Genomic DNA, 115,343 nt, shown 5'->3' with positions numbered 1-115,343 from the left:
ACACCCGGTTCGGCAGCAGATCCCGGATGGGGATCACGTCCTTGGACGGCTCTTGGATGTAGACGTCCAGGCTGTGATGCGTCGCGCGACCCATCGACGCCACCATGGACAACTGACCTATCATCTCGTGAGCAACCTCAGGTCGGTAGGCGAGCAGCGAGCCGATCTCGTCGATCAACAGCCAATGCAGCGGATACTCGCGTGACACAGGCACACTGCGGACACCCGCACGCTTCATCCGCCGCTGTGTGGCCTCCATCCCGTTCGCGAACTGTTCGACCAGGTCGAGGCAGTCATCGGGGCTGTTGGCGTATCGGCCCTCCAGGATCGGTTCGAGCATGCTGAACTCGAACAACTTCGGATCACAGACCCACAGCTTGACCAGACCATCGCGGATCAGCGGCGCGACCGATCGCGCCTTGGCCAGGCCGATCGAGTTCTTGCCTGCGCCCGTCGCCCCCGCGTTCAGGAAGTGCGCACCGAGCATCGGCTCTCGCCAGTCGTGCCCGTACTCGGTCTCACCGACATACACCGAGGACAGGTCGACGTCTTCGACGTCCAACGGCATCACCGGTGCCGGGATGATCTCAGTGAAAGGCTCATCACGCTGCACCACCAGCACGACTTGACCGGGCCGGTGCCGCTCCACAGCTACCCGCTCAGCACGCAGCGACTCGGCCAACGACTCCGCCGCCTCGATGAACTTCCGCGTCGACTGCCCCGGCACAAGCGCGACAGTCACCGTGTCGACCGACGGCGACCACGACCGGACCCGCACCACCCGTGGATACAACAGGTGCTTGGTCTTACGGTGCTCACGGGTCAGACCGCAGTCGGCCATCAGATGCCGCCACAGATGACCCGAGTACGCACTGGCCCACCGACGACGCCACGACCGGAGCCACGGTGCCGCCACCGTGTCAAACGTGTCCGGATGAGCCCGGTACCACCCCACCGTGCCCGCGACCACGGCACCGACGCCGATACCGGTCACCGTGGGGCCGAACTGCCACGCACTCGCCGCCAGACTCGACGGAACCGCCACCATGCCCGGATGGCGCACCGCCCACAACGCGGCCCGGAACTCGGCTCCGATGACCCGCTTCGCCACTTCCGCCTTCGACTTCCCCACGGCATCCTCCTCTCTGCTAGAGACGAGTGACGGCCGACGCCCACAAGGGCATCGACCGTCACTCGGCAACACGAATTCGACTAGTCGGGATACTGATCCCGCGCATATGACACCTCGACAAGCAGCGTCGCCGCGCTGCGCGCAAACTCCGAGTGCCGATCCCGGATCTTCTCCGTGTGCACGGGAACCTTCGAGACGTATCGCCGCAACCGCCGCATCTCCGCCGACAGGTTTAACAGCGTCACATTCACCTTGTCCATCGTCACACGCTCCAATCCCGTGCAATCAGCTCTGCCTCGGACGCCTTCAACGTGTCCTTCAAGGACGTCAACTTCGCCGCCACCTTCCGCACCAGCGCCCGAAGCTGATCGGGCTTCATCACCCGATACCCTCCGAATGCGGTGGGAACCTCCTCCATCTTGTCAATGAGGGAGATGACCTGATTCAGAGCCGCCTCAACCTCGATGACCTGCATGGTCAACTCCCAATAGCGAACCTTGGCCATCTCGTTCGCCATACTCACCAACTGCACACAGCCTCCAACCATGTTCGGGCTGGTTCGCCCCGACCCGCCCAGCGGTCCCGAAGAAACGCTGAACGGGCAGCACGGCCAGAACCGATCACACCGGCCACGACGCAGGACGCTTCAACACCTGCCACCGCGCCAACTGAACCCGAGTCGACTTCGGCACCAACAATGACACCGCAGGGCCGCGTACCGCGCCACATCGCAGAACGTGAGTCCCACCAGTCTTCAGCAGACCGGAACGAATACACTGGCGCACCGTGTCCGCCTCCCACACGGGAACCGGGGTCATCGTTTCTCGGTCCACACGCCGGTACACCCGCTGATTCCTCCCCGCGAGCACGTACCCCATCGAATCCTCACCACCGGACGCCGTCCGAACGACGTCCATGACCATCGCCATGTCATTCACACCGGACGAGGAATCACGAGCCCGCTTCGGCTCCTCCGAAACGGCATTCCCGAACAGGTCCTCCATATCAGTCCTCAACACTCGTCGGAGGGGCATCCGGATCAGGCATGCCACATCCCTGACACCAGCCCGAGGCCGAGAAGGAATGCCGCCCCTGGAGACATGGAATGAGATCCTCGCTCATTGTGCGCTCACCGCCGCCACACCAGCAGCCACGGCCAGACTCGCGATGTGCCACGCCTGATCCATCGGTGCGGCCCCACCGTTGTCGAGGTAGGCACCTTTGCCGCACCTGCGCGCAAACTGCATCATCAGTCCGTGCTCACGGCGGTCCGCCGCGTAGTGCGTCGCCGCGCTCACCGCCTGGACAGCGACCCGACCCGCCACCGGCACCCGCAGGCCCAGCACTGCGTTCGCGATTTCCAGGGCACCGGCGGTCACCGCCGTGTACGAGGCCACATGACCCGCACACGCCCGACGACCCGAAGAACCCGGCTCCCCCTTGTTCCTGGCCTGGTCGTCGGTCTGCACCCAGTAGTCCGCCACCTGGTGTGCGGCGAAGAGCACTGCAAACGTCGCAGCGAACACCGCAGCCCGAGACGTCATACCGCCACCGCCAGGTACTGCACACCCTCGGCACGCACCGAGCCCGCGCACAACGCACACGCCGACCACCCCCACACGGCAGCGACTACCGGCAGCCCGCGCCCACACAACTCACACATCGCCGAACCTCCTGTAAACTGAGCGCGGCTCCTGCCCACCTCTTATGGGCAGGAGCCGCTTTTCCCTGTCACCTGACACGGGTAACCGTGATAGTCGTCACCACGTCATGACGTTCAATCCACGGCGCCGATGTCCCCCGACCCGCACGAACCCCGGACGCGATTCGCTCAGCATCGGACATCGACGTGCACGCCTCACCGGTATATGCGACCGAATCCAGCCGGTAGACCAGTTGTGCCACCCGATACACGGTGCGCCTGGTGGTCGTCTCACTCATACTGCGACGTGTAGTCGTGCTCCCAGCAGTAGTCATCCAACCTCATATTGACCCTGTTCCCGCACCCCGGCTGCTTGCACGTACCCCACTGAGTATCAGTCATCTCTACTTCCTTTTCTCAGTCATTTCTTCACGCCGACACACGTACACACCGCAAGAACATGCCCACACCGATCACAGACATACCACCTCACGACGGACCCGGCTTCGGCTTCACCGAAAGAACCCGCACCCCGGAAACCAGCTCACTCGTCATCCTCATCCGCCTTTCCAATACAGCCGCCACCCGTGTAACCCGACATCACTTACCCGCCTCCCGGATCATCCGCGCAACCTCGTCAATCACGTGCGCATGCACGCTGATCGTCTTGTCCGGATCTTCGTCAGCCATCATCACTCCATTTCTTCTCGTCTCGGACGAGACGAAGAACCCCGGATTCTCCCTACAGGAAAGCCGGGGATCAACGACCCATCCGGCACGCAAGGCACACGTGCCGAAAGAAGTAATTCAGACCGGAAGAAGGCACACTTCTAGCCACTATGGAATTCTCAAAGAACAACCAGGCCGATCGAAGCCGGCCTTAAGAACAGGTGTTTCTCATTCTCAGTCGATCGGCCTCAAGCCCATCGCGGAGAACGAGATACCCGACATGAACCTGTTGCCACGCTGGGTCTGCCACGGGCTCACCGTCGCGTCAATCAACTGGACGTACGTGCCCTCCTCGAAGCCGTCACCCGGATCAGAGCGGAGGGTGACCGCGAACTCCTCGCCCTTCGGCACACGCTGGCCCGACTCAGACGGACGCTGCTTCATGAACAACTTCACCACGAACTGGGTGTTGCCCTCGAAATCAGTCGCCACCGACTCGACGCCCGTCTGATCATCCGTCCTCATCTTCATCTGCGGCTCCTCCGTGATCATCAGCTTGTAACCACTCAGGTTCACTGGGATGTTCCTCACCGGTACTCCTTACTAGTGCTCAGTGTGCTAGTACACTTTCGTTGTTTCTCTTCGCCGTTGTGTAATTCCAAGGTACTCGGTGTGCTAGTACACCGTCAAGAGCTGTGCCCGAGATCACTCGAATGGAGTAGCGATCTCGGGCCGCGTCAGAACTGGTAGGAGTAGTACGAACTCCACCTACCAGCAAGGACGACCGACTCACCGAACTCGACTGGCAGCCCGTTCTGGTCGTAGATGATGTTCTCCGCAGCCATCACCGGCTCGCCGAGCTTGCATCCGAGAGCGGCCGCATCTTCGCTGGTCGCCGCGCGGGCCGTGTACCTGTCGCTAGCTGACCGGAGGACACGGCCAGTCGTTGAGGCGATGTAGGCAGGCGTGCCCATCGTGATTCGGTCGGCGACGAGCAGGGCGGGAGCAACGTCGCTCAGGTCAGCGTCAAACCAGGAGGTTGAAGCACTGACGGGCTCATCAGATGCGTTGTAGCGGACCCGCACTCTGCGGATAGCCTGCCGGGTACCGAGCGACAGCGCGTCACGAACCTGTTCAGGAGCCCCCACCACCTCAGCGCTCACGATGCGCGCGTACTCGCCTGGCGCGTAGATCCGTCCCGTCCGCGACATAGTCTCGAAGCGCTGTCGAGGTCCGCCCGCCGTAGGATGTCGAACCACGGACGATCTACCCGGGCGCGTCTCGACTAGACCGGCGTCACGCAGAGCACCCAGGACGCGTTGGGCGGTGGCAGCCGAGACTTCCCACTCCGCCGCGATCGCCCGCACTGAGGGGACTTCTTCCCCGGGAGCGAGGTCGCCCCGCTCGATCCGCTCCCGAATCGCTGTAGAGATCTGTAGGTACTCCGGAACGTGCCTTTGGATTTTGCTCATTGTTCACCTCCCTCTGTGCTAGCTCACCTGGGACCAGGGTACGGGATGGCTTGTGCACCTCAAGAGGAGAGTGAGGGGTACCACGGACCGTGTGTTCAGAGTTTCTTTACTTCATCAAGGCGGCCCCCTGCGGGGGCCGCTCGGCCGCAGTGTGGCCGACCCACGGCGGAGCGGCCCCCGCAGTGTCTCCGCAGCGCCTCAGCGGCCTGCCGGCCGCAGGCGCTGCGGGCAGGTATCGGGGGCCGCTCCGCCGTGGGACGGAAGGCCGAGCAGCCCCCGCAGAACACCGAGGGATGTGCGGGGAGCCGGAGGGCTCGGGGAGCTGGTGGAGTCCCACGGAGCGCGGGGTGGTCACCGTGACAAGGCTGGTCGGGGCGCTCCGGCTGCCGCCCTGTGGACAACGCGACTCGCTGCGCGAATCGAGTTGACCACAGGTTGCCACTGAAGATGCGGTCCGGTTCCGCGGTGGTCGCCGGGCGTGGCCCGGTTCGCGTGCTGGCCGCCGGTCGGTCGCGGATCGAGTTCGCGGATGAGATGCCCTCGCCGGGCAGGCAGGCCAACAGGATGAGGGGGAGGGCGGTCGGTGCCGGTGGGTGGGTGGTCCCGAGGTCCTCATCCCATCGACCTCCCCGAGGGCTATCAGCCGCGTCAAGGGGGCAGCATCGAGGCAGCCGCCAGGATGTGCCGAGGCGCCCCCTTGACACGACTGATCGGGCTGACGCCAGGTCGACGGGATGAGGACAGCGGCTCCCTCTCAGGGCAGCGGACGAGTCAGCAGGCAGTCAGCAGACCCGCCGACACCAGCCCGCACGAGGCAGCACCGCACACCAGCGTCCGCGCAGTTCAGGACACGAGGAAGCACCAACCGCATCGGTGATCACCGCGTTCACACCGAAGAGGTCACTGGTTCGATCCCAGTATCGCCCACAGATGGTTTCACACCTGGTCAGCGGCCCGTCGACGATCCTTGTCGGCGGGCCGCTGATCGTTGGCGGGAGCGGTTCGGGAGTAGGGATGCCGACTCCGCTTCCGATAGCGAAGAGATCAGCCCGATCCGGCTCCCGTCGCGTCTGCGAACCGGCGGGCATGGTGTCGACCATGGGCCGGGTGACGTGAGAGTCGATGCCCATGACGTCGCCTCCAAGCTCGGCTCGCCCAAGATCCAGGCCAGTGGCCGGGTGGTCCGCCCTCCTCCGTTCGTCGCCGAGCTTCTCCGTGATCGCCGCCGTCCGGATGCACGGTTCGTGGCCGCCGGGGCCGACGGCGGACCGCACCGGCGGTCGAACCTCCGCCGACGGTTCTAGTCACGGGTGTTGATTCGCGGCTGCCGGCAGGGATCGGCTCCCGGCAGTCCCCAGGATGAGAATCGTCATTCCCGCGGCATGCGGTCGGACCCTGGTAGGGCCGATGAAGGGCGGATCTCCTGGCTGTTCCACTCCGCCGGAGCGCGCACATTCCGATGACGATGCGAAGGCGTTGTCAGTGTCGAGCCATGGCCTTGTGGGGTTGCTGTCGGTCGCGCTCGACCCGTCTCCGGGAACGGCTCGTTGACGTACCCATCTCGATCCGCGTCGACACCACAGCGGATCGGCATGCCGGCTGAGGTCACGCTGCTGCCGGTCATCGCGGTAAACCGGACACCGACGGCATATTCGGACTGTGTCCGGGGCGTCGACCAGGCAGCATGGTGTCATGCCAGACCTGCTTTGGGACGAGTTCAGAGACTTCTTCGACCCCGATCTCATGGGTTCGCTGCCCGACATCGTCGTCCCCGGCGCCTCGGTCGAAGACTGGCAGGCTCTCTTCGACTTGATCCAGGCACGCGGTTGGCAGTGGCAGTACTCGGAAGGCGGTACGGCGCTGCCCCTGCCCCTGGCTGCCGACGTGCTCGCCCGCTTGGCTGACTCCGAGACGGCGGAGCTGAGGGTCTGGCCGGTTCCCGGAGTACTCGCGATCTTCCGAATCATGTCGCCCGACGACATCGATTTCGACGTCGATCTGCGGGAGCTGCAGGGACAGGAAGGAGTCGACGTTCTCTGCGGCTTTCTGGCGGAGATCGGTCGTGAGCTGGGCAAGCCGCTGATCATGACGTCGGAGGGCGGGAGTCGGCTACATCCTGTTCTCGGGTTCGATCCGGTTCTCGACCGGGTGGTCGCGTTGGCGGACCCGGCATTCGGCTGAGCGCGACTTCCACCGCTCGTGACAGATCAGGCTCCACAGGAGGGACAGCTCGTGGTTGATCGTCGTGCGGGCGTAGCCGGCCGCGAGCGTCGGCTCGCCGATCCGCGAATCCCGCCGGCGGCTGGTGCGCTGTCCTGGACTCCAGGTGCCGAGAGACAGCAGCCACAGGGTCGGTGAAGTGTGGGGCGCCGTGTCAGGCGGCAAGGTCATCCGGTCTGGTACTGGCGTGGTGTGTCGTCGAGGAGCGCAGGCCGGGTCCCTCGTATCGTCGGGAATCAGGAGCACCGGTCATCGACCGCAGGACAGGAGTCGCCGTCCTCGCGGCGAGTCTCAAGGTCGGTTGTACCGACTCGGCGTGGGTGCCTGCCACCTTGTCAGGTGGAGGCCTCCGCGGTCTGTGTCACCCCTTCGGCGAGGACGTGGCCGGTCTTCATCGCCGCGCTGATTCCTGGGGCCTCCAGCCAGCCGGGGTCGAGGCCGTCTTCCCAGGAGACGATGTCGGAGGCGATCACGACTGCCCGTTCGTCGTCCTCGTTCACCAGCGCATCAGCGAGCCGCGGATAGGCGCCGTGTCGGGTGCCCGCGTAGGCGGGGGTCAGGGCGCTGACCTGCTGGGCGATCTGGCGACCGTGTTGTGGATAGAGCGCGGGCAGGCAGGCGAGGACGTACTGCATCGCGGGTGGCTCCGTGTTCCATCGGGCGAGCAGTGTGGACAGACCGGTGCCTACGGCCTGATACACCTCCTGCGCCCACGGTGCTGCCGTGGGCAGCCGAGACTCGGCCGCGGCTCGGTCAGCATCGGCGAGCAGGCCGTCCGCCAGGCGATCCGCTGCGAACACGAGGCACAGCGACACGTCGAGCCGCCGCGGTGCCGGGACGGTGCCCGAGGCCACCAGGTCGACGAGGAACGTCATGGCGGGCACGCCGAATAGCAGCTTCCCTGGTGGAGCAGGTCGTCGCCGATCAGCTCGTCGAGGACCTCGGCCCAGTCGTCGGGGTCGGCGGCCAGCGCCCGGATCAGGCCCGGAACGTCGTCAGCCGAACCGTGGCCGTGCTTGAGTCGAGCCCAGTCGACGGCATCCAGCCCGCTCAGGTCGACGGCTCCGGGTTCGACGGAGTCGGGAGTCCGGGGTGCGGACGATGGTGGAACCGGCGGCCGCATCGCTGCGATATCCGAGTGCGTCGGTCGGACAGGGCCCCTCGTCGAACGCGGTGACGAGCCACCCGTTCTCGTGTCCGGGCCGCGCGGTCACGAGGGCGAATCCGTAGGCCGCCAACACGTCGGCGAGTGCCTGCGCGCCCGCGTGATCCGGCACCACGAAGTCATGGGTGCCCGCTACTGCCGACCAGCCTGCCATCGCCTGCTGTCCTCTCCTGTAGTCGCTGCCGGAAAGACTGCCGCATCCGCCGGCGCCGGTGATCGGCACGGACTCTGCCGACCGGAGGCGGGCGTTCAATGGTGCCGAGAGATCACGAGTGCCTCACGAGGCGAGTGCGTGTCGGGGCGGGCCGTCGCCTGCCAGAGGGCACTTCGCCTGACCGGGGACGACCGCGCGACCCGCCGATACCGGGCTGGGACATGGCCGGCCCGTCGCTGGTCTGGTCGGCGGAGATCGCCGCTCGGAATGTGTGCGATGTCGTGCTGCGCACCGCAGACGCGGAAGTGAGCGGGGCGGCGAAGCGGTGTGCGGGGTCGGGGATCCTGGTGCCGATACGATCGTGTCCGACCATCCGTGACGGGTGTGGCCAGGGTCCGACAGCGCGGGACGGTGTTGCGAGGTGATCACGTGGGGCACTCGCCCTGGCACCGAATTTTCAGCGGACCCCCGGGGTTGGACGTCAGACCGCCGGTCCGCTGCACAATCCGGCTCAGAAGCACGCTTGCCATACCCGTTGACCTGCGGCTTTACTCTCGGGTCCTCATCGCCCCTAGGAGGGGTTACAACCTGGCAGCAATGCCCGCCCGTCCGGCCGGACATGCGGTCCTCATCGCCCCTAGGAGGGGTTACAACTGCGGTCGCAGCCCGAGCGCACCGCACACCGTGGCCGTCCTCATCGCCCCTAGGAGGGGTTACAACGCGTAGAGCACTGCGGGTTCCTCGCTGAGGTAGGCGGTCCTCATCGCCCCTAGGAGGGGTTACAACTCCCGCTCGATGTTCTCCCGCAGCAGCTCGGCCGGGGTCCTCATCGCCCCTAGGAGGGGTTACAACACAGGCACTAGCCCGAGCCGCTTGCGCGGCGCCCCGCGTGTCCTCATCGCCCCTAAGGGTTCCCACCGGGACGCGGAGCACTACGAGAGCACCCGCCGTGACCGTCCGCCGCGTTCTCACGAATGGCTCCACCCGTCGACGTCTAGGCCCGTGACAACGGTCCGAAGCACCCCTCACGGCCCTGCGCCGTACCCCCGTCACACCGGACGACGCAGCCTCGCGGCGAGGGCTCGTCGTAGCCGAGGCGAGCTACCGGATACGGAGTCGACCGCCTCGCCGTCCCGGCTTCCCGGTCTCTCAGGCCTGCCTCGGGGCGGGGTTCAGCGTCGGATCCAGCCGAAGCCTGCGGCGTTGCCGCGTCCGAGGCCCCACGACCACAGGGCGCGTAGTGCGGTGGGCGCGCCGTGGAGACGGACGTTCGCGGTGGCTCCGGTCTGTCGGCCGTCGCCGACGGTGAAGGCCCGTTTCGGTCCGGTGGGGGTGATCTCGTCGATGGTGATGTCGGGGTCGAGGCCGAGGGTGTCGAGTTTGCGTCGCAGGTTGGCGGTGAGCGCCTCGGCGAAGCCCTCCTCGTAGGGCAGGAGGTCGGGCAGCGGTGGCAGCCGCACGGGTTCGCCCTCGGGGGTGGGCGGTCGGTCGGGGGAGGGCAGTCGGCGGAGGGCGACGGGGGTCTCGGTCTGGAATTCGGCGGTGCCGGCGGTGAAGTCCGGTGGTGGGAGCAGTTCGGCGTCGTGCAGGCGCAGGGCGGTGCCGCCCCAGTCGAGGGTGTCGGTTCGGGTGAGGGCCTGGTGCCAGGATTCGGCGAGTCCGGGAATCGGGCTGCCGAGTTCGAGGTGGCCTGGGCCGCCTGCGGCGTAGCGGCGGGGGACGCGGCGGGCTTTCGGGAAGACGGGGGCTCCGTGGCCTGCGGGCATGGGTCGGGTGGACTCGTGCAGTCGTGCGCCGAGTTCGGGTGCGGTCTCGCGGAGCAGGCGGTAGATGAGGCCGCGGCCGGGGCGTAGCAGCTGGTCCCAGGGGATGTGGGTGGCCTGGGTGCTGAGGTGGAGGCGGATTCTCATCGGGCGGCGTCCGGGGTCGGCTGGTGTTCGAAGTGGAGGAAGGTGATCGGGGCGGTGCCGGGGATCTCGAGGAGGTCGACGGCGAGGGCGGTCAGGAGGGTGTGCGCGGTGCTGCGGGGTGGGCGGAGCCGGGCGGTGCGGCGGTGGACGGTGACCGGCTCGCCGTCGTCGTGATCCGATGCGTGTTCGGTGAGGTCGAGGGTGGCCGGGTAGGCGTGCTCGTCGTCGATGCGGAGGCGGGAGTAGCGGTGATCGCGGTCGTGTCGCGCCCAGAGGTGGGTGGCGAACGGGGCTTCGGTCGGGGCCGGGCCGAGGTGGATTCCGTCGTGGTCGATCCACAGGCAGGTGTGGTCGGCCAGCACTTCACGGGCGTGGTCCCAGGGGAGCCGTCCGTGGCCGCGGAGCCTGCCGTTCATGTCGTCCTGCTTTCTCCGAGCTCGGCGTCGGCACCGGTCAGCGCGGCGGTGAGGGCGTGGAGGGCCTCGGTGCGCAGGGTGCCGACGGCCTCGGGTGTGCTGCGGAGTCGTAGCGTGCCGAGGCCCCGGGTCGTGGCGGCTCCGACGCCGAGCAGGCCGTCGTGGATGTCGAGGCAGGCCAGGGTGACCAGGGCGGTGGCACCGGGCGGCAGGGTGTCGAGGGCGTCGACGACGAGGTCGAGGGTGCCGGAGCGGACGACCTGCCTGCTGTAGAGCGCGCCGGCGCGGGCGCCGCCGAAGACGCGGTCGAGGGCGACGTGACGTTGCTCGACGATCTCGGCGTCGGCGACGGGGGAGCTGCGGAAGTCGAGTCGTCCCCGTCGGCTCGGGCCCGCGGAGGAGGCGGTGCCGAAGGCCCGGCAGATCAGACAGTCACCGCAGCCGGGTGTCGTGGCGTCGAGGTCGACGGCGGGGGAGCAGCAGACCACGCCCAGCGAGCGGAGGATGAACTCGCAGCGTGAGCGCAGCAGGCCCTTCCAGGCGCTGCCGGGGATCTCCGGCGTCCCGTCGTGGGTGCGCAGGATCAGGGCGACGTCGTTCTGGCCGTTGCCCCGGTGGTCGATCTCGCCGTTGCCGATGTGAAGTCCGTCCACGATGGACCAGGAGAGGTGCAGCACGGGTGGGTGGGTGTTCGGCACGGGTGGTGTCTCGACGTGGTCGGTGAGGTCGTCGTCGAACAGGCCGGGGCCGCCTCGGGTGAGCCAGATCCGGCGGCCCTCGGGCGTGTCGAGGTCGAGGCGGCCGCCGCGGATCTGCTCCAGGACGCAGGTTCCGTGACCGATGGTGCGGCCGCCGCCGATCCTCGGCCGCCAGGTGCGTAGCGCGCCGAGGAGTTCGTCGGCGAGGGTGACGTCGTCCAGGCGGAGGTACACCGTGATCCGGGTTCCGGCGGGCAGGTGCTCGGAGCGCCGCAGCGGGCCTGCCGCGGCGGCGCCGCGCCATCGATCGATCGCGGTGCGGGTCCGTTCGGTGATGCCCTGGTGGTCGACGCGGGTGCCCAGCAGCCAGAGGGTCGAGGGGAACACCTCGTCGCCGGGCTCGCCGCCGAGGAACGCCTCGGCCCGGTCGGCGAGGTGGGCGCGCAGGGAGCCTGCCACCGAGGTGGCGGGAATCCACGGCATTCCCCTGGGGGTGCGGGCCAGCGGCAGGGCGGTGCCGAACAGCAGGCCGTCGTCGTCCTGCGCGAGGAGTTCGGGCGCGGCGACTCCGCCGGGGGCGGTCAGGCGCAGGGTGACCGAGACGAGCAGGCGGACGGTCATCGATGTCCTCCCTTCAGCCGGATCTCCAGCGCCTCGGCGAGCTGCGGGATCCACGATGGTCTCGTGGCGAGCAGACCGATCAACATCGTGCGCAGGTCGTTCTTCAGCGGGGCGAAGACGGGGCGGTCGAGGATCTGCCGTGCGGGCGGGGCGGCCCCGCGTCGGAGCGCGGAGTGGTATTCGCGCAGCATCGCGAGGACGGGCCGTCCGTGGCCGCTCTTCTCGAGTCGCGCGGCGAATTCGGGGGCCATGCCGCTGGTGGAGGTGTCGTCGGTGTTCGCGGGTGCCTCGGGCGGGCGCCAGGCGCCGAGTTCGATCCAGCCGAGTCCTTCGGCTCGTCGCAGCCCGATTCCGTGTTCGGTCAGCCGCGACAGGTCCGCCGGGTCGGGGTCGTCGGCGAGGTCGAGGACGTAGGTGGAGCCCGCGGTCACGGCGTGCTCCTCGGACTTGGGCAGGTCGACGGCCGAGTGCCAGCCGGTCAGCCGTTCACGTCGGACCCAGTGCTGTTCGATTCGGACGTCGACGCGCAGCAGCTCGCGCAGCAGGGCCAGGTCGGGCTGGTCGTCGGGGCGGCCGGCGGCGTCGACGAGGACTCCGGGGGAGACCAGCCGCAGGATCAGCCGCCTGCCGGTCGCGGCGGGCGGGACCGCGACCCCCGGGACGGCCTGGTAGTCGACCAGCCCCGAGGTGCTGCGTCCCCCGCCGAGCAGCAGCGGGCGGGACTCGGCCAGCCACGGGTCGTCGCCGAGCACGAGGCCGTGGAAGCGGCGTGGCGCGCCGGAGGCGTCGCGGTGGTGGAGTGCCTCGCGGGTGAACAGCGCGCCGTCGCGGGCGGTGCCCTGTTCGGTCAGTGCCACCCGGGTGGTGTGCTGGATCGGTTCGGCGTCCTCGGGGAACTCGACCTGCCCCCTCCCGCGTTGCAGCGGTCCCGCGCAGTGCGGGCAGTCGGTGCGTTCGTCGCCGGAGGCGGCGTCGACGAACACCTGTGTGCAGGCGGGCTCGCCCCGGTAGGCGCACCGCAGGACGGACAGCGGGACCACCGAGGACCCGGCGGCGAACAGCGGGGAGAACCGCACTCGGCGTTCGAAGGTGTCCAGGAATCGACGGCGTAGGCCCCGATCCGTCGCGGGTTCGCCGTGTTCGGTGATCCACGCCGAGGCCAGGGCTCCCCGCAGGACCGACCCCGGAACGTGCCGGTGCGTGCGGATCAGGTTCCCGGCGCTCTCGCCGACCCCGAGGGCCAGCGGTTGTCGTGCGGTGAGGGTGATCTCAAGCATGGCGTCCTTCAACTCGTGCGGCACGCAGCGCCTCGAACTCCGTGAGCAGGGCGTCGTCGACGGCTGGGGCGCTCGGTCGGAGGGTGACCCAGCCCAGGCCCCGCCTCCGATCCCCGCCCAGGTTGTGCACCCCGGCGGCGGCGCAGGCGAGCACGACGCGGTGACGTCGGGCGGTGTCGGCCGTCAGGTGTCGTAGCGGGCGCAGGGTGAAGGAGGCCGAGGCGGACCAGACCTCGTCGGCCAGGAAGAACACGCCGTCGCGGGCCGTCCCGGTGACGGGATCCACGGCGATGCGGGCGCGCTGGACGACCACGGGATCATCGGCGAAGTCGACGGGGCCCCAGTGCCACGGGCAGCCCTTGCGACCCCCGCCCGCGGCGCCGAAGACCTCGTCGAGAAGATCCGGGCGGCCCGGCAGCAGCAGGGCGGCCGCGGCGCGCATGACGCCCTTGAGCGAGGTCTCGGGCAGGAGTCTGTCGCGATCGACGGTCTCGGCCACTCCCTGGTGTGGGGTGCCGGTGCCGACCCGGAAGGGGCCGTGGAAGGTGATCTCGATGTTCATCGCCACCACCTCGCGATGCGCAGCGCGGTGTCGAGGTCTACCCGCCGGTCGTCGGGACCGGTCGGCTCGGCGTCGGCGGGCGGCTCGCCGTCGGGTGCGGGGTCGGGCGGCGCCGGCGGGAGGAACGGCAGGCTCGCGGTGACGCCGAGCCGGTGGCTGTGGGCGCGGGCGGCGCCTGCTCCGCCGTCGGCCAGCGCGGCGGCGAGGTTCTCCCGAAGTGAGCGAGGGGCTCGCGCGAGGGCGTCCAGGTGGGTCTGTCCGGTCTGGAGGGCGGCCAGCGACACGACTCGGCCCTCGTCGCGGCGGCCCTCGGTGGTGAGGTCGTGGAAGCAGACCCAGGCCGCGCGGCCGGCACCGGCTCGTTTGCCGCGCGTGAGCGCGTCCTCGGCCGACGCGACGATCGTCGCGAACGACTCGTCGTGCCGTGCGAAGAGCACCGCGGCCGTCATGGTCGGCGCGGTGATCTCTCCGGCGAGCCCGAGGCTCTTCACCAGCCGGTTCATGCGCTCGCCGAACTCGCGGAGCAGCACCCGAACGAAGCGCCACGCACGGTCGGCGGGGACACTGGCCAGGACGTCGTCACCGCCGAGCACATGCGGAATCACCGGCAGGGTCCGGGCCCCGGCGTCTCGTATCGCCATCGTCGCCGCGGCCAGCGCGTCGAAGGTGGCCTCCGACAGCCTGCGGACCACCGTCTGCCGCTCGGGCAGCCGATCCGCGGGCAGCGCCGCGAGATCGAGGAAGAACCTGCCGACCCGGTTGCCGTCGGCGTGGATCACGGCGATACGGGTCTGCCGGGCGCCCATCGCCGCGAGGTCCTCGAAACCGCGTGGCGCCGCGTCGAGGTTCAGCCGCCGGGCCAGGCGGCGTTCGGCGGTGCGACTCTCCGCCAACGCCTGGCGGGTGTGCCGTTCCGCGCAGTCGGCACAGACCTCGCGGACGCCGTCGTCACCGAGGTCGACCGAGTCGACGGCAGGGTCGACACCGCAGACCCGGCACGGCGCGGCCAGGGGGAACTCCGCCGCCGTCGGCAGGTCGGCCCGGCCGCGGCCGGCGACGATGCCGGGGCGCATCTCCCGCGCGTAGGCGGTGACGTAGTCCTCTCCGGTGCCCGAGATCGCGTGGAACTCGGCCCCCGGCAGGCGTGAACGCAGCGCGCGCAGCACGACGGAGGCCACCTCGTCGACCTTTCCGGGCGGGTCGACGGTGAGGCTGATGACGCCGTCGATCTCCCCGGCCTCCTCGTTGCGCCGCGCGCTGGCGCTGTCCACGAGCGCGTCAGCGGCCACCGAACGCATCTCCACCAGCGCGGCGCTGGCGGCACGCCGTCCCCGTAGCGTGGGGGTGCGGGCCAGATAGCGTTGGATGCGCACGGCGGCGATGTCCAGGTAGGTCGGCATCAGCGACGATTCCTTCCCGACTTGCCCTTGCCCCGACGCTGCCCGCCGCCCGCGGACCTGCCCTGGTTCTTCTTAGGCTTCGGCAGCTCTCTGCGCTGTGGGCGGGGAAGGAACTGGGCCTCGGGCGGGTCGGTGATCTCCGGCAGCACGATCAACGGCAACTCCTCGGTCGACGTCGTCACACCCCGCGACTCCTGCCAGAACGTGAAGTCGGGCTCCAGGTCCGCAGGCTCCAGCGGTCCGGCGGGCACGCCGTTCGGGGTGGGGTAGTAGACGTGGCTCGGATCGACGTGGTCCAACGTCAGCGCGGAGGTGAGCATCGCCCACACGCGGTGCACACCGGGGTCGACGGCGGCGGTGAACGCCGACACCGCGTCCGCGATCGTCACCGTCGGCTGCGACGCACCGCCGTACCTGCTGCGCGCGGTGTCCACGGTGAGCGCGGTGATCTCACTGGTACAGCTGCCCAGTCCCAGCGGACGCGCGTGGCCCACCGCGAAGCCGATCAACCCGGTCTCGTCCGCGGCTCGCAGCACGAGAGCGGGATCGAGCGCGGCGAGCAGGCCGCCGAGCTCGACCAGATCGAGGTTCTCGTAGGAGACGGCGACGCGAAACCGCCCGCCCGGCTCCAGACAACGCCCCAGACTCGACTCCGGCCCGAACGCTCCCGTGGCGCGCGGCGGCATGGTCTCGGTGGACAGCCGGAAGAACGGGCGCCGAGCGTAGTCCCTGGTCAACCAGTAGTGCTTCCTGCCGCGTAACCGCCGAGGACCGCGGCCCGTGCCGTCCAGGCCGGAACCCCACTCCCGCAGCGCAGGCCGGCCCAGCGGGGCGGACCTGCCCCTGCCCTGCGGTTCCAGATAGGACTGTCCGGCGCCGGGGCGCGGCGTGCTCAACATCGGAAACCGTCGAATCGTCTCCGTGACCTCGTTGACGAGAATCCCGTCGGCGAACCGGAGATGTCCCCGATACGCCCGCTGCCGAGCACGAAGATCCTCCCCGTCCCCCTCTCCGGTGGGCGATCCCTCTGCGTCGACGGACCCGAAGACACGACAGGTGGGGCACAGCTGCCGCGCGTCGGAGCAGGCCAGCAGCTCCGGAGGAACCCGCTCGCCCGCCGCCCCGGAGCCGACATGTCGCCAGACGGCGGACTGGGCGAACTCGACGATCTCACCGTCCTCGCACCGCACCCACAGCACCTGACCCGGATAAGCGGTCCGTCGCGCGCGGTGTCGATACCCGATCAACCGCTCCCGGCCCGCCGGCCCGAACCGCACCGCGACCCGCTCGGCCGCGCCGTCGTCCCCCGTGCCCTCCGCCGCATCGGACTCCCGCGCCGCACGACGGGCGAGGCGCCTGTCCTCACCGCTGTCCACCAGCCGCGTGAACCGCTGCCAGGCAGCAGGATCGTCCTCTTCCGCGTGCGTGTACTCCTGGTCGCCGAGACGCCCGGCCGCGACGTAGTACTTCCCCGTCTCCGGACGGGCGGCGGCATCGCTGACCAGCAGCACCCAGCCCCGACCGGGCTTGACCTGGTCGGGATTCTTGACGGTCTGCTTCCGCGCGTTCGTCGACACCCCGTCCACGACGATCTGTTCGCCCGTGACGATCAGCTCCGGATCACCCAGCGCCTCGGCCAACGCCCCCGACTCGATCCAGACGACCTGGCGGCAGATGGTCAGCACACTCGGCCGCCCGTCACGCACCTGGAGAACCCGCGCCAACGTCCACCCCCGTTGTCGACCGGCATCGGTCGAGCGGGCGTCGACGACCTCGTCGCGATAGTCCGGCGTGAAGTCGGCGTCGAAGATCCGCAGACAGCCGCCGACGAGGTTCTCATGCAGGTTGCGCACCACCCCGGCCACCGTCGAACCAGGCAGGAACGGCCGGAGATCCCCGTCCGCCGAAGAGCGCCGACGCGGGAAGACGGCGACACCGGCGTCGTCGGTCTCACCGGTCGCCAGATGCAGCGGACTGCGATTCGTCCACACCACCTCGACCCGCCCCGAGTACCTCTCGCGGCCGTCCTCGGCGGGTCCGAGCCGGGTATGTCCGGCCGGGGGACGACGGAAGGCGTGCGGATCGACCTCCGGAAACGGGACGAAGGTGTACGGATTGATGACAGCGGGCATCGTGCCGGCTCCCCCTCGAGACAACGACAGGTGCGGACGGACAGGTCAGGCCGACAAGGCGGACGCCGGATCACGCGGGCGCCCCACAGCGCGGCACACGCCGGGCCGCCGTGACAGGCTTCCTCGCCCGTGATCCCGACGGACCGCACGACATCCGCAGGCCCCATCGGGGCGATCACCGATGACGGTGCGATCGGCATTCGCGAGCGGCCTTCGCGGCCGGTATGAAGCCACCCGAACGCGAGCGAACGACCGCATGCCGAGACGACCAGTCACACGACAGGCCACGGGATCGCTCCTGCCCTCGGCTACCGGCCGGATCGGACCCGGCATCTCGCTCGACACCGGCGCCGGCGCGCCGCCCCCGCGAGCGAACCCTCCATGAAATCGCATCGACATCCCCCTGCCTTTGACGCGACCGGGGGACTCTACCGAAAATCGGCTACGCATCGAATGCCGGGATTCTCAGATATCATTGCCGACGCAACAATGGGGTTCGCGGGTCGGACATGGTCGCGCGCGGTCCGCTGTTCGAATCTCCACGGAAGACGGCCGAGCGATTCGCCACTGACGAGGCAGCCGTCAACGGCACCCAGGCAGTGAAGGCTCTGCTTCCGCATCGGGGAGAAGCGCGCCCGACCGTGCCGACCCGCTCGACACAGCGGATTTCCCAGCCACCTCGATCGAACCCGGTGACGAAGACACCGTGCCGGGTGATACAGAGCGTCGACAGGGCTCGCGGATCTCCGAGCAGGGCGCCTGCCTACGATGAGCCACGGCAGCCGAGCCCCGGCAGGGCGCGTGCACGATGCGGGCTCGGCGAGGCACGCAGACTGGAGGTGGTCGGTGGTGCCGCTCCCGTTCGCCACTCCGCAGTTTCAGCAGACCCCCGGCGCGCCATGTCAGACTGCGGGGTCTCTGCACAACAGCTACGAAAACACCCACTCGCAGGCCCGTCTACCTGCGGCTTTACTCTCGGGTCCTCATCGCCCCTAGGAGGGGTTCCAACGCGTTGGGTGCCGACCGGGATCACGATCCGCAAGCCTGGTCCTCATCGCCCCTAGGAGGGGTTCCAACGTGTTCAGCGCGGACGCTGTGGTCATCTCCGCCTCCGGTCCTCATCGCCCCTAGGAGGGGTTCCAACACGCCTGCTCGGCGGAGGTCCGGCCCATCGCGGCCCGTCCTCATCGCCCCTAGGAGGGGTTCCAACTGCACTGGGACGAGACGCTCGGGCGAACCTCAGGTGTCCTCATCGCCCCTAGGAGGGGTGCCAACGCGAGCACGGTGTCGATCGTTGCGACGATGTCGGTCGTCCTCATCGTTCCTACGAGGGGTTCCAACAGCGGCAGCCAGGCGATGACGTGCCCGACGCTGCCGACGTCTTCGTCGCCCTGTGAAGGGTTCCAACACCGCAGGGCCGTCGGCACCGGAGGGAGCGCGTCGATCAACTCGATGCTCGGTCTTCATCGACTCTGTGAAAAGATCCACCGCGGCAAGCAGCCTCTACTTCGCTGATTCATCGTGTCCTTATCGCTTGACGCGGGAGCCTGATTCGCCGGAACCAGGGCGTCCACGAGAGCTGCGGCCCGCGGAACCCTTGACCGCCCAGCGTGGTCATGTCACGAAGGCGCACAGGATCGAGAACGGATGCCACGGGCGCGGGTTGCCGGAATTAGAGTGGCGGAGTTCTGCCGATTCGATCACGCCGCATCGGGCGTGCATCTCCTGAACGGACGGTTGTGGTGACAGGTTCAACAGTGTCGGGTCCGCCCCGGCTGGACGTGGTCGGCTCCGGTGGCACCACGGCGCGCTCATCCGCCGGGTGGGCGCTCGTCACCGACGGCACGGCGGCGGTGGCCGTGGGCGCGACGGTGGCGGGCGGGTTCGGAGTGGAGGCGGCGAAGTCGTTCGTGGCGGACGAGCCCGCCGGGCGATGGTGGTTCGTCCTGGCCTTCGTCGTGGGGCTCGGACTCGTCGCGCTGGGACTCGGCCTGCGGGGTCGAGGACGCCGTCGGGTACGAGTCGGCATCGTGGTGACGGCGGCCGACTCTCGTCGTGAGCTGTCACAAGCCCGGCAGTTGGAGGAGCAGGCGACGGCGTTCAGTCAAAGCACCTGCGCGGTGACGTTGAGGGCCGGTATCGAGCTGTCCCAAGACGATGTCTTGGATCCGCGGCTGGTCGACGCGCTGGCGGAGGAGACGAGGTCGGGGTTGACGATGGCAGGCCGCCTCGCGCCGGACGCCGCCCGAGTGAACCTGATCCCGACGATGCGGTTGCACGTCGGGTTCTGGTTCGGCGCGCGATTAGGGCATACCCACGCCCGCGAGGTCATGGTGCATGCGATGCGACAGGGCAATGGGTCACCGGCGTACTTCCCGGCGGTCTCCCTTCGCGTCGGCGCCCTCGGTGCCGAGCCGCTGATCGTCGACCGGTTGACGGCGGTGGACGACGGCGACCCCACCATGGTCGCGCTCGCCGTGGACGTGCAGGGATTCGGCGATCAGTTCTTCGATCAGGTACAGGCGGCATGTCGCCAGTACGGCATCGGCTACGTCCTCCGCCTCCGCAGGTCGTCGACGGACCGCTTGAACGAGGACACCGAGACCTTCAGCGGGGTGGTGGAGCAGACCTGTCGTGCCTGGCGCGCGGCGCCGCTGCCTGAAGGAGCCAGGAACGGACGGCATGCGATCTTCCTCAACGGCCCCGTCGCCATCGCCGTGGCACTCGGTGCGCGCCTGGCCGCGCCGGAACACGACCGCTGGACCGCCTTCACCCGCACCCAGGGCGGCAGCGCCTACGAGCCCTTCCCCGCCCTCAGTCGTCCTTGACCACCACCACGCGACCTCGATGAGCAGACGGCGACCCCCGGCCGGTTCGTCTCCATCGGGCTCGTCGGCCTCTCCTCGTGCCCGCCGCCGTCGGCTTCCCACACCGAATCCAACCCACCCGGCGGCCCTCGCGATTGCGAGCCACCCGGCGTCCCGGGAGCCGCCGATTTCAGCAGACCCCCGGGGGTTGATGTCACACCTCCGGTACGCTGCAGAACTGCTGCTCCGGCGCCTCCCCGAAGGTGCTGTGACCTGCGACTTTACTCTCGGGTCTTCATCGCTCCTACGAGGAGTTCCAACGCACGGGGGTTATCGCGGAATTCGGCGGGGGGACGAAGTCTTCATCGCTCCTACGAGGAGTTCCAACACGACCCGCCCCGACGCGGCGGGGGGACGCTGCTCCCGTCTTCATCGCTCCTACGAGGAGTTCCAACCCGATCCGGGCGAGGTGCTGTATGCGAATCGGCCCCGTGTCTTCATCGCTCCTACGAGGAGTTCCAACATTCGAACCCGTCCGCCGGTCGGCCGGCGGGGGACGGTCTTCATCGCTCCTACGAGGAGTTCCAACACGTCCGGCCCGGCGGTGCCGATGAGGCGGCATGACGGTCTTCATCGCTCCTACGAGGAGTTCCAACACGAACCGCCGCATCCCGCCCATTAACTGGACACCAGTCTTCATCGCTCCTACGAGGAGTTCCAACCGGAACACGGCGAACTTCGCGGCGCAGTGGCTGGCGAGTCTTCATCGCTCCTACGAGGAGTCATGCCTGAACCTCGAGGCGGCGGGCACAGGAGGGGCGCTGCGTCGTCATCGCTCCCACACAAGTCTGTCGCCGACGCTCGTTGACGATCCGAGAAGACGGCTCGCTACGTTGAGCCGTGGAACTCGACGATCCGCCGCCGAACGAGTCGGGGACACGACGCGGGAGGCCGCCGCTCGCGGCGCGCCGACGCTGCCCTGGATCGACGGCACGGCGGGCTGCCACCGCGGTTCCGATCCCGGCCGCGCGGCTCGATGGCTGCTAGGCGGATGCCGATCGAAGCCAACTCGTGATGCACCGGCCACACCTGTCGACTCGCTCGGTCATCCGAGCCCGTAGGAGGTCGGCCGTCGCCCCATCGGGCCGGGGCGGCATCCGCCGGCGACCGCCGGACCTCGTCGTGGCTACTGGGCGTCCGTCGGTTCGGCTGGCTTCGACGAGCTGCCGGGCACAGCCGCTGGGAGCGGAATGGGAGCTGCCGGGCGCGTTCGACGACGCTGAATCACGCCCAGACGGCTCCTCACGAGACCGCTCTGCCTGCCGCGATCGTATTCACGCAGGCAGCGGCCATTGCGCAGCATCATTCACACCGAAGAGGTCACTGGTTCGATCCCAGTATCGCCCACAGTCGAAAGGCCCAGGTCACAGGCTCGGAAGCGAGCCGTGCACCGGGGCCTTTCGTCGTATCGGATGCCTGTCAGTCGGCGAGAAGTCAGCGGAGCGGCGCGAGCAGGCCCGCTGTTCCCTCGTCGTCGGGATCACCGAGCGGGTCGAGAAGTCGAGGGCTGTGGTCCGCTCCCCGGGTGTAGGCGTCGCGCGTCGTCGACGACCGCTCATGCCCCGGATCCGCCCGCCGGACCATGTCGATCGGCACGCCGTCGCCTACGAGGCCCGTCGCGTCCGAGCGCCGGAGGTCGTGGCAGGCCATCCCTTCCCCGCGTGCCGAGCGACATGGAGCACGGCATCACGATGACCGTCGAACGAGGCCACGCCCTCACCTCCTCCGTGTCGGTCCACCGTGCCTGCCGTCGGTTCGCCCCGAGCGGCTCCACCCCGCCCGGCGGACCCACGCGGACGAGAGACCGCGCCGCAGGCGCCTGGATCTGGTCCACCCGTGATCTCCCTGCCGTCTCGGTCGCGCCTCCTGACGCTCTAGCCCGAACGCACTAATTGAAGTGACAATCGTTTTCACTATTGCTACCTTCGCTGCGGTGTGACGCGCGAGGCCTGGGTGGGCGGACCTCCGTCATGAGCCGTCGAGAGATCGTCCGTCCACAGCAGACCGGCGCAGCGCACCGCTGTGGTGCCGGATGTGGTGCCGGATGTGGTCGACAGGAAGGCGTGGAGCGGTGAGCGTTTCGGCTCAGCGATGGCGGGTGCGGGCGGGGATCAGCGGGGCAGCGGTGACGGCACTCATCGTCGCGCTGATGCCGCACGGGGAGACCGCGCAGGCTCAGGACACGCGCCCCGTCTCCTCGCCAGTCCGGGCTCTCGATGTCGCCGTGGTGGACCTGGTCGCAGGTGAACTCGCGGTGGGAATGCGCATCGACGGCGCGGTGGCGACCTCGATGCCCGAGCCGATCACGCTGGAGGCCGACCGGGCTCATGCTCGGATTCCGTCCGATCTGGCCTTCCTCGGCGAGGTCGGCTCCGATGTCTGGCTGATGCCCGCCGCGACGCCCGAGTCCGCCGCCATGCCTTCCGTCTCCGCGACGACGTCCTCGTCGCCCGCCGAGGCCCCTGAACGGTCCGCCCCCGCGCCCACTACGCCGAGCAGGGAAGGAGGGAGCGATCCCGCGGTGCGGGAGATCGCGGATCTCGTTCCGCATGCCCCGCGTCTGGGCTGGGACACCACCGGGGTGGACGTCGTCGATGTCGACGGCGGGGTTCACTGGCGGTTGACCGAGGCGGACGGGCCTGGTGAGTTCATCGCCTTCGCGGAGAGCGACGAAGGCGACCAGCGGCCGTTATTCGGCACCCTGCCGGACCTGCCCGCCGGGGACGTCCTGACTCCGGGCTCGCGAGGCGGTGTGAACTGGGGCTTCACCGCCCCCGGCCGCTACCGGCTGGACTTCGAGGTCGAGGTGACGTTGTCCTCCGGTGCCAGGGCCGTCGACGAGACCTCGTACAGAATCGACATCGACTCGCTCGATTCGGCTCCCGGCGCGGAACCCGACACGTCCCTCACTCCGCCGCCTTCCCGCGAGGTGGCCGAGCCGGCCGATGTCGACGGACAGAGATCTCGGCTGCCTGCTCCCACGGCGTCCCATGAGCCGAGCGACGACGAGGACGTCGAGCCCTCGATGACGACTCTCTCCTCCTCGGTTCTCGCCGACGGACACGTCGACATCGCCGCCCGACTGATCGACGACGCCTTGGACATCTCCGTCAAGGACGGAACGGTCACCGGGGTCACCGAGTGGCGATCGTTCACCGACGTCGTCCTCCATGTCCGCCCGGAAGCTCAGATCGTGGTTCCCGACAGCGCGGACTTCGGCTTCCTGGGGGCACCGGGTGATCCCGCCTGGGTGCTGCCGCAGGCTCAACAGTCCGGCATACTCTGGCCGGGCTGGAACACGGAGGAGATCGCCGACGGCGCGCTGGCCGGGCCGCTCGACTTCAGCCTGATCGACGCGAAGGGCCCGGGCCGGTTCGCGCTCTTCGTCAACGGATCCTTCGGCACCCCCGATGTGCTGTTCGACAGTGGCGACGGAACACCCGACTCGTTCACGGTGCCGCTGGGGACCCACGCCCATGGCAACTGGGCGTTCTCCGAGGAAGGCGTCTACGAGCTGACCCTGGAGTACGCCGGGCGGCTGCCGTCCGGGGAGCAGGTCTCCGACCGAGGCGTCCTCGCGGTCGCGGTCGGTGACGTCGAGCCGGGGAACGTCACCCCACCGTCCAGCGGGAACGAGCCGCCGGCCACGGACCTGACGAACCCACCACCTTCCCCCGACGCAGGCGGCAGCCCGGGCGGCGGCGAGGATCACGGCGGCCGGAAGCCGCTCGCTTCGACGGGGGCGACTCCGTTCCCCCTGGTCGTGAGCGGAGTCGCTCTTCTGGTGATCGGTGCGCTGCTCTACGGCCTGGTCGGCCGGAGGCGATCGTCCGGATTCGAGGACTCCTGACCGAAGTGTCGGAGGAGCCCGTCGTTCCTGCCGAACCACGACCGCCCTGGCTCATGCGACGACATTCGTGCCTGAGCGCTCCGCGGCTCCGCGAGAGATCCAGGCCCTTGAGCGCTCGACCACCTCGGTGCTCGCCGGTCCGCCGGCCTGATGCAGCTGACACCCTCGCCTGAGAGAGAAGCACCAGATGACAGTACGAAGATCGTATCGTGGTGTCGGGCTCGCGGTCGCCGTGATGCTCACGGCCATGCTCGCGAGCGTGGTACCGGTCGCGGCGTCCAGCTCCGATCCCGCCAGCGGTCCGGAGACGCCGGTCGTCCTCGATGACGGGCACATCGATCTGGCCGCCGTCATCGAGGACGGTGAGCTGCTGGCGCGGATCAAGGACGGGACCGTCGCCGGGCAGACGACCTGGCGTGACCTCGAGGACGTCGTCCTGCACGCCGTACCCGCGAGCGAGGCCACGGTTCCGTCGCTGCCCGCATACGACTTCCTCGGTGAGCCCGGCGACCAGATGTGGCTCCTGCCGATGACGCAACAGCCGGGAGTGCTGTGGCCTGGCTGGAACACCGAGGAGATCAGCCGAGACGACATCGACGGTCGCGTCACCTGGACGACGCATGACGTCGACGGGCCTGGCGAGTTCGTGCTGTTCACCGAGGGGCCGTTCGCGCCCGACCCTCCGGTCGTCAACACTCGCGACGGCCTGCCGGATGCCTTCGAGATGGCCGAGCGCACGCACACGCACGCGAACTGGGTGTTCTCCGCCGAAGGCGTCTACTGCCTGGACCTCGAGTTCAGCGCGACGGCCGTCGGGGGCGGAATGCTGACGGATCGGCGGCGACTGACGATCGCCGTCGGCGCCGTCGACGCCGACTCTGTGACTCCTTGCGGGAAGCAGGACACGGAACCTCCCACCACCACCCCGCCGGCCACCACCACCCCGCCGGCCGACACCACCACTCCACCGCCCGACTCGACCACCCCGTCGACTCCCGACACCACCACGCCCGCGCCGGAGCGGCTCGTGTTGGACACGGGCCATGTCGACGTCGCGGCACGACTGCGAGACGGAAGCCTCGTCTCAGAGATCAAGGATGGGACGCGGAGCGGGGACCCGGTGTGGCGCTCGGTGTCGGAGGTGCTCTTCCACCTGAAGCCTGAGGGCGCTCGCGAGGTGCCCGCTGATCCGGCATACGAGTTCCTCGGCGAACCGGGCAGCCCGGTGTGGCTGCTTCCACAGACTCAGGACCCGGAACTGCTCTGGCCGGGCTGGAACACCGAGGAGATCGCAGGCGACGCCCTTGCGGGGCCGGTGCGCTGGACCTTGGACTCCGTGGACGGACCCGGCGAATTCGTGTTGTACCAGGACGGCTCGTTCGGCCCGTCCGAGCCGGCGTTCAGCACCCGGGACGGGCTTCCCGACGCCTTCGACATCCCATTGGGGACGCACGCGCACGCGAACTGGGCGTTCTCGGCGGAGGGCGTCTACTGCCTGGGATATCGGATGAGCGCCACGCTGCCCGCAGGTTCCGAGGTCGAAGCGAAGGAGGTTCTGCCGGTCGCCGTCGGTGCCGTCGACACCACTACGGCGACCTGCGAGCCGGACCCGACCGACCCGCCGAGCTCGACCAGTCCGCCGAGCCCGACCAGTCCGCCGAGCCCGACCGGTCCGACCGGCCCGCCGAGTCCGACCGGCCCGACCGACCCGCCGAGTCCCACCGGTCCGACCGACCCGCCGAGCCCGACCGACCCGCACCACGCTCCAGGTGGCGGTCCGCGTCCGGACGGCGACCAGGGGCCGCTCGCCTGGACGGGCATGCGGACAGCGCTGCCGCTGACCCTGCTCGGCTCCGTGCTCCTGCTGCTGGGTGGCGTCCTGTGGTGGTTCGGCAGGGGGCGACACCGCACACCCGCGACGGCCACGACGGACGAACCCCGGTGACGAGGTCGTGCTCGTCCCTGTTCGTGGTGAGAGCGACACCGACCACCAGCGGCTTTCCCAGGGGAAGGAAGACGTGATGAGAATCCGCTCAAGGGCGTGCCGGATCGTGGCAGGACTGGCGACGCTGTCGGTCCTGACCACGGCCTGTGCTGCCGGCGAGACGAGAGGCACCGGGGAGATCACCGTGATCACCACCACGGAGATACTCGCCGACCTGGTCGCGAGCATCGGGGGTGACCGAGTCGAGGTCAGCTCGCTCGTGCCCGCAGGCGGTGATCCGCACTCCTACGAGCCCAGCCCGGCCGACGCCGCACGAGTGGCCGAAGCCGACGTCGCCTTCACCAATCATCTGCTCCTCGAGGAGCAGGCTCTGATCAAGACGGTGGACGTGAACCTGCCTTCGGGTGCACTGAACGTCTCGCTGGCGGAGGTGTCGGAGACCTACGGAGCGCATGTCATACCGCTGGTCGAGAACATCGCCCTCGATGTGCTCTGGCTCGGCCTTCGGGTCCGCGGGACCGGCGAGGAGCACGGAGCCACCCGCACCTCCGAGATCGGGATGACCGCCGTCGACATGACCGGACCGGGCGATCTCTTCGTCTACCTGACGCAGGCTCTCGGGTCGCCGGACGTCTACTTCGGCTCGGCCGACGGTTTCGACGACGCCGACCGCACAACGCTTCCTCCGGCCGCGCACACTCACGTGAACTGGGCGTTCACCGAGCCCGGTGAGTACGAGCTGACTCTGGCAGCGGATCTGGACAACGGGGACGGCGACCCCCGACCACTGGGTGAGGGCACGTTCCGCTTCGCCGTCGGCGTCGACCCCCACACGATCGCGCGAGACGGACAGCGGATCCTCGACGCCGGACACACCGATGTGACCGTCGACCTGGACACCGGCGAGCTGTACGCCTTCGTGGACGCCGAGGTCGGTACGGATCAGGAGGTCGTCCCCGCTGTCGATGTGGTGATCGACGTGCCCAACCGTGCGTTGGAGGAGATTCCGGATGATGCGCGGTTCACCTTCCTCGGTGAGGCAGGGAAGCAGGTCTTCCAGCTTCCGCAGGCGGTGCTCGGCAAGCACGTCCACGGCGAGATCGATCCGCATCTGTGGCAGGACGTGCGTAATGCCAAGGCCTATGTGCAGCTCATGCTCGACACCCTGATCGAGGCCGATCCCGAAGGCGCCCAGCGGTACGAGACGGCGGCCGGTGCCTACCTCGCCGAACTCGACGAGCTGCACGCCTACGTCGGCGACCGACTCGCGACCATCCCTCCCGAGCGCAGGCAGCTCATCACCACCCACGACGCGTTCGGCTACCTGGCCGAGGCCTACGACATGACCGTGGCCGGGTTCGTGGTGCCCAACCCGGCGCAGGAGCCCAGCGTGGAGCAGGTGTCACGACTCACCGAGACCATCCGGAACCTGGAGGTTCCCGCCGTGTTCATGGAGCCCAACCTGGTCCAGCGTGCCGACGTGCTGACACAGGTGGCCCATGACCAGGGCGTCGAGGTGTGCACGATCTACGGCGACGCCTTCGACGAGAACACGACCGACTACGTGTCGATGATGCGGCACAACGCCGACGAGCTGGTGCGCTGTCTGGGAGACGGCCGATGACCGAATACTCGACGGGCGTGCCCGTGCGACCGGCTCTCGTTCTCATGCCGATCGCCGCGTTCAGCCTCGTGCTCGCCCCGTCTGTCGCCGCGGCCGCGGAACCCGAGACGGTGTCCGCCGAACCGTCCTCGGAGCGGGTGGTGATCGCCGACGGCCATATCGACATGGGACCTCGGTTCGTCGACGGCGAGTGGACCGTGCAGATCCGTGACGACACCGTCGAGCCGTCGACCTGGCGAGCGCTGTCCGATGTGGTGTTGCAGGTCGCCGACTCGGCGGTGATCGAGGTTCCCGACACCCCCGACTTCGCCTTTCTCGGCGAACCCGGTGCCGAGGTGCACGTCCTGCCTCAGGTGCAGCAGGACGGCGTCCTCTGGCCAGGGTGGAACACTCAGGACCCCTCGGTGGTCACCAGCATCGACCGGGAGGTCACCTGGACCCTGGAGGGGGTGGAGGGGCCCGGCGCGATGGTGCTGTTCCTCAACGGCAGCTTCGGTGAGCCGGCGGTGGTGTTCGACAGCCGAGACCCCTACCCGCAGGAGACCGGCATCGAGGTCGACACCCACGTACACGGCAACTGGGCCTTCTCGGAGTCCGGAACGTATCTGCTGGACATCGCGATGAGCGCTCGCACCGACGACGGCGAGGAGGTCACCGACCGCGGCGTACTGCGGATGCACGTCGGGAACGAGGACCCGCAGGCCGCCTTCTCGGTCGGCCTCGACGCCGATGCCTCACGGGAGCCGACGGCCGCCGTCGACTCGCCTGCGGGCTCCGCCGCCGAGGAGTCAGCCGAGCAGGGGGCGAGTTCGGTGCCGTGGCCTGTGATCGGCGTGGCGGCACTCCTCATGGTCCTGGCCGTCGGCGTCCTGGCGGTACGGAGAACTCGCGGTGCGGCCGCCGGCGGCTCCGACGAATCGGGCGGCTCGACCTCCGGAGACGCCCGATGAGTGAGACGTCACCGCCACTGGTCGTCAACGGCCTCGGCGTCGAACTCGGCGGCCGCAAGGCTCTTCACGACGTCGATCTGCGAGTGGACGACGGCGAGATCGTGGGTCTCATCGGCCCTAACGGCGCGGGCAAGACGACCCTGCTTCGTGCGGTCCTCACCCTGGTCCCGACGGTCGCCGGACAGATCACCATCGAGGGGCGGACCCCTGCCAAGGCACGCGGAACCATCGGCTACGTGCCGCAGCGGCACGAATTCGCCTGGGACTTCCCGATCTCGGTTCGAAACGCCGTCAGATCGGCGTTGACGAATCGTGTGACGCAGGGGTCCCCGCGGTCGCGTCGTCGAGCCGCCGTTCACGAGGTGGTCACCGAGGCCCTGCGTCGGGTCGACCTGACGGCGCTCGGCGACCGACCGATCGGAGAGCTCTCGGGCGGCCAACGACAGCGGGTCCTCGTGGCGAGAGCGTTGGTGTCTCGACCGAGACTGCTGCTGCTCGACGAGCCGTTCACCGGGCTCGACGTGCCGACTCAAGAACTGTTGACCCGCCTGTTCGGCGAGCTGCGAGGCGAGGGGCGAGCCGTGCTCATGACCACTCATGATCTGCCGTCGGCCGCTGCGATGGCAGATCGACTGGTGCTGTTGAACAAGACGGTGGTGATCGCAGGCCCACCCGAACAGCTTCGCGAGCCCTCGGTCTGGCTACGGGCGTTCGGCGTCGTCGCGTCAGAGCAGCTTCTGCACACGTTGGGAGTCGACTCATGATCGGAATCCTCGAATTCGTGACCGATCCCTGGAATCACGTCTTCATGCGGCGTGCCTTTCTGGTCGCGGCGATGTCCGGCGTGGTCTGCGGTGTGATCGGCTGCTATGTCGTGTTACGCGGCATGGCGTTCATCGGTGACACGGTCGCGCACGCGGTGTTCCCCGGAGTGTCGATCGCCTTCGTGTTCCAGTTCAACCTGGTTCTCGGCGGGGCCGTCGCCGGTCTGCTCACGGCCGTTCTGGTAGCGGTGTTCAGCCAGAACCGGAGACTCAAGGAGGACACCGTCATCGGCGTGCTGTTCGCGGCGGCGTTCGGGCTGGGAATCGTCATCCTCTCCAGCACCGCAGGCTACAGCGGCTCCTTGGAGTCGTTCCTGTTCGGCCAGATCCTCGGCATCAGTGACGGCGATGTGGCCAACGTGCTCGTGGTGGGCTGCGTGCTGCTGGCCGTCACGCTCGCGATGTCGGGCCGGCTGGTCGCGGTGAGCCTGGACCGGGAGACGGCCCGAGCGGCGGGCCTGCCGGTGTTCTGGCTGGACTTGGCGCTGTACGCGATGGTGACCGTCGCCATCGTCATCTCGTTGCAGGCAGTCGGCAACATCCTGGTTCTGGCGCTGCTCATCACCCCCGCCGCGTGTGCACGTCTGCTGACGGATCGACTCGGCGTGATGATGGTCCTCGCCCCGGTGATCGGGGCGGCCGCTTCGTTCCTCGGGTTGTATCTGTCGTTCGCGTTCAACCTGGCGGCAGGCGGACTCATCGTCCTGGTCGCGACGGCGTTCTTCCTGCTCAGCTGGCTCTTCGCCCCCCGCCACGGGCTGCTCCGCCGCGCACGGCATCGGTCGGACGAGGTCCGACGGGCGCAAGCCGAGGAGGGAGGCGTCGTGGAGGCGACGTGACCGGGTTCGCGGAACGCCGCCGCGAGTCGACTCCGACGAGCCGATCCGACACGACCATCACGCCGTACGCGTGTCCACACCGCCGAAGACCGGGACGAACCGGTCCGCATGACGAGCCACAGGTGGCCGCGGATCGCGACCGTGCAATTCATGGCGAAATCGCGATATCGATATATGACTGAACGGATACATGGCTGTGATCTGATTCATCATGGAATCTCCTGGTGGGCTGTTGTCGGTTTTCCTCCGATTCATTAGCCTGGCGGAGAAGATTCCGTTTCTCGTGGAACCACGCTCTGTTCGCGTCGATTCTCGATCTGGCGTCGAAATGGAGGGCTTCCCGCTCGACTCGTCCGCAGCTGTTGTCAGACGGGTTCCATACAGAGGATCAGCTGACGAAGAATCAGGAGAGGATCCTATGCGAAGGCATAAGCGATACTGGGCCGGCCTGCTCGTGTCGGCCATCGGACTGCCCCTGGCGGGCGGCCTGCTGCTCACAGGTTCAGCCGCGGCTCAGGAACGAGTCGTCCTCAGCGAAGGTCACGTGGACGCGTTCGAGGTGCAGTACGTGGACGACGCACTGCGACTGCTCGTCCATGATGGAACCAACGCGGGCTCACCCGCCGTCGACCGCGAGCCTGCGGACGTGCTCTTCGCGGTCACCGACGCGAGCGCGGCCACCGCACCGGCGAACCTCGCGGTCGAACTGCCCGGGTTCGCCGAAGCGGGCCAGGACGTCTGGGTGCTGCCGCAGAATCCGGTGGCAGGACAGCTGTACCAGGGCTGGGCGACCGAACGCCTGCCCGCCGGTCTGCTCGCGGAGGGCAGCCGCGTGAGTTTCGAGATCCGGTCCGTCGAGGGCCCGGGTGAGTTCGCGCTGTGGCAGTCGGGATTCGGCGGCCTCGTCGTCAAAGCCAACTCCGGCGACGGGCTGCCCGACACCTTCCAGGCGGCCGCCGCGTACACCCACGAGCACGCGAACTGGGGTTTCTCCGAACCCGGTGACTACACGATCGAGGTCAACGCCCACGCCGTCCTGGCCGACGGCACCGAGGTGGAGTCCGGCATCGAGGCCTACGGCTTCTCCGTCGGAGGGGAGGCTCCCGAGACACCGGAGGATCCGGACGTTCCCGGCCCCGCTCTGGTCATCGACGGCATGGCGCACCACTACCACACCGGTGATGTCGCGACGCTGACCGCGACCTACAGCCAGGAGACGGACCTCACCGACTACCGGTGGTTCACCAGGGCCGCCCCCGACCAGGAATGGAGTCTGATCCCAGGCGCGACCGGACCCGTCTACAGCTTCACCGCGGGACCGGACGTGCACGGCGACGACATCATCGTCCGGTTGTACGACGGTGACGCGATCGTCGCCGAGTCCGCCCCGGCAACGGTGGTCGTCGACGACCACTGAGGCGATCCGTCCGCTGATTCCGTCCGACCCGGTCTCGAACCGGCGGCAGCGCAGGACGGCCCTCATCTCGGATGACGGCTGAGAGACAGAGCTCGCCCCTCGGCCGACCGAACCTGGGCCGTGCTCTGTGGATCCGAGCCGCTGCTGTGCTCCGGTCAGCCGGTGTGCGCGTGCGGAAGATCAAGGAAGGCTCGTGCCGGTGTCGCGGATCTCGTGGCACCGGCACGGCTCTTCGCAAGCCCCACGTGGCGAAGTCCGTCGGATACCGGCACCACCGGAGCCCACCGGACCGGCGACCGGATCGACACCGAACGCCGAGCGGTCCTGGTCGCCTTTGGGAGAGGGCTTCGCCGTTCGGCCGCGGCACCCGGCCACCGGGCGGTCTCATCCTGTCCGCACCCTCTCCGCGGCGGGCAGCCCCAGCACGTTCGAGATCCGATGATCTCGGCAGAACGGAGGCCCGCCCCATGGCGGGCGGCGCGGAACCGCCCGCCTCGACGTGGTCACCGTCGGCCGGCGCCCGCGATCCGCCAGGAGCTCGCCGCGGTGTACTGGTCGTGCAGTCGTGAGTACAGGCCGCCGGTGTCGCGGAGCCGTTCGGGGCTGTCGTCCTCCACCACGCGGCCTTGGTCGAGTGCGATGACCTGGTCGGCCGACTCGAGGGTGGCGGGTCGGTGCGCGATGACGATCACCGTGCGCGCCGGGTCCTCGGCGATGCGTCGGATCGCGTCGCCGACGGCACGCTCGTTCTCCGGATCGAGCGCCGACGCCGCCTCGTCGATGACGACGATCGGCGACCCCTTGAGGAAGGCCCTCGCGATGGACACCCGCTGGCGTTCACCACCCGAGAGTTTCGAGCCGCCCTCGCCGACCCGGGTGTGCCAGCCCGCGGGCAGCCGCTCGATCACCTCGTCGAGCCGCGCCGCCGCCGCCGCGTCCGCCAGTTCGCGTGCCGTGGCGTCGGGACGTGCGAGCCGGAGATTCGCCTCGATGGTGTCGTCGAACAGGTAGACGTCCTGGAAGACCAGGGCGATCCGCTCCCGGAGACAGCCGGGATCGAACTCCCGGACGTCGACGCCGCCGATCGTGATCGAACCCTCGTCGACGTCGAAGAATCGGGCGAGCAGCCGCGTCACGGTGGTCTTCCCCGAACCCGAGGGACCGATCAACGCCGTGGTGCTGCCCGCGGGACAGGAGAACGACGCCTCGGTGATCGCCCGGCTTCTGCTTCCCGGGTAGGCGAACGAGACGCCGGTGAACGTCACGTCGTCGGCGGTGTGGTCGCCGACGGGATGGGCGGGGGAGGGGAGGGGCTTCGCGGACAGGATCTCCTGAACCCGTGTGACGGCGTTGTCCATGGCGTGCAGCGCGCCGATCAGCTCGATCAGGCTGCTCAGCGGTTCGAGGAACCGCACCGTCAGGATGAGCAGGGCGATGGTCTCGGGGGCGCCGACCCGGCCGGTGACGAACAGCCAGACGCACAGGACGACGGTGGCGACGAATCCCGCCAGGACGACGGCGGTGTACGTCAGGTCGGGGACCATGGCCCGGCGCAGGCCCCGCTCGTAGACGTCCCGATGCCCCGCCAGCGCCGCGCGCAGGGACGGCGTGCCGGATCTGCCGAGGCCGGCCGCCCGCAGCACGGGTTGTGCCTGGCCGACCTCGATCGCACGGCCCGCGATGTGCATCGCCGCGTTCTCGAGTTCTCGTTCCACGTCGGACGAGACGCGGCCCGCGCGCCGCAACGCCAGGAAGGCCACGGGCATCGTCGCCGCCAGCAGGAGTGCGACGCGCCAGTCGACCGTCGCGGTGACCAGCACGATGGTCGCGGGCGTGAGCACGGCGGTGAGCGCGGGACCGCCGGTGCTCACGGCCAGCTGACCGATGTTGCCCGCGTCGGCGGTGAGCGTGCGCGCCAGCCGCGCCTTGTTCTCCGGGGTGAACCATCCGCTCGGGAGGGCGATCGCGTGCTGCATGACCCGGTTCCGCAGCTGTCCGGCGACCTCCGAGGCGGCGGTGAACCCGATGGGCGTCGCGATGACGGTGAGCACACCGTAGGCGACGGTTCCCAGACCGGCGGCGAGCAGCCACGGCAGCGCCGAATCGAAGTCCGGCTCCGGTCGCATGAGCGCGGTCAGGATGGGCGCGAGCGTGCCCAGCAGAAGGCCTTGGAGGATCGCCTGGACGGCGGTGAGCGCGCCGAGACGCAGGGTCAGACGCGGGTGGGGGACGAGCGCGTGAAGATGACGGATCACGGGGTCTCTCCTCGGAGCCATTCCCGGTGGAGCGTGGCGTAGGGGCCGTCGCCGTGCACGAGTCGGGCGACGGCTCCTGCCTCGATGAGCAGGCCGTCGTCGTAGACGGCGACCGGGTTCTGGAAGGTGGCCGGCCCGGCGTTCCCGCCGAAGGTCGCGACCGTGATGCCGCGGTCGACGGTGCGGAGCGCCTCCCGGAGCGGGAGCGCGGCCGATCTGCCGGGCAGGACGAGCAGCGACGTGTCGCGGAATCGCGGGAGGACGGCGAACGGGCGACGACAGGTCATGGCGTGCCACCCGCGGTCTGGGCCTGCCAGAGTCGGGCGTAGAGACCGCGTTCGGCGAGCAGCGTCGAATGCCGTCCCTTCTCGACGAGGCGCCCCCGATCGAGGACGAGGATCTGATCGGCGTCGGCGATGGTGCGCAGCCGATGGGCGATGACGATGACGGTCTTTCCTCGGACCAGGTGCGACAGTGCCCGTTGCACGGCGGTCTCGTTGTCCGGGTCCAGGGAGGCGGTGGCCTCGTCCAGCACGATGACGGGCGCGTCGGAGAGGATCGCGCGGGCGATCGTGAGCCGTTGACGTTCTCCGCCGGAGAGTCCGGTGTCGTCGCCGAGCACGGTGTCGTAGCCGTGGGGGAGCCGCTCGATGACGTCGTCGATCCGCGCCGCGCGGGCCGCGGCCCGGACGTTCTCGTCGCTGGCACCGGGAGCGGCGATGCGGATGTTCTCGGCGATGGTGTCCCGCACGAGCATCACGTCCTGGAACACCAGCGTGATCGACGAGAGCAGGGTGCGCTCGTCCATCGCGCGGACGTCGACCCCGCCGAGGCGGATCGCACCGCGGGTGACGTCGTAGAACCGCGGGATGAGACCGGCGAGGGTCGACTTGCCCGCGCCCGACGGGCCCACGATCGCCGTGACGGTGCCGGGTTCGCAGACCGCGCTGAGATCGTCGACCGCCATGACGTCCCCGTCGTAGGAGAAGGAGACTCCGTCGAACTCGACTTCGTGGCCGTGCGGTGACCGCGGTTCACGGGGCTCGGGCAGCGGGGGCCAGGTCAGCAGGGACTCGATGTTCTGTGCCGCGGCACGTCCCTTGCGCAGACCGTGTGAACCGTGGATGGCGGGGTTGATCGACGTCGGGAGCCCGATGCCGACGATGAGGAACGGCAGCAGCGAGGCGAACGACAGCGAGCCGGCGTCGACGAGGGCGAGGCCTACCGCCGCCAGGATGGCGAGCAGGGTCATCTCGGAGGCGAGGAGTCGTGCGGCGGCCGTGCTGTACCGGGTCTCGGCGGCCCAGGCCGCCAGCGCGGCGGTGTGCTCGTCGACCGCGGCGGTGAAGCGACGCAGGGCCTGCCCGTCCGTTCCGAAGGCCTTGACGACGCTGACGCCGTCCGCGTACTCGACGCTGGCGGTGCCGATGCGTCCCTCGGCCGCCAGCAGCCTGTTCATATGGCTCGTCATCGAGCGCATGGCCGTTCGGTAGCTGATGCCCAGCGCGGCGAGGGCGCCCGCCGTCACGAGCGCCATCCGCCAGTCGACGAAGAACAGGTAGGCGAGCCCCACCGTGACGGCCGTGGCGGCTCCGACGATCTCGCCGAGGGAGTGCGCGATGAGCTGGTGCATCTCCTCGAGATCGTTGGTGAGACGACGTTTGATCTGCCCGGACCCTCGGTCGCGGAACCATCCGAGCGGCACCGAGCCCAGGCTGCGGACCATCCGTCGTCGCAGCTCGTGGAGGATTCGGGCGTCGGCGAAATGGCCGAGGCGGGACGAGGAGAACACGAGGAGCAGGCGACCGACGGCCCCGGCCGCACCGAGGATCACCCACCGCCAGATCGTGGCCGGGTCGGCGGAGGTCCCGTCGGTCGCGAGGAGCCTGGCGACCTCGGCGGCCGCGATGTACGGGACGGAGCCGGCGCCCGCGGCGAGCGCCGAGAGGACTCCGCACCCCACGAGATGTCCTCGGACCGGCCCCAGCAGGCGGGCCAGCGCGCCTGCCCTCGGCAAGGAGGCGGCGCCGTCTGTCGTCGCGGGATCGATCTCCTCAGGAGACGGCGGGGCCGCCTGTCTGGTAGCGGTCGCGTTCACGCCGTGGAACCTCCTGGTCCGGTACTCACCCGATCCGGTGGCCGGGTGCTCTCGTCTCCGTCATCGGCTCGCCCACCCACGTGGTAAGGCCTGCCTAACCTGATCTTGCGATGTGAAGGCGACTTGATGTCAAATGACGACATGGGCGTTCACGTCGGTGCCTCGATCGGCCAGGCTGCGGCGCTGTTCGACATCGCACCGTCCACGCTGCGCTGGTGGGAGAAGACGGGGCTGCTCCCCGCCCCGCCGAGGGTGAACGGACGGCGCGTCTACGACGAGCAGGCGCTGCGCCGGGTCGGCGTCGCCTACCTGTGCTGCCTCACCGGTGCCATGCCGCTGTCGCAGGCCGCCTCCGTCACCACAGGTCAGGCGGGCAAGGACTGGCAGGAGAACGTGAGCAGTCAGGTGGCGCGTCTCGACGGCGAGCTGCGCAGGCTGCGGAATGCGCGCGACTACCTGCTTCACCTGCTGCGGTGTCCCGATGACGACGTCGTCGCCGAGTGCACGCACCTCGCAGGCGAACTCGCGGAGCACACGCCGGTGGGCGACGTCGCGGTGGGCGACGGTCTGGTCGCGGCGGCCAGGTCTCTCCGTCCGCGCGGCAGCGACGCCGTTCGTGACGAAAAGACGAGGCGGCGTGACGAAGACGGTGCGGGCCAGGCGCGCTGCGCGGTGTGCGGAGACGCCCTCGCGACGACGGCACGCGGCAGACCGCGGAAGTACTGTTCGCAGGCGTGTCGTCAGCGCCGATATCGCCGGAGCGCGGCATCGAGCTGATCTCGGCGGCAGGGACTGCCGCGGTCGACCAGGTGCCGGGCCCGCCGTGTCGCGGCGTCGCCGTCGCGGCGCGGGATCACGTCCGGGGCCGGTCTCCGGGACCGCGATCGATTCGGGTTGGAGTTCGGGTTCGGGTTGGGGGGAGAGTCACGGCGGCGGTGGCACCCCGCCCGATCCGACCCTCGCCCGTCGCGATGCTCCCCGTCTCGGCACGGAACCGGTCGCCTGCCTCGTCGAGTGTTCGCCGAGGTGGCTCCGTCGGCGGCCCTCGGCTCCGCCCGCCGCCGTCGATACGTCAGTCGGCGCGGCCCCGGCCGAGCAGGTGAATGGAGAGATGCGGGGCGAGTGACTCCGCGATGCGGGCGGTCCGCAACGCATAGTCGTTGAGACGGGTGTCCACTCGGGCCGCGGCTCCCAGCGGCCCCTCCACCCCGAGGATCTCGACGTCGCGGAGGCCGGCGGTCTCCAGTTCCGTGACCAGCTCGCCGGGATCGTGGTTGTAGGACACCCGATCGAAGTCGCTGCCTGCCACGTCCCGCCCGGTGCGCAGGATCGCCGCCAGGTGTCGTCGGATCTCCACGTCGTGGAGTCCGCCCCTGGCGGCGCGGACGGCGGGCTTCGCCCAGCGGGACATCGCCGCCACGATGATCTGACCGCCGCCTCGGCACACGCGCACGGCCTCGGACAGGGCGCGAGCACGATCGGCTGCGGACGGCAGATGGTAGAGCGGGCCCATGAGGAGCACGACGTCCACCGAGTCGGCCGCGTGCGTCAGGTCACGGGCATCGCCGATCTTCGCCGAGATCCCGCGGGCCCGGGCCTGGTCGACGTGCCTGGCGACGAGATCGACGATCGAGACCTCGTAACCGAGCCGGATCAGCCATTCGGTGTATCGTCCGGAGGCGCCGCCGACGTCGAGAAGCCGGGCGGGCGGGTCGGGCAGCCATCGCCGCGGCACTTCACCGGTGCGTCGCCATTCCACCTCGTTCTGGGCGGCCGCCATGCGGGCGTCCTCGTCGCCCGCCTCGTACAGGCGCCGGAGCACGGAATCGGCGTCCGCGGCCCTGTCCTTCGCCATTCCTCCGACCCGTCGATCTGCTGTGTCGCGTCGGCTGCGCGGATCGCCCGACCTGCCGAGTACGGCGCGGCCCTGGCATGGTCGCATCCGCGGCATCCGCGAATCACCGGTTCGTCATCACGGCACGGTGTTCTGGCGCGGCAGGCGACGGACGGTGCGCCGTGGATCAGCGGCCGGGTCCGACGCCGGGTCGGGCGGCACGATGGAGCGCCCGAACCGCGCGGCGGGCGCCGCCTCGTGCGGGACTCGGGAGTGGTCTCGGCGATCGACCGGTGCGCCGGTTCGGGGACTCCGCCGCACCGGCGCGGGCAGCGTGCCACGACGCGCGGCGTCGACGCGGCCGCCCGACGCTCGTGGCGGGCGCTCCACCGGCGACGGCCGCCGAAAAGGGTCGTCGGACACCCGGAGACGAAGATCAGTCGGCGACCTGGTCGAAGGCCTTCATCGCGGGCAGGAGCAGCGATGCCAGCCCGATGCGCGGCGACGGCCCGTCCGGCCCGTCGGGCTCGCAGAGGCCGCGCAGTCGATCCGCCGCGGCCTGTCCGCGTTCGGTGATCCTCCGCAGCTCCACCGGCCGGTCGACGGACTCCGACCGGGCGTCGACGAGGTCCGCGGTGGCGTCGACCAGGTCGGCGAGCATCGTCCTGGCCGTCATGTCCGGGTAGCGGAACGGCTGCCGCTCGTAGCTGGTGGTGTGCACCGACTCGGCGAGCTGACCGACATGCGGCCACGCCGATCGCAGCCGGACCAGGAGCAGCCGCCACCGATCCGCGGCGACGGCGTGTCGGCGGCGGCGCGGGTTGAATCGGATGCTCTCCCGTGCCCAGCCGGTCGCCTCCTCGGCGCGGCGGATCGTCGTCTCCAGACTGCGAATCCGCTCGAGCCACTCCTGTGCATGGTCGGGCAGGCCCTCGGCACGCAGGGTCGTCGCGATGTCACGGAGCAGGCCGGTCAACTCCTCGACGACCCGGCCCACGGCCGCCGCCGGGTCCTTCATGTACACCGGCGGCACGATCAGGGCGTTGATCGTCACCCCGAGGACGGCGCCGATCAGCACCTCCAGGAGCCGGTCCGCGAGGAGCAGCATGTCGTCCGCGCTGCCGTAGCCGAGTAGCAGCAACGCCGTGACGGCGACCCAGACGCCGCTGGTGCCGAAGCCACGCCATCGGCCGAGTATCAGGCCGACCAGCACCGCCACCCCGATCGCGGCGGCCTGCACCGGTATCACCGTGTCCACGGCCATCGCGAGCAGGATTCCGCCGAGCACGGCACCCGTCTGCTGCGCGGCCGACCAGACCGACCGGTACACCGTGGTCTCCACCAGGAAGACGGCCGTGTAGGGCGCGAGGAACGGCTGAGGCAGTTCCAGGATCTCCGCCGCGATCAACCAGGCCAGCACGGCGGCGAGTGCCGCCTTGGCCGCCTGAGTCAGCGCCGAGCGCTCCGCACCACGCTCGTGGATCGCCCGTGACGACCACCGCCCGGCCGCCCGTGCGCCGTCCCACAGCCGGTTCACCCCGACCTCCCGTCGCCGCATCGCCGCTTCTCACGAGTGCTGCCCGCACGGTGTCCGTCGCGACTCCGCGCGGGCCCGCACGCCGGTGCGCCGCGGGCGGGCCGTCTCGGCGGACCCGGCCGCGACGGGGCACCACCCTGCAGCGTGACACGTCTGCGGGATGGTCATGTGATGGGCGAACGCGCCCCGTCGGTGAGCGCCTCGCGGTTCGGCGACGTCGTGGCCGCGACAGGCTGTCGTTCGACGGCGAGCGGAATCGGGACGGCGGCATTCCTCCCGGATCGGCATGCGTTTGCATTCTGGCGCAAACCTGCTGACGTCGATCGCCGGATCATTACGATGAGAGGCGCTGTCAGCGGATTCGGTCCGGTGGGCGGCGGTGAGGGGAGAGAACAGGCCTCGCTGCCATTGAAATCGCGGTGTCCGCCGCCGGAGAGAGGATTCCATCGGCGCCGCGTTCGTCTGTTCGCATTGTCGCCGAACCACTGATGTCATCAACCCGCCGTGGGTCGGACCGCGCTAAGACAGCGCATCCGAGAAAGACTTCACCACACGTTCCACGATGAGAGTGAGTCGTGACGAAGAGACCAGGACGCCCCTCGGTCGACCGGAGAGACCGGGTGGCCACCCGACTGTTGACGATCGCCGCCGAGCAGATCGACGAGTTCCTCGTCGGCCGGATGCCGGACGGATCGGCCCCGTGTCCACGGGTGCTGAGCCATCTGGACCCGACCGTCATTCTAGCGAGAGCAGGCTATTCCTCCGACCGGCGGACCATCACCACGCGGTGGGGTTCCGTCGAGGCCTTCCGTGACGACGCCGCTGTCTGGGCACTGTCCAAGTGCGACCGGACGGAACCTCCGGCCCCGGTGCGGATGGCGGGGGACCTCGCGGATGACGACCGACCGGGCGACGTGGTCGAGGCGACGATCCGGACCGCCGACACCCTCCTACGGACGTTGGTCGACGATCCGCGTTCGTACCTCATCGCCCACCTGATCCCGTTGCTGCATGCCGAGAGCGCGGATGCCGTCGTCGCGAGCCTGCGCGCCGAGCAGGACCAGTGGACCGTGACCTATGCGGCGCTGCTCACGGCGACCGGGTCTCGCTTACGGGCGGGTTGGACGCCGGCCAGACTCTCGCTCACCCTGCAGGCCTTGATCACCGGATTCATCATTCACCAACGTGTGCAGCCCGAGGACTACGACTTCGCCCGGACCAGCAGCTACGACAAGCTCAGCCTGTTCGCCGACTCCGTGCTCACGTTCATCCTCGGTGTCGTCGACTTCGACGGCGAGTCCCACACCAGCCGCAGGCAACTCCTGCGCCGCTGGGGAATCTCCTCGACGGAGTAGACGGCGGCCCTGCCTGCCTCTCCTCGGCTTCGATGTCCTCCTCCGCCGACCCGGCACGACCTGGCCGCGCTTTCCGCGTCGTGGTATCGGCGGACAGGTGTGTCGTGCGGACTCGGAGCGGTTCGAGTCGATGCCCGGGGCAGGGCGGCCGTCGGCGACCGCCCTGCCGCGATCTGGGGGTCACTGCGCGGGGCGTTCCCGGACATTCCAGCCCGCGGTGTCGGTCGCGGAACGGGGAACCGTCTGGGGAACGTCGATGTCGATGACGGCGCTGCGTGCGCTCCGACCTTGTTGGTCGAACGCCGCCGCCGCGCTCAACAGCCCGGTGAGCAGTTGATTCACGTCCTCGATGAAGCGTGCGGCGGCTCCCAGGACGGCCTGTGAGACGCCGAAGAGTAGGTCTTCCGCCGCCGCGAGCACCCCACCTGCCGCCTCGGCGAGATTGGCGGCGCAGGCTGCCATGAAGTCCAGTGCCTGCACATACACCTCGACCATCTTGCTCTCCATCTCCTGGAGGAGGGAGGCGATCTCGCCGAATGCCGCTTCGGCCGCCGAACACGTCGCCTCGACGTGATCGATGTAGATGTTGAAGCTGTCGGCGGCGCCGCCTTGCCAGAATGCGGCGAGGTCGGACCGACAGGCGGAGACCAGGCTTGCCGCCGCCGCGATCTCCCTCTTGGCATTGACTCCCCAGGCTTCTTCTGCTTGAAGGATGGCCGCCCGATTCCCGAGGATTCCTCTGATCGATTCGATGGCCTCGTGGACCGCGTTGTCGCCGATACCGGCCGTCTGTTCGAGGATGTAATCCGCCTCGCCTTGCGGGAACTCCAGTGCGTGGTCGGATATGGCGGTCAACGGTGCGGTGGTGGTCATGGTCGCCTCCAGGATCCTCATCGCGGTGTCGGTCAGGGCAGCTGGTCGGACAGATAGTTGAACTGCGCATAGAATTCGGCGTCGCGGTTCGCGTAGTCCTCGGCCACCGCGGTCATGGCGACGGCGGAGTCCTCCAACGCGGCGGATCCGTTACCGATCCGTTCCAGCGCCTCCTGAAGAGCGTCGTTGTACCACTGTGTCGCGTTGGTCATCTCGCCGAGCAGGCCGAGGTCCGATTCGGAGAGGTCCTGATCTGTCAGGAACGAACGGGCCGCATCCCATTTGTCGGCGGCCTTGCGGAGATACCGCACGCTGTCGCGCAGGGCGTCGGGGACGACTTCGTAACCCCTCATCGGGAATGTCCTTCCTCGGTGCCGTCGCGTGACTCCCGAAGCGCCCGTGCCCTGGCCTCCGCCCGCTGAATGGAGCGAAGTACGGCGGTGGACACGCTTCGACCGGTGGCGTAGCGCAGAGCGCTCGGATCGAGAGAGACCCGGAGCAGCTGCCCGTGACCGCGCACCGCCACGGTGCCCAGGCCGCCGTCGACGTCTTCGACGATCGTGGTCTCGGTGAGCAGGCTCGCCTTCTCCCTAGCGCGCCTGTACCGCTGTCGAGACCGGGCCAGCCGTTCCTCGAGTTCCTCACGGGAGGCCATCACCGACCCCCCTCGGCGGCGTGGAACCCCGGCAGGATCGTCGCCAACTGCGTTCGGGTCGTCTCCGCGGCCGCACGACGGGCCTCGCGGATGACATGGACCAGGTGGTCGCCGAGTCGCCCCGGATGCGGAGTGCGCAATGCGGCATCGGAGATGGTCAGGTCGACAAGGCGTCCGGTGCCGTCCACGGTGGCGCCGACCTGACGGTCGGGTGTGGCCGAGTCGTGACGCTGATCGCGCGCGATCAGCTCGAGTTCGCGAATCCGATCCTGCCGCCGTCTCAACTGCTCGGCGATCTGTCCACTGTCAGCTGCGGTGTTCACGGTGTTGCTCCCCCGGTCGTCGTCGACGGAAACCGGTCCGTTCGGCGAGTTCGAAGACAGGCGCCGACCGTTCTCCTGATTCCGTCATTCTTGCGGGTCCGATGTCCGTCTCTTCTTGGCGGGCCCGGTCTCGAGAAAGGTGGATTCCCGTTCCGTGAGAGCGATTCTGCCTCGGGTCGCCGCATGCTTTCCAGAAGGTTTTCCCCTGGCCGGTCGCGGAAAAATCGACGATCCGGCTCGGCGGACCTCCCACACGCCGAATCCGCTGCGGTCATCGACTCGGTCGCGGTCGCGCCCCGTGTCCATGCCTCACCGCCTGCCCGCTCCCGAAAATGGGGTGCGCTCCCACCGGCCCGGGGGTGGAATCGGGGGTATGGCGATCGAGTTGGGTACCACGGGCGTCGACGGACTGCGCGGCGTCGCCGCCGTGCTGGGCGGCTGGCAGGCCGACGGGGCGCCGCTGCAGCTCCATCCGGGCGACCTGGGCTGGTTCTGGCGTTTCGGCGCCCGGGCGACGGTCGAGGCCGTTCGCACCTGGAGCAGGGACGGGCGAATCCTGGCCGTCGGCCTGCTTGACGGCCGTCGACTGTTGCGGCTCGCGACCGCGCCGGAGGCCCGGCGAGACGAGGAGCTGGCGCGGCGCCTGGCGGCCGACGCGGGCGATCCGGCACGCGGGGTGCTTCCCGGCGGCGGCGTGTCCGTCGAGGCCCCGGCGGGCTCGCTGATTCGGGAGCTGTTGTCCGCCGACGGTTGGCGGGCCGGGGAGCCGTGGACGGCGCTGCACCGCGACCTCACCGATCCGGTGCCGCCTCCCGGAGCGCGCATCGAGGTGGTCGGGCCGGAGCAGGCGCACGTCCGGAGCGCCGTGCAGCGGGCGGCGTTCGACGGCTCCACGTTCACCGACGAACGATGGCACACGATGGCGGCCGGGCCGTTGTACGACGCCGCTCGCTGCCTGGTCGCTCACGACGACCGCGGCCTGGCGGTGGCGGCGGTGACGGTGTGGTCGGCCGGGCCGGGCAGACCGGGTCTGATCGAGCCCATGGGCGTCCACGGAGACCATCGCGGTCACGGCTACGGCAGGGCGATCACCGTGGCGGCAGCCGCGGCGCTTCGTTCGCTGGGCTCCTCCAGCGCGATCGTCGCCACCCCGAGTTCCCATTCCGGTGCGGTGGCGACGTACCGGTCGGCGGGCTTCACGCCGCGTCCCGAGCTGGCCGATCTGTGCCGCGACGCCTGAGCGTTCGGTGTGGGCGCGCCCGCCGAGGCGGCGAGGATCGTCCGCGTGCCCGGTTTCCCGCCGGGCACTGCGGGCTAACCGGACGCATGGACCACAGTGAGGTGCCGGTGCTGACCGCACTGCGTGAGTTCCGTGATCGGGGCTTCGTGCCGTTCACCGCGCCGGGGCACAAACAGGGACGCGGCGTCGACCAGCGGGTTCTCGACGTCCTGGGCACGGACGTGTTCGCCTCCGACGTCATCGCGCTCAACGGCCTGGACGATCGCGTCATGGGCGCCGGAGTACTGGCCAGGGCACAGGCGTTGATGGCCGACGCGGTGCACGCGGACCACACGTTCTTCTCCACCTGCGGCAGCTCGCTGTCGGTGAAGAGCGCGATCCTGGCGGTCGCCGGGCCCGGCGAGAGCATGCTGATACCGCGCCACGCGCACAAGTCGGTGGTGTCGGCACTCATCATCAGCGGGGTCGAGCCGGTGTGGGTGCGGCCTCGCTGGGACGAGGAGCTGCACCTGACGCATCCGCCGGGGCCCGCGGAGTTCACGGCGGCGTACGAGCGGCAGCCCGAGGCCAGGGGGATGCTGTTGGTGACGCCCACCGACTACGGCGCGTGCGGCGACATCCAGGCGGTCGCGGACACCTGCCACCGTCTCGGGGTTCCGCTGATCGTCGACGAGGCCTGGGGCGCGCACCTGCCGTTTCATCGGGACCTGCCGCAGTGGGCGATGGACGCCGGGGCCGACCTCTGCGTGACGAGCGTCCACAAGATGGGGGCCGCCGTCGAACAGAGCTCGGTCTTCCATCTGCGGGGCGATCTGGTGGACCCCGCCGTGCTGAAGGCACGTGAGGACCTGCTGGGGACGACCAGCCCGACCTCGCTGGTCTACGCGGCGCTCGACGGGTGGCGGCGGCAGATGGTCGAGCAGGGACACGAGCTGCTGTCCGCCGCGCTGCGACTGGTGGCGGAGGTGCGGGCCCGCATCGCGTCGATCGACGGCCTCGTCGTGATGCGGGACGAGTTCGTCGGGCCGGGCCTGGCCGCCGCGACGGACCCGTTCAAGGTGGTCGTCGACGTCGCGGCATCGGGAATCAGCGGATATCAGGCCGCGGACTGGCTTCGCGCCGAGCAGCGGGTCTCCGTGGGCCTGGCGGATCACCGGCGTGTCGTCGCGTTGCTCAACCAGTCCGACGACGAGCAGACGGCGACTCGGCTGGTCGACGCCCTCACCGCGTTGGCCGAGGCGGCGACGTCGTTCGATCCGCCGAGGCCGGTCGAGATCCCCCGTGCCGAGGACATGGAGCTGGAGGTCGCGATGCTGCCCCGAGACGCCTTCTTCGGGCCTGCCGAACAGGTTCCCGTCGGGCAGGCGGCCGGCCGGATCGCCGCCGAGATGATCACACCGTATCCGCCCGGTGCACCCGGCGTCCTTCCCGGCGAGGTGCTGACGGAGCCGATACTCGCGTATCTGCGCAGCGGGCTCGCGGCGGGAATGGAACTGCCTGATCCCGCCGACTCCGATCTCGGCTCCGTCCGCGTGGTCGCGCGCTCCTGAGTCCCCCCCGCGCGATCGGTCGAGAAGGACTCGCCGGAGCACGCCGCTCCGTGAGCCGTCGCCGCGAGCCTTGTCGGCGGACCCCTCGGCGAGGCGCCGAGCACGACGCCGACCCCTTGTCCGCCAGGACGTTCCGCCCTGACGGCCCCGATGCCGTGTCCGTTCACAGACCCGGGCGTACCGTCGCGGGCTTCGCCGTCACGTTTCGCCGCCGGAGCGGTGGGGAACGCGAAGGGACAGGACACGGAGGTGAGTGGGCGATGTCGTCGTGCGGCCCGGCAGGAGAGCCCATCGGGCTGCCCGTGGCCGCCGCCCTGCCGGATGCCATGGCCGTCATCGACCCTGCGGCGTGTCGGCGAGACGTGCCGCCCTCGGACGCGCGGCCGACGCCGGGAACGTCACGGAGGCGATGTGTCGTCGGCCCTGTGGACAGGGCGGCGAGCAGTCCAAACCACGGCTCAGCACCACGCACCGGACGGGTGGTCCTCGAACGAAGGGATGAGACCGTGCCTCAGCAGTCATGGAACGACAAGCGGGAACGCCAGTATCGACACATCAAGGACTCGCAGCGAGCACGCGGCACCGGGGAGGGCCGTGCCGAGGAGATCGCGGCACGGACCGTCAACAAGAACCGCGCCCGGTCCGGCGAGTCCCGTACCCGAAGCAGGACGTCCGTCGCGGACATGTCGCCGCAGAAGCGCGGTGGACAGCGATCCGGGAAGCGGCTCGGACCCGGCGGCCCCACCAAGGCGCAGCTGTACAACGACGCCAGGAGACGTGGCATCCGAGGCCGCTCCACGATGAGCAAGGCCGAGCTGAGCCGGGCCCTCGGTCGCTGACCACCTCGACACCTCGTCGTCGCCCCCGCGGCGATGACGCTGTGACGTCGAGATCCGGGTGCCGGGCTTCGAGGCCCGCCACCGAGGCGCCGCCGTGGACGCACGGCGGCGCCGGACGCGGTCGGCGTCGAACTCGAAGCGGGCCTCGCCGACGCCGAGGACAACGCCCACTCCGCGACCACCGGCAACGGCTGTCTCGACGCCTACACGCCCACCTGGGCTCGTCTATGGCGGGTCGGTCTGGCCGCGACATCCGAGCAGGTCCGCACCACACGCGGTGTCAGGTCCGCCCGAGCACCGGTGTCACGGCCTCGACGACCGCGCCGCCGACGGGGTCCGGGCGCCGCCCGTCTCGTCGACGGTTGGGCCGAGGTCGTCAGCGTGGGCCGCGGTCCTCAGCGTGGTGGACCACCGTCAGCGTGGGGTGATCGCCAGTCGGACGGAGTAGGGATCGACCGTCCCCGGCAGCGGACGACGCGGGTCCAGACTCGGCGTCGAGAGCAGCCGGGGGCGGGTCCGGTTCAACAGGACGGCCAGGGCGGTGCTCGCGGTCAGCAGGACGAGATCACGGCCGGGGCAGCGGCCGGGGCCGCCGCTGAACGGCAGGAGAGACCACTGATCGTCCGCGCGGCCCTCCAGCCACACCGCCGGGTCGAAACGGTCGGCACCGGGCAGCGTCTCGGGGTCCCGATGGAACAACGGGGTGACGATCAGCACCGTCGTCCGGCGGGGAAGAGCGACCCCGAGCAGGTCGGTCTCCTCGGTCGTCTCACGCAGCAGCGCGGGAGTGGTCGGCCAGAGCCGGACCGACTCGAGCAGGCAGGCGCGGAGATAGGGCAGCTCTCGCGGCGTGTCGTCGACGACGGCCTCGGCCTCGGCCCTGGCCCGCTCCGCGTGCCGCGGATGGGACGCGAGCAGGGCTAGAGCGCGCAGGGTGACCAGGCCCGCCGGTTCGAAGGCGAACAGCCATTGCGGGATCTGACTGATCGGCATGGCGTCGGGACTGCTCGGGGTGTTCGCGACGGCGGCGGCCAGGCTGCCCGGCTCGGCACGGCCGACATACTCGCTCAGCAGCCGCGCGAATCTTCTCCGTGCCCGCGGCTGCCGGGGACTCAGGTAGGACCAGTTCGCTCGGGCTCGGAGCGTGGTGAGGAGATCGCTGATCTCGTGGTCCTCGCTCGCCTGATCGCCCAGGACCACCCTGCGGACCAGCCGCCACCAGGCCGGACCGAACTCGCCCCAGGTCAGCGTGCCCGTTCGGAGGACGGTGTCGGCCAGCCGGTCGGCCTCCTCGCGGGCCTTGGCCGTCACGGCCGACCCGTGCCGGTGGATCGGCACGTCGGTGTCCAGGGCCTGTTCGACGAGGCGCCGCCGTTCGGCCCGCGCCGGTCCCCGCGAGATGAGGACGCCGTAGGGCTGGAAGTGCGCGAGCGCGCCCCGCTTCTCCCTGGTGGCGGGGGAGAACGGCTCCGGTGTGGCGTGGAGGACGCGGCGGACGTCGTTCCGATCCAGCAGGACGACGATCGAACGACCGGGGATGCGCAGTCGCAGCGGTCCCGGGCCGTGCCGCCGCCGAAGTCCGCGTAGCAGCTCGACCGCTCGGCGGTCCGCGTCGCGATGCTCCAGCCATGCCGTCACTCGCGGTCTGCGGACGATCAGGCCGCGTGCCGCCAGCGGTGCGAGCACTCGGGTCAGCACCCGCAGGGTGTCCGCACCGGTCGCCAGGGTCGTCCGCCCGGTGTTCCGGCGGTCTCGGGTGTGACGGTCGGCTCGGCGTCCGCCGCGAGCTCGGGAGATGTCGGGTGTCATGCCGGGCGGCTACCCGGGCCCCGGGCCTGCGAAACGATCGTGGACGGGCGTGCTCCGGCCGGGCGGGTGGCTGCCGTCGTCGTGCCGCGTACTCGGAACCCGTTCGCACCCCGTCTCCGCCGCCGGAATCGCGGGTGCCGAACCCGCCGCCGCCCGCCACGGCGGAATCGCCGAGCGCCGGGTGTCCGGCCACGCCGCCGAGACCGTCACCGCCACACGTTCCGCGTGGATTCCGGACCCGCCGCCGGACACGTCGCGGCGAGCGTCGGCGATCAGGCCACGTCCCGGGAACACGTCGAGCCCCTGGTCGGCGGTGGGGGACGCCGTTCCTGCTCGAGACCGCCGGACCCGCGGTCCGACCCGCCCCTGCGCACGACGGGTTCGAGCCCGGCAGCGAGAGGCCTGCCGGCTATGCCGAGGCCTGATCGGAGCTGCTCTCCGGCCGCAGGACGCTGGTGGGGGCCGGCGAGGTGCTGTCGACGTCGACCGACCGAGGCCTGCCGGGTTCGCCGAGGTCGGTCGGCTTCCCGCCGTGCCCTGCCCCGAGGCGTCGAGAGCGTCGGCGAGAGGAGGCGGGCGGGCCTGTCGACCGGCTCCGGTCCGAGGCCGGCCGTCCGGCCGGGGCGTCGGGTCTGATCGGGCGGGTCCCGACTCGGGCGGCCGGTCAGCGGGGTCCGTCGGGCGGCCCAGGCTCGTCGGGGACGTCGGGTGTCGCGGTCCGGTGCGGTCGAGGGGCGGAGGACACGGAATCTGTAGCTACACTTGTGTAGCTACAGGAATGTAGCTATAGTCGCGTCCGTCCACATCGGACAGTTGTACGAAACCCAAGGACGGACACATGCCTGAGCAGTCCCTGCCCCCGATCCCGGTGCACGTCGACTGGGACGCGGTCACCCGGGTCTCCCGCACCACGCTGACCACCCATCTCTGGGCCGCGCCGCTGCTGCGCCGCAGCTCGCCGGTCAGCAAGCGCGCCTACGAATCCCTGCGTGAGCTGCAGGCCGACAACGCCCGATTCCTGTCGTTCTGGACTCATCCGCACCTCAGCGTCCCCGCGCTGCACGCGCCGACCGAGACCGAGACGTCCTGGGACTTCAGCCATCTCGATCCGTTACTGGCCGACTTCATGGACGCCGCCGAGGGGCGGCCCGTGGTGGCGAACCTGGCGGCGATCCCGAGCTGGATGTTCACGGACTCCGCCCCGGAGCTGGGCACCGACCCGGACGCCGCGATCTGGCACTACGAGACGGGCGGGCCGCCGAGGGACGAGTCCCTCGCTGAGATCGCCGACTACTTCGAGCGCATCGCCCGGTGGTACATCGACGGCGGCTTCACCGACGAACGCGGCCGTCGCCACGTCTCCGAGCACGCCTACCGGTTCGCCTTCTGGGAGGTGTTGTGCGAGCCGGACGTGGGCCGCTCCTGGACGCCCGCCGACTACACCCGCCTGTACGACCTCGTCGTGCAGCGCCTGCGCGGGCTCGACCCCGACATGCGTTTCGTCGGCCTGTCACTGAGCCCGATCACGCGCGACGCCGACTACTTCTGGCACTTCCTCGACCCGGCGAACCACGCCCCCGGCGTCACGGTGGACGCCGTCTCCCACCACTTCTACGCCTCGCCTGCTCTGGGCAACGCCGTCGGCACCGAGGGCAACGCGCCGTTCGAGACCTGGCCGGCGACCTTCTTCGCCCAGGCCGAGGGCTTCCTGGACAAGGTCGAGCTCGTGGAGTCCATCAAGCGCCGGTTGAGTCCCCACACCGAGACCCACATCAACGAGATCGGCAGCTTCGCGCCCGACGTGATGGCCCCCGAACCCGAGATCCCCGAGGAGTACTGGGCGCTCGGCGGGGCCGTGGTCGCCTATCTGTGGTCGCGGATGGCCGAGATGGGCATCGAGCTGGTGGGCGTCGCCGAGTTCCTGGGCTACCCGACGGTGATCCCCGGCACCAGCCTCGTCGACTGGAAGACCGGCGAGCCCAACGCCCGCTATCGGGTCCTTCAGCTGCTGCTCGACCAGTTCGGCCCCGGCGACAAGCTCGTGACCACGAGCGCGGGCAGCGAGCTGGCCCCGGAGCCTCCCGTGCACGCGCAGGGCTTCCAGACCGAGCACGGCCGCCGCCTCCTGCTGGTGAACCGCTCGGCCGAGCCCGTCACGGTGAACCTCGAGGCCGCGGGACGCCCCGAGCGGATCACCGCCGTGGACACCGGCACGGGCGACGGCCCGGCCGTGACCACCGCGACGAACGACACCGTGGTGGTCGTCGGGCCGTTCGCCACGGCCGTCGTCGACCTGGCCTGACGGCCGGGACCTCGGGCGGGCCGACCACGGGCGGCAGGTCGTCGGCGGCCGAGCGTCACGCGTGGTCCCGGCGGCGGCTCGGTCATGCCGCCTGCCTCGGCGGCGGGACGCCCTCCTAGGTTGAGCGCAGCGGTATCCGACCGGTGAGGAGTGACGATGAATGCCAGGGCCCGTCGCAGCCAGGAGGAGATGCTGGCCGACATCCGCGCCGCCGCCCTGGCGGAGCTGACCGAGGTCGGGATCGGCCGCATGAGCATGGCGGGCATCGCACAGCGATCGGGAACGGCCCGTACCTCGCTGCATCGACGCTGGTCGAGCCCCACCGAGATCCTGCTCGAAGCCGTGGAGGACAGCTATCCACAGGAGACGGTCTCGCCCGGCCTCGACGACCTGCGCGGTGATCTGATCCGAGCACTCGAGTTCCTGGTCGACTGGACCGCCACCCCGACCGCGCGGGCGGTGGAGTCGATCCTCGCCGAGCGGGCCCGCCATCCGGAGCTGGCTCAGGCGCTGTACGAGCGGGTGTTCGACCAGAAGGGCGGGCGGTTCACCCGCACCGTGCTGATGCACTACGCCGAGCACGGGTACCTCGATCCGGCGTTGGTCACCGACGTGGTCACCGACATCGGCGAGGCGCTCGTGCTCAAGCACTTCGCCGACAGCGGCAGTCCGCCGGACGCGGTGCTGCTGGCCCGCATCGTCGACGAGGCGGTGCTGCCCGCCGTGGGGGTCCCGCCCGTCGTCGGTCGGGAGTCCTGATCGCGGCTTGGGCGGTGTGTGCCTCCTCGGAGTCGATGTCGAGACGGGCGACCGGGGAGCGGGCGTCGTCGGATCTCGCGACGGGTGCGACCGTCGCCGCTGCGCGGGCGGGGCGCCGCACGTGCCGAACACGCACCGAGTCGCTGCCCCCGTTCGACGTCGGCGGACGACCGCCCCAGCGCGGCACCCGGCCGATCAGGTGTCTCCCGGACGGGAACTCGGGCCGCTCGGGAGGCCGCCGTGCCGCGCCGAGGCCGACGTCGAGCGAACGGGCGACGATGTGCGACGGGCGCGCGGGGTCGGCGCCGGGCCTCCTCCGGCAGGTGCGTCGGCGGGGCCGTGACCTCCGCGGCGCGGATCGGCTTCGACCCGGAGCCTTTCCCGACGAGACCGTGCCCGCTCAGCGGTCCGGCGGGCCCGCGTCGCCGATCGAATCGAGGTAGTGGTCTATCGCGTCCATCGAGGCCCGGAAGCGGGAGGACCGCCGTCGTCGTCGATGGTGCCGGAGCAGCTCTCGGCGGGCGGCCTCGAGCAGTTCGGCGGCGGCGGCCTCGTCGAGCTGCTCCTCGCTGCCCGCCCTGGCGCGATGACCACGCAGCGCACGGACGGCAGGCAGTTCGGCGGCGGTCACCTCCTGATCAAGGTAGTAGCTGGTGCGGCTCTCCTGAGTCGCCTCCCAGGCCCGACGGCGTGCCTCCGGCGCCGAGACGGCGGGTGGCGACGGAAGACGGGCCGGACCGAGACTGTCGAGGGCCTTCCGGATCTTGTCCTGCGATTCGCGAACCCGACGCACCGCGTCGGCCCGCGTCGGTCGGCGGAAGCGTGAGGTCGCCCTGGCCCGCGTGCCGGGGGCGGCGACCGGCCCCACCGACTGATGCTCGCTGCGGGCCCGTCGATGCAGCGCCTCGCTCAACTCCTCGAGGGAACGGAAACCCTCCATCGGCGGCCGGGACCGATTCCAGGCGCTCAATCGAGAGCGGACGACCCGTTCCATCGGGGTGAGACCGCCGTCGGCGTCCCGTCTGCCGCCGCGCGCGGTGCCGCCGTCTCCATAGCGGTCCCGACGGTGCTGTTCGGCCAGTCGCTCGGCGGCGGCGCCCACCCCCACGGGGTAGGGCCGCTGCTCGGAGTTCCGGTCCAGCGCGGTGAGGATCGCCCGGGGGCACCACAGCGAGTGGTAGTACGGCCGGAGCAACGCCGTGTAGGCCGCCACGACGGTGGGGGCGGGGGAGCCCACGCCCAGGGCCGCCAGCACCGTCCGCGTCGCGGCATGCTGGGTGCGCTCGTCGTCCCGGTGCGGCACCAGGAAGACATGCCCCAGCAGCGACTCCTCGGACGGCGGCGGCACGGCGCTCATCCCGACAGTATGGCCGTCGACGGTGTTCGGCGGCCGTACGAGTCTCGCGCGCCCGGCTCCGCCGCCGCGCACCGCGTCCCGGCGGTCCGGCCGCCGGGGTCGACCTCCGTCCGAGGAACCCGGGGCCCGGCCGCGATGCGGCGAGGGGCCCTGACCGACCGGAGCCCTATGGGCGTCGAACCTCGGACGTCGAACCTCGGGGCGTCGAGACTTGTGCGTCGAACCTCGGGCGTCATCGCGCGGTGGGATCGCCGGGCAGGCCCGCACGGGGTGCGCCGTTCGACCGCCGCGCCCTGACGGCTGGACCCTTCGCGTGGCCCGGTGATCGAGCCCGCGCCGTTCGACCACTGAAAGTCTTCTCGCGGTTCGACCGCTGGGGTCTTTTCGCGGTTCGACCGCTGGGGCCTTTCCGCGGTTCGACCGCTGGGGTCTTTTCGCGGTTCGACCGCTGGGGCCTTTCCGCGGTTCGACCGCTGGGGTCTTTTCGCGGTTCGACCGCTGTGGCCTTCTCGCGGTTCGACCGCTGTGGCCTTCTCGCGGCTCAGCCGCCGAAGGTGATGCCGCCCTGGATGTCGCGTGCCTGCACGACGTTGCCGTGCACGTGGCCGGAGACCTGGTTCACGACGCCGCCGTCGGTCGCCGTGCCCTCGGTGCGGGCCGACTCCCACAGCGTCCGCACCCGATGCGCGAAGGCCGGGTCCTCGTTCGCGGCGCGATCGATCGCCTCGGCGAGTCGCTCGACGAGCTGCTCGTCCTGCGGGTCCTCGGCGGCCGCCGTCAACGCCGCGGTCGCCGCCGGATCGTCGGCGAACCGCTCCCGGACGGTCTTCACGAGCGCGGCCGCGGCGCTGCGTGCTCCCGAGGCCAGGAGGCCCGCGGCCTGCCGCGCCACCGCCGAGGCGATCGCCACCAGAACCGAGTCCATCATCGTCAGGCTCCTCCCGAACATCGACCGCTGCTCACGGTTGATCGTCTCCGTACTCAACGTAGCAGTGTCGGTACCGCCCGTCCGCCGCTCGAACCCGCCGCGCGTCTGCCGGCGCCTCGCCGGTGCGATCGCGCCCGCGCGGCTGCTCTCACACACTGGGAGTCGTGGCCGACGGGCAGGCGGTGCCACCGAGGGCGCCCGGCGATCCGCCGCTGTCGCGTCGGCCACGAACGCACACACTCGACCCACGACACGTGAAAGTCTCACCCTGCTCGGACCTGGCCGAACCCCGGAACAGGCGGGCCGCCACCGACGGAGGAGCCGCGCTCGATGACTGCCGACGACGGGGCGCGGGGCGCCGGGGCGGTGCGCCGCCTGCTGCCGACGCTGCGGCTGCTGCTCGGCGGATCGCTCGGTGCGGCCGTCGCCCTGCTGCTCCACGTGCCCGCGGGCGGGATCTTCGGCGCCGTCGCGGGCAGTGCCCTGGTGAACATCCGCTGGTCCGGGCATCGCCCGGCCCGCTGGCTCAGTCGGGTGGGCCTGCTCCTGCTCGGGTGTGTGGCCGGCGCCCGGCTCGACGGGGGCAGTCTGGCCACCCTGGCGACGCTGGCGCTGCCGGTGCTCTTCGGTGTGCTGGTGCTGCTGGCGGTCGACGTCGGACTCGCGCTGCTGCTGCGTCGACGCTTCGGCTTCGACCTGCGCACCGGTCTGCTGGCCTGCTCGCCGGGCGGCTTCAGCGAGATGGCGGCCGTGGCAGCGGAGGTCGGCGCCCGTACCGAGGTGGTCGTCGCCGTCCACCTGGCCCGCATCGCGGCCGTCGTGCTGGTCGTGATGCCGCTGCTGATCTGGTTCTCGGGGTCCCCCGCATGACGGTCCTCGGGCTCGTGGCCGCCGCGTTGCTCGGCGCGCTGCTCGCCAAGCTGGGGCGCGTCCCCCTCTGGCCGCTGATCGGGGCGATCGCGGGCGCGGGCACGTTCCACGCCCTCACCGGTATGCCGGAGAACCTTCCGCGAGCCCTGGAGATCGGCGCTCAGGTGGTCGTCGGCACCGTGGTCGGCTCGGCGCTGGGGCCCTCGCTCGTCCGGGTCCTGCGCAGCCTGCTGGTGCCCGGGCTGCTGGCCGTGCTGACGATCCTCGGCGTCGGCGTCGGGCTGGGCGTGCTGCTGTCGCACTGGGGCGACGTCGACGAGACCGTCGCGGTGTTCGGCATGGTTCCCGGCGGTGTCGGCGAACTCGTGGCGGCGACGGCGAGTCTCGGTGGGGACAGCGCCGTGGTCGCGGGCATGCACCTCATCCGTCTGGTGGTGCTGTTGACCGTCCTGCCGCTGCTCATCCGCTGGTTGGACCGCGGAACGGGCGGCGAGGAGACCGGACCCGGCACGGGTTCGTGACCCGGTCCGCGTCGAATCGGTCCTCGCGGGGCCGGGTGCCGACTACGGTGGGCCTCCTCGTCCTGCCCGCCCGCCCATCGAATCGGGGGAACCTCGTCATGATCGTCGTCGTCGGTGCGGACCAGCTGTCCGGTGTCGCCGTGGTCGCCCGGCTGCGCGCGGCGGGGATCGCCCACCGCGCCGTGCCCCTCGGCGTGCCGACGGCGGGCGGGACGCCCTCCGTCGCCGAGTTCGAGAAGACACTGGTCGAGGACGGGGTGCTCGACGGGGCCGACGGCCTGCTCATCGCCCCGAACCCGAACGGCGCCGAGGCGCCGGACGGTGGAGCCGCCCTGCTGACGGGGGTGATCGACCGTGCCGTCGCGGCGGGGGCGTCACGCGTGGTCTACCTCAGCATCGCCGCGGCGCACCTCTCGCCGATGGTCTTCCACGCCCGGACGGAGGAACACCTTCGCTCCCTCGACGTCGAGCACACCGTGCTCCGACTGGGGCTGACCCTGGAGGTCTTCCGGCCGCTGATCCGACACGCCGCCGAGACGGGGGAGCTGCCCGCTCCGGAGGGTGCCGCCCGGTTCGCCGCGGCGTCCCGTCCGGATGTCGCCGCCGCGGCCGTCGCGGCGCTCACCGGCGAGTTCGCGGGTCCGATGCTGGACGTCACCGGCGATCGCGCGTTCGACCTCACCGAACTCGCGGCGGCGGTGGCGACGGCGGCCGATCGGCCCGTCCGGCGCACCGTGGCGCCCGACGCCGAGCTGCTGCGGACCCTGGTCTCCACCGGGATGCCGGAGCCTGCGGCGGGCGCCCTGCTCGGCATGATCAGATTCGGCGAGAACGGCGTCTTCGGCGCCGTGTCTCCGCACCTGCGGGCCCTGCTCGGCGGGCCGGGGACCGAGCTGGCCGCCGCCGTCCGCCCGCTGCTCGCCTGAGACGGCCGGCCTGGGCGGATCGCGGTCTCGCCGCCATCCGCCCAGTCGTCCGCCCGCCGGACGCTTCGAATCAGGCGTCCTGGATCAGGATTCGACGTTCCATGCGTGCCAGCGGTCGATGTCGATCCAGACGCTGACGCGCGGCCGGGTGCGCTCCGGATAGGGACGGCCCGTGTACAGGGTGGACAGTCTGTCGATGTCGGTGAGCTCCGGATCGTCCTCGATCGAGGTCGCCCGCCCCTGGATGCTGACGTGCTTGTACCAGTTCCCGTCCTCGATCACGGTGAGCGAGACACGCGGGTCCCGACGCAGATGCGACAGCCGCGTGCGCTTCGCGTCGAGGTTGACCAGGATGCGGTCGTTCTCGAACAGATACCAGGTGGCGACCGAGACGGGCGTGCCGTCCGAGCGGAGCGTGGCCATCACGGCGGGATTCGCGCCCTGGAGCAGGGCGATGACATGCGGGGGAAGAGGTTCGGCAGCCATGATCGTCATCCTCGTCCTGGTCGGTCCGCTCCGCAACGCGACGGCGGGAACGGCGCCCTCATCCGAACTCCGCGCGTAGCGCGGGCAACAGACGATCCCTGGCGAACGGGAAGAACGGCTCCTGATGGCCTCCGCCGATCTGCACGAGCGCGATGTCGGTGAAGCCGGCCTCGGCGAACGGGCGGACCGACTCGACGAAGGCGCCGACGTCGTCGCCGCAGGGGATCGCCTCCGCCACGTCGGCCGGGCGGGCGAACTGGCTGGCCGCGGCGAACGCCGCGGTGGAGGGAAGTTCGGAGTTGACCTTCCAGCCGCCCGCGAACCACCGCATCTGGTCGTGCGCCCGCGCGACAGCCGCGTCGCGGTCGGCGTCGAAGCACATCGGCTGCTGGCCGATCTTGCGGCTGTGCACCATCGTGCCGGACCGGGCCTCGTCCCAGTTCCGCACGAGCTCCGACTTCGGTTCGGTGGCGACGAGGTGGTCGCTGAGCGTGGCGAACCGCCGGATCGACTGTGGGCCGGACACCGCGACGGCGATCGGCACGCGCTGCTCCGGGAGATCCCAGACCTTCGCCGAGTCCACGTGGAAGTGTTCGCCACGGTGCGTGACGTACCCGCCGTCGAAGAGCCTGCCGATGATGTGCAGTGCCTCCTCCAGCATGTCGTGCCGGACGTTCACCGGCGGCCAGCCGCGCGCCACGATGTGTTCGTTGAGGTTCTCGCCCGCGCCGACGCCGAGGGTGAACCGGCCCTCGGACAACAGCTGGACGGTGGCGGCCTTCTGCGCGACCACCGCCGGGTGGTAACGGATGATCGGGCAGGTCACGTACGTCATCAGTTCCAGGCGGCTCGTCGCCTGGGCTACGGCGCCGAGCACGCTCCAGCAGTACGAGGCATGACCCTGGGAGTCCAGCCAGGGAAAGTAGTGATCGCTGGAGACCGCGAAGTCGAATCCCGCGGCCTCGGCCGCGACGGCATCGGAGACCAGCTGGCGGGGCGGGGCCTGCTCGGTGAACAGAGTGTAACCGAAGGAGATCATCTTGCGACGATCACACGGTGCGGTGTCCGCCGCACCTCGGGCGGTCCCCGCCGCCGGACACTGGCCGGAGGCCGCACGCCTGGTGCGGAGCGTCGCACTCTGAGCATGACCCTTGTGGGTGACGGCATCCTCGGCTAGGCAGTCCGGGTGACGGGCTTACTGCTGGGACCGATCCTGCGCTACACGGACGCCGACTCCGCGACGGTGTGGGTGGAGACCGACACGGCGTGCGACGTCGAGGTGCTGGGGACCACGACGCCGACCTTCGCGGTGGGCGGACATCACTACGCCCTGGTGGTGCTGCGGGACCTTCCATCGGACACGTCGACGCCGTACGAGGTGCGCCTGGACGGGAAGCAGGTCTGGCCACCGCCGGACTCCACGCTGCCGCCGAGCCGCATCCGCACCCTCGCTCGGCACCCGGAGCACTTCACCCTCGTCTTCGGCTCCTGCCAGCATCCTCGCGTCGACCCCGAGGGTCGCCCCGACACGCTCGGACCGCATGCCCTGGCCGCGTACGCACGTCGGATGGCGATGCGGGACGAGGAGGACTGGCCGGACGCGCTGCTGCTGTTGGGTGATCAGGTCTATGCCGACGAGACGAGTCCGGCGACGCGGGAGTGGCTGGCGGCGCGTCGCGACCTGAGCGTGGCGCCGGGACCGGAGGTGGCGGACTTCGAGGAGTACACGCACCTGTACCACGAGGCATGGTCGGAGGAACTGCTGCGCTGGCTGCTCTCCACGGTCCCGACGGCGATGATCTTCGACGACCACGACGTCCGCGACGACTGGAACACCTCGCAGGCCTGGCGCCGGGAGATGGCCGCCACGTCGTGGTGGCGGCGCCGAATTCGCGGCGGGCTGGCCTCCTACTGGATCTACCAGCACCTCGGCAATCTTCGGCCCGTCGACCTCGAGAACGACGAGGTCTACGCGCGAGTCCTGCGTTCCGGCCGGGACGGCGACGCCCTGGAACTGCTGGAGGACTTCGCCGAATGGGCGGACTCCGAGGCCGACGGCGGCACCGCCTACCGCTGGAGCTACCGGCGTGACTACGGGCCGGTGCGCCTGATGGTGATCGACAACCGAGCGGGCCGCGTCGTCGCCGCGGGGGTGCGCAAGATGGTCGGCGACGAGGAGTTCGACTGGATCGAGCGCAACGCCGTCGACGCGCCGGGCCGCATCGAGCACCTGCTCCTCGCCAGCACCCTGCCCTGGCTGCTGCCGCCCGCGATCAGCGACCTCGAGTCGCACAACGAGGTGGCCGCCGCCCGGCCCGGCCGACGCGGCGCGCGAGGAGAGCGGATCAGACAGGGCCTGGACCTGGAGCACTGGGCGGCGTTCCGCGAGTCCTTCGACCGGCTCGCCGCTCTGCTGGCGCGCTCGGTGCGCGGCGGCGCGGCGACGGCCTCGGTGCTCTCCGGCGACGTCCACCACAGCTATGTCGCCAGGGCGCGGTATCCGGACGCACCCGACGCGCCCGTCTATCAGCTGACCTGCTCACCTCTGCACAACGCGGCCCCGAGGAAGCTGCGCTGGGCCTTCCGGATGGGCTGGTGGCCCGTGCTCGCGCGCCTGACCAGGCTCGCCGCCCGCCGCGCGGGCGTCGCCGACCCGCCGCTGAGCTGGGATCGGGTCGCCGGGCCCTACTTCGGCAACGAGGTCGCCACCATCACCATCCGAGGTCGACACGCCGAGGTGCGTTTCGAGCAGGCCGTGACGACCGAGGGACGACCGGCGCTGCGGCCGATGACACGGCAGGTGTTGGCGCCGGGCTGATTCCGCCGGTGGCGGGTCGCCGGGCCCCGCCGCCCGGGCAGGACTCTCGGCTGCTCCCGTCCGAAGGCGATCGACCGCACGGGGCCGCCGTCGTCGCACGGCGTCCCGGGCGGCACGACGGCGGGCCCGCGCCGCGAGGCGACCGGCTCCAGGCTCCGGACCGCGGTGTGGTCGGCCGGCGCGGAGTCTCGGTGCTCGCCGTGCCCACCGCGCCCGACCCCCTCGGTGGCCCGACGGCGAGCCCGTGAGCGGAGTCGCCCCACGCACGGCGGTCCCCCGCGTGGGCTCCTCGTGCAGCGGCTTTGCCGCGAATCCCCGCCCGCGTGGCGGACTCCGGCCTCCGGCGGACGACGGGCACGCGCGCCTCGTCCTCGACGGTCGTCCATCCGACTCCGAGTCAATCCAGACAGCGGATGTCAGCTTTCGCCGGCACCCTCCATCGCGTCCGAATACGACGTGAGGAGACACGACAGTGCAACTGCGGGACACGATCGCGGTCGTCACCGGCGCCAGCCGGGGCGTGGGACGGGGCATCGCCGAGGTGCTCGGCGAGAACGGCGCCACCGTCTACGTCACGGGCCGGTCCAGCCGCGCCACCGGCAGCCCCACCGGGCGACCCGAGACCATCGAGGAGACGGCCGAACGGGTCACCGCCCGGGGCGGCACCGGCATCCCGGTGCGGTGCGATCACACCGAACTCGATCAGATCCGGGCGTTGTTCGACCGGGTGCGGTCGGAGTCGGGCAGGCTCGACGTGCTCGTCTCCAACGCCTGGGGCGGCTACGAGGTCGGCGACGGCGCGATCGTCGCGCAGCCGCTGTGGGAGGGCGACCCGCGCCAGCTCGATCTGATGCTCACCGCCGGTCTGCGGGCCCACCTGCTCACCGCCCAGTTCGGCCTTCCGCTGTTGACCGAGACGGGCGGCGGCCTGCTCGCGGTGACCACCTGGGCGGTCGGCCCGGAGTACTACGGTCAGCTGTACTACGACGTCGCCAAGACGGCGGTCAACCGGATGCCGCTCGGTCTCGCCGAGGACCTCCGTCCCTCCGGTGGCACCGCCGTGGCGGTCTCGCCGGGGTGGACGCAGACCGAGGGCATGCCCGACGAGGTACAGCCCTACACCGAGTCGCCGGAGTTCATCGGGCGTGCCGTGGCGGCGCTCGCCGCCGATCCCGATCGCGGCCGACACACCGGCACCCTGCGCACCGTGGTGGAGCTGGCCGCCGACTACGGATTCACCGACGTCAACGGTCGGGCGAGCAGCCCGTTCTGGGATGCCCTGGCCGAGGGTCGCTCACTGCCCGAGGAGATGTTCGGGAATACAGCGAGCTGAGCCGCCTGGCCGCGTCGGCGACCAGTTCGCGCACCTCCGGCGGTGCGAGCACCTCCGCCTCGGGACCCATCCCGAGCAGCATGTCGGCGCCGATCTCGGCGGACTCGACGGGCAGGGTCAGGATGACCCAGCCCTGTTCGTCGGGTTCCCCCGCCTCGGCCAGCGCCCGTCGCGCCGACGCGGGGTCCATGATCCGGGGGAGCGCGAGTCGGCCGACAGGGGAGACCCGCAGCGTCACCGCGCTGGTGAGCATCTGGGCGAGGAACTGTGCCGAGCGCTCCCGCCAGAACGTGGCCAGATCGAAGGACTCGTCGCGGACGAAGGTCGTGGGCAGCGGATCGACGGTCACGAACCGGTCCACCCGGTACACCCGGTGGTCGTCGTCGACCTCGGCCACCAGATACCAGCGGCCGTTCTTCAGCACCAACGCCGTCGGCGCCAGCTCCCGGGCGACCTCGCGATCGCCTCGGCGGTACCGCGTCGCCACCCGCCGGTCCTCCCACACGGCACGGGCCAGCTCGGTGAGCAGCGGGGGAGCGACCGCCTCGTCGAACCAGCCGGGCGCGTCGAGCAGGAACCGGCTCGCGGCGTCGTCGGCGGCGGCGCGCAGGGCGGGCGGCAGCGCCGCGGACACCTTGCGGCGTGCGCTGCCCGCCTGCGCGCCGAGCCCCAGCTCCTCCAGGGTGCGGCCGAGCCCGGAGAGGAAGAGGGCCTGCGCCTCGGCGGAGTTCAGCCCGGTGAGTCGGGTGTGATAGCCGCCCAGCAGCTGGTAACCGCCCGCGGCGCCGCGCTCGGCGTAGATCGGCACGCCCGCCGCGTTCAACGCCAGGACGTCGCGGTAGACCGTGCGCTCCGACACCTCCAGCTCGGCGGCCAGCTCGCCCGCCGTCATGCGGGTCCTGGCCTGGAGGAGCAGGACCAGCGAGATCAGGCGTGCGGCCCGCATGAGAACTCCCTTTCGCGCCCGGGATGGTCGTCGGCCTCGGCCCGCAGGAGCCCCGTGCCGGTTCGTCGGGTAGGCGAGGTCGAGTCGAGTGTCCCCGGACACGGGCGGCCTGCCGACGCTTCGGAGACGTCGACAGTAGTTCGGCCGTCGGACACCGGTCCTCGGACACCGGTCCTCGGTCCTCGGGCATCGGACACCGGGCATCGGGCGGCGCGCTCGCGGTCGTGCGGCCACGCCGTGCCCGCCGATCCGCTGCCTGCGGCTTCCCCGCGGCCGAGGGACCGACCGGTCGTACGCGGCCTCGGCCACGCCGCGTCGAGCGGGCCGCCGCCGATGCCGACGAGGCGGCCGACGCCGAAGGCGGGCGACAGGTTCCGAGGCACCGGCTCGGGGCGCTGGCCGCTCTCCGTCGACCGGTGAGCCGGACCGGCCGCCGGAAGACTCGTCGAGAACGGCATGCCGCCGGGACGACGACCACGGTGTCCACTCGGTACCGGGCCGGCGAGGTCTGACAGGGACCTGCGCCGACGCTGATCGACCGGTCTCGACGTCGGGATGGTCGGGGCCCCGACAGAGCACCCCTCGACCACGCCGCTGTCGCGGCAGGAGGGTCACGTCCGGACGACGGCACGCCGGTGCGGCTCCCGGCAGGCCCGTCTGCGATCCGGGTGGGCACGCCCGCGAACCGGGCCGATGCACGCCGCTCGACGCCGCCGCCGAGCCGTCGACGCAGTCCGGCCGAGCAGCCGTGCCCGGGCGACGCCGCCCGGCGGGGCATCCGCCGGATCGATACCGCGGCCGCGTCGCCCACTACCGCGGCCGCGTCGGCGGGTATCACGGCCGTGCCTGCGGCCGACCGTCACGACGCGCGCGAGGAGGCCGTGACGCGCCGAACAGCACCCCCGACGCGACCGGCCGGACCCCGTGGTGACCGACGCGATCGATCGCCGCGCCACGCCGTACCCGCGTCGTCAGCCCGCGGTGCCGCCGACCTCCCGGGCCCGCTCCACCGGATAGGTGGTGAGCCTGCCGCACATCCCGAGCCCGCGGTCGTCCCTCGGCACGATCTGCCGGATCTCGGCGGCTCCCAGTCGTGAGACGTCACCCGACCTCAGCGCGGCCAGCTGCGCGCCGGTGCGTTCCGCCTCGGCCAGCGCGCCCGCCCGCCAGCGCTGCTCCCAGTCGGCGAGCTTCCCGCCCACCAGAGCGAGTGCCTGCTCGTGGAAGCGACGCAACGCCTCGTCGCGTCCCGCCGCGACCTCGTCCCGCAGCAGGCCGAAGCCCTCGATCGCCAGGTCCCGACGTGCCCGAGCCGCCGCCTCGGCCGCCGCGTGCCCCTCCACCGCCGGGCCCGGCAGCACCGCGGCTCGGGCGTACGCCGCCGGGTCGGCCAGGACCTCCGGCGGGAAGGTGAAGACGGCGTCCCCCGCCTCGGGCAGCCCGTTGTTCTGCATCACCACCACGATGCGCAGACTCGCCGTGTTGATCAGGCGGTGGATGGTCCCCGGGGTGAACCACAGCGTCGTCCCCGGCCGCAGCTCGCTCTCCTGGAATCCCGTCGCCGTCAGCGTCTGCACCGCGCCCTCGCCCGAGACGACGACGTAGGCCTCCGTACAGGTCAGGTGCATGTGCGGCGAACCGCCATGGCTGTCGTCGGCGGTCGGCCAGTCGTAGACCTCCAGCTGGGACACCCCCACGCCGCCGGGCAGCAGTAGGGCGTCCCCGTCCCGATACGGACTCGATTCGGTGGTCACGTCGTCTCCTCTCGCTCGGATGTCCGGCAGGCCGCTCGTATGAGCCCGGCCGTCCCGCGTGCTCATCGCGGCGATCGGTCCGCCGTCAGGACCACGTCCGTTCCGCCAGCGTGCGAGCGACACGGTCCGCGGACCAGGCGCCGTCGGCCACCACCACGCGGTACTCCCGGTCGAGCGCCGCGCCGGGCGGCAGCACGAGCTCCTCGTAGAACGCCCAGCTCGGATTGACCACGGCGAACGGATCCGACCGGACGAACCAGTGCGCCGGGGTCGCCGCGTTGCGCGGGCCCTCCTGGAAGACGAGCGTCGAGTGCCGGTCGACGCCGTCGTGCTCGCCCGAGTACGCCACCCAGTCCGCGTGCTGCCCCATCAGGCCTGCGGCGTCGAGGCCGTTCGGCGTGAGCACGGTGCCGTCCCGGAACGCCCGCGGCCCGCGCCAGGCCAGGCCGGTGTATCCCGCCATCGGCCTGCCCTCGGTGGTGGGGCTGCCGAAGCGCAGCTCCGTGTCTCGCACGTTGGTGATCGTGCTGTGCCAGGTCAGCGTCCAGGAACCGTCCTCGACGTCGACGTCGTGCACGGAGAGGCGACGGACCTCCCGCGCCCACGTCTCCTCACCGGAGTTCAGCCAGGTGAGACGCTCGACGACGTCGAGTCGGTCCTCGGTGGCGTCGACGGCGTCGAAGCCGTCGTGCCGCATCCGACCGATGTTGTCCTTGACCACGTACCCCTCGTCGCGGACATAGCTCACCCCGCCCCAGAAGTTGTCGCCGGACACGTGCGACGCGGTGAGCTGCAGCCCCTTGTGCCAGCGGTGGTCGTTGGGTCGGTAGTCGGTCACCACGTCGCCCGCCAGGGTGCGCAGCGGATGACAGTAGGGCTTGGGCGACTCGAACGCGCTCGGGTCCGGTCGATAGACGTAGGACAGGACCGCCACGCCCGCCGCCTCCACCACGATCTCCGCGCCCAGTTCGTGCCGCACGTGCAGGATGCCCACGATCCTCGTCCCCTCTCAGTCGCCGTCTGATGTCGTGCGCCCAGGGCCGCTGTGGCCCCCCGACGGTGCGCCGAGCGTCCAGTCGGTGCGGCCGCCGCTGGGATCGGTGTAGAACGGGTCGCCTTCGACGATCTCGCCCGCGCGCACCGGACGTCCCGTCACCGCGGCCTTGTACATCGCGGTGGTGAACTCCAGGCTCCGCCTGCCGTCCGCACCGCTGCACCTCGGCCTGCGGCCTGCGCGCATGGCGGCGAGCACGTCGGCGAGCTGCGCCGCGTGGGACCCGGTCTCGTCGGTGCTCGGCGTGCCCCAGCTCGCGACCTGCTCGGCCGGGACGTGCCGGGCGGGCGTGTAGGTCCAGTCGTCGTTCGTGTAGCCGTACACGTGGTTCAGCTCCACGGTGGCATCCGCGAGATCCACCCGGATGCGGCTCGTCTCCTGCGGCGAGAGCACGCTGTTGACGACCGATCCCATGGCGCCCGAGGCGAAGTGCACCAGCGCGGTGGAGACGTCCTCGGTCTGGACGTCCCTGGCGAGTCGACCCGCCATCGCCCGCACCTCGATCCAGTCGCCCATCAACTCCAGGAGCAGGTCGACCTGGTGGATGCCGTGCCCCATCGCGGGTCCGCCGCCCTCGGTGTCCCACCGGCCACGCCACGGAACGGCGTAGTAGGCGTCGTCGCGGTACCACGTGGTCTGACACAGCGCGACGTACGGAGCGCCCAGCCTGCCCTCGGAGATCAGGTGCCTGGCGTGTTCGGCGCCGGAACCGAAGCGGTGTTGAAAGACGAAGGCGGCGTACGGGCCGACCTGGGTCCGATCGCCGCCTTCGGCGGCCGGGGTCTGACTGCCGCCTTCGGCGGCGGTTGTCTGACTGCCGCCTTCGGCGGCGGTGATCTCGTCGTACTCCGCCAGCGACCGGCACGGCGGCTTCTCACACCACACCCAGGCCCCCGCGCGTAAGGCGGCGACCGCCTGCTCCCGATGTACGGCGGGCGGCGTGCAGATGACGACCAGATCAGGCTGTTCCCGTGTCAGCATGGTCTCGACGTCCGAATAGGACGACGGGATGTTCCATCTGGCGGCGCGGTCGCGAGCCCGATCCGGGTCGACGTCCACGGCGGCGACGACCTCGACGTCGGCCGAGGCCGCCAGCGCGGGCAGATGCCTGCCGTCGGCGATGTCGCCGGTGCCGATCACCGCGACTCGGATGAGGGTGGTTCCCGGGCGATACGTGGCGCGCTCCTCACCTCGGCTGCCGCGGGCGTCGCCGCAGGCAGGGATCGACGCGGGTCGATCGAGTCATGGCGTCTCCGGCCGACCTGCGGGAAACGCTTTCCTCCGACGGTATCGGCCCGCTCGACGGTACTCAACGCCCGTGTGGAGGACGGCGTCGTCCTCGGCCGGTTGCGGCCGGCGCCGCCCCGCACCTGTCGCTCGCCCGGAGTGTGAGACGGAAGGCCTCGCCGCCCCGGCCCGGTCACCCGTCGGCGGACTCGGAGGTGCCCGTGGACCCCGCTCGCGGCCCGGATGTTCCCGAACGCGTCGTGGAGTGTCGAGCGCTTCTTCACCGAGGCTCGCGACAGGTCTGGGCCCCTCCCGGCCGACCGGTCCGCCCGGGACGCCCACATCGGTCCTGGGCGCGGAACCCCGCGATGCGGCGGATACCGCGGTGCCTGCCGCCGCGGCGGGGCTCACCGCCGACGGACTCGACGGCTCGAGCCGACGCCGCCCAGGTGCAGGGCCAGGCATGGCAGGACCGCGGTGGTCGGCAGGTCGCGCCGACCAGGCCCGGCGAGGCGCCGGCGATGTCGCGGATCAGGGCGGGCCCGAACAACACCGCGGCGACGACGGCGGTCACGGTCGCCTCCCGAGGTCCGATGACGTCCTTCGGCGGTCCCGCCGTCCGGCACCCGACGGGATCGGTTCGACACGGCGGAACCGGCCGGCGGGGGGAGAAGCAGATCGCGGTACTCGCCGAGCCACGAGGGCTTGCCACCACGGACGCCGCCGGTGTGTGGGGCCGTCGGTCTCCGAGCACGGCCGATCTCCGAGCACGGCCGCAGCGGGCGAACGACCGAACCGAAGCGGAGGCGCTGGGCGGTGCCGCCTGATTCGAGCCGCGTCCGGAGACGAGAGGCCGCGAGCCGGCCGGAACCGACGGTCGTCGCGATCCCGTAGTCCGGCCGAGGAATGGTTCCCCGAGGTCGTCGCGGAATGATTCCGACGAATGTCCGTGCTTCGCTTCGTCGGGCTGGGATATCTGTTCAGAACGGGCATATCGAACCGGTGGCACGGGCGCGGTAGGCTTCCCGGCGGCATGATGTGGACGATCTTGTCTGCTTCTCCTGCCGAAGACCTGCGTGCCTCGTTGCCGGCCCTCAGCGACCCGCTATCGGGTTGTCAAAAGACGAGGAAGGAGCGGGTAAGATCACTCAGAATCACCAACTATCACTCGATGGAGTGGTGGCTGGCGGAGAATTTTGTGTTCCGAATCTGCCGTCGAGTACTTTGCTGAACCGCCGGGATTATCCGGCGGGAATCCGGTGCCGTCGGGCGCGAAGCCGTTGTTCGCCCTGCGTCTCGCATCGGGAAGTGCGAAATCGCCGGACGGCGGGGGTAAGACAGTGCTCGACGACGCATCGATCATCGGGATCTCCTCACTCGACACGCCCAGCCCGCGACTGGTGAGCGCGGTGAGCCGGGCCGGGGGCGTCGGAGTGCTCGACCTCGGTGTCGGAGGCGAGGCGGCACGGGCGGCGCTGGCCAGGGCCCGCGACTGGGCCGCCGGGCCGTGGGGCGTCCGGGTCTCCTCGGAGACGGCGGTGGACGCCGCGATGCTCGTCGGCGTCGACCTGGTGCTCGCCGACCTCGCGGCACTCGACCGGCTCCCCGACGGTGGGCGCTCGCCGAGGCTGCTCGTCGAGGTCACCGACGCCGCCGAGGCCCGACGGGCGGCCCGGTCGGGTGCGCAGGGGCTCGTGCTGCGCGGCAACGAGGCAGGCGGCCGAGCGGGTGAGCTGAGCTCCTTCGTCCTGTTGCAACGGCTGCTCGACGAAGCGGATCTCCGCCTGCCGCTGTGGGTCTGCGGTGGGATCGGCCCGCGTACCGCCGCCGCCGTCATCACCGCAGGCGCCGCCGGTGTGGTGCTGGACGTCCAGTTGGCCCTGCTGGCCGAGGCCGAGACGTCGGCGGCCGTCGCCGCGCGACTGCGGCGGCTGGACGGCTCCGAGTCGGTGTACCGCGCGGGCCACCGCTTCCTGCCCGCTCCGACCGTGCCGGGGGCGGGTCGAAACGCCGTCGTCCCCGGTCCCCACCGCTCCGACGCGGTGGCCGCCGCCCACGCCGCCGCGAGCCGCGCCCTCGATGTGCCGGCGACCGATCCCGGCTTCGACGCCTCGATGGCGTACGCGGCGATGAACGGCGCGTCGTCGGCGGTCCGCCCGGTGGCAGACGACCCGGCGGCAGGCGGCTCGGCGGTGACCGAGTCGGCGGCGACCCCGCAGGCGGCAGGCACGGCGGCGAACGGCCCGGTGGGAGACCCGTCGTCTCCCGGCTCCCTCGCGACCGACTCCCGACCCGACACCGTGCCCGCGTCGCGGCCTGCCGTGCCGCCGCCGGGCTCGCTGCCGATCGGGCAGGACGGCGGCCTGGCCGCGGTGTTCGCCGAGCGCTATGGCGACGTCGGCACCGCGGTGCGCGCGATGCGTGCCGCGGCGACCGAGGCCGCCGTCGAGCCCGCGCCCGCCCGAGTCGCCTCGGCGGACGGGGTCTTCGGCACTCGACTGCCGATCGCGCAGGGGCCGATGACCAGGGTCAGCGATCAGGCGGGCTTCGCCGCCGCGGTCGCGGACCACGGCGCCCTGCCTTTCGTGGCCTTGGCACTGGCCGACCGCGAGCGGGCTCGAGACCTGCTGACGCGGACCGGGAAGGCCCTCGGCGACCGGCCCTGGGGCGTCGGCGTGCTGGGATTCGTCCCCGACGAGGTCCGCGACGCCCAGTTCGACGTCATCCGGGAGATCGGCCCGACTCACGCGATCATCGCGGGCGGCAGGCCCTCGCAGGCCGCCGCGCTGGAGGCGGCGGGAGTGCGCACCTTCGTGCACGTGCCCGCGCCGACCCTGCTGACACAGTATCTCGGGCGCGGCCTGCGCCGGTTCGTCTTCGAGGGCGCCGAGTGCGGCGGACACATCGGGCCGCGCAACAGTCTCCCGCTGTGGGAGGCCCAGGTCGGCGTGCTGCTCGACCGAATCCGCGCGGGCGCGGTCCGGGCCGCGGATCTCGCGGTGCTCTTCGCGGGCGGGGTGCACGACGCCCGGTCCGCGGCCATGGTGGCCGCGCTGGCGGCCCCGCTGACCGAGCTCGGCGTCGAGGTCGGCGTGGTGATGGGTACGGCGTACCTGTGCACCGAGGAGGCGGTGACCAGCGGCGCCGTCACCGAGCTCTTCCAGGAGCAGGTGCTCGCGGCCGAGCGCACCGAACTGCTGGAGTCCGCCCCCGGCCACGTGACCCGCGCGCTGGCCACGCCCTTCGCCGCCGAGTTCGCGGCGGTGCGGGCACGGCTCAGCGCCGAGGGCATGCCCGACCGGCAGATCTGGGCGGAGCTGGAGGAGCTCAACGTCGGTCGGCTGCGCATCGCCGCCAAGAGCGTCCGCCGGACGGCCGAGGGCCTGGTCGCCGTCGACACCGAGGAGCAGCTTCGCGACGGCCTGTTCATGGCGGGTCAGGCCGCCGTCCTGCGCCGCGAGTCGACGACGATGGCCGCGTTGCACGAGGCGGTGACCGGCGGCGCCGCCGCGCTTCGCCGAGAACGCGCCGCGGCGCTCGCCGCCCGGGCCGCCCAGTCCCGAGCCGGCCGAACCGAGGCCGCCCGGCCGCTGGACGTCGCCGTCGTCGGCATGGGCTGCGTCTTCCCCGACGCTCCCGACCTCGACCGGTTCTGGGCCAACCTGCTCGAGGGCCGGGACTCCGTCGTCGAGGTGCCCGACGATCGCTGGGACCCGGCGTTGTTCCACCGGACCGACGCCGTCGCGGGTGACGGCGGCTCGGTCTCCAAATGGGGCGGCTTCCTCCCGCCGGTCCCGTTCGACGCCATCCGCCACGGCATCCCGCCCGCGGCCCTGGCCTGTATCGACCCCGCTCAGCTGTTGGCCTTGACGGTCGCCGAGGCCGCGCTGGCCGACGCCTTCGGCGACCGGGACTTCGATCGGGCGAACACCTCGGTGGTCTTCGGCGTCCAGGCGGGCGGTGATCTCGGCAGCGCGCTCGCCGTGCGTTCGCTGCTGCCCGCCTATCTCGCCGACGTGCCCGCCGAACTCGACGCCGCGCTGCCCCGCCTCACCGGCGACTCGTTCCCCGGCGCGCTGGCCAACATCGTCTCCGGTCGCATCGCCAACCGCCTGGACCTCGGCGGGATGAACTACACCGTCGACGCCGCGTGCGCCTCCTCGCTGGCCGCGCTCGACGTCGCCTGCAAGGAACTCGTCGAGGGCACCAGCGACGTCGTGCTGTGCGGCGGGGTCGACGTGCACAACGGCATCGCCGACTACCTGCTGTTCACCTCGGTGGGCGCGCTGTCGCCGACCGGTCGATGCCGGTCCTTCGACAGCTCCGCGGACGGCATCGTGCTCGGGGAGGGCGCTGCCTGCGTCGTGCTCAAGCGCCTGGACGACGCCCGCCGCGACGGCGACCGGGTCTACGCCGTGATCAAGGGCGTCGGCAGCGCGAGTGACGGCCGCGCCCTCGGGCTGACGGCGCCGCGGGCGGACGGCCAGGAACGGGCGCTGCGTCGGGCTTACACCCGGGCCGGGACGTCCCCCGCCGAGGTCGGCATGGTCGAGGCCCACGGCACCGGCACCGTGGCGGGCGACGCGGCGGAACTGACGTCGTTGACCTCGGTGTTCACCTCGGCGGGCGCACGAGTGGGCGGCACCGCGCTCGGATCGGTGAAGTCGCAGATCGGCCACACCAAGTGCGCGGCCGGGCTCGCGGGCCTGATCAAGACGGCGATGGCCCTGCATACCGGAGTGCTGCCGCCGACCCTGCACGTGCGAAGCCCCAACGTCGCCTACGACCCCGAGACCAGTCCCTTCACCCTGAGCGGCCGGGCACGGCCCTGGCTCACCCCGGCCGCGGAACGGGTGGGCGCGGTCAGCGCCTCGGGCTTCGGCGGGATCAACTTCCACGCCGTCCTGCGGGCCGACCCGCTCGGTCCGCCGCCCGCCTCGGGCCGCGCCGACTGGCCCGCCGAGCTGTTCCTCCTTCACGCCGCGGACGACGCCGGGCTGCACCGCGCAGTGGCACGACTGCGCGGGCATCTGGAGGTCAACGACCGGGCGGGCAGGCCGTGGAGCCTGCGCGACCTCGCGGCCACCGTCGCGGCCTGGCAGGACGAGCGGGACCTGCCGGTGGGGCTGGCCCTGGTGGCCTCGGACCTCGACGAGCTGGCCGTGCTGACGGCACGCGCCGCGGCGGGCGAGGACGACCCGGCCGCGGGACTGTTCCGGGCCGAGGAACTCGGGCGCACCGGCCCGCCCCCGGAGGTGGCCCTGCTGTTCCCCGGGCAGGGCAGTCAGCGGCCGGGAATGCTGGCCGCGCTGCTCATCGCCTTTCCCGAACTGCGCCGCCATCTGGCGGGAGTGCCGGGCGGCGCCGACGTCGTCTACCCGCCCACGCCCTGGTCGGGGGACGCCGAGCGGGCCCAGCGCGCCGCCGTCACCGAGACGACCGTGGCACAGCAGGCCCTCGGCGGCATCGGACTGGTCGTCGCCGAACTGCTGAACCGGGTCGGCGTCGTCCCGGCGATGCTCGCGGGCCACAGCTACGGCGAACTGGTGGCGTTGTGTGTCGCAGGAGTACTCGGCCCGGACGACCTCGTCACGGTGACCGGACTGCGCGCCGACGCGGTGTCCGCCGCCGCCCGCGACGTCCCGGGGGCGATGGCGGCGGTCTCGGCGGGGCCCGAGGAGACCGCCGCGGTGCTCGACGCCGCCGATCTCGCCGGGCAGGTCGTCGTGGCCAATCACAACGCCCCGGCCCAGACCGTCGTCTCCGGTCCCGCCGAGGCGATCAAGACGGCCGTCACCGCCTTGCGCGCCGCCGGGCTCGGTGCCCGTCGTCTCCCGGTCGCGTGCGCGTTCCACAGCCCGCTGATGGCTCGGGCGAGCCGTGACTTCGCCGACGCGCTGGCGGACCGACGATTCGGCCGGGCCGGGCTGCCCGTCTGGTCGAACCGCACCGCGGGCCGCTATCCCGAGGACCCGACCGAGGTCGGCGCCGAACTCGCCGCTCACCTCACGGCTCCGGTGCGCTTCGTCGATCAGATCGAGGCCATGTACGAGGCGGGTGCCCGCGTCTTCGTCGAGGCGGGTCCGGGCACCGTCCTCACCCGCCTGACGACGGCGGTGCTGGGCGACCGACCGCATCTGGCGGCATCGGGTGAGGACGCCGGTCCCGGCCTCGGCGGCTTCCTCGATCTGCTGGCTCGTCTCGCCGTCGCGGGCGTCCCGGTGCGCGCGGCCGGGTTGACGGCGGGCCGGGGAGCCCGCGTCATCACCCCGACCGCCGCGCTCCGCGAGATCCCGACGGCGGGCCGGGCCGTAGCCCCGCACCTGCGAACACTCGTCGGGCCGGGTGCCAGGACCACCGGTGACGTGCCGCCGCCGCGCCCCGGGTGGGCCGTGGACGGACGTTCGGTCCGCACCTTCGAAGGCGCGCATCTTCCCGACGGGCTTCGACCGGCCCGACGCATCCAGGAGGACGTCATCACCATCCATCGCGACCCAGCGCCCCGAGGCGACGCCGAGCGGCTCGTCACCGACTTCCTGCGGTCGAGCAGGGAGATGCTCGCCGCACAACGTGACGTCCTGATGGCCTACTTCGGGGCGGATTCGTCCGCCCCCGCGCCCTCCCCGCCGAGCCTCGAACCGGCGGACGTCCGGGCCGTCGAGGCCGCCGCCGCGCGCTCCCGCGTGGACGGCGCGGCCGACACGGCCGGAATCGCGCGGACGTCGGCGTCCGCCGACCACGCCGTGCCTGCCGCTGTGGCCGACGACGACTCGGCGCGGTCGACGATCGACATCCCGGCACTGGTACTCACGGTGATCAGCGAGCGGACCGGCTATCCGGTGGACCTGATCGATCCCGATCTCGACCTGGAGGCGGACTTCAGCATCGACTCGATCAAACGGACCGAGATAGCCGGCGAGTTGATCGCCAGGGTCGGTCTCGACGTCGACACGATGCCCGCGGCGGACGTCGACGAACTGACCAAGGCCAGGACGACGGTCGCGATCGCCGACTGGCTGACGCGGCGTCGCGACGCAGGCGCGGCGCCGAGGGACGGGCGGCCCGATGCCGAGTCCCGATCTACGGTGCCGCCGGAGCGCACGGTGCCCGCTGCGGTCCGCCTCGGCGCGGGCTCACCCGCCGGGCACGAGTCCGGCCGGTCCGATCGCCCGGCGGTCGACTCCGCCGCGACCGGCGCGGGTCCCGGTGCAGGCCTCGTCCCGGCCGATCTCGTCGACCTCCGCCCCGTCGGCCGAGGGCAGGCGCCGGGCACGGTCACGAATGCCGCCGAGTCCGACGTCACCCCGGCGGCCGCCCCGGACTCCACCGCGGCCGCCGCTCCGGTCGTGCCGCCGGTCGGTGCCGGACTCCCGCCCGCACCGACGCACCTCGAACAGCGGCCCGCCCGGACGGCCCCGGATTCCGGCGACGCCCCCGGCCTCGCGTCGGAACGCGATGCCGACCGTCGACCGGCGGCGGCTTCACCGGGTCGGGAGCCGGTGCGACACGTCTGGGGCGCCGTCGAGTTGGCCTCCCTCGCCGAGATCGCCCCGCAGGCGTTGGCAGGCACTCGGTTCGCGGTGTTCGGCGCCCCGAGTCCGATTCGGACGGAGCTGCACGGCCTGCTGGAACGACACGGCTGCTCCGTGTTCCTGGGCACGGCGGGCGGCAGGCTGCCCGACGACGAGCCGCCCGCCGACGGCGTGATCCGACTCGACGCGGTGGACGTCGGAGACCCCGTCCTGCCGGACCTGTTCGGCCCCGTCAAGGCCGCGCTGATCCGGCCGCCGAAATGGTTCGCGGTGCTGAGTCACGCCGATGTCGACGACCGTGCCGCCACCGTCAACGCGGCGGGCCTGCGCGGGTTGATGCGTACCGTGGCCAGGGAGTATCCCGAGACGGTCGTCCGGCTGATCGAGTTCGCGCCCGCCGCCGACGCGGCCAGTGTCTCGGCCTCGGTCGTCACCGAACTGCTGGGCGAACGCCGGACGGACCCGCCGGTGGTCCGGCTCGACGGCGAGGTCCGGCGGGCCAGGCTGCCCATCCGGGCCGACCTCGGTCTGGTCGCGACCACGGGAGCGGGCCCCGGCGCGGACGCGCGACAGGAGGCCCGGCTGCTCGGCTTGGACGACGACGCGGTGCTGCTCGTCGTCGGCGGCGGCCGGGGCATCACCGCCCGGTCGGCGACCTCGCTGGCGGCGGGCGGCGCTCGGGTGCACCTGGCGGGCCGGACCGCGCCGCCGACGGCGCCGGAGCCCCTCGCGACGGCGGGCGTCGCCGACCTCGCCGGGCTCCGGGCCGCGCTGGCCTCGGCGGGCGGCTTCGGCTCGCCCGCGGAGGTCGACGCGGCGGCCAGGGCGGTCCTCGCTCGTCGGGAGATCGACGCGACGCTCGCCGAACTGCGGCGCTGCTCCGCCGAGGTGGCGTATCACCAGCTCGACGTGCTCGACCCGGAGTCGGTGCATCAACTGGTGAAGGAGCTGTACACCAGGCACGGCCGCATCGACGGCGTCGTGTTCGGCGCGGGCACCATCGAGGACCGGCTGCTGGCGCAGACCGACGGCGCGGCGTTCCGTCGGGTGTACGACACGAAGGTGTCGGGGGCCTCGGCGCTGCTCTCCGCGCTGGCGACGCTGCCGACGGCCCCGAGTTTCGTGGTGCTGTTCGGCAGCATCTCCGCCGTCCTGGGCAACCGGGGACAGGCGGCCTATGCGGCGGGCAACGACGCCCTGGAGGCCCTGGGCAACGCCTACGCGGTGCGGACGGGCGCCAGGACCATCACCGTCCACTGGGGACCATGGGCGCCCGACGGCGTGCATCGGGGGATGGTCTCCGACGAGCTGGGCCGTGAGTTCGCCCGCCAGGGACTGGACATGATCGACCCGGCGGCGGGAGTCGACGCGCTCACCCGCGAGCTGCTGTGGGGCGACCCCACCGCACGCTCGGTCCTGTACGCCCCGCAGGGGTGGGTCAACCCGTGACGTTCTCCGCGGACGGCATCGCGATCGTCGGCATGGCCGTGCTCTTCCCGCAGGCGCGGAATCTCGGCGCGTACTGGCGCAATCTCGTCGACGGCGTCGACGCGACGAGTCGGATTCGGCTGGACCGATGGGGCGAGGACTACTACGACCCCTCCGCGGTGGGGCAGGCCCGGCCCGACGCGATGTACTGCCGTCGGGGCGGGTTCGTCGACGACCTCGCCGAGGTGGACGTGTCCCGCTTCGGGATCACACCGATGTCGGTGGCCGACACCGAGCCCGACCAGCTGATCGTGCTCAGCGTCGCCGCCGACGCGATCGCCGACGCGGGCGGCGAGCAGGCACTGCCCGACCGGGACCGCGTGGGCGTGGTCCTCGGTCGGGGCGGCTACGTGTCGGCCAGACAGGCCGACCGCAGCGACCGGATCACCCGCCCGGGCCAGTTCACCGCGACACTGCGCCAGATCTTCCCCGAACTCGACGACGACGCGGCGTCCGAGCTGCGACGGCGCTTCCGGGCCGCCCAGCGCCCGGAGCAAGCCGAGAACGCGATCGGGGTGGTCTCCAACCTGATGGCCTCCCGCGTCGCGAACCGGCTCGACCTGCGAGGACCCGCCTACATCGTCGACGGCGCCTGTGCCTCCTCACTGATCGCCGTCGATCAGGCGATCACCGAACTGCGGCGCCACCGCTGCGACGTGATGCTCGCGGGCGGCTCCCATCATTCGCACCACATCGCGTTCTGGAGCGTCTTCACCCAGATGCGGGCTCTGTCGCCCACCGAGCACATCCGCCCCTTCGACCGGCGGGCCGACGGCACGCTGATCGGAGAGGGGACCGGCGTCGTGGTGCTCAAACGGCTCGCCGACGCCCGCCGGGACGGCGACCGGGTGTACGCGGTGATCCGAGGCACCGGGCTGGCCGGCGACGGTCGCTCCTCGAGCCTGGTCAGTCCCGACAGCGCGGGGCAGGTGCGCGCGATCCGACAAGCCTGGCGAGAGGCGGGGATCGACCCGAGGTCACCGGACTCGATCGGCCTCCTGGAGGCGCACGGCACCGCGACCCCCGTCGGCGACACGGTCGAGATCGGCACGCTCGCCGAGGTCTTCGGCCCCGGCACGGGCGATCCGGCGGTCATCGGCTCGGTGAAGTCGATGATCGGCCACACCATGCCAGCGGCAGGAGTCGCGGGCCTGGTCAAGGCGGCGTTGGCCGTGCATCACGGGATCGCCCTGCCGACGCTGCACTGCGACGAGCCGCACCCCGACCTGGCCGCGACCCGCTTTCGACCGTCGGCGGAGGCGCGGCCCTGGGAGTCGCCCGGCGGAGTGCCCCGGCGGGCCGCGGTCAACGCCTTCGGCTTCGGCGGGATCAACGCGCACATCGTGCTGGAACAGGAGGCGGACTCGGCGGGCACGGCCGGCCTCCTCCCGCCAGCCCGCGTCGGGAGCGGCGAGCCCGTCGAACCCACGCTGCGACTGGCCGCGGCGGACCCGGCCGCCCTCGCCGGACTGCTGGCGGCGGACGACGCCGAGGTGCTGCGCCTCGGACTCGCCGCGGGGGCGGCGGAGGCGGGGCCGTGCCGACTCGCGATCGTCGACCCCACTCCCCGACGGCTGGCCTTCGCCCGTCGGGTGATCGCCGCCGGCCGCGCCTGGCGCGGGCGTAACGACATCTGGTTCGTCCCCGTTCCCCTGCTCGGGCCGGCTCGCGCGGGCCGACTCGCCTTCGTCTTCCCCGGCCTGGACAGCGAGTCCGAGACCGGCTTCGGCAGCGAGGCCGCCACCTCGACCACGCACGCCCTGGGCATCCTCGGGTTCGGCCGCGATCTGGACCGGCTGCTGCGCTCCGAGGGCGTGGTGCCGGACGCGGTCGGCGGTCACAGCCTGGGGGAGTGGAACGCGCTGTCCAGCGCCGAGGTGACCGGCGAGGACTCCACCGCACTGCTGATCGACGCCGTCGGGGACGACTCCGTCGCCCTGCTGGATCTGACCTTCGTCCTGGTCGGCGCGCCGGTCGCCGAGGTTCGCGCCGCGTTGCGCGCTCACCCGGGCCTGGTGGTCTCGCACGACAACAGTCCTCGGCAGACCATCGTCTGCGGCCGGACCGAGGACGTCGAGCCGTTCCTCGCCGCCTGCCGGGATCGGGGCCTCATCTCCTGGGCACTGCCGTTTCGCACCGGCGCCCACACGCCGATGTTCGCGCCCCTGGCCGAACGACTGCGGGGGTACGTCGACCAGGCACGACTGCGACCGCCGACCGTCGAGGTGTGGTCGGCGACGCTGGCGGCGCCGTTCCCCGCGGACTCCGAGCAGGTCCGGGAGCTGATCATCCGGCACCTGCTCGAACCGGTGCGGTTCACCGAACTGGTGGAGGCGATGTACGCGGCCGGAGTGCGGGCGTTCGTGCAGCCGGGCGTGGGGCAGGTGCCCGCGCTGATCGACGACATCCTCGGGGAACGCGAGCATCTGGCCATCACGGCGGCGCAGAACGGCAGGAGCACCGAGGCACAGACCCGGCGAGTGCTCGCCGCGCTCTGGGCCGACGGCTATGCGGCCTCGGCCGTGCCGCCGACGACACGGCCGCCGATGACCCGGCAGGCGACGACACGGCAGGCGACGCCCGAGGTCCGTGCGCTCGCCCCGATGTCGCTCGCGCTCGGGCCCGAGCCGGTGTCGCTGGGTGACGAGGATCGGACGGCCGTCCGTGCGCTGCTCGACAGCGCCTACGGCGGGCGGCCGCCCGGCGCAGGCACCGGCGAAGCGGGCGAGACACGTCGTCGAGCGCCGCTGGGGACGACGGCCGCCGCCGTGGAGCTGTCCGCGCTGCTGGGCGAGATCGAGCGGTCCGCCGAGTGGGCCGCCTCGGTTCTCGACGCGACACGGACCGACGCCGCGGCGGCGGCCACCCCGGCCGTTCCCGGTTCGGGCCCGCCGGAGGCCGTGGTGATCGGGGCGCCGCAGCCGACTTCCGACGCCGCGCCGTCCGTCGTGACAAGCCGATCCGTCGTGACAGGCCCGCCCGTCGCCGATGCCGCGGCGAGGCTCACCGGCTCGCCGGTTCCGTCCCGGCCCTCGGCCTCGCCGCGGCTGCCTTCCGACGCCGCGCCCGCGGGTGGGGCTCCGGGCGTGGCGTCTCGCACCGCTCCGGCCGTGGATGCAGCGGAGTACCCGGCGCAGGCCTCGGGCCCGACGGCCGTCGTCGAACCGATCGAGGCCGCCGTCGTGAACGGTCGCCCCGGTCCGGAGCCGCCCGTGGCCCCCGTACGGGAGGAGCCGCCCGCCGCCGGCGGGCTCACCGCGACGCTGACGGTGTCCACCGAGACGATGCCCCATCTGAAGGACCACTGTTTCTTCTGGCAGCGCCCGGACTGGCCGGACGAGCGAGATCGGCTGCCGATGCTGCCCGCGACGGGGGTGGTCGCGCACCTGGTCGACCTCGTTCGGCGGGCCCGTCCGGGCCGGAAGGTCGTCGAGGTGAGCGGCCTGCGGCTGCGTCGCTGGATCACCGCCGCACCGCCGACCGACGCTCGCCTCGTCGCGACCCCCGTGGACGCCGATCGCTATCGCGTCGAGGTCAGCGGGCATGCCGAGGCCGTGGTGACCGTCGCGGACGACTACCCGGCGCCCACCCCGCCGATGGTGCTGCCCTCGCCCGCCGAGCACGAGCCCTGGCACCGCGCGGAGGACGTCTACGCCGAGCGGCTGATGTTCCACGGCCCGATCTTCGCCAAGGTCACGGAGGTCGTGGCGGTCGGCGAGCGGCACATCCGGGGAGTGCTGACCGCCTCCGACGTGCCGGGTGTGCTGTTGGACAGCGCCGCACAGCTCCTCGGCTACTGGATCCTGCGCAGTCCGGCGGTCGGATCTCACACGCTCCCGATCGGCGCCGACCGGATTCGGTATCACGCGCCGTTCCCCCCGCCGGGCACTCTCGTCGACTGCGTGGCCCTGGTGACGTCCATCGACGACGAGGAGGTCGTCGGCGACCTGCGACTCACCGTGGCGGGCAGGCTGATCGTGGAGATCACCGGCTGGCGTGATCGTGTCTTCGCGAACGACCGGCTGATGCTGCAGGTGTTGCGCATGCCGGAGCACCACCTGCTCGCCGATCCACGTCGCGAGGGCTGGGTGCTGCTGCGAGAACAGTGGTCCGACCTGCCGACGAGGCAGATGGTCCTCGGCGGCCTCTGCTGCGCCGATGAGCGGGCGGAGTACCTGGAGCTGCCGCCCCGAGCCAGGCGGCACTGGCTGCTCGGCCGGATCGCGGCCAAGGACGCGGTGCGGCATCGGTTGCGGGGCCTGGGCACCGAGGGCGTGTTCCCCGCCGAGATCCGGGTGTGTCACGACTCGGCGGGCAGGCCGTACGCGGCGGGCGTGCACGGCCGAGTCCTGCCGCCGCTGTCGCTCTCCCTCGCCCACAGCGGTGCCGTCGCGGTGGCGCTCGCGGAGCCGGGGGACGTGCCGGTCGGCATCGACGTGGAAGAGGTGCTGCCGAGGCCGTGGTCGACGGTCGAACTGGCGCTGGACGCGACGGAGCGGGGTCTGCTGTCGGATCTGGTCGGGCTGACCGGCGAGTCGGTCGACGTGTGGTTCGCCCGGTTCTGGACGGCGAAGGAGGCCGCGGCCAAGGCGGCGGGAACCGGTCTGGCGGGCGACCCGCGCCGCTTCGCCGTGCGGACCAGGCCGGACGGCGATCTGGCGGTGACCGTGGGCGATGTGGCGGGGGACCGTCCCGAGGACGGGCTCGACCGAGGCGCCGACGGGAAAGGCGCCCGCGGGACGGGCGCGGACGGCCGACACCAGTCGGCCTTGCGCGGTTATCGGGTGCGCACCGCGATGATCGACGAACCAGGCGTGGACCACCGGCCGCCGGAGACGGGACCACGGTACGTGGTCGCCTGGACAGTGAAGGAGACGACATGACCGGACAGCTCGACGTCGACGCGGACCGGGTGCTCGCCGAGGTGACCGCCTGCCTCATCGGGGCGTGTCCCCGGATCGACCCCGAGGTAGACGAGATCACCATGACGACGAGTCTCCGTGACGACCTGGCGCTGTCCAGCGTCGACCTGGTCACGGTGTTGGCCCGGCTCACGACGACGTACGACGGACGGGTGAACTTCGTGGACTTCGTCGTGAAGGGCAGGCAGAGCGACCTCTCGTCGGTCACGGTCGGCTCCCTCGTCGAGTACATCCTGCCCAGGCTCGGCGAGGCGAGGACCTGATGGCCGTCGCCGTGCTGCGCGGCATGCGCTGCAATCTGGAGGTGCTCAGGCCCACCGAGAGCAGGCCCTCGGGGCCCGCGGTGGTCTGTGTGCACGGCATGGGCGTCGACAGTCTGGCCAGCTACTACCTCACGATCGCCTCTCCACTCGTGCGGGCCGGTGCCGAGGTCGCCATGTACGACCTGCGCGGCCACGGCAACAGCGAGCGTCCGCCCACCGGGTATCGCCTGGACGACTTCAGCGCGGACCTCGCGGGCGTGATCGCCCACCTCGGCTGGCAGGACCGCCCGGTGCAGCTGGTCGGCAACTCCTTCGGCGGTACGGTGGTCTTCCATTACGCGGCCGCTCGCCCCCGGCGAGTGGCGTCGGTGACGGCGGTGGAGACCGAGCCGCCCACGGAGTCGTGGTCGAGCTGGATGGCCGAGGCGCTGCACCGGACGGCGGAGGAGTTGGCGGCACCCGGTGCCGTGGAGCGGCTCGGTGCGAAGCGGGGACGGGTCGGTCTGCGCCAGGCGGAGTCGATGCGGGCCCTGCTGCACGACACGACGCTGAGGGTCGACGTGCCCGCCGGTCCCCTGCTGAGCGAGGCGGAACTGGCGGACTTCCCGATTCCGGTGCTCGGCCTGTACGGCGCTCGTTCGGAGCTCGCCGACCGGGCACGGCTGCTGCCGACGCTGCTCGCCGACTGCGTGACGGTGACCCTCCCCGACCACGGCCATCGGCTTCTCGTGGACGCGCGACGCACGGTGACCGACCTCGTCGTGCCCTGGATCACCGAGGGCCGCAGACCTGGTGCCGTGCCCGCCGGGGCCGTCCTCCGGGGACGCGGCACCGGGGGCGTCGACCGTGCGGTCGACCGTGCCCGCCGACCCGTGAAGATGAAGAACTCTTCATAACCGCTTCAGTCTCGGGTGTCCGGGGTCTGACAGAGTCCGGGACATGAGCCGCTCTTCCACGGTGCTCTCCCTGGTCGCCGCCCTGGCCCTGCCGTTGTGCGCGGTCGCGACCATCAGCGTGCTCGACCGTCCGACCGCGCCGCCGCCGCATCCGGACGTCGTCCGCATCGGCGAGTCGTACTCGTCGCCGGGCCACGCCGCCGAGTCGGCGCCCCAGGGTGGGCCGGGCGGGCCATCCTCGGCTTTCGAGGACGATGCCGGGGGCGACGGTGCCGGGCCGGACTCCGCGGGTGGCGAGGACTCGGGGCCCGCGGACTCGGGCTCCGACGACTCGCGTGCAGGCGACGCGGGCTCCGACGGCGGCGGCGACGGGTCGGGCACGACCGAGGACGGGATCGCGCCCACCCGGCAGCCGCCGCCGGTGGACGCCGATCCCGATGACGATGACGACGACCGGTCGGATTCCGACGACGACGATGACGATGACGCGGATGACTGAGCCCGCTCGCCTCGCATCCGATCGAACAGGCGGGGCGTCGATCGGCTCGCCGACGGCGGATGACGGCTCGGCACCGACGGACGCTCCGCGGGCCGGGCAGGCTCGATCCCCATCCGGGCAGGCGCGGCCGCGGCTCGGGACAGCCGGGGCCCCCGGAACGCACTCCTCGGCGACCGCGGCCCCGCCCGGTTCGGCCGCCCGCCGTCGCGGATTCTCGGCGCGGGTCCGCATCATGGCCTGGCTGGTCCTGGTGATGGCCTCCGGGCTGATCACGATCGTCCTGGTCGTCCGGCAGCTGCTGCTCAACGACGTCGACCAGCGCGTGACGCGCGTGCTGAACCAGGAGTCGCGCGAGTACGCCGCCTTCGCCGCCGTCGGACGGGACCGCGCGGGCGCCGTCGTCACCGACCCTGCGGCGCTGCTGGACCTCTATCTCGGCGCCCAGTATCCGGACGAGTACGAGACGCTGATCGGCATCGTGGCGGGGCCCGACGGGCTCGACGCGGTGCGACAGCCGCACGAGTCCATGCGAGACGTTGCCCTGCCCGACGAACTGCTGCACTCGATCGTGGCCGACCCCGCGCCCTCGGGGAGCGCCGACACCTCGGCGGGCGAGCTGCGCTGGGCGAAGGTCGGCACCCTGCCCGTCGACGCGGGCGAGTCCGAGGAGCCTGCGGCCTGGTTCGTCACCGGATACCTCGTCGAGCCGTCCCGACGGCAGGCCGACGACACGTTACGGGCGTTGACACTCGTCGGGGCAGGGGCACTGCTCTCCGGCGCAGGGGTGTGCCGGCTGGTGGCCGGGCAGATCCTCGCCCCGGTCCGGGAGGTCCGACTCGCCGCGGCCGCCCTCACCGAGCGTGATCTCACCCATCGGCTGCCGGTGCACGGACGGGACGACATCGCCGCGTTGACCGAACAGTTCAACGCGATGCTCGACCGATTGGAACGGGCCTTCCGGACACAGCGGGAGTTCCTGGACGACGCGAGCCACGAGCTGCGCACGCCCATCACCATCGTTCGGGGCCACCTGGAGCTGCTCGGCGACGACCCCGCCGAACGGGCGGAGGCCGTCCGAATCTGTACCGACGAGCTCGATCGCATGTCACGGATGGTCGAGGACCTCCTGCTGTTGGCGAAGTCGGAGCAGCCGGACTTCGTGACGCCGTCCTGGGTGTCGATGCCGGAGCTGAGCAGCGACGTCGACATCAAGCTGCGCGGTCTCGCCGACCGCCGCTGGCTCCTGGAGGCCATCGGTGAGGGTGAGGCCTGGCTGGACCCGCAGCGTGTCACCCAGGCGGTCCTGCAACTGGCACAGAACGCCGTCGCACACACTCGCCCCGGCGACGTCATCCGGTTCGGCTCCGCGCTGACCGAGGACACCGCGTCGTTCTGGATCACCGACACCGGCCCCGGCGTGCGGCCGGAGGACGCCCCACGCATCTTCCGTCGGTTCACCCGCGGCACGGGGGAGGAACGGGTCGGCGGCGCGGGCCTGGGGCTGGCGATCGTGACCGCGATCGCGGACGCGCACCACGGGCGGGCGCAGCTGGTGTCGCGACCGGGAGACGGGGCCACCTTCGGGCTGGCGCTGCCCGCCAGGCCGATCGAGGACGACGGGGGCGACGGACGTCACGACGAGGGAGGCCGGGCATGACCCGCGTGCTGATCGCCGAGGACGAGGCACGCATCGCCGCGTTCATCGACAAGGGCCTGCGGGCCAACGGGTTCGTGACCACCGTCGTCGGTGACGGGGAGGCGGCGCTGGCCGGTGCGAGCTCGGGCGACCACGACCTGATGGTCCTCGACATCGGGCTGCCCGGCCGCGACGGGTTCGACGTGCTGCGGGCGCTGCGGCGCGGCCGGATCACGCTGCCGGTGATCATCCTGACGGCCCGTGACTCGGTGCACGACACCGTCGCCGGTCTGGAGGGCGGCGCCGACGACTACATGACCAAGCCGTTCCGCTTCGAGGAGCTGTTGGCGCGGGTGCGGCTGCGGCTGCGGTCGGTCGACCGCGTACCGGATCTGTCGGTGCTGCACGCGGGGGACCTCTCGCTGGACCTGCGCACGCGCCGGGCTCGGCTGCCCGGCAGGCTCGTCGACCTCACCGCCCGCGAGTTCGCGCTGCTGGAGCTGTTCCTGCGGCACGCGGGCCAGGTGCTGAGCCGCGAGCAGATCCTGTCGCACGTCTGGGGCTACGACTTCGACCCCGGCTCCAACGTGGTGGACGTCTACGTGCGCACGCTGCGTCGCAAGCTCGGCGCCGACCGCATCGCCACCGTCCGAGGCATGGGTTACCGCTTTCACTGATCCCGCGCGGCGGCCTGCCGGTTCCGTGCGGCGGCCGAGTGCGAGTCGATCGGTGCCGGTGTTCGCTCGGCGTCGGGGATAGGTCGCGTCGCGGTCGCCGAACAGCGCGGGCCGGCCTGGTCGCCGGTCGACGCACGGGCCGGCTCGGTCGGCTGCGGCGGTTCGCGAAGCGCGGGTGCGAGTTCGGAGGCGGACGAGCCTCGCAGGCTTCGCCGACCCCGTTCGACGTCCGACGTCGGCGGCTCTTCCGGCGGTGCGCCGCCGCCCTGGCATCCGATGACGGCTGCTCGATCCGGGCTCCGAGTCACGGGCTCCCGAGTCACGGCTTCGGACCGCCGAGCAGGGGCGGGGGTCACCGCGCCCACCCGAGGGCCTCGGACGCACCCGTCCGCTTCGGACGGTCGGGTGCTCGTCGCCTCCTCGACCGAGACCCCGCGACCCGGCTGCCCGTGCCGCAGGCGACGGCGCCCGACCCGCGCGCCCGGCGGGCCGAGCGGTGGATGAAGACTCCTTCATGATCCGTTCACCGTGACATCAGCCTGCGGACAGACGCTGGTCGCCGTGACCGAACTCGACACGGACCGGGAGCCGCCGCTCACCGTCTACGCGACCACGCCGCCGCGCGGACCGGCGGCCCGTCGCACGGGCGCCGCCCCGGCCACCAGGAGGCCGGGAACCGCCCCGCGATCCGACGGTCCGGACTCGGCGCGGGCTCGGCGGGGGCGGACACGCGCGATCGCGCCCACGGCCCTGGCCGTGGGAGCGTTGACGCTGCTGTACCTGGTGCTTCCCGGACCGGAGGCCGGTCTCCCCGCCGAAGGGCGGATCACCCTGGTGGTGTTCGCAGGGGCCGTCCTGGCGTGGACGTGCACTCGCTGGGACGACGTCTTCGTGTCGTTGGCCGCCGCCCTGAGCCTCACGCTGCTCGGCGTGCTGCGGCCCGACGAGTTGTTCGGCGCGCTGGGGGACGGCGTGATCTGGCTGCTGATCGCCGCCTTCGTCCTGGCCGCGGCCCTCACCGCCGCAGGCCTGCCCGACCGTCTTGCCGTGGCGTTGCTGACCCGGGCCGGGAGTGTGCGCGGCCTCGCGCACCTGCTCACCGCCGCCCTCGTGGTCAGCGCGCTGCTGGTGCCCGCGACGTCCGGGCGCGCGGCGCTCGCCCTGCCGGTGTTCCTCGCGGTGGCGCGGGCCCTGCCGGGCCGGGAGCGGGTCGTGCGGGCCCTGTCCCTGCTGATCCCCACGGTGATCCTGCTGTCGGCCGTGGCGACGCTCACCGGGGCCGGTGCGCATCTGATCACCGTCGAGGTGCTGCGGACCGCTACCGGCGAGGGCATCGACTTCGGCGGCTGGCTGCTGGCGGGACTGCCGCTGGCGGTGGTCGGCTCGCATCTCGCGGCCGAACTGGTGCTGCTGCTGATGACCAGGCGTGCCGATCGTCGACGGCGGCTGGTCCTCCGACAGGTCGATCTCGTCGCCGACGGCGGCTCGACGCCGCCACGAGCAGACCGACGCGCCAAGAGCGTGGCGATGCTCGTCTGTCTCATCGTCCTGGCCTGGTGCACCGAGACCTGGCACGGCGTGGAACCCGCGCTGATCGCCCTGATCGGAGCGCTGGCCGTCACCGCCCCGGGAGTGGGCACCGTGTCGCTCTCCCCGGCGCTGCGTTCGGTGCCCTGGTCGCTGCTGCTGTTCATGGCCGCCACGGCGGTGCTGGGCGGCGCGCTGCTCGACTCCGGCGCGGCCGACTGGCTGATGGGCACCCTGTTGAACGGCGTCGCCGCCGGTGAGGCGTCGGCGGCGGGGTTCCTGGCGCTGGTCGTGGTCGTGAGCACGGCGGCTCATCTGGTGTTGCAGTCTCGATCGGCGAGATCCTCCGTGCTCGTTCCGCTGCTGGTGCCCGCCGCCGTGGTCTTCGGCCTGAATCCCGCCGCCGTGGCGTTCGCCTCCACGGCCGCCGCCGGCTTCTGTCACACCCTCCCGTCCTCGGCGAAGCCGGTGGCGATGTTCGCCGACCTGGGGAGCCTCCCCGGCTACGGCCGCCGCGATCTGCTGCGGCTGTCGGCGCTGCTGGCACCGCTGCTGGCGGCCCTGGTGCTCGGCTTCGCCTGGTTCGTCTGGCCGCACCTGGGGCTCCCGCTGCGATGACCGCCCCGCGCGGCTGCCGCACGGCGGCCCGGGTCGGCGGCGTCCCCGCCGCCCGTCGCATCGCGCGGCGCCCCCCGACGACCGCGTGCCCCTCGTCCGGTCGTCCCGCACGGCCGGACCCCCACCGGAACTCATCCCCGCAAGGAGGCACCCATGGCCCTCGTCAACCCCGCCGCTCCGCTGCGCATCGTCATCGCCCCGAGCGGATTCAAGGAGTCGCTGAGCGCCGAGTCGGTGGCCGAGGCCATCGAGGCGGGCGTGCGCCGCGTCGTGCCCGACGCGCTCGTCGACTCGATCCCGCTGGTCGACGGTGGCGAGGGGTCGGCACGCACCCTCGCCCGCGTCACCGGCGGCCAGGTGGTGCCGGTGACGGTCACCGGTCCGCTCGGCACCCCCGTCGACGCCCACTTCGCCGTGCTCGGCGGGTCCGGGAAACCGACCGCCGTGGTGGAGATGGCCGCCGCGGCCGGGCTGCGCCTCGTGCCGCCCGCCCATCGCGATCCCGGCCGCACCACCACCAGAGGCGTCGGCGAGTTGCTCCTCGCCGCGCTCGATCACGGCTGTCGTCGCATCCTGGTGGGCTGCGGCGACTCCGGCACCTGCGACGGGGGAGCCGGTGCCTTACAGGCGCTCGGCGTCGAGCTCACCGATGTCCACGGCCGCGCGATCGGATCGGGCGGCGCCGCGTTGACCGAGGTACGTCGGATCGACGTCGGGGGACTCGACGCGCGGCTCGCCGAGACCGACCTGGTGGTGGCCTGCAATCCGCACAACCTGCTCACCGGTTCCTCGGGTGTGGCACGGGTGTTCGGCCCGCAGAAGGGCGCCGACGCCGAGCGGACCGAGCACCTGGCCGCCGCGATGGACCGCTGGTCCGCCGTCCTGGCCGCCCACTGCGGACGTGAGCTGGGACAGGCGGCGGGCAGCGGCGCCTCCGGAGGTCTGGGCGCCGGGCTGGCCGGTGTCCTCGGCGCCCGCCTGCGGCCTCGGTTCGAGGTGATGCTCGACCATGTCGACCTCGACGCCGCACTGGCCGCGGCGGACCTCGTCATCACCGCCGAAGGGGCGATCGACTTCCAGACGCCACGAGGGAAGGTGCCCGCCGAGGTCGCGCGCCGAGCCAAGCCGTACGGCAGACCGGTGATCGCCCTCGCGGGCACCATCGGCGACGGCGCACGGGACAACTACGCGGCGGGCATCGACGCCTTCGCGGGCATCCTCGCCGCACCGGTGCAGCTCTCCGAGGCGATCGCCAGGGCGGCCGAGCTGGTCACCGACGCCACGGAGCGGGCGCTTCGGCTGGTCCTGGTCGGAGCCGCGTTGGGTCGGGCGGCCTGAGGGTCTCAGGGGCGCCCGCGGCACGAGAGCAGGCGCGGCGAGGGGATCAGCCGTCGACGTCGCCCGCCGGTTCCTCGTCGCGCAGCTCGCCCTCCAACATGCCCATCAGGATCATGTCGTGCCAGCGGCCGTCCCGGCGGAACCCGTCGCGAATCCGGCCCTCCTCGACGAATCCGAGCCTGCGGTAGACGTGCCGGGCGGCCTCGTTCTCCGCGACGACCGACAACGAGACGGCGTGCAGCCGCATCTGGTCGAAACCGTAGCGACAGAGCAGTCGCGCGGCCTCGGTGCCGTAACCGGAGTTCCAGCGATCGCGTTCGCCGAGATAGATGTTCAGCTCCGCGCGACCCGTCTCCGGGTTTCCGTCCACCAGCATCGCCACGCCCACCAGCGCCCCGTCGGCGATCACCTCGATGCCCAGCAGCAGGAAGGAGTAGCTGTTGACCGGCCGAGCCGCCGCCCGCGCCTGAGCCTGAGCGAGCGATTCGGGATAGCGCGCGGTGAGCCACCGCATCACCTCGGGGTCCTGGTTCCACCGCCACAGCGACTCGACCTCGTCCGGCTCCATCGGCCGCAGCCGCACCAGCCGACCGGACAACCACGTGGACGTCACCCGTATTCCCCTTATCACCGCATCGTCGAGTCGCACTATGACAGGGAACCGCCTGGAGACCCAAGGGTTTTCCGCGCCGCCCGCGCGATCCGGCGCCCGCCGGCCCGGCCCGCGGGTCCGCCGGTGCCGTCCGGCCTCACTCACCGACCGGGATCGCCGGCCGGCGGCCTCCGTTCGCCCCGCCGGAAAATCGGTGGTGCGCCGGGCCGTTCTCCGACAGAGTCCTTCCGGTGGACCAAGGACGCACCGCACCCGCCGAGCCCGTTCGCCTGCCCGAAGGGTTGGTGCTGCGCGGTGCGACCGCGGCCGACCTCGACCAGATCCAGGCACTGCTCACCGAACGCGGCGAGGCCGCCGACGCCGTCGACCTCCGTCTCATCGTCGAGGACTCCGCCGCGGGATGGGACTCCTGCGCGGTGGTCGTCACCGCGGAGGGTCGAGTGGTGTCCACCGCGACCCTCCTGGACGAGGAGCTGATCCTCGGCGGAGTCCGCATCCCCGCCGGGCAGGTGGAACTCGTGGCGACCAGCGTCGATCACGAGGGCCGGGGACTCGTCCGGGCGTTGATGGCCTGGGCACACGAGCGGTCGGCTCGGCGCGGCCATCTGGCACAGGTGATGCTGGGCATTCCCTACTTCTACCGCCAGTTCGGCTACTCCTACGCGATCCCCTACCACCCCGTGCGGCCCGTGCACACCGCGCCGCCGCCGGAGCCCGACCATCGGGTGCGCCCCGCCGTGCTCGACGACGTCGACGCGATCACCACCCTGAGCGACGCGGCGCAGGCCGACGCGGACCTGCGGATGCCGCACTCGCCGGAGTGCCTGCGCTGGCTGCTCGCCCGCGACGGCAGCACACAGTGGATCGTGGAGCGCGACGGCCTGCCGGTGGCGACCGGACGCAGCACCCCGCCGAGCGAGGACGTCCACCTCGGCGAGTTGAGCGCCGTGGACGCCGCCGCGGCACGGGCGCTGCTGTGGCACGTCACGACACTGGCCGGAGCGAACTCGGCGTCCGTCCGGGTCGGCGATCGGCGGGGCACCGTCGCGAGTCATGCGTTGGCCGAGCTCCTCGGCCCCGCCCCGGACGCCGCGGAGATGTACTACCTGCGGGTCGAAGATCCCGCCGCGCTGCTCGAACGGCTGCGCCCGGTGTTGTCGGCCCGTCTCGCGGCCTGCGCGGATCACGCACGCTTCGACGGCGAGGTGGTGCTCTCCTTCTTCCGCTCGCACGTGCGGTTCGAGATCGCCGACGGCGTCGTGGGGCCGATGACCCGCGGTGGAACGCTTCAGTGGCCCGCGTCGGTCGGGGGAGCGGGCATCGCACCGGACCGCGTGCCCGACCTGCTCTTCGGCCCGCACGGGATCATCGGTCTCTCCCGGCTGCACCCCGACGTCTACCCCGGACCCAGGGCCGACCTGATGGGCGTGCTGTTCCCGCCGGTCCGCGCCGACCTGTTGACGTTCTACCTGGTCTGAGTCGGCGCCGAGCCGGGCGCGGTGACATGGACAGCCGCGTGCGGCGCGCGGGTGCCGGGTGCTGCGGATCGACCAGGCGATGTCGCTGAGGCGAGGCGGGGGACCGGTGGGAGCCAGGCCCCCGCGCCGGCGGGCTTCACACGCTATTGGAACCGTGCCTCATTGGCGGCCTCGGCCCTGGCGCGCAGTACCGCCGAGTCCTGAATGACGGGTTCGCCGACCTGCTGTGGTGTGTATTGGGCTGTCGGGTAGTCGTTGCGGACGGGTTCGCCGACCTGCTGTGGTGTGTATTGGGCTGTCGGGTAGTCGTTGCGGACGGGTTCGCCGACCTGCTGTGGTGTGTATTGGGCTGTCGGGTAGTCGTTGCGGACGGGTTCGCCGACCTGCTGCGGCGTGTGTCGAGCCGTGGGGTAGTCATCGCGGACGGGCTCGCCGAGGTTCTGCCGCGACGCGTGTTCGGCTGCGATGTAGTCGTTGCGAACGACGTTCTGCGCGGGCATGTCGGCCCGCTGGAATGCCGCGGGCGCGCCGCCGCCTGCGCTCGGACCCGGACCGCCCGCGAACTCCGGCGGCTGGATGTGGTCCATGGTGATGTTCTTGAACGACCGCTGGTTCGCGTCGTCGGTGTCGAGGTACTGATCGGCCGTCGCACGGACGTTCTCCGCGCTGGTGGTGATGCCCTCGACCGCGGCGTTCAGCGCCGTGATGCCCTCCTCCTCCATCGGGTTGATGATCGGGGGAAGGAACTGGCAGATCAGCCCGTAGGCGTCGTCGGACATGCTGACGGTCTCCGCCGCGGAGATCGCCGTGTTCAGCCGGTCGGTCAGCGCGTCGAGATGACTGGCGTGTGCCACCAGGTCCTCCGGCACGACGTCGTAGGCCTCGCTCATCGTGGATTCCTTTCACGAACCCGTGGCGGTGATCGATCCTTCGCCCCGGTCGGTGTGCGATCGATACGGCCGTCAGTCCCGCAGCGGGTCGGACTCCTCGTCGAAGTCGTCGTCCTCGTCGGTCCTACGACGTGACGGGGCCGGCCGCTGCGGAGATGCCGCGGGCGGCTGGACGCCGGCCGCGGGCGGCGCCGACGCACTCGGTACCTGTGTACTCGGCGCCGGCGCGGGAGCCGCCTCCTCGCTCGACTCGATCGACTCCCACTTTCGGCCGGCCTCTTCGTCGGCGGCGTCCTCGTCCTCGTCGGGCTGCTGGGGGAAGCGTTCCCGGAGGTTGCCCAACAGCTCGGCTCGCGTCTCGGCGTCCTCGTCGCCCAGATGCTCAGACATCGTCTCGCCGACCTGGGTGGCGATGTCCGCCTGGGCGCGCTGCATGGTCGACAGAACCAGACTGGCGATCGCGGGCAGCGGCATCGTTCGGATGCGCTCACTGAAGACCAGGTCGGTCAGGCTGCCGTCGGCCCGCACCGTCGCCGTCACCGCGCCGTCGCTGCTGGTGGCGCTCAGCCGCAGCTGCTCGGTCTGGACATGAGCCGCCTGGTAGCGCTGTGCCTTCTCCGCGAGGCCCTGCGCCCACTGCCCGATCCGTTGTTCGATCTCGGCGGGATCCTTGCCCATGCCCGCGAAGGCGCCCGTGCCGGGGCCGGTCATGTGAAACCTCCATCAACACTGCTGGGACATCGGTTCGTGTGACCGCGGCCGAGCCAGGGGCCCGGCCGCGGTCACGAGGTCGGCGTCGTCACCGGCCCGTGGGCGTGCCCGCGGCGCGGGACAGCACCTCCATGACCCGCCCCTCGATGCGTTCGCCGTCGGCGGGAGCGAGGCTGAGCCACTCGTCTTCACGCACCATCAGGTATCGGCCCTGGTGAGTGTCGAACCAGGTGACCAGGGTGGCGGAGCGGCGAGCCTGTCGCTGCGTCGCCCCGCCCACCGTCACCCCGAACTGTCCGCCGCCCTTGCGGTTGGCCGCCAGTTCGGCCAGCGCGGCGGCGTCCTCGGCGCTCATGCCCGCCTTCCGCAGCGCCCGTTCCTCGTCATCGTCGTCGCTGCCCCAGGGATCGTCGTCCTCGTCGGACTCCACCGCCGCGGTGAGCGCGTGCAGCGGGGCCGACATGGCCCAGCCCGGCCCCGCCTCCTTGGCGGGAAGCACGCCGACGATGGAGCGGGCCAGCGAGGTCGGACGAATCTCGCCGATCCGTAGTTCGTCGCCGGCCAGCGTCGCGAGCACACCCAGTTCCTGATCGGTCGCGGCCAACGCCCGCAGCGGACGTCCGATGTGGCCCACGGCGTCCACCGACAGCCTGGGCTGCGAGAGCAGCCGCAGCAACGACGTCAGCTCAGGAGACACCGTGCCGTCGGTGACCAGGCCCCGCTCCGCCAGCTCGCGATACGCCTCGGCCTTGAGCTCGACCCGCTCGGCCATGGTCTTGCCGCTGCTGGGAACGTCCAGCGGATAGGGGATCCGGCCGAGGCCCAGGTCAGTCCATACGAACTCGAACTGCCGGGCCGACAACACGAATTCAGTCTCGCTCATCGTCCTTCTCCCGTAACCGACTCTCGGGTGTGCTCTCGACGGCCGGTCATCCCTGCTTCTTGGGCTTCCGGTCACCGATCACCGCGGGTGGCAGGTCGTCGCCGAGGCGCTCGAAGACCTTCTCGCCCTGGAGGTACGCGGCAGGCCGGTGCTCCTTGTCCTCGGTGTCCTGAGCGCCGCGAGCGGGTGCGCCGCCGCCACCGGCCATGCCGGGAGCCATGCCGCCGCCTGCCGCGCCGCCGCCCATGCCGCCGGGCATGCCGCCCATCCGGCCCGCGCCGCCCGTGCCGCCGACTCCGGTCGCTCCTCCTGCGGCCAGGTTCGAGGCCGCGCCGCCGCCCGCGCCACCACCGAAACCGCCCGCACCGCCGCCACCGAAGCCGCCCGCGCCGCCGGGGATGTTGGGCACACCGCCGGGGCCGAAGCCGCGGGCCCCGCCGCCGATGCCGCCACCGCCACCGCCACCGGGCATCGAGCCGGTGCCGCCGGGGATGTTCGGGATGTTGCCGGGTCCGAAGCCCTTCGCGCCGCCGGGGCCACCGCTTCCGATGCCGGGCATCGAGCCGGTGCCGCCGGGGATGTTGGGGATCTGCGGAGTGAGCGGACGACCGCCCGCGCCGCCGGGGCCACCGCTTCCGATGCCGGGCATCGAGCCGGTGCCGCCGGGAATGTTGGGGATCTGCGGAGTGGCCGGGCGACCGCCGGTACCACCGCTGCCACCCTGGTTGGCGCGCGGCATGGTCGCGCCGGGCACACCACCGATGCCGGGAATCGACCCGCTGCCGGGAATTCCCCCGCCGGTGCCGCCGCCGGGGCGGTTGGCTCCCGGGATGTCGGGAATGTCGGGCATGCCCTGCGGCGAGATCCTCGGTGCGCTCTGCGGAGTGATCGGGGGCGGGGTGCCGCCGCCGAACCCGCCGATGGAGGGCATGCCGCCGACGCCGCCCGCACCACCGCCGCCGGGGATGTTGGGGATGGCCGCCGGGTTCATGCCCGTGCCGCCGGGGACGTTGGGACGGAAGTTCGAGGTGTCGGGCATCGAGGCCGCAGGCGCGAGGTTCGGCGGCGTGCCGCCGAGGGTGGACGGCGCGCCACCGCCGCCGGGACCGCCGAAGCCGTTCGCTCCGCCGGGACCGCCCGCGCCGCCGGGGATGTCGGGAATCGCGCCGGGCCCGCCGGGCACGCCGCCCGGTCCGCCGGGAATCCCGCCGGGGCCGCCGGGCATGCCGGGCACGCCGCCGGGACCGCCGGGCATTCCGGGCACGCCGCCGGGACCGCCGGGCATTCCGCCGCTCGCGAGCTGCGTGTCGAGTTCCGGGACGCCTGCCGGGGTGCCCTGCTGCATCGGGGACAGCTCGCCCATCAGCCCCATCGGCGCGGTGCCCGCCGCCGTCATGGTGCCCCGGATGGGATTCGGGGGCGGACTGAACTGCGGCGTCTCCTGATCGATGCCGCGCGAGTCCGACTCCATCGTGGACATGACGGCGACGGCCTGTTCATGCGCGGAGTTGGCCTCGGCGCTCTTGCGCTCCACATCGACGACCGCCGCCGCGAAGCCCACGAGCCCGCCGGTGGCGAAGCCCCTCGTGAGGATGTCCTCGTAGTCGAACTCGACGGGCTCCGGCATCGCCGACCGGGCGGTCTCCATGATCTGAGCCTGTCCGGCGATCTTGTATCCCACGTCGGCGGCGGTCACCGACGCCTCGTTGCTCCATTCCGCGAGTTGCGTGATGGCGCCTCGCGCGGCCGTGGCCGCCGATCCGGTCCAGCCGTCCTCCACCGCGACGAGTCGATCCCCCATCGACTGTGCGGCCTCGGAGATCTCGCTCGCGATCTGCTGCCATTCCGAGGAGAGCTCCCCCGCAGCGCCCGGATCATTGTCGACGTGGACCGCCTCGTAGAGCGTCCGATGGTTGTAGGAGCTCCAGTTGTGCGTGTCCGTCAGCATGAGGTGGTTCTCCGGCGCCGGGGCGCCGACGGCCCTCTCCTCGCCTCGCGGCGCTGCTGAGCCTTCTACGTACATCGGATGATCGCCTCTCGCTACAGGAGGTTCGCTACAGGGGGATTCGATGCCGGCGCCGCGACCGCGGCGGTGTCACCATCGGCGGCACCGGGGCGGCGCGGCGGCATCCACGAGTCGTTGATCAGCAAGTGCGCGGGCGCGGCGCCGGACCCGCCCACGTCGCTCCTGACCGTGCTCGGTGCGGCGGGTCAGACCGCCTGGTTCTCGTCGGGGCGGATTCTCTTGAAGGAGTCGACGTTGTCCTGCTCGATCTGCTGGTAGAGGTTCATCGCCTGGCTGACGGCCTCGTGGGCGTCCTCCAGAACCTCCCGGTACGGGGTGAAGACGCTGCGGAAGGAGATTCCCTCGCCTGCCGCGCGGTCCTCGAACTTGAGGCCCATCGCCTCGCCGACGGGGTTGGCACCGAACGGCGCGCGACGGGCGAGCGTGTTGGCACGTTCCAACCAGCCGTCGACCCGTTCCATCTGCTCCTGCAGCATCGCCTTGATCTCCTCGCCCGCGGCCGGGTCGAGGTAGAGGTCGCCTGCTTCGATGCTCTTCCGGAGCGTGTCGACCTGCGCGGTGAGCTGCGTGACCCGCGCCGCGGTCATCATCGGCTGCAAGTCGGCGGTCTCGGAGGCGACGCTCGCCTCCTTCATGGTCTGCGTGGCCGCGACGCTGTCCTGCGTCATCATCATCGGCGCCATGGCGGTGCCGCTTACGAACTCGGAGTCGCTCATCGGTTCCCTTCGCGGTCTGTCCTACCCCGATGCCTGCGTTCTCGTCCCCGCACACCCGGCTCGCCGACCACCGTCCGGAGCGCGCTCGGACCGGGTCGGTTCCGGTGAAGTGTGATGGGGGATGGAACGAGATAGACCTTAGACTTCCAGCGTGGGCCAAGATAGTCCGGGCTCAGGTGAGAATGCCTGCTCCCAGGTATACCCGAGAGTCGACAGGGTACAAAGGGGCAACTCCCGGGGTACGAAAGGGAAAGAGCGTCCGACGGCGAGGTCGGCGCCCGTCTCGGCCGGGCTCCTCGCTCAGGTGAGGCCGAGGTGAGTCCCCGCGAGTCCACAATGGTCGGTGATCTGCGACACGCCGCGTGCGCGGGCGGTAGGACGGCGTGGCGTCGAGCGTGAGCGGTCTCGTCGTCCCGGTGCGGCCGCCTGTCCGCGCACCCGTGTCCGGCGTCCGCTCCAGCCGAGTCCGCGTGGTGTCCCTCGGGCGCTCCGGTATTCGGTCATGCCGGATTTCGGGCCGTCTTCTGGGAATACGCTGGACAGATCGGGATCGCGGCCGCGGAAAAAGCCGTCAGTCTATTGCCGTGGGTTTCGCCGGCTATCTCGGGTCGATCTCGCGGGGCGGCGGGAGCACCTCTCCCGGGAGGCCGCGACACGCGGTGTGGACCCGCCGCCACGACGGCAGGTCGCGCGGCGGCCCGCCTGTCGAGGACGGCGACCGGCGGGGCGGGGAGCGAGAGCCCGCCGCACGGCGCGTCGCCCCGTCCCCGGTCGGAGGTCGGCACATCCGTTCGGCGGACACTGTGGACTCGGCAGGCGCGGCGAGTGGGATCGCCGTCACCGTGCCGACATCGAAACGCCGCTCAAACTTCACTGACGGGTGGTCATTTTCTGACAGCCTTCCCAGAGTTGCCACTGAGTGGTCACGCTGCGTCGCCAACAGGGCGTCGCGCGTTCTGGGGAGAGGACAAGCGTCGTGCAAGCTAACCGTGTCAACAGATGGCGGTCCTTAGCCGCGCTGGTCGGCGTCGTGACCGCGGTGGTGGCACTCCAGGTGCCCGGTGCCGCGGTCGCCGCCGACCAGCTCACCGTCGCCGAGGCCATCGCCCGGCAGGGCGGGACCGGCACCGTGCGTGGGCATGTGGTGGGACAGCCGACGGCGACCACGACGGTGGTGCGTTCCGGGTTCCCCTCCGACTACGCGCTCGCCCTCGCCGACTCGGCCGCCGAGACCGACCCGTCCGAGATGCTGTACGTGCAGATCACCGCGTCGTTCCGTGCGGAATTCGGCCTACGGACCAATCCGGACCTGCTCGGGACCAGGCTCGACGTGACCGGTCCGCTGCGCAGTTACTTCGCGCACCCAGGCCTGACCTCCCCGACCGCCTTCTCGCCAGTCGGCGACACCGAGCCCCCGACCGAGCCCCCGACCGAGCCGCCCACCGACCCCGGCGACTACGACGAGACGTACTACCGCTCGGCGCTCGGCCTCACCGGCGACGCGCTGAAGGACGAGCTGCACGAGATCATCAGCACCAACGCCACGTTGTCCTACAGTCAGGTCTGGGACGCGCTCAAGAAGACCGACGAGGACCCGGCGAACTCCGCCAACGTGATCCTGTTCTACAGCGGGCGCTCGCAGAGCAAGAACTCCAACGGCGGCGGCGTCGGCCAGTGGAACCGAGAACACGTGTGGGCCAAGTCTCACGGCGACTTCGGCACGGCCACCGGCCCCGGCACCGACATCCATCACCTGCGCCCCACCGACGTGCAGGTGAACTCCGCGCGCGGCAACAAGGACTTCGACAACGGCGGCTCGCCCGTGCCGGGAGCACCGGGCAACCTCACCGACCACGACTCCTGGGAGCCGCGCGACGATGTCAAGGGCGACGTCGCCCGGATGATCTTCTACATGGCCGTGCGCTACGAGGGCGGCGACGGCTTCGCGGACCTCGAGCTCAACGACGCCGTGTCCAACGGCTCGCGGCCCTACATGGGCCGCACCTCGGTGCTGCTCGACTGGAACGCCGAGGACCCGCCCGACGCCTTCGAGCAGCGGCGAAACCAGGTCGTCTACGACGACTTCCAGGGCAACCGCAACCCGTTCATCGACCACCCCGAGTGGGCCGACGCGATCTGGAACTGAGCGGGCGCCCACCAGCGGAGGCGACGCCGTCTGTGACCGCGTCCCGAGTGTCGCGGGAGGCCGGTCCACGCAGTGAGAAGCGCCGCGGCACGAGCCGAGCGCGGGCACAGACGGCGGTCGTCCGATCAGTCCTCGGTCACCGGTAGGGCATCGAGTCGGGCACAGAGATCGTCGCGATGGTAGCCGGCGAAGATCCGCCGCAGAGTGCTCCGTACGTGGAAGCCGATGTCGGGCCCCGCCGTCTGGACGAGCTCGTCGACGAGACCACCCGCCGTCTCGGCGACCTCCGGTCGGGCAGGAGTGACGAGCTCGGACACCTGCTGGAAGGCCTTCGCCACCTCGGCGAGCTCCTTCGGCTGATCCTGATGCCCCGCATACCACCACGCCGTCGCCTGGAGCGGGTCGGTGATCAACGTGCGCATCCGGCTCTCTCTGCTTCGACGCTCCGCCTCCTCCCACTCGCCGACGGCCGCCCTCCGCCGGGCCTGCTGCCGACCGGCCACCGCGGCGAGGAGGTCCGGGTCCACCTCGATCTCGGCACAGAATCCCCAGGCTTCGACGCCGGTGTCGGCGACCCGCAGGGCCTGCGCCAATCCGATGTCCAGCTCACCACGCAGTCGTTGCGCCTCGGTGAGGCTGCGTCTCCTGCTGATCTCCTCCGCCCGGCTGCTGAGGCCCGCCAGCGCGACGGCCTGCGGATTCGCAGGTCGGACGCCGATCGCGGCCACGGTGAAGCCCACGGTGAGCGTCACCTGGAAGTCGAAGTGCGGATCGCAGCTCGGAAGTGAGATCGGCACGTTTCGCGGCGTCGGTCCGGGGTTCGCCGACGGCGATCCGGCCTGGTGGTCCCCGAGAAACGAGTGACGGGGATACCGGCTTCGCAGCCACATGTTCTCTTCGCCATCCTTGTCATCGACAGTTCTGTCCGGGTGCGCGGTCCGTCAGACGTGCACGGGGTCGATCTCGTCCAGCCGAGTCCAGACCTGTTGGATGATCGCGTTGATCGGATCCTCCTCGACGAAGCCCGGATCGAGCGGGATGCCCGCCACCCGGCTCGCCCACTGCAGTCGAGCGATGCGATGCGGGTCGCGTTCGGTCGCGGCGACGAGTGTCTCCACCGCGTCACGGCCGACCGAGGTCGTCGATCGGGCGCCGTAGCGCAGCCAGGCACCGACGATCCGACGGCTCGGGAGCAACGACATCTCGCCCAGCGCACGGCTCCAGAACTCGCGGACGCCCTCTCCCGTGATGGTGTGGGGATCGGCGTCGAGTAGCCGCTCGATGCTCTCCGCCAGCAGTTCCATGCGATCGGCCGACGGCCGGTCGAGCCAACCCTCGACATAGCGGAGGAAGGTCGGCAGTCCGGACTCGCGTCCGATGCGGACCATCGCGTCCGTTGCGTGCCGCCGCACCAGCGGTTCCGCGGCCGTCGCGAGATGCTTGATCCGGGTGAGCGCCACGCGGGGGAAGTCCGAGCCGATCTCACCGCAGACGATCGCCACCAGCAGCTGAACGTCCGGCGAGGAGGACCGCGACCAGTCCCAGAGCCTCTCGCGCACCGCCCTGCCGAGATTCGGGTCGACAGCGGTCCTGGTCAGCAGGCGGACCGCGATGGACCGCCGTGTCTGGTCCTGTCGTCGGTCGAGGATCGTGGTCTGCTGCCCGGCAGCCCAGCCCTGGGCCAACGCGGTGATCAGCTCGACTCCCGCCTCGGCCGCGAGGTCGGCCGCCCGGTCGGCGAGACGTTCCAGTTCGGCCTGTCCGAGATCCTCGATCTCGACCGGAAGACGCTGCAACCACTCCTGGACGGGGCTCCGCAGCATCGGATGCTCCTTCCAGAAATAGGTGAGCACCGACGAGCCCAGCCGCGGGGTGGTGAAGGTCCTCGTGCGCGGATCGAAGAGCTTCGTGCCCAGCCGGTGCAAGGTCGCGGTCACGCCCGGTCGGAGCAGCGGATCGGGCTCCCGCACCTGGGTCTTCAACACGGTCAGCATCTGATCCGACGCCGTGAGGATGCGATCGGCGGCCGCGCCCTCGAACAGCCCGCAGGCCAGCAGCAGGCCGACGGCCTCCTTGTCGTCCTTGCTCTGCAACTCGGTGATCGCCTTGCGGAGTTCCTCGGCGAGGACGTCGGTCGGGTCGGCCAGCCGCGCCGCGATGTCCTCCGGCGACGTGTAGCCGGCGCGACGCGCCTCGGACACCGCCTCGGCGATCTCCTTCGCCTCGGGCGGCCATGCCTGGTCCAGACGTTCCAGCAGACCTGCCTCGGTCGACAGAGTGTGCGAGTCCTCGACCAGCTCCACATGGCGGTCGAAGACCAGCGCTCCGGACGGTCGGGACAGCAGGTGCACCCGGCCGGGGAAACGTTCCTCGAAGGGGCGCCGCTGTTCGACGGGCAGGATGACCACGAGGAAGCTGCGATGCGGCTTCAGCTGGTCGCCGAATTCGACGAGGTTGTTCCGGACTTCGTGCACGTCCTCGGCCGAGCCCTCCCGCAGGTCGAGGATGACCACCGCCGGGGTGTCGGCGTCGAGGATCAGACCGGCGTCGAGCCGGAAGCCGCGGTCGAGGATCTCCTGACGGACGATGAGGCGAGCGTTCTCGGTCTCGCGAAGTCGCTGCGCCAGCCGGAGCGCGGCCGTGAACTGTCCGCCGCTCTTCACCTGCGCGCTGAGCAGGACCAGCCGCCAGTCGGCGAGGATCTCGAAGGCGGACGGCTGATCGGAGGCGTCGAGTAGCCCGGCCGGTGCCACGAAGCGGTCCGCCAGGGAGGCGAGCGCCTCCGGGTCCCATCGTCCGCTTCGGGTTCGGTTGCGTGGGCGGGCGATCTCGGCAGGTTGCGAATCAGGCCCGTAGACGTGGAAGTGCTGCGACTGGTCGAGGTTGCCGCCTGCGGTCGCGTTCCCGTCGCCCGCCACGCCGACGAACCCGACACGGCCCGGTGGCTCGCTGTGATGCGTCGCCTCGGCGGGACGCGACGCCGCGGGTTCCACCGGGGCGGGCGCCGTATGCGGTGTCGACGACTGTCGGTCGCTGTCCGCCGCCGAGGAACCGTCACTCCCGGTCGGCGGCGTCGTGAGCACCGGCTGCCCCGGATAGTCGGAGACGGCAGGGGAGGCCGGCTCGGGTTCGGCCGCGGTGGCGTCGTCGAGCATCCCGAAGAAGTCGACATCCCGGTTCGGCTCGCCGAAGCCCGTCACGAGTCCGCTCCGGACTCGTTCGGGAGGCCGCCTCGCCGCCCGCTGTGACTGCCGAAGTTCCCGTCGGCGCCGATGTGGAAGGTCCCGGAGAAGTCCTGCCTGCCGGTCGACTGATCCAGGTCGCCCCCTGCGACGGCGTTGTTGTTGCCGCTGACGGTGACCCCGGACGGACCGGAGCCCATGGTGATCGACTGATCGGCGATGTGCCCCACATCGCGGCTCTGCGCGACCAGCCCGCGGTGCCCGCTGTTCGACGCGTTCGTGTTGTTCGTGCCGGCGGCCTGCGGCGGCTCGCCCATGGTGCCCGTGGTCGCGGGCTGGAGCGGAGCGACCGGCGGCGGCGTGGACCGGTCGGCGTCGGCATCATTGTGCGGCCGAGCGAGCAGGCCGGCGGCGAGGAGTTCTCCGGAGAGCACCGGCACCCGGAGATGGCCGACGCACTCGAAGCCCTTGGCCTCGACCGTGAGCGCCGTCCGGACGAACTCCGTGGGCTTGCGAACGGTGTGGCCAGCGCGGATGAGCTGCTCCATCACGGCATCGGAGACCACGGTGGCCAGAAACGTCACCTGCGGATCGGAGCGGTCCAACAACGCCCGGACCTCGGCCGCACCGACCATCCGATGCGTGTCGATCATGACCTTGCCGTTGGGCGAGTCGACGAACATCGGGTTGAACGGGGGCATCGGCCCGAGATGCAGGCTTGCCCGCATCCGCAGCGTGATTCCGTCGGCCCGCAGCCGCGGAGCCCGCACCCGCAGCTCGCCCTGGAGGGCGTCCATGAGTCGGTCGACGGCCAGCGGGAGAAGCCGCAGCTCGAAGGCGTAACAGAGGCCGTCGCCCCGTGTCGCCCGGACCGGAGGGTTCCGCAGCAGGCGCTCCGCGCCTCCCCTTCGCGCGGCTTCCTCGAGGATCTCCGGGATCAGGTTCGTCAGCCTGGTCTGCTGGACGTCGTCGTGTGCGCTGAATCCATGGGTGTCGATCACCATGATGCCGTGGTGAACACCGGTGAACTCGCCGTCGTCGGTGTGCTGACTGGTCACGAGTCGTCCTCTCGCATCGGTCTGGTGACTCGATGCTTCCCGAGATGATCAGGCCGCACTGTCCAGAACTGGACACAGCTGACGAACACACCGAGAATCCGATGCTCAGCGCGCGCCTGCCGTCAGTCCGGCCGTGTCCAGGACCTCGATGCGTCCCCGGCCCTGGCGGATGACGCCTGCGTCTCGCCATGCCGCCAGGGTCGGTGTGATCGCGCTGCGGACCAGACCGAGCGCGGTGGCGATCTCCTCCTGCGACATCGGGACCACGTTCGGCGAACGATGGTCCGGCCCCGCGGCGTCGATGACGACTCGTAGGAGCCACGCGAGTCGCTCCGCGACGCTGCCGTGGGCGAGCCGCCAGGCGTGGGCGCTGCTCTGCCGAATCTTCCCCACGATGTAGCGGTCCGACGCGGACTCCAGGCGGAGCCGGCGGAGCAGGTCGCCGAACCGGCGCGGCGGAATCCGGGAGAGGATGCACGGCTCGATCGTCCGCACCGTCGCCGAACGAGGACCGCCGTCTCGGACGGCGAACTCGCCGATCAGGTCGCCGGGTCCACGTATCGCGACCAGCAGTTCCCTGCCGTCGGGGGCGGCATAGGTGACCTTCACCCGTCCCGCCACGGAGAGCAGCACCCAACCGCCCGGCTCGCCCTGACTGAGGAGCCGGTGGCCGGGTGGGCAGACGACACGGGCGCCGTCCTGGACCATGGTCGTCCACGCGGACCGGTCGACGAGATCCCGGAAGGTCGGCAATCGGTGCGGCCCGTCACCATCGTGCACGACGTCGTTCTTACGCAACCGCCGACTGTTCCGGTGTCCCTCCGTGAAGAACCACCTGAAGGGTGGTATCGAGCCGCGGATGCCCGCAGGCCGGTGTCGTCACCTCGCCGACACCACCGCCGCCGTCAGTCGCTCGCGGCGCTGACGGTCACGTCCGCCGGGGCGTCACAGGGGAATCGCCAGACCTGCCCCGAGGTGCTGGTCGCGGTGAGGAACCGCCCGTCGAGGGCCACCGAGGAGAACGGGTCGGAGTGACGCGACACCGCCAGCCATTCCAGGGTGTCCCTGCCGTCGGCGCTGGTGAGCGCCACCCAGCCGACACTGCCGTGCGCGGCCGACTCGCCGGCCGCCGCGCGTCGTCGGCCGTGGGTGCACGACGCCAGCATGACGTCCACGTCCAGCCAGTCCATCGGCGTCCACGTCTCGGCACGCAGGGTCTCCCACCAGCGGAACCGGACCGGCTCCACGAAGCGCTCGAACTCCATGGCCGAGAGGCTGCCGTCGGCGAACATGATGAAGTCGCCGTCGGGCGCCTGGCGCGCGTGCCAACGCTGCTGCACCTGGGCGGGAGTCGAGATCCGGTGTGACGCTGCCATCCGCCCATTCTGCGACAGGACGCCGACGAGTCGGGCCGGCCGGTCCCGCCCGGTCCGGCCGCTTCGCCGCCGCGCAGGCCTGCGTCGGGGCTCGTGGGAACCCGCCGTGTCGACGACTCCGGCGGCGAGGCGGCCGCTGGACGCGATCGAGGGCTTCGGCCACTCAGGCGGCTCAGAACAGGCCCGACGCCACGTCCTCGGTCCTGGCATGACGTTCGCACCGTCCTCCGCCCGTCGCGACGGCGCACGGCTTTCCGCCCTTGGTGATCGCACCGCACCGCACGGCGGGATCGTGCACATGACACAGGCCGGACGGGCGCGCCACGGTCGGACAGTCCTTACCGGACCGGGTGAGTGCCTGACAGCGTGCCTTCGGCTCCGCGTCGGTACGGGCGGCTCCCCGAGTCTTCGCAGCCGGCTTCGCGACCGAGGGCACGGCAGGCGGGCGGGCGTCCTGTCCTACCGCGATTCCGCGCGCCTCCCGGACACCCTGGACGGCGAGCCGATCTGCTCGCTCGTTGTCGGGGTGCCCCGCGTGTCCCTTCACCCAGTGCCACTCGACTCGATGCCTGGCGGTCGCCGCGTCCAGCTCACGCCAGAGGTCGGCGTTCTTGACCGGCTCTCTGGCGCTGGTCTGCCACCCGTTGCTCTTCCACCGGTGCACCCACTGGGTGACGCCGTTCTTGACATAGGTGCTGTCGGTGTACAGCCGCACCACGGCCGGACGGGTCAGGCTCTCCAACGCCCGCAGTGGTGCCGTCAGCTCCATCCGATTGTTCGTCGTCACGGCGGACTCGCTGCCGTACAGCTCCCGCTCGTGTCTGCCGTACCGCAGCACGGCGCCCCAGCCGCCCGGACCGGGGTTCGGGCTGCATGCCCCGTCGGTGTAGATCTCGACGATCTGCTCGGCGTCCTCACTCGGCATCGGCCGACGATAGCGGGGCGCGGGACGCCGCCGAACCGCCGCCGACGGTGTCGGAACCGGCCGTCGACCGCGGGCGACGGCGACACGGTCGAGAAGGTCCCGGCGTCCCCGGCCGCGGCGTCGTCGAGTCGTGCTCCACGAAGCCTGCTCACGGCCCTGCGCGTCGGCCCCTGCCGGACATCGTGGTCGCCAGGCCGTCCAGCGCCTCGGGTGCTCGCACCTCGGCCGCCATCCGGACCGGGCCCTGTCGCGACTCAGGGTCGGGGCAGCTCCGCGGCCACGTCGGCCGCCGCCTGGAGGAGCGCCGCGTCGACCCGGCCGCCCACCGCCTCGGTCTCGGCGATGGTCACCGTCGTACCGAGGGATCGGGACCGATAGTGATCGGCCGAGAACGAGACGTCGGCCATGTCCAGCAGTCCCGCACCCAATGGTCGGATGTCACCGGAGCCGTGGACGTCGATGACGCCGGTGAACTCCCGGGCGCTGCCGCGCTCGGAGAACTCGACCCAGGCCACCGAGACGAGGATGGTGCCGCCCACACCGTCGAGGGCGAACAGCATGCGATCCAGCGATCGACACGGCGTGTGCAGGAGGAACGTCCGCACCTGGCCGAAGGCGGCGCCGACGCAGTCCGACTCCCGCCGCGCCGCCTGCCTTCTCACGCGTGTCCCCAGCCGCTTCCATGCGTCGCCCGCGTCACCTCTGCGTGCCGAGCCCTTGGCCTGATTCGTGCGAACGCGCAGCGACCCGCTCAGCGACGACCCGCCCGATGAGCCGGAACCGCCCGTGACACCCGTTCCGCCGAGCGTGCCCGTACCGCTCAGCACGGCGCCGCCCCCACCGCCGAGGGTCACGCCGCCTGCCGCGGCGGTGCCCAGCGCCATCACACAGGCGGCCGTCACCACGCCGCTCATCCGGCTGCCCTTGTCGGAGCCGCCGCCCGGCCCGCCGATCCTGCGATTCATTCCGCTCCTCGTCACCGCGCCGACACCGGCCGTGGAGTTAACGAGAGGACACCGCGGAGCGTGACGGTTTCAGGCAGGTTCGATCTTGGCGGACTGCGGACTGCGGACTGCGGACTGCGGACTGCGGACTGCGGCCTCGGCGCGCCCTCGTCGAGGAGACGGCCGATGCGGCGGCCTCTGGCAGGCCGGCCGATGCCCCGTCCGGCGACGGACCGCAACCCGCCCTGTCCGCCTGATGCCGCCGGCTCAGTGCCCCGTCGAGACACCTGCCCTCGGCGTCGTTCGACGTCGTGGCGAACCCGTGCCCCCGGGTTCAGGGGTCTGGTGGGTGGACGACCGACGACGGGCTCAGCATGCGATGACGTACGTCGACGTCGAGCACCTCGCGGTCTCCGTGGACGTCGGGTGCCGCAGGCATCCGCCGCGCCGCGCCCAGAGCCCCCGCCGTCGGACCAGCCGAGCGTCGTCACGACGACGAGACCGCACATCCGATCGAGGAGCGCCGGACGATCGCGGCCGGCGACGGTCCGGCGGCATGCGCCGGTTCACCAGCCTCGACTTCGCCATTCCCCCAGGTGCGGACGCTCCGCGCCGAGCGTGGTGTCGTCGCCGTGACCCGGATACACCCAGGTGTCGTCCGGCAGGACGTCGAAGATCCGTGTCTCCAGGTCGTCCATCAGGCTCGTGAAGTCCTCGGGGCTCGTCGTCCGTCCCGGTCCGCCGGGGAACAGCGAGTCGCCGGTGAACAGGTGCGCCGAGCCCTGCGGGTCGCGGTACAGCAGCGCGATCGAGCCGGGTGTGTGTCCTCGCAGGTGGATCACCTCGAGCTCGGAGCGCCCGACCTCCAGCGTGTGCCCGTTCTCCAACAGGAAGTCCAGCGGGACCGGCAGCGCCTCGGCATCGGCCGGGTGCGCGGCGAGATTGGTCCCGTAGGCGCCTGCCACCGCGCCCAACGCCTGCCAGTGATCGGGATGGCCGTGGGTGGTGACGATGGTGCGCAGGCGCGGCCTGTCGTCCTCGTGGCCCAGGAGGTCCGAGAGACGCTCAGGGTCGGCGGCGGCGTCGATGAGCACGGCATCGCCGCTGCGTGGGCAGTGCAGCACGTAGGCGTTGTTGTCCATCGGCCCGACCGACACCTTGGTGATGGTCAGCTCGGCGAGTTCACGACGCACGGCCGGGCCGCCGGGTTCGACATGACCGGTGTACTCCTGTGACACGTCCACGGACCGAGCCTAGAACCACGGCCCGTGGACGCCCGCACCGGCCGCCCGTCGGACCGCCGCGGGGTGGATGGGCTGGTGGGGATCACTCTGGTGGGGCGCCGGTCGCCGCCTCGTCAGTCCCATTCCGGCAGCGCGGGCAGCGTGCCGAGCAGTTCGGCTCCGTCGCCGCGGCCGATGAGCCAGCCGAGCACGGGCTTCGCCTTCCCGCGCACCGCGGGCGGGCCGTCGTCGGTGGCCGAGCCGATGAAGAAGGTGCGCTCGGTGCCGTCCGCGAACTCGACCCGCAGCCCGAATCGGGGCGCGTCATCCCTCGACCGGTATCGGGTGATGACGTCGACCAGCATCAACTCGATCTGGTCGTCGGGAATGTCGTCGATACCCGGTCCGACGTCGAGATCGACGAGGTGGATCCACACCTCTCGCTGCCTGATCCAGGGGATCTCGTCGGCCTGGAACGTCCGGCCGCGCCCGACGACCTGGGCGGCCCAGGCGGACTCGTCCAGGCCCGCGGCGGCCGCGTCGAAGCGTTCCGTCGCCGCGCGTACGTCCTCGCCGAGGAGTCGTGCGGGGCGGTCCACGCCCTCCTCGATGTCGGCGTTGCGATCGGCCGCGCTCTGATACATCGGATGCTCGACGTCGGTACGAGCCCAGGTGAGCAGGTTGACCAGGCCGTCCGCGTTCCGTGCCAGGTGGGTCAGCACGTGCGCCCTGGACCAGCCCGGCAACAGACTGGGCCCGGACACGACCGTGTCATCCAGGCTCTCCACCACCTCCAGCAACGCCCGGTTGGCCACCTCCAGTGCTCGCAGGCCCGCCGCGGCACTGGCCGCGGCACCGCCGACGCTGGTCCGGGGCGCCACCAGGCTCTCTTCGAGAGGCTGTGGATGGGACAGGTGGAGTTCTGCCATGACTGCTTCTCTCCCCGACTTCAGGGGACGTGCCTTGCACTTCCAGCGTAGGCCTGTTTCGACCGACGTAGGAAGCACCCGATCGGGGACTTGCCCACTACTTCGTGTGGCTCTCGTTGCAGAGAGTCGCGAATCTTATCGCTGGTGTGAGGCTAGGCACTCTCAGGCAGCCTCAGTGCTCGACGGACAGTCACGAAGACCCGTTCCTGTCAGAGGGCGGACCTAGCATGGAGTCTGGCCTGCGCCCGCTCGGTTGCGCGACTCGCCGAGCGCGATGCCCCAGGTCTGCGGCGGGTGCGCCACCCTGTCGCACGGAATTCTCGACCGACTCGGGCCGATGACCTCTCGCTCGGGCACGTGATCAGTTGAAGGGACCACAGTGTCAGACCGCCTCGTCGTTCGCGGCGCTCGCGAGCACAACCTCCGCGGTGTCGACCTGGACCTGCCCAGGGACAGCCTCGTCGTGTTCACCGGACTGTCCGGCTCCGGAAAGTCGAGCCTCGCCTTCGACACCATCTTCGCGGAGGGCCAGCGTCGCTACGTGGAGTCGCTGTCCGCCTACGCACGGCAGTTCCTCGGGCAGATGGACAAGCCCGACGTCGACTTCATCGAAGGCCTCTCGCCCGCGGTGTCGATCGACCAGAAGTCGACCAACCGCAACCCCCGCTCCACGGTCGGCACCATCACCGAGGTCTACGACTACCTGCGGCTGCTCTACGCACGCGCAGGCAAGCCGCACTGCCCGACGTGCGGCCACGCCATCAGCAGGCAGACCCCGCAGCAGATCGTCGACCAGGTGCTCGAGCTCCCGGAGAGCACCCGATTCCAGGTGCTCGCCCCCGTCGTGCGCGGCCGTAAGGGCGAGTACGTCGACCTCTTCGCCGAACTGCCCACTCAGGGCTACTCCCGAGTGCGCGTCGACGGCGTGGTCCACTCCCTCACCGACCCGCCCAAGCTCAAGAAGCAGGAGAAGCACGACATCGAGGTCGTGATCGACCGGCTCGCCGTGAAGGCCTCGGCGAAGCAGCGACTCACCGACTCCGTCGAGACGGCGCTGCGGCTGGCCGACGGCCTCGTCGTGCTCGATTTCGTCGACCTCCCCGAGCACGACACCGGCCGAGAGCGCCGGTTCTCCGAACGGATGGCCTGTCCCAACGGGCACTCGCTGGCCGTCGACGACCTCGAACCTCGATCGTTCTCCTTCAACTCGCCCTACGGCGCCTGCCCCGAGTGCACCGGGCTCGGCGTCCGCAAGGAGGTCGACCCCGAACTCGTGGTGCCGGACGACGAGCTGTCCCTCGCCGAGGGAGCCATCGCGCCCTGGGCATCCGGCCAGACCGCCGACTACTTCACCCGACTCCTGGAGTCGCTGGCGGAGAAGGTCGGGTTCCAGATGGACATGCCGTGGCGGGGCCTGCCCGCCCGCGTGCAGAAGGCCGTGCTGCACGGCGTCGACGAGAAGGTGCACGTCCGCTACAGCAACCGCTACGGACGCGAGCGGTCGTACTACGCCGCGTTCGAAGGCGTGATCCCCTTCCTGGAGCGCAGGCAGGAGCAGACCGAGTCCGAGTTCATGCGGGACAAGTACGAGGGCTACATGCGGGAGGTGCCCTGCCCGGCCTGTCAGGGCACCCGGCTCAAGCCGGAGATCCTGGCCGTCACGCTGGCGCACCGCGACCAGGGCGACAAGTCCATCGCCGAGGTCTGCGCGATGAGCGTCGCGGAGTGCGCCCGCTTCCTCGAAGGTCTTGCCCTGGGCGAACGCGAGGAGATGATCGCGGGCCGCGTCCTCAAGGAGGTGGCCGCTCGGCTGGGCTTCCTGCTGGACGTCGGCCTGGACTACCTGTCCCTCGACCGCGCGGCGGGCACGCTCTCCGGCGGGGAGGCGCAGCGGATCAGGCTGGCCACGCAGATCGGCTCCGGTCTGGTGGGCGTGCTCTACGTGCTGGACGAGCCCTCCATCGGACTGCATCAGCGGGACAACCACCGGCTGATCGAGACGCTGAGCAGGCTTCGCGACCTGGGCAACACCCTGATCGTCGTCGAACACGACGAGGACACCATCCGCGCCGCGGACTGGGTGGTCGACATCGGGCCCGGCGCGGGCGAGCACGGCGGGACGGTCGTGCACAGCGGCTCCTACCAGGAACTGCTGGCCAACGAGAAGTCGATGACGGGGTCGTACCTGGCGGGCCGCCGGACCATCCCGGTACCGGACGGCAGGCGCAAGATCGACCGCAGGCGGCGGCTCACCGTCGTCGGCGCGCGCGAGCACAACCTGCGCGGCATCGACGTGTCCTTCCCGCTGGGCGCCCTGGTCTCCGTCACCGGCGTGTCGGGGTCCGGGAAGTCGACGCTGGTCAACGACATCCTCGCCCGCGTGCTGGCCAACAAGCTCAACGGGGCACGGCAGGTGCCGGGCAGGCACACCAGGGTGACCGGGCTCGACCACGTCGACAAGCTCGTGCAGGTGGACCAGTCGCCCATCGGCCGCACGCCTCGGTCGAACCCCGCGACCTACACCGGCGTGTTCGACCACGTCAGGAAACTGTTCGCCGCGACGACCGAGGCGAAGGTGCGCGGCTACCAGCCGGGCCGGTTCTCCTTCAACATCAAGGGCGGCCGCTGCGAGGCCTGCGCCGGCGACGGCACGATCAAGATCGAGATGAACTTCCTGCCCGACGTCTACGTTCCCTGCGAGATCTGCCGAGGCGCCCGGTACAACCGGGAGACGCTGGAGGTTCACTACAAGGGCAAGACCATCGCCGACGTCCTGGACATGCCGATCGAGGAGGCGGCGACGTTCTTCGAGCCGATCACCGCGATCCACCGGCACCTCAAGACACTGGTGGACGTCGGCCTCGGCTACGTCCGGCTCGGCCAGCCCGCGCCGACGCTCTCCGGCGGCGAGGCACAGCGGGTCAAGCTGGCCACCGAACTCCAGAAGCGGTCGACCGGTCGCACCGTCTACGTGCTCGACGAGCCGACCACCGGGCTGCACTTCGAGGACATCCGCAAGCTGCTCGGCGTGATCAACGGACTCGTCGCCAAGGGCAACACGGTGATCGTGATCGAGCACAACCTCGACGTCATCAAGACGTCGGACTGGGTGATCGACATGGGGCCGGAAGGGGGTTCGGGCGGCGGCACCGTGGTCGCCGAGGGCACACCGGAGCAGGTACGGGCCGACGAGGCCAGCCACACCGGCCGCTTCCTGGCTCAGGTGCTCTGATCGACGTCTCACCGGGCTCGCGACGGGTCGAGCCCGGTGAGACCCGCACCGTCGTGCGGGGAGCGCGGCCGGGGCCATGCCAGGACGATCAGCGCGGCACAGCCGAGAAGCAGCAGCCCGGTCGACACGGCAGGCGGGAGCCCGGGAGCCGCCGGGAGACCGAGATCGCCGAGGCGAACGGCGTCCGGGGCGTCCAGCGGAGTGGCGTAGGCCCGACTCATCTCGATTCCCCGCATCGTCTCCTCGAAGCGCGGCGCGGTCCCGGAGTGCGGCGCGGTCTGGAGGTACGCCGGGATCGCGGCGCCGACGACCCCGAGACAGCACAGCATCGGCAGGGCGTCGCCCGGCGGGTTCCGTCGCCGAGACTCGGCTCGCGCGACCCCGAGGGCGGCCGCCGCGAGCAGGACCGTGCCCAGCAGGATCAACGGCCATTCACCCGGCAGGCCGCCGAACGTCGCGCTCGACGGTGACCCGGCGGACAGCAGGCCGGCCGAGCCCAGCAGAACGAGCAGCGCCGAGGCGAGGAGCACGGTCCGCCGCCCGAAGCCGGGTAGCAGGCAGACCACCGCCCCCACGCCCGTCGCCGCGACCAGGAGGATCACCCAGCCGGCCGGAGTGCCGAACCGGAGCGTCGACGCCCAGACCGAGACGAGGGCGATCAGCGGCAGCCAGACCGCCAGGCGTGCGACCAGCCCGCGAAGGCGAACCGACGTCGGAGCGGGCTGCCCGTCGGGCTCCGCGCGTGCGCTCGGCGTGGCCCGCGTCTCTCGCGTCGGGGCGGCCGCACCCGTCGTGTCCCCGCCTGCCGTCGCCTCGGCGGGCGGTTCTGCGCCGGTCGGCTCGTACGATGGTTCGGCGTCCGCTCCGGGGGAGCGCCGGGTGTCGCGCCACGCCCAGGCCGCACAGGCGAGCAGTACGACCGGCACGGTCAACGAGACCAGTGGCGTCCGCGCGGGCAGCCACGCGGAGGCACCGCCGAACCCGATCGCCATCAGGGCGACGACCAGCAGGATCGCCCCCGGCCACGAGGCTCGGTCCAGGATCGGCGACCACGTGGAGCGCAGCGCGGCGCCGAACACCAGGCACGCCCCGAAGGCCGTCGACACCGAGGCGACGACGGTCGACGCGGCGGGTGTCGCCGAGTACAGGTCGACAGCGGGCGCGGCGACCAGCGGCGCGGGCAGGACGGCGAGCGCGCCCACGAGCAGGGCGTCGGCTCCGGAACGGAACCTCATCGAGGTGGCCAGCCCGGCCGTGCCTGCGAACAGCACGATCAGCTGCGCGATGGTCAGACTCCCTCGGGGCAGACCGAGGCCGAAACCCGGCGGCAGTGGCAGTGCGCCCGACAGGGTGGCCGAGGCGACCAGCAGCACACCGGCAGTGGCAGCCCAGGTCAGCAGAGTCACTCGGAGGAGGCTGGAATCTCGGCCGTTGCGGGGCGTGGTTCTCGACACGTGACGGAGGGTAGCGACGAACTCCGACGATCACGCCGGCGCGGCGTCGGCCGTGTCGACCCGGTTCGCGGCCCTGCCTGCGGGGACGGATTCCGACGAGGGCCGGGCGGCGGGGGCTCGGGCGCGCACCGGCTGCGGCGGAAGCCCCACCCGTGGGGAGACCACCGGGCGAGGACCACCGCGGCGAAAGGCGCTTCGGAAAAGGCCCCGCGGCGAAAGCCGCTGCGGGGAGGATCGCTGCGCGGAAGACCGATCGACTGCGAGATTCCTCGCCGTCCGTCTCACGGTGTCGTCGCGCCGAGCACGTCGCCCACCGCCGCCGAACCGGGACGAGGTCGCCGTCGAACGGGCGTGCCGCCGCAGCGGGGACGATCCGGCCTCAGCCGACCCGCCCGGCCTCCAGAGCCGAGCCCCGCCGTGTGCACGCCTCCGCGCCGTGCCGCCGTGCCGGCCGCGGCCGGGGCCCGAGGACGCGGCCGGTTCCGGCAGGCGGGGCCGATGTCAGAAGACGGGCGAGCTCACAAGACGGGCCGGTGTCAGTAGACCGGGCCGGTGTACTTCTCGCCGGGGCCCTGCCCGGGGGCGTCGGGATGTGCGGAGCCCTCGCGGAAGGCACGCTGGAGGGTCTGCAGGCCGTCACGCAGCGGTCCGGCGTGCGGGCCGAGGTATTCGGCGGAGGAGGTCACCAGTCCGGCGAGCGCGGTGATCAGGCGTCGTGCCTCGTCCAGATCGCGATGCGGGCTCGTAGCCGGGTCGGCCTCTGCCAGGCCGAGGCGCTCCGCCGCGGCCGACATCAGCATGACGGCCGCGCGGCTGATCACCTCGACACTGGGCACCTCGGCGAGTTCCCGAACCTCGTCCGCTCCCGCCCCGGCCGTCGAAGCCTGGTCCTGCCCGTCCACTGGTCGCCGCTCGTTCACGGCTGGTACCCTTGCACGAGCGACCAGCCTTCGCGTCAGCGGGGGCGGCAAGTGGAGCCCCGCTCCCACCCGAGTCGCCGCCTCAGGCGGCCGGGTCCGGTCTCGACGCCGACCAGGTCGGCGTCGGTCTGTCGTCGATCGGCGCGTACGACGCCGAACCGAACGGACAGGGTACGACGATCTCGTCGTACGGATCGGTCGGATACGGGCCCCGATCGCCTTCACCGGCGGCGGGGCCTTCGTCATCCGAAGGGTGCTCCGCGTGCCGTGGCGCAAGTCTGAACGTCACGAACCTAGGAGGCCCCATCAGCGCCGAGACGCGCATCAACGACCGTATCCGCGTACCGGAGGTCCGGCTCGTCGGACCCAACGGCGAGCAGGTGGGGATCGTCCGCATCGAGGACGCGCTCCGACTCGCCCAGGAAGCGGATCTGGACCTCGTCGAGGTCGCACCGCAGGCCCGGCCGCCGGTCTGCAAGCTCATGGACTACGGCAAGTTCAAGTACGAGAGCGCGCAGAAGGCTCGCGAGTCCCGCCGTAACCAGCAGCTCACGGTCATCAAGGAACAGAAGCTCCGGCCGAAGATCGACTCGCACGACTACGCGACGAAGCGCGGCCATGTGGTCCGCTTCCTCGAACACGGGAACAAGGTCAAGGTGACCATCATGTTCCGTGGTCGTGAGCAGTCCCGACCGGAACTCGGCTACCGCCTGCTCGAGCGACTGGCCAACGACGTGGCCGAGCTGGGCTTCGTGGAGGCGTCGCCGAAGCAGGACGGCCGAAACATGATCATGGTGCTTGCCCCGCACAAGAAGCAGCCGCCGAGGGGCAGGTCCGGCGACGGCGTCGACGCCGACGAGACGGTCGCCGAAGGCGGCGAGTAGTCGGTCACGTGGCCGTGGGACGGGCCGTCATACACGGCCCTCCCACGCCGTGCGACAGCCTGCCGTCGATCACGGCGGCGAACAGGACGAAGAAGAGACGAAGGACAGGACATGCCGAAGCAGAAGACGCACAGCGGCGCCTCCAAGCGGTTCCGGGTGACCGGCACCGGCAAGATCCGCCGCGAGCGGTGCGGCCACCGGCACTACCTGGAGCGCAAGGAGAGCAGGCTCGCCCGCCGTCTGGAGGGCACCGTCGAGGTGTCCCCCAACGACGCGCCCCGCATCAAGCGGATGCTCGGACGCTGACGCCTGCGGCGCCGACGGCGAACGCGGGGGTCGACTCGACCTCGCGCCGCGGCCGGAGAGCCGTCACCTTTACCCACCATCGGGGCACCAGCACTCCTCGCCCCTAGAGATTGACAGGACGGAACCGTGGCACGCGTCAAGCGAGCTGTGAACGCCCACAAGAAGCGCCGTGCGATCCTCGAGCAGGCCAGCGGCTACCGCGGGCAGCGCTCCCGGCTGTACCGCAAGGCCAAGGAGCAGATGCTCCACTCGCTCACCTACTCCTACCGGGACCGCCGGGCGCGCAAGGGTGACTTCCGCAAGCTGTGGATCACCCGCATCAACGCCGCGGCCCGGATCAACGGAATCAGCTACAGCAGGCTGATCCAGGGTCTGCGGCTCGCCGAGATCGAGGTCGACCGCAAGATCCTCGCGGAGCTGGCGGTGAACGACCCGGAGACGTTCGCGGTCCTCGCCGAGGCCGCCAAGGCGGCGCTGCCCGCGGAGGACCAGGAGAACCTGGCCTGAGTGCGGACCAACGCATCGCACGACCCGGGGCGGTTCCGGCTCCCTTCACGGAGCGGACCCCTCGGGTCGCTGCCGCGCGTCGACTGACGAGCCGCACCGGTCGTGAGCGGGCGGCACGATTCCTCGCCGAGGGTTCCCAAGCCGTGCGTGAGGCGCTCGACTGGGCGGAACGCGACGCCGGTCGCGTCTTCGAGCTGTTCGCCACGCCTGAGGCGGCCGAACGGCATGCCGAGGTGTGGCAGCGGGCCGGCGCCGCGGGAGTTCCCACCAGTCTGATCACGGAGAAGGCCGCCGCGGGGCTCTCCGAGACCGTCACCCCGCAGGGACTCGTCGCGGTCTGCGGTCTCGTCGACGTGCCGTTGACGACCGCGTTGGCGGGCAGCCCACGACTGGTCGCGGTGCTGGTCGAGATCGCCGATCCGGGCAACGCGGGCACGGTGCTGCGGGTGGCCGACGCCGCGGGCGCCGACGCGGTGATCTTCGCGGGGGCGGCCGTCGATCCGCACAACGGCAAATGCGTCCGGACCACCACCGGCAGCCTGTTCCACCTCCCGGTGGCCAGGGAGCGCGACGTCGACGTGGTCGTCGCGGCCTGCCGCGACGCGGGCCTTCGCCTGGTCGCCGCCGACGGCCGAGCCGACCAGGATCTCGACGCGGCGGACCGTGCGGGCGATCTCGTCGCACCGACCGCCTGGCTGTTCGGCAGCGAGGCCCACGGGCTGTCCTCGGAGGTGCGGGCGGGCGCCGACACGGCGTTGGCGGTCCCGCTTCACGGCCGGGCCGAGAGCCTCAATCTCGCCACCGCCGCCGCGGTCTGCCTGTACGCCACGGCCAGGGCGCAGCGAGCCTGAGCCGCGGCGCGACGGCGGTTCGTTCCGCTCGCGGTCGCACCCCCACGACGGCGCGACGCCGAGGGCGCCGGTCGGTCTGTGCAGCGACCAGCCGCGTTCGCTGATCGGCCGCGTCGGTTCGCGATGCCGCTCGGGATGGTCTTCTCGACACTCGGTCGGTGTCGCCGCGCCCGGTTCGACAGGGGGAGCTCGGCAAGGAGAGCAGAGTTCAGAGGCCGGCCCCGTGATCGGCGGCCTGCGGCTCGCGGAACTCCTGCGGAGCCGCTCGCCGGGCTGCGGGTCGGGGCGGGCGTTCCCACGCGGCGGCGCAGGCCGCGATGTCCACCGCGACGGATCGCACGGTCGGCCCCGGTCGGGCACACGCTGGGACGGTCGCGTTTCGAGATCGCCTGCTGCCCGCCGCCGGGACAGGGATGCCGCGGGGCCCGATCGGCGGTCGCGTCGGAGGCGCCGCAGCCGTATGCCTGCCGCCCCTGCCCGGCGTGAACGGCTCCGAGCCGCGGTCCGGGTCACCGCACCGCGTGCCGAGTCGGTCGCGGCTCGCGGGCCTCGGGTGGGGCGTTTTACCAGGTCTCGGACCGATACGAAGCCGACGCCGGGCGCTCCGGGTGTTCGCGTGGTCGCCTGTGGTGACGAGATGGCCTGCCGTCGGGCCCGATGATGTCGAGGTTCGCCCGGCGACGTCGTCCGGCGGCCCGGTGTGCCCGCCTCCGGCCCTTTCCTCCGCCGGACTGCTTCGACGCAGGCGGCAAACAGGGTGCGAACAGGTCGGGCTCGTCGGCTAAAATCTGGCCGCTGCCTGCGGCATCGACGTCGCGGGAGGAGATCAGCCGTCTGGCAACCCTGGGGAGTACCCGCGCTCATGTCCGGAGTCAATGACAGCTACGACCCGAAGGAGGTCGCGGCGCTCGCGCCGGAGACCCTGAACCTCGCGGTCGATGCGGCCCGCGAAGCCTTCGAGAAGGCCGTCGACCTGGACGAGCTCGGCGCCGTGAAGCCCGCCCACCTCGGTGATCGATCGCCGCTGCTGCTGGCGCGAAGGGAGATCGGTGCGCTGCCGCCCGCCGCCCGCTCGGAGGCGGGCAAGCGGGTCAACGAGGCGCGCACCGCGATCGACGCAGCGTTCGAGAGCCGCCGTCAGGCGCTGCTCGTCGAGCGGGACGAGCGGGTGCTGCGGGAGGAGACCGTCGACGTCACTCTGCCCGTCGACCGGCACGCCGCAGGCGCTCGGCACCCGCTGACCGTCCTGTCCGAACGG

The 115,343-nt window shown here is 71.2% G+C and carries 88 protein-coding genes, 1 pseudogene and 2 CRISPR repeat arrays (2 of these 91 running past the window's edge); of the genes and pseudogenes, 38 read left to right on the top strand and 51 right to left on the bottom strand.

The genetic code is table 11. The annotated features are described in order from the left end of the window. From AHOG_RS19735 to AHOG_RS19705, 6 genes are all read right to left on the bottom strand, one after another. Nucleotides 1–1,132, bottom strand: partial view of a cell division protein FtsK gene (locus tag AHOG_RS19735; RefSeq protein WP_184451018.1) — the 5' portion only. 248 nt of this gene lie to the left of the window's left edge; the window shows 1,132 of its 1,380 coding nt (coding positions 1–1,132); the start codon lies at nucleotides 1,130–1,132; its stop codon lies beyond the left edge, outside the window. Between the two features lie 80 nt (nucleotides 1,133–1,212). Further along, nucleotides 1,213–1,392: a hypothetical protein gene (locus AHOG_RS19730; protein WP_093942668.1), complete on the bottom strand. Its 180-nt coding sequence runs from the start codon at nucleotides 1,390–1,392 to the stop codon at nucleotides 1,213–1,215. A 2-nt stretch (nucleotides 1,393–1,394) separates the two neighbouring features. Next, nucleotides 1,395–1,664, bottom strand: a complete 270-nt coding sequence (locus tag AHOG_RS19725) for a hypothetical protein (protein ID WP_093942667.1) — start codon at nucleotides 1,662–1,664, stop codon at nucleotides 1,395–1,397. A gap of 586 nt (nucleotides 1,665–2,250) precedes the next feature. Continuing rightward, entirely contained in the window at nucleotides 2,251–2,676 is a 426-nt protein-coding gene (locus AHOG_RS19715) for a DUF3307 domain-containing protein (RefSeq protein WP_093942665.1), read from the bottom strand. A 1,001-nt stretch (nucleotides 2,677–3,677) separates the two neighbouring features. Further along, the gene (locus AHOG_RS19710) at nucleotides 3,678–4,034 is read right to left on the bottom strand and encodes a hypothetical protein (RefSeq protein WP_093942664.1); all 357 of its coding nucleotides are present in this window, start codon (nucleotides 4,032–4,034) and stop codon (nucleotides 3,678–3,680) included. 146 nt (nucleotides 4,035–4,180) lie between these two features. Continuing rightward, nucleotides 4,181–4,915 carry a GntR family transcriptional regulator gene (locus AHOG_RS19705; RefSeq protein WP_093942663.1) on the bottom strand — a complete coding sequence of 245 codons (735 nt, stop codon included), beginning with the start codon at nucleotides 4,913–4,915 and terminating at the stop codon, nucleotides 4,181–4,183. 1,692 nt (nucleotides 4,916–6,607) lie between these two features. On the opposite strand from AHOG_RS19705, the gene AHOG_RS19695 reads away from it, so the two are divergent. Continuing rightward, nucleotides 6,608–7,096 carry a hypothetical protein gene (locus AHOG_RS19695; RefSeq protein ID WP_093942661.1) on the top strand — a complete coding sequence of 163 codons (489 nt, stop codon included), beginning with the start codon at nucleotides 6,608–6,610 and terminating at the stop codon, nucleotides 7,094–7,096. Between the two features lie 374 nt (nucleotides 7,097–7,470). Here AHOG_RS19695 and AHOG_RS19690 read toward each other — a convergent pair whose 3' ends face one another. From AHOG_RS19690 to AHOG_RS19650, 9 genes are all read right to left on the bottom strand, one after another. After that, nucleotides 7,471–8,019 carry a hypothetical protein gene (locus AHOG_RS19690; protein ID WP_093942660.1) on the bottom strand — a complete coding sequence of 183 codons (549 nt, stop codon included), beginning with the start codon at nucleotides 8,017–8,019 and terminating at the stop codon, nucleotides 7,471–7,473. After that, nucleotides 8,007–8,258, bottom strand: coding sequence for a hypothetical protein (locus AHOG_RS19685; protein ID WP_093942659.1), 252 nt, complete (start codon nucleotides 8,256–8,258; stop codon nucleotides 8,007–8,009). Before AHOG_RS19685 ends, AHOG_RS19690 begins: the two co-directional genes overlap by 13 nt. 754 nt (nucleotides 8,259–9,012) lie before the next feature. After that, a CRISPR array of direct repeats spans nucleotides 9,013–9,306; the repeat unit is 30 nt; unit sequence GTCCTCATCGCCCCTAGGAGGGGTTACAAC. Between the two features lie 320 nt (nucleotides 9,307–9,626). Further along, nucleotides 9,627–10,364: a CRISPR-associated endoribonuclease Cas6 gene (locus AHOG_RS19680; RefSeq protein ID WP_093942658.1), complete on the bottom strand. Its 738-nt coding sequence runs from the start codon at nucleotides 10,362–10,364 to the stop codon at nucleotides 9,627–9,629. Further along, entirely contained in the window at nucleotides 10,361–10,780 is a 420-nt protein-coding gene (locus AHOG_RS19675) for a hypothetical protein (protein ID WP_093942657.1), read from the bottom strand. The genes AHOG_RS19680 and AHOG_RS19675 overlap by 4 nt, the downstream gene beginning before the upstream one ends. Then, the gene (locus tag AHOG_RS19670) at nucleotides 10,777–12,099 is read right to left on the bottom strand and encodes an RAMP superfamily CRISPR-associated protein (protein WP_093942656.1); all 1,323 of its coding nucleotides are present in this window, start codon (nucleotides 12,097–12,099) and stop codon (nucleotides 10,777–10,779) included. Before AHOG_RS19670 ends, AHOG_RS19675 begins: the two co-directional genes overlap by 4 nt. Then, the gene (locus AHOG_RS19665; RefSeq protein ID WP_157736930.1) at nucleotides 12,096–13,376 is read right to left on the bottom strand and encodes a hypothetical protein; all 1,281 of its coding nucleotides are present in this window, start codon (nucleotides 13,374–13,376) and stop codon (nucleotides 12,096–12,098) included. The genes AHOG_RS19670 and AHOG_RS19665 overlap by 4 nt, the downstream gene beginning before the upstream one ends. After that, entirely contained in the window at nucleotides 13,369–13,938 is a 570-nt protein-coding gene (locus AHOG_RS19660) for an RAMP superfamily CRISPR-associated protein (RefSeq protein ID WP_157736929.1), read from the bottom strand. Before AHOG_RS19660 ends, AHOG_RS19665 begins: the two co-directional genes overlap by 8 nt. Next, complete coding sequence (locus AHOG_RS19655) at nucleotides 13,935–15,338, bottom strand: Cas10/Cmr2 second palm domain-containing protein (RefSeq protein WP_093942653.1); 1,404 nt, start codon at nucleotides 15,336–15,338, stop codon at nucleotides 13,935–13,937. Before AHOG_RS19655 ends, AHOG_RS19660 begins: the two co-directional genes overlap by 4 nt. Then, nucleotides 15,338–17,470: a TIGR03986 family type III CRISPR-associated RAMP protein gene (locus AHOG_RS19650; RefSeq protein WP_093942652.1), complete on the bottom strand. Its 2,133-nt coding sequence runs from the start codon at nucleotides 17,468–17,470 to the stop codon at nucleotides 15,338–15,340. Before AHOG_RS19650 ends, AHOG_RS19655 begins: the two co-directional genes overlap by 1 nt. A gap of 1,742 nt (nucleotides 17,471–19,212) precedes the next feature. Here AHOG_RS19650 and AHOG_RS19645 point away from each other — a divergent pair. Continuing rightward, entirely contained in the window at nucleotides 19,213–20,298 is a 1,086-nt protein-coding gene (locus AHOG_RS19645) for an SAVED domain-containing protein (RefSeq protein WP_245856335.1), read from the top strand. A gap of 270 nt (nucleotides 20,299–20,568) precedes the next feature. Continuing rightward, nucleotides 20,569–21,066: a CRISPR direct-repeat array (repeat unit 30 nt; unit sequence GTCTTCATCGCTCCTACGAGGAGTTCCAAC). A 705-nt stretch (nucleotides 21,067–21,771) separates the two neighbouring features. Here AHOG_RS19645 and AHOG_RS19640 read toward each other — a convergent pair. After that, a complete protein-coding gene (locus AHOG_RS19640) occupies nucleotides 21,772–21,933 on the bottom strand; it encodes a hypothetical protein (protein WP_157736928.1) in 162 nt (53 codons plus the stop codon). Between the two features lie 475 nt (nucleotides 21,934–22,408). On the opposite strand from AHOG_RS19640, the gene AHOG_RS19635 reads away from it, so the two are divergent. The 7 genes from AHOG_RS19635 (at nucleotide 22,409) to AHOG_RS19605 (ending at nucleotide 31,786) form a co-directional block, all read left to right on the top strand. Continuing rightward, nucleotides 22,409–24,187 (top strand): choice-of-anchor M domain-containing protein, encoded by a 1,779-nt coding sequence (locus tag AHOG_RS19635; RefSeq protein WP_157736927.1) that lies wholly within the window; start codon nucleotides 22,409–22,411, stop codon nucleotides 24,185–24,187. Nucleotides 24,188–24,374: 187 nt separating this feature from the next. Further along, nucleotides 24,375–26,132, top strand: coding sequence for a choice-of-anchor M domain-containing protein (locus AHOG_RS19630; RefSeq protein WP_093942648.1), 1,758 nt, complete (start codon nucleotides 24,375–24,377; stop codon nucleotides 26,130–26,132). Between the two features lie 76 nt (nucleotides 26,133–26,208). Then, a complete protein-coding gene (locus tag AHOG_RS19625) occupies nucleotides 26,209–27,756 on the top strand; it encodes an anchored repeat ABC transporter, substrate-binding protein (RefSeq protein ID WP_093942647.1) in 1,548 nt (515 codons plus the stop codon). Beyond that, nucleotides 27,753–28,706, top strand: a complete 954-nt coding sequence (locus tag AHOG_RS19620) for a TIGR03773 family transporter-associated surface protein (RefSeq protein ID WP_211290450.1) — start codon at nucleotides 27,753–27,755, stop codon at nucleotides 28,704–28,706. Before AHOG_RS19625 ends, AHOG_RS19620 begins: the two co-directional genes overlap by 4 nt. Then, the gene (locus AHOG_RS19615; RefSeq protein ID WP_093942646.1) at nucleotides 28,703–29,470 is read left to right on the top strand and encodes an anchored repeat-type ABC transporter ATP-binding subunit; all 768 of its coding nucleotides are present in this window, start codon (nucleotides 28,703–28,705) and stop codon (nucleotides 29,468–29,470) included. The genes AHOG_RS19620 and AHOG_RS19615 overlap by 4 nt, the downstream gene beginning before the upstream one ends. A gap of 17 nt (nucleotides 29,471–29,487) precedes the next feature. Then, entirely contained in the window at nucleotides 29,488–30,369 is an 882-nt protein-coding gene (locus AHOG_RS19610) for an anchored repeat-type ABC transporter permease subunit (RefSeq protein ID WP_245856334.1), read from the top strand. A 418-nt stretch (nucleotides 30,370–30,787) separates the two neighbouring features. Then, nucleotides 30,788–31,786 (top strand): choice-of-anchor M domain-containing protein, encoded by a 999-nt coding sequence (locus tag AHOG_RS19605; protein ID WP_157736926.1) that lies wholly within the window; start codon nucleotides 30,788–30,790, stop codon nucleotides 31,784–31,786. Between the two features lie 503 nt (nucleotides 31,787–32,289). On the opposite strand, the gene AHOG_RS19600 is transcribed toward AHOG_RS19605, so the two are convergent. Genes AHOG_RS19600 through AHOG_RS19590 form a run of 3 tightly spaced genes read right to left on the bottom strand, consistent with a single transcriptional unit; the run spans nucleotide 32,290 to nucleotide 36,139 of the window. Further along, nucleotides 32,290–34,041 carry an ABC transporter ATP-binding protein gene (locus AHOG_RS19600; protein WP_093942643.1) on the bottom strand — a complete coding sequence of 584 codons (1,752 nt, stop codon included), beginning with the start codon at nucleotides 34,039–34,041 and terminating at the stop codon, nucleotides 32,290–32,292. Then, the gene (locus AHOG_RS19595; protein ID WP_093942642.1) at nucleotides 34,038–34,328 is read right to left on the bottom strand and encodes an NCA2 family protein; all 291 of its coding nucleotides are present in this window, start codon (nucleotides 34,326–34,328) and stop codon (nucleotides 34,038–34,040) included. The genes AHOG_RS19600 and AHOG_RS19595 overlap by 4 nt, the downstream gene beginning before the upstream one ends. Continuing rightward, a complete protein-coding gene (locus AHOG_RS19590; RefSeq protein ID WP_093942641.1) occupies nucleotides 34,325–36,139 on the bottom strand; it encodes an ABC transporter ATP-binding protein in 1,815 nt (604 codons plus the stop codon). The genes AHOG_RS19595 and AHOG_RS19590 overlap by 4 nt, the downstream gene beginning before the upstream one ends. Before the next feature lie 141 nt (nucleotides 36,140–36,280). On the opposite strand from AHOG_RS19590, the gene AHOG_RS19585 reads away from it, so the two are divergent. Then, nucleotides 36,281–36,916, top strand: coding sequence for a MerR family DNA-binding transcriptional regulator (locus AHOG_RS19585; RefSeq protein WP_093942640.1), 636 nt, complete (start codon nucleotides 36,281–36,283; stop codon nucleotides 36,914–36,916). 295 nt (nucleotides 36,917–37,211) lie between these two features. Here AHOG_RS19585 and AHOG_RS19580 read toward each other — a convergent pair whose 3' ends face one another. Both AHOG_RS19580 and AHOG_RS19570 read right to left on the bottom strand, forming a co-directional pair. Next, a complete protein-coding gene (locus tag AHOG_RS19580) occupies nucleotides 37,212–37,994 on the bottom strand; it encodes a class I SAM-dependent methyltransferase (RefSeq protein WP_157736925.1) in 783 nt (260 codons plus the stop codon). 415 nt (nucleotides 37,995–38,409) lie between these two features. Further along, nucleotides 38,410–39,531 (bottom strand): FUSC family protein, encoded by a 1,122-nt coding sequence (locus AHOG_RS19570; protein WP_093942637.1) that lies wholly within the window; start codon nucleotides 39,529–39,531, stop codon nucleotides 38,410–38,412. Nucleotides 39,532–40,085: 554 nt separating this feature from the next. On the opposite strand from AHOG_RS19570, the gene AHOG_RS19565 reads away from it, so the two are divergent. Then, nucleotides 40,086–40,865 (top strand): hypothetical protein, encoded by a 780-nt coding sequence (locus AHOG_RS19565; RefSeq protein WP_157736924.1) that lies wholly within the window; start codon nucleotides 40,086–40,088, stop codon nucleotides 40,863–40,865. A gap of 180 nt (nucleotides 40,866–41,045) precedes the next feature. Here AHOG_RS19565 and AHOG_RS19560 read toward each other — a convergent pair whose 3' ends face one another. The 4 genes from AHOG_RS19560 to AHOG_RS19545 are packed head-to-tail and all read right to left on the bottom strand — an operon-like array spanning nucleotide 41,046 to nucleotide 42,716. Further along, entirely contained in the window at nucleotides 41,046–41,738 is a 693-nt protein-coding gene (locus AHOG_RS19560) for a hypothetical protein (RefSeq protein ID WP_157736923.1), read from the bottom strand. Nucleotides 41,739–41,770: 32 nt separating this feature from the next. After that, entirely contained in the window at nucleotides 41,771–42,091 is a 321-nt protein-coding gene (locus tag AHOG_RS19555; protein WP_093942634.1) for a hypothetical protein, read from the bottom strand. Then, nucleotides 42,088–42,393, bottom strand: coding sequence for a YbaB/EbfC family nucleoid-associated protein (locus AHOG_RS19550; protein WP_157736922.1), 306 nt, complete (start codon nucleotides 42,391–42,393; stop codon nucleotides 42,088–42,090). The genes AHOG_RS19555 and AHOG_RS19550 overlap by 4 nt, the downstream gene beginning before the upstream one ends. After that, nucleotides 42,393–42,716, bottom strand: coding sequence for a YbaB/EbfC family nucleoid-associated protein (locus AHOG_RS19545; RefSeq protein ID WP_157736921.1), 324 nt, complete (start codon nucleotides 42,714–42,716; stop codon nucleotides 42,393–42,395). Before AHOG_RS19545 ends, AHOG_RS19550 begins: the two co-directional genes overlap by 1 nt. 373 nt (nucleotides 42,717–43,089) lie before the next feature. Between AHOG_RS19545 and AHOG_RS19540 the strand changes: the two genes are divergently transcribed. The 3 genes from AHOG_RS19540 (at nucleotide 43,090) to AHOG_RS19530 (ending at nucleotide 46,345) form a co-directional block, all read left to right on the top strand. Beyond that, the gene (locus tag AHOG_RS19540; protein ID WP_093942631.1) at nucleotides 43,090–43,956 is read left to right on the top strand and encodes a GNAT family N-acetyltransferase; all 867 of its coding nucleotides are present in this window, start codon (nucleotides 43,090–43,092) and stop codon (nucleotides 43,954–43,956) included. An 86-nt stretch (nucleotides 43,957–44,042) separates the two neighbouring features. Beyond that, nucleotides 44,043–45,506, top strand: coding sequence for an aminotransferase class I/II-fold pyridoxal phosphate-dependent enzyme (locus AHOG_RS19535; RefSeq protein WP_093942630.1), 1,464 nt, complete (start codon nucleotides 44,043–44,045; stop codon nucleotides 45,504–45,506). Nucleotides 45,507–46,012: 506 nt separating this feature from the next. Then, nucleotides 46,013–46,345, top strand: a complete 333-nt coding sequence (locus AHOG_RS19530; protein ID WP_093944627.1) for a plasmid stabilization protein — start codon at nucleotides 46,013–46,015, stop codon at nucleotides 46,343–46,345. Nucleotides 46,346–46,759: 414 nt separating this feature from the next. On the opposite strand, the gene AHOG_RS19525 is transcribed toward AHOG_RS19530, so the two are convergent. Then, nucleotides 46,760–48,154 carry a cytochrome P450 gene (locus tag AHOG_RS19525; RefSeq protein ID WP_093942629.1) on the bottom strand — a complete coding sequence of 465 codons (1,395 nt, stop codon included), beginning with the start codon at nucleotides 48,152–48,154 and terminating at the stop codon, nucleotides 46,760–46,762. 838 nt (nucleotides 48,155–48,992) lie between these two features. On the opposite strand from AHOG_RS19525, the gene AHOG_RS19515 reads away from it, so the two are divergent. After that, nucleotides 48,993–50,456 (top strand): hypothetical protein, encoded by a 1,464-nt coding sequence (locus tag AHOG_RS19515; RefSeq protein ID WP_093942627.1) that lies wholly within the window; start codon nucleotides 48,993–48,995, stop codon nucleotides 50,454–50,456. A gap of 156 nt (nucleotides 50,457–50,612) precedes the next feature. Then, nucleotides 50,613–51,215, top strand: coding sequence for a TetR/AcrR family transcriptional regulator (locus AHOG_RS19510; RefSeq protein ID WP_093942626.1), 603 nt, complete (start codon nucleotides 50,613–50,615; stop codon nucleotides 51,213–51,215). Nucleotides 51,216–51,615: 400 nt separating this feature from the next. Here the strand turns inward: AHOG_RS19510 and AHOG_RS19505 are convergent, their stop codons facing one another. Next, complete coding sequence (locus tag AHOG_RS19505; RefSeq protein ID WP_093942625.1) at nucleotides 51,616–52,572, bottom strand: hypothetical protein; 957 nt, start codon at nucleotides 52,570–52,572, stop codon at nucleotides 51,616–51,618. Between the two features lie 541 nt (nucleotides 52,573–53,113). Beyond that, on the bottom strand, nucleotides 53,114–53,557 hold the full coding sequence (locus AHOG_RS19500; protein WP_245856333.1) for a hypothetical protein: 444 nt from the start codon (nucleotides 53,555–53,557) through the stop codon (nucleotides 53,114–53,116). A gap of 273 nt (nucleotides 53,558–53,830) precedes the next feature. Here AHOG_RS19500 and AHOG_RS19495 point away from each other — a divergent pair, with 273 nt between their 5' ends. The 3 genes from AHOG_RS19495 (at nucleotide 53,831) to AHOG_RS19485 (ending at nucleotide 55,817) form a co-directional block, all read left to right on the top strand. Continuing rightward, a complete protein-coding gene (locus AHOG_RS19495) occupies nucleotides 53,831–54,370 on the top strand; it encodes an AbrB family transcriptional regulator (RefSeq protein ID WP_093942624.1) in 540 nt (179 codons plus the stop codon). Further along, on the top strand, nucleotides 54,367–54,891 hold the full coding sequence (locus AHOG_RS19490; RefSeq protein ID WP_093942623.1) for an AbrB family transcriptional regulator: 525 nt from the start codon (nucleotides 54,367–54,369) through the stop codon (nucleotides 54,889–54,891). Before AHOG_RS19495 ends, AHOG_RS19490 begins: the two co-directional genes overlap by 4 nt. A 98-nt stretch (nucleotides 54,892–54,989) precedes the next feature. After that, entirely contained in the window at nucleotides 54,990–55,817 is an 828-nt protein-coding gene (locus AHOG_RS19485) for a Rossmann-fold NAD(P)-binding domain-containing protein (protein WP_093942622.1), read from the top strand. A gap of 84 nt (nucleotides 55,818–55,901) precedes the next feature. On the opposite strand, the gene AHOG_RS19480 is transcribed toward AHOG_RS19485, so the two are convergent. Together AHOG_RS19480 and AHOG_RS19475 are read right to left on the bottom strand one after the other, a co-directional pair. Then, a complete protein-coding gene (locus tag AHOG_RS19480) occupies nucleotides 55,902–56,303 on the bottom strand; it encodes a PPOX class F420-dependent oxidoreductase (RefSeq protein WP_093944625.1) in 402 nt (133 codons plus the stop codon). A gap of 58 nt (nucleotides 56,304–56,361) precedes the next feature. Continuing rightward, a complete protein-coding gene (locus tag AHOG_RS19475) occupies nucleotides 56,362–57,339 on the bottom strand; it encodes a TIGR03557 family F420-dependent LLM class oxidoreductase (RefSeq protein WP_093944624.1) in 978 nt (325 codons plus the stop codon). A 150-nt stretch (nucleotides 57,340–57,489) separates the two neighbouring features. Between AHOG_RS19475 and AHOG_RS19470 the strand changes: the two genes are divergently transcribed. Continuing rightward, nucleotides 57,490–59,121, top strand: coding sequence for an alkaline phosphatase D family protein (locus AHOG_RS19470; protein WP_093942621.1), 1,632 nt, complete (start codon nucleotides 57,490–57,492; stop codon nucleotides 59,119–59,121). A 472-nt stretch (nucleotides 59,122–59,593) separates the two neighbouring features. Continuing rightward, entirely contained in the window at nucleotides 59,594–60,454 is an 861-nt protein-coding gene (locus AHOG_RS19460; protein WP_093942619.1) for an SDR family NAD(P)-dependent oxidoreductase, read from the top strand. Here AHOG_RS19460 and AHOG_RS19455 read toward each other — a convergent pair. The 4 genes from AHOG_RS19455 to AHOG_RS19435 form a co-directional block, all read right to left on the bottom strand. Further along, entirely contained in the window at nucleotides 60,366–61,400 is a 1,035-nt protein-coding gene (locus tag AHOG_RS19455; protein ID WP_093942618.1) for a helix-turn-helix transcriptional regulator, read from the bottom strand. The genes AHOG_RS19460 and AHOG_RS19455 overlap by 89 nt on opposite strands. A 971-nt stretch (nucleotides 61,401–62,371) precedes the next feature. Further along, nucleotides 62,372–63,154, bottom strand: coding sequence for a cupin domain-containing protein (locus AHOG_RS19445; protein ID WP_245856332.1), 783 nt, complete (start codon nucleotides 63,152–63,154; stop codon nucleotides 62,372–62,374). 85 nt (nucleotides 63,155–63,239) lie between these two features. After that, nucleotides 63,240–64,148 carry a DUF6807 domain-containing protein gene (locus tag AHOG_RS19440; protein ID WP_245856331.1) on the bottom strand — a complete coding sequence of 303 codons (909 nt, stop codon included), beginning with the start codon at nucleotides 64,146–64,148 and terminating at the stop codon, nucleotides 63,240–63,242. Between the two features lie 15 nt (nucleotides 64,149–64,163). Beyond that, a complete protein-coding gene (locus AHOG_RS19435) occupies nucleotides 64,164–65,348 on the bottom strand; it encodes a Gfo/Idh/MocA family protein (RefSeq protein ID WP_245856330.1) in 1,185 nt (394 codons plus the stop codon). Nucleotides 65,349–66,775: 1,427 nt separating this feature from the next. On the opposite strand from AHOG_RS19435, the gene AHOG_RS19425 reads away from it, so the two are divergent. The 9 genes from AHOG_RS19425 (at nucleotide 66,776) to AHOG_RS19380 (ending at nucleotide 86,831) form a co-directional block, all read left to right on the top strand. Beyond that, nucleotides 66,776–74,416: a type I polyketide synthase gene (locus tag AHOG_RS19425; RefSeq protein ID WP_245856329.1), complete on the top strand. Its 7,641-nt coding sequence runs from the start codon at nucleotides 66,776–66,778 to the stop codon at nucleotides 74,414–74,416. Next, the gene (locus AHOG_RS19420; RefSeq protein ID WP_157736920.1) at nucleotides 74,413–79,338 is read left to right on the top strand and encodes a type I polyketide synthase; all 4,926 of its coding nucleotides are present in this window, start codon (nucleotides 74,413–74,415) and stop codon (nucleotides 79,336–79,338) included. The genes AHOG_RS19425 and AHOG_RS19420 overlap by 4 nt, the downstream gene beginning before the upstream one ends. Further along, nucleotides 79,335–79,640, top strand: coding sequence for an acyl carrier protein (locus AHOG_RS19415; RefSeq protein WP_093942612.1), 306 nt, complete (start codon nucleotides 79,335–79,337; stop codon nucleotides 79,638–79,640). The genes AHOG_RS19420 and AHOG_RS19415 overlap by 4 nt, the downstream gene beginning before the upstream one ends. Then, nucleotides 79,640–80,536, top strand: coding sequence for an alpha/beta fold hydrolase (locus AHOG_RS19410; protein ID WP_093942611.1), 897 nt, complete (start codon nucleotides 79,640–79,642; stop codon nucleotides 80,534–80,536). Before AHOG_RS19415 ends, AHOG_RS19410 begins: the two co-directional genes overlap by 1 nt. Before the next feature lie 43 nt (nucleotides 80,537–80,579). Beyond that, nucleotides 80,580–81,035 (top strand): hypothetical protein, encoded by a 456-nt coding sequence (locus AHOG_RS19405; protein WP_157736919.1) that lies wholly within the window; start codon nucleotides 80,580–80,582, stop codon nucleotides 81,033–81,035. Between the two features lie 232 nt (nucleotides 81,036–81,267). After that, nucleotides 81,268–82,692, top strand: a complete 1,425-nt coding sequence (locus tag AHOG_RS19400) for a sensor histidine kinase (RefSeq protein ID WP_093942609.1) — start codon at nucleotides 81,268–81,270, stop codon at nucleotides 82,690–82,692. Continuing rightward, on the top strand, nucleotides 82,689–83,348 hold the full coding sequence (locus AHOG_RS19395) for a response regulator transcription factor (protein ID WP_093942608.1): 660 nt from the start codon (nucleotides 82,689–82,691) through the stop codon (nucleotides 83,346–83,348). Before AHOG_RS19400 ends, AHOG_RS19395 begins: the two co-directional genes overlap by 4 nt. A gap of 561 nt (nucleotides 83,349–83,909) precedes the next feature. Further along, on the top strand, nucleotides 83,910–85,493 hold the full coding sequence (locus AHOG_RS19385; RefSeq protein WP_245856328.1) for an SLC13 family permease: 1,584 nt from the start codon (nucleotides 83,910–83,912) through the stop codon (nucleotides 85,491–85,493). 153 nt (nucleotides 85,494–85,646) lie between these two features. Beyond that, nucleotides 85,647–86,831 carry a glycerate kinase family protein gene (locus AHOG_RS19380; protein ID WP_093942606.1) on the top strand — a complete coding sequence of 395 codons (1,185 nt, stop codon included), beginning with the start codon at nucleotides 85,647–85,649 and terminating at the stop codon, nucleotides 86,829–86,831. Between the two features lie 46 nt (nucleotides 86,832–86,877). Here the strand turns inward: AHOG_RS19380 and AHOG_RS19375 are convergent, their stop codons facing one another. Continuing rightward, complete coding sequence (locus AHOG_RS19375; RefSeq protein ID WP_342746036.1) at nucleotides 86,878–87,444, bottom strand: GNAT family N-acetyltransferase; 567 nt, start codon at nucleotides 87,442–87,444, stop codon at nucleotides 86,878–86,880. A gap of 230 nt (nucleotides 87,445–87,674) precedes the next feature. Here AHOG_RS19375 and AHOG_RS19370 point away from each other — a divergent pair, with 230 nt between their 5' ends. Beyond that, entirely contained in the window at nucleotides 87,675–88,922 is a 1,248-nt protein-coding gene (locus AHOG_RS19370) for a GNAT family N-acetyltransferase (protein WP_245856327.1), read from the top strand. Nucleotides 88,923–89,065: 143 nt separating this feature from the next. Here the strand turns inward: AHOG_RS19370 and AHOG_RS19365 are convergent, their stop codons facing one another. The 5 genes from AHOG_RS19365 to AHOG_RS19345 form a co-directional block, all read right to left on the bottom strand. Continuing rightward, a complete protein-coding gene (locus AHOG_RS19365; RefSeq protein WP_093942605.1) occupies nucleotides 89,066–89,812 on the bottom strand; it encodes a type VII secretion target in 747 nt (248 codons plus the stop codon). Between the two features lie 72 nt (nucleotides 89,813–89,884). Then, nucleotides 89,885–90,523 (bottom strand): YbaB/EbfC family nucleoid-associated protein, encoded by a 639-nt coding sequence (locus AHOG_RS19360; RefSeq protein WP_093942604.1) that lies wholly within the window; start codon nucleotides 90,521–90,523, stop codon nucleotides 89,885–89,887. 88 nt (nucleotides 90,524–90,611) lie between these two features. Further along, a complete protein-coding gene (locus tag AHOG_RS19355) occupies nucleotides 90,612–91,406 on the bottom strand; it encodes an ESX secretion-associated protein EspG (protein ID WP_093942603.1) in 795 nt (264 codons plus the stop codon). A gap of 46 nt (nucleotides 91,407–91,452) precedes the next feature. Next, a complete protein-coding gene (locus AHOG_RS30285; protein ID WP_169725887.1) occupies nucleotides 91,453–93,354 on the bottom strand; it encodes a PPE domain-containing protein in 1,902 nt (633 codons plus the stop codon). A gap of 263 nt (nucleotides 93,355–93,617) precedes the next feature. After that, nucleotides 93,618–94,148: a hypothetical protein gene (locus AHOG_RS19345; RefSeq protein ID WP_093942601.1), complete on the bottom strand. Its 531-nt coding sequence runs from the start codon at nucleotides 94,146–94,148 to the stop codon at nucleotides 93,618–93,620. A 919-nt stretch (nucleotides 94,149–95,067) separates the two neighbouring features. Between AHOG_RS19345 and AHOG_RS30570 the strand changes: the two genes are divergently transcribed. Further along, nucleotides 95,068–96,294, top strand: coding sequence for an endonuclease (locus AHOG_RS30570; RefSeq protein ID WP_376700073.1), 1,227 nt, complete (start codon nucleotides 95,068–95,070; stop codon nucleotides 96,292–96,294). 125 nt (nucleotides 96,295–96,419) lie between these two features. Here the strand turns inward: AHOG_RS30570 and AHOG_RS19335 are convergent, their stop codons facing one another. The 9 genes and pseudogenes from AHOG_RS19335 to AHOG_RS19295 form a co-directional block, all read right to left on the bottom strand. Continuing rightward, a complete protein-coding gene (locus AHOG_RS19335; protein WP_157736918.1) occupies nucleotides 96,420–97,091 on the bottom strand; it encodes a hypothetical protein in 672 nt (223 codons plus the stop codon). A gap of 144 nt (nucleotides 97,092–97,235) precedes the next feature. After that, a complete protein-coding gene (locus AHOG_RS19330; protein ID WP_093942598.1) occupies nucleotides 97,236–99,494 on the bottom strand; it encodes a hypothetical protein in 2,259 nt (752 codons plus the stop codon). After that, nucleotides 99,491–100,534 (bottom strand): hypothetical protein, encoded by a 1,044-nt coding sequence (locus tag AHOG_RS19325; RefSeq protein ID WP_093942597.1) that lies wholly within the window; start codon nucleotides 100,532–100,534, stop codon nucleotides 99,491–99,493. The genes AHOG_RS19330 and AHOG_RS19325 overlap by 4 nt, the downstream gene beginning before the upstream one ends. A 105-nt stretch (nucleotides 100,535–100,639) precedes the next feature. Beyond that, complete coding sequence (locus AHOG_RS19320; protein ID WP_245856326.1) at nucleotides 100,640–101,332, bottom strand: Crp/Fnr family transcriptional regulator; 693 nt, start codon at nucleotides 101,330–101,332, stop codon at nucleotides 100,640–100,642. A gap of 107 nt (nucleotides 101,333–101,439) precedes the next feature. After that, nucleotides 101,440–101,910 carry a hypothetical protein gene (locus tag AHOG_RS19315; RefSeq protein WP_093942596.1) on the bottom strand — a complete coding sequence of 157 codons (471 nt, stop codon included), beginning with the start codon at nucleotides 101,908–101,910 and terminating at the stop codon, nucleotides 101,440–101,442. 472 nt (nucleotides 101,911–102,382) lie between these two features. Beyond that, nucleotides 102,383–102,835 (bottom strand): annotated as a pseudogene (rnhA, locus tag AHOG_RS19310) (ribonuclease HI); the annotation flags it as partial. A gap of 254 nt (nucleotides 102,836–103,089) precedes the next feature. Continuing rightward, nucleotides 103,090–103,800, bottom strand: a complete 711-nt coding sequence (locus tag AHOG_RS19305; protein ID WP_093942595.1) for a hypothetical protein — start codon at nucleotides 103,798–103,800, stop codon at nucleotides 103,090–103,092. Between the two features lie 545 nt (nucleotides 103,801–104,345). Further along, on the bottom strand, nucleotides 104,346–105,023 hold the full coding sequence (locus AHOG_RS19300; protein WP_093942594.1) for an MBL fold metallo-hydrolase: 678 nt from the start codon (nucleotides 105,021–105,023) through the stop codon (nucleotides 104,346–104,348). Nucleotides 105,024–105,136: 113 nt separating this feature from the next. Next, a complete protein-coding gene (locus AHOG_RS19295) occupies nucleotides 105,137–105,931 on the bottom strand; it encodes a maleylpyruvate isomerase family mycothiol-dependent enzyme (protein ID WP_093942593.1) in 795 nt (264 codons plus the stop codon). 379 nt (nucleotides 105,932–106,310) lie between these two features. Between AHOG_RS19295 and uvrA the strand changes: the two genes are divergently transcribed. Then, nucleotides 106,311–109,163: an excinuclease ABC subunit UvrA gene (gene uvrA / locus AHOG_RS19290; RefSeq protein ID WP_093942592.1), complete on the top strand. Its 2,853-nt coding sequence runs from the start codon at nucleotides 106,311–106,313 to the stop codon at nucleotides 109,161–109,163. 8 nt (nucleotides 109,164–109,171) lie between these two features. Here the strand turns inward: uvrA and AHOG_RS19285 are convergent, their stop codons facing one another. Together AHOG_RS19285 and AHOG_RS19280 are read right to left on the bottom strand one after the other, a co-directional pair. Then, nucleotides 109,172–110,569: a S8/S53 family peptidase gene (locus AHOG_RS19285; protein WP_093942591.1), complete on the bottom strand. Its 1,398-nt coding sequence runs from the start codon at nucleotides 110,567–110,569 to the stop codon at nucleotides 109,172–109,174. Between the two features lie 584 nt (nucleotides 110,570–111,153). Next, complete coding sequence (locus AHOG_RS19280; RefSeq protein WP_093942590.1) at nucleotides 111,154–111,519, bottom strand: DUF1844 domain-containing protein; 366 nt, start codon at nucleotides 111,517–111,519, stop codon at nucleotides 111,154–111,156. 296 nt (nucleotides 111,520–111,815) lie between these two features. Between AHOG_RS19280 and infC the strand changes: the two genes are divergently transcribed. The 5 genes from infC to pheS form a co-directional block, all read left to right on the top strand. Further along, nucleotides 111,816–112,421 (top strand): translation initiation factor IF-3, encoded by a 606-nt coding sequence (infC, locus tag AHOG_RS19275; RefSeq protein WP_245857032.1) that lies wholly within the window; start codon nucleotides 111,816–111,818, stop codon nucleotides 112,419–112,421. Nucleotides 112,422–112,532: 111 nt separating this feature from the next. Beyond that, entirely contained in the window at nucleotides 112,533–112,727 is a 195-nt protein-coding gene (gene rpmI / locus AHOG_RS19270) for a 50S ribosomal protein L35 (protein WP_075744085.1), read from the top strand. 126 nt (nucleotides 112,728–112,853) lie between these two features. Continuing rightward, complete coding sequence (rplT, locus tag AHOG_RS19265) at nucleotides 112,854–113,234, top strand: 50S ribosomal protein L20 (RefSeq protein WP_093942589.1); 381 nt, start codon at nucleotides 112,854–112,856, stop codon at nucleotides 113,232–113,234. Next, complete coding sequence (locus tag AHOG_RS19260) at nucleotides 113,231–114,085, top strand: TrmH family RNA methyltransferase (protein WP_221438818.1); 855 nt, start codon at nucleotides 113,231–113,233, stop codon at nucleotides 114,083–114,085. Before rplT ends, AHOG_RS19260 begins: the two co-directional genes overlap by 4 nt. 862 nt (nucleotides 114,086–114,947) lie before the next feature. Beyond that, nucleotides 114,948–115,343 carry the start of a phenylalanine--tRNA ligase subunit alpha gene (pheS, locus tag AHOG_RS19255; protein WP_093942588.1) on the top strand. The gene runs 672 nt beyond the window's last position, so the window shows 396 of its 1,068 coding nt (coding positions 1–396); its start codon is at nucleotides 114,948–114,950; the stop codon falls past the right edge of the window.

This window comes from Actinoalloteichus hoggarensis (assembly GCF_002234535.1).
Lineage (GTDB): Bacteria > Actinomycetota > Actinomycetes > Mycobacteriales > Pseudonocardiaceae > Actinoalloteichus_A > Actinoalloteichus_A hoggarensis.
Note: the sequence above shows the minus strand (reverse complement) of the source record. Positions and strands in the feature narration are given on the sequence as shown.

Bases quoted from the DNA above. Each gene is read 5' to 3' on its own strand.
- AHOG_RS19730 (WP_093942668.1), bottom strand. From the start codon at position 1,392: ATGGACAAGGTGAATGTGACGCTGTTAAACCTGTCGGCGGAGATGCGG.
- AHOG_RS19715 (WP_093942665.1), bottom strand. From the start codon at position 2,676: ATGACGTCTCGGGCTGCGGTGTTCGCTGCGACGTTTGCAGTGCTCTTC.
- AHOG_RS19705 (WP_093942663.1), bottom strand. From the start codon at position 4,915: ATGAGCAAAATCCAAAGGCACGTTCCGGAGTACCTACAGATCTCTACA.
- AHOG_RS19695 (WP_093942661.1), top strand. From the start codon at position 6,608: ATGCCAGACCTGCTTTGGGACGAGTTCAGAGACTTCTTCGACCCCGAT.
- AHOG_RS19685 (WP_093942659.1), bottom strand. From the start codon at position 8,258: ATGCGGCCGCCGGTTCCACCATCGTCCGCACCCCGGACTCCCGACTCC.
- AHOG_RS19680 (WP_093942658.1), bottom strand. From the start codon at position 10,364: ATGAGAATCCGCCTCCACCTCAGCACCCAGGCCACCCACATCCCCTGG.
- AHOG_RS19675 (WP_093942657.1), bottom strand. From the start codon at position 10,780: ATGAACGGCAGGCTCCGCGGCCACGGACGGCTCCCCTGGGACCACGCC.
- AHOG_RS19670 (WP_093942656.1), bottom strand. From the start codon at position 12,099: ATGACCGTCCGCCTGCTCGTCTCGGTCACCCTGCGCCTGACCGCCCCC.
- AHOG_RS19665 (WP_157736930.1), bottom strand. From the start codon at position 13,376: ATGCTTGAGATCACCCTCACCGCACGACAACCGCTGGCCCTCGGGGTC.
- AHOG_RS19660 (WP_157736929.1), bottom strand. From the start codon at position 13,938: ATGAACATCGAGATCACCTTCCACGGCCCCTTCCGGGTCGGCACCGGC.
- AHOG_RS19655 (WP_093942653.1), bottom strand. From the start codon at position 15,338: ATGCCGACCTACCTGGACATCGCCGCCGTGCGCATCCAACGCTATCTG.
- AHOG_RS19650 (WP_093942652.1), bottom strand. From the start codon at position 17,470: ATGCCCGCTGTCATCAATCCGTACACCTTCGTCCCGTTTCCGGAGGTC.
- AHOG_RS19630 (WP_093942648.1), top strand. From the start codon at position 24,375: ATGACAGTACGAAGATCGTATCGTGGTGTCGGGCTCGCGGTCGCCGTG.
- AHOG_RS19625 (WP_093942647.1), top strand. From the start codon at position 26,209: ATGAGAATCCGCTCAAGGGCGTGCCGGATCGTGGCAGGACTGGCGACG.
- AHOG_RS19620 (WP_211290450.1), top strand. From the start codon at position 27,753: ATGACCGAATACTCGACGGGCGTGCCCGTGCGACCGGCTCTCGTTCTC.
- AHOG_RS19615 (WP_093942646.1), top strand. From the start codon at position 28,703: ATGAGTGAGACGTCACCGCCACTGGTCGTCAACGGCCTCGGCGTCGAA.
- AHOG_RS19605 (WP_157736926.1), top strand. From the start codon at position 30,788: ATGCGAAGGCATAAGCGATACTGGGCCGGCCTGCTCGTGTCGGCCATC.
- AHOG_RS19595 (WP_093942642.1), bottom strand. From the start codon at position 34,328: ATGACCTGTCGTCGCCCGTTCGCCGTCCTCCCGCGATTCCGCGACACG.
- AHOG_RS19585 (WP_093942640.1), top strand. From the start codon at position 36,281: ATGGGCGTTCACGTCGGTGCCTCGATCGGCCAGGCTGCGGCGCTGTTC.
- AHOG_RS19580 (WP_157736925.1), bottom strand. From the start codon at position 37,994: ATGGCGAAGGACAGGGCCGCGGACGCCGATTCCGTGCTCCGGCGCCTG.
- AHOG_RS19570 (WP_093942637.1), bottom strand. From the start codon at position 39,531: ATGCGGCGACGGGAGGTCGGGGTGAACCGGCTGTGGGACGGCGCACGG.
- AHOG_RS19560 (WP_157736923.1), bottom strand. From the start codon at position 41,738: ATGACCACCACCGCACCGTTGACCGCCATATCCGACCACGCACTGGAG.
- AHOG_RS19555 (WP_093942634.1), bottom strand. From the start codon at position 42,091: ATGAGGGGTTACGAAGTCGTCCCCGACGCCCTGCGCGACAGCGTGCGG.
- AHOG_RS19550 (WP_157736922.1), bottom strand. From the start codon at position 42,393: ATGGCCTCCCGTGAGGAACTCGAGGAACGGCTGGCCCGGTCTCGACAG.
- AHOG_RS19540 (WP_093942631.1), top strand. From the start codon at position 43,090: ATGGCGATCGAGTTGGGTACCACGGGCGTCGACGGACTGCGCGGCGTC.
- AHOG_RS19535 (WP_093942630.1), top strand. From the start codon at position 44,043: ATGGACCACAGTGAGGTGCCGGTGCTGACCGCACTGCGTGAGTTCCGT.
- AHOG_RS19525 (WP_093942629.1), bottom strand. From the start codon at position 48,154: ATGACACCCGACATCTCCCGAGCTCGCGGCGGACGCCGAGCCGACCGT.
- AHOG_RS19515 (WP_093942627.1), top strand. From the start codon at position 48,993: ATGCCTGAGCAGTCCCTGCCCCCGATCCCGGTGCACGTCGACTGGGAC.
- AHOG_RS19510 (WP_093942626.1), top strand. From the start codon at position 50,613: ATGAATGCCAGGGCCCGTCGCAGCCAGGAGGAGATGCTGGCCGACATC.
- AHOG_RS19505 (WP_093942625.1), bottom strand. From the start codon at position 52,572: ATGAGCGCCGTGCCGCCGCCGTCCGAGGAGTCGCTGCTGGGGCATGTC.
- AHOG_RS19495 (WP_093942624.1), top strand. From the start codon at position 53,831: ATGACTGCCGACGACGGGGCGCGGGGCGCCGGGGCGGTGCGCCGCCTG.
- AHOG_RS19490 (WP_093942623.1), top strand. From the start codon at position 54,367: ATGACGGTCCTCGGGCTCGTGGCCGCCGCGTTGCTCGGCGCGCTGCTC.
- AHOG_RS19485 (WP_093942622.1), top strand. From the start codon at position 54,990: ATGATCGTCGTCGTCGGTGCGGACCAGCTGTCCGGTGTCGCCGTGGTC.
- AHOG_RS19480 (WP_093944625.1), bottom strand. From the start codon at position 56,303: ATGGCTGCCGAACCTCTTCCCCCGCATGTCATCGCCCTGCTCCAGGGC.
- AHOG_RS19455 (WP_093942618.1), bottom strand. From the start codon at position 61,400: ATGCGGGCCGCACGCCTGATCTCGCTGGTCCTGCTCCTCCAGGCCAGG.
- AHOG_RS19415 (WP_093942612.1), top strand. From the start codon at position 79,335: ATGACCGGACAGCTCGACGTCGACGCGGACCGGGTGCTCGCCGAGGTG.
- AHOG_RS19410 (WP_093942611.1), top strand. From the start codon at position 79,640: ATGGCCGTCGCCGTGCTGCGCGGCATGCGCTGCAATCTGGAGGTGCTC.
- AHOG_RS19405 (WP_157736919.1), top strand. From the start codon at position 80,580: ATGAGCCGCTCTTCCACGGTGCTCTCCCTGGTCGCCGCCCTGGCCCTG.
- AHOG_RS19400 (WP_093942609.1), top strand. From the start codon at position 81,268: ATGGCCTGGCTGGTCCTGGTGATGGCCTCCGGGCTGATCACGATCGTC.
- AHOG_RS19395 (WP_093942608.1), top strand. From the start codon at position 82,689: ATGACCCGCGTGCTGATCGCCGAGGACGAGGCACGCATCGCCGCGTTC.
- AHOG_RS19380 (WP_093942606.1), top strand. From the start codon at position 85,647: ATGGCCCTCGTCAACCCCGCCGCTCCGCTGCGCATCGTCATCGCCCCG.
- AHOG_RS19365 (WP_093942605.1), bottom strand. From the start codon at position 89,812: ATGAGCGAGGCCTACGACGTCGTGCCGGAGGACCTGGTGGCACACGCC.
- AHOG_RS19360 (WP_093942604.1), bottom strand. From the start codon at position 90,523: ATGACCGGCCCCGGCACGGGCGCCTTCGCGGGCATGGGCAAGGATCCC.
- AHOG_RS19355 (WP_093942603.1), bottom strand. From the start codon at position 91,406: ATGAGCGAGACTGAATTCGTGTTGTCGGCCCGGCAGTTCGAGTTCGTA.
- AHOG_RS30285 (WP_169725887.1), bottom strand. From the start codon at position 93,354: ATGCTGACGGACACGCACAACTGGAGCTCCTACAACCATCGGACGCTC.
- AHOG_RS19345 (WP_093942601.1), bottom strand. From the start codon at position 94,148: ATGAGCGACTCCGAGTTCGTAAGCGGCACCGCCATGGCGCCGATGATG.
- AHOG_RS19315 (WP_093942596.1), bottom strand. From the start codon at position 101,910: ATGGCAGCGTCACACCGGATCTCGACTCCCGCCCAGGTGCAGCAGCGT.
- AHOG_RS19305 (WP_093942595.1), bottom strand. From the start codon at position 103,800: ATGAATCGCAGGATCGGCGGGCCGGGCGGCGGCTCCGACAAGGGCAGC.
- AHOG_RS19295 (WP_093942593.1), bottom strand. From the start codon at position 105,931: ATGGCAGAACTCCACCTGTCCCATCCACAGCCTCTCGAAGAGAGCCTG.
- rpmI (WP_075744085.1), top strand. From the start codon at position 112,533: ATGCCGAAGCAGAAGACGCACAGCGGCGCCTCCAAGCGGTTCCGGGTG.